123 protein-coding genes, 2 tRNA genes, 1 other RNA gene and 1 pseudogene (1 of these 127 cut by a window edge) are annotated in these 108,313 nt (G+C 60.7%); 67 read left to right on the plus strand and 60 right to left on the minus strand.

Going from position 1 to position 108,313, the window contains the following annotated elements:
• Positions 1 to 43: 43 nt before the first annotated feature.
• The gene (locus tag EGH25_RS02635; RefSeq protein ID WP_266085979.1) at positions 44 to 856 is read left to right on the plus strand and encodes a DUF7847 domain-containing protein; all 813 of its coding nucleotides are present in this window, start codon (positions 44 to 46) and stop codon (positions 854 to 856) included.
• Positions 857 to 861: 5 nt separating this feature from the next.
• On the opposite strand, the gene EGH25_RS02640 is transcribed toward EGH25_RS02635, so the two are convergent.
• Complete coding sequence (locus tag EGH25_RS02640; protein ID WP_338071865.1) at positions 862 to 1,194, minus strand: DUF5518 domain-containing protein; 333 nt, start codon at positions 1,192 to 1,194, stop codon at positions 862 to 864.
• Positions 1,195 to 1,407: 213 nt separating this feature from the next.
• Here EGH25_RS02640 and EGH25_RS02645 point away from each other — a divergent pair, with 213 nt between their 5' ends.
• Positions 1,408 to 2,748: an RNA-guided endonuclease InsQ/TnpB family protein gene (locus tag EGH25_RS02645; RefSeq protein WP_266085981.1), complete on the plus strand. Its 1,341-nt coding sequence runs from the start codon at positions 1,408 to 1,410 to the stop codon at positions 2,746 to 2,748.
• Here EGH25_RS02645 and EGH25_RS12355 read toward each other — a convergent pair.
• Positions 2,716 to 2,901: a zinc-ribbon domain-containing protein gene (locus tag EGH25_RS12355; protein ID WP_476729809.1), complete on the minus strand. Its 186-nt coding sequence runs from the start codon at positions 2,899 to 2,901 to the stop codon at positions 2,716 to 2,718. The genes EGH25_RS02645 and EGH25_RS12355 overlap by 33 nt on opposite strands.
• Positions 2,902 to 2,984: 83 nt before the next feature.
• Positions 2,985 to 3,305: an NINE protein gene (locus tag EGH25_RS02650; protein WP_266085983.1), complete on the minus strand. Its 321-nt coding sequence runs from the start codon at positions 3,303 to 3,305 to the stop codon at positions 2,985 to 2,987.
• Between the two features lie 113 nt (positions 3,306 to 3,418).
• On the opposite strand from EGH25_RS02650, the gene EGH25_RS12220 reads away from it, so the two are divergent.
• The 4 genes from EGH25_RS12220 to EGH25_RS02665 all read left to right on the plus strand — a co-directional run bounded on the left by EGH25_RS12220 (position 3,419) and on the right by EGH25_RS02665 (position 6,423).
• Entirely contained in the window at positions 3,419 to 3,538 is a 120-nt protein-coding gene (locus EGH25_RS12220; protein ID WP_276591884.1) for an AbrB/MazE/SpoVT family DNA-binding domain-containing protein, read from the plus strand.
• Between the two features lie 5 nt (positions 3,539 to 3,543).
• The gene (locus tag EGH25_RS02655; protein WP_266085985.1) at positions 3,544 to 4,782 is read left to right on the plus strand and encodes an RNA-guided endonuclease InsQ/TnpB family protein; all 1,239 of its coding nucleotides are present in this window, start codon (positions 3,544 to 3,546) and stop codon (positions 4,780 to 4,782) included.
• 66 nt (positions 4,783 to 4,848) lie between these two features.
• On the plus strand, positions 4,849 to 5,760 hold the full coding sequence (locus tag EGH25_RS02660) for a zinc ribbon domain-containing protein (RefSeq protein ID WP_266085986.1): 912 nt from the start codon (positions 4,849 to 4,851) through the stop codon (positions 5,758 to 5,760).
• Positions 5,761 to 5,817: 57 nt separating this feature from the next.
• Positions 5,818 to 6,423, plus strand: a complete 606-nt coding sequence (locus EGH25_RS02665; protein WP_266085988.1) for a nitrous oxide reductase accessory protein NosL — start codon at positions 5,818 to 5,820, stop codon at positions 6,421 to 6,423.
• A 3-nt stretch (positions 6,424 to 6,426) separates the two neighbouring features.
• Here the strand turns inward: EGH25_RS02665 and EGH25_RS02670 are convergent, their stop codons facing one another.
• Positions 6,427 to 7,884, minus strand: a complete 1,458-nt coding sequence (locus EGH25_RS02670; RefSeq protein ID WP_266085990.1) for a carboxypeptidase M32 — start codon at positions 7,882 to 7,884, stop codon at positions 6,427 to 6,429.
• Between the two features lie 144 nt (positions 7,885 to 8,028).
• Between EGH25_RS02670 and EGH25_RS02675 the strand changes: the two are divergent.
• Both EGH25_RS02675 and EGH25_RS02680 read left to right on the plus strand, forming a co-directional pair.
• Positions 8,029 to 9,897, plus strand: a pseudogene (locus EGH25_RS02675) (2-oxoacid:acceptor oxidoreductase subunit alpha); the annotation flags it as partial.
• A 77-nt stretch (positions 9,898 to 9,974) separates the two neighbouring features.
• Positions 9,975 to 10,916 carry a thiamine pyrophosphate-dependent enzyme gene (locus tag EGH25_RS02680; RefSeq protein ID WP_266085994.1) on the plus strand — a complete coding sequence of 314 codons (942 nt, stop codon included), beginning with the start codon at positions 9,975 to 9,977 and terminating at the stop codon, positions 10,914 to 10,916.
• Positions 10,917 to 10,928: 12 nt separating this feature from the next.
• On the opposite strand, the gene EGH25_RS02685 is transcribed toward EGH25_RS02680, so the two are convergent.
• Complete coding sequence (locus tag EGH25_RS02685; protein WP_266085995.1) at positions 10,929 to 12,440, minus strand: carboxypeptidase regulatory-like domain-containing protein; 1,512 nt, start codon at positions 12,438 to 12,440, stop codon at positions 10,929 to 10,931.
• 243 nt (positions 12,441 to 12,683) lie between these two features.
• Positions 12,684 to 13,388: a helix-turn-helix domain-containing protein gene (locus tag EGH25_RS02690; protein WP_266085997.1), complete on the minus strand. Its 705-nt coding sequence runs from the start codon at positions 13,386 to 13,388 to the stop codon at positions 12,684 to 12,686.
• 100 nt (positions 13,389 to 13,488) lie between these two features.
• On the opposite strand from EGH25_RS02690, the gene EGH25_RS02695 reads away from it, so the two are divergent.
• The 5 genes from EGH25_RS02695 (at position 13,489) to EGH25_RS02715 (ending at position 16,131) form a co-directional block, all read left to right on the plus strand.
• The gene (locus EGH25_RS02695) at positions 13,489 to 14,301 is read left to right on the plus strand and encodes an aldo/keto reductase (RefSeq protein WP_266085998.1); all 813 of its coding nucleotides are present in this window, start codon (positions 13,489 to 13,491) and stop codon (positions 14,299 to 14,301) included.
• A 64-nt stretch (positions 14,302 to 14,365) separates the two neighbouring features.
• On the plus strand, positions 14,366 to 14,647 hold the full coding sequence (locus EGH25_RS02700; protein WP_266086000.1) for a hypothetical protein: 282 nt from the start codon (positions 14,366 to 14,368) through the stop codon (positions 14,645 to 14,647).
• The gene (locus EGH25_RS02705) at positions 14,647 to 14,988 is read left to right on the plus strand and encodes a hypothetical protein (protein ID WP_266086002.1); all 342 of its coding nucleotides are present in this window, start codon (positions 14,647 to 14,649) and stop codon (positions 14,986 to 14,988) included. The genes EGH25_RS02700 and EGH25_RS02705 overlap by 1 nt, the downstream gene beginning before the upstream one ends.
• Positions 14,981 to 15,511: a DUF7504 family protein gene (locus tag EGH25_RS02710; protein ID WP_266086003.1), complete on the plus strand. Its 531-nt coding sequence runs from the start codon at positions 14,981 to 14,983 to the stop codon at positions 15,509 to 15,511. The genes EGH25_RS02705 and EGH25_RS02710 overlap by 8 nt, the downstream gene beginning before the upstream one ends.
• Positions 15,511 to 16,131, plus strand: coding sequence for a LysE family translocator (locus EGH25_RS02715; RefSeq protein ID WP_266086005.1), 621 nt, complete (start codon positions 15,511 to 15,513; stop codon positions 16,129 to 16,131). Before EGH25_RS02710 ends, EGH25_RS02715 begins: the two co-directional genes overlap by 1 nt.
• Here the strand turns inward: EGH25_RS02715 and EGH25_RS02720 are convergent.
• Both EGH25_RS02720 and hemL read right to left on the minus strand, forming a co-directional pair.
• Positions 16,126 to 16,377: a thioredoxin family protein gene (locus tag EGH25_RS02720; protein ID WP_266086006.1), complete on the minus strand. Its 252-nt coding sequence runs from the start codon at positions 16,375 to 16,377 to the stop codon at positions 16,126 to 16,128. The two genes, EGH25_RS02715 and EGH25_RS02720, sit on opposite strands and share 6 nt — an antisense overlap.
• Before the next feature lie 64 nt (positions 16,378 to 16,441).
• Positions 16,442 to 17,788 (minus strand): glutamate-1-semialdehyde 2,1-aminomutase, encoded by a 1,347-nt coding sequence (gene hemL, locus EGH25_RS02725; protein WP_266086008.1) that lies wholly within the window; start codon positions 17,786 to 17,788, stop codon positions 16,442 to 16,444.
• A gap of 203 nt (positions 17,789 to 17,991) precedes the next feature.
• Between hemL and EGH25_RS02730 the strand changes: the two genes are divergently transcribed.
• A complete protein-coding gene (locus EGH25_RS02730; protein WP_266086009.1) occupies positions 17,992 to 20,241 on the plus strand; it encodes a heavy metal translocating P-type ATPase in 2,250 nt (749 codons plus the stop codon).
• 82 nt (positions 20,242 to 20,323) lie between these two features.
• Positions 20,324 to 22,612: a heavy metal translocating P-type ATPase gene (locus EGH25_RS02735; RefSeq protein ID WP_266086010.1), complete on the plus strand. Its 2,289-nt coding sequence runs from the start codon at positions 20,324 to 20,326 to the stop codon at positions 22,610 to 22,612.
• Positions 22,613 to 22,632: 20 nt separating this feature from the next.
• Here the strand turns inward: EGH25_RS02735 and EGH25_RS02740 are convergent, their stop codons facing one another.
• A complete protein-coding gene (locus EGH25_RS02740; RefSeq protein ID WP_266086012.1) occupies positions 22,633 to 22,962 on the minus strand; it encodes a DUF7113 family protein in 330 nt (109 codons plus the stop codon).
• A 70-nt stretch (positions 22,963 to 23,032) separates the two neighbouring features.
• On the opposite strand from EGH25_RS02740, the gene EGH25_RS02745 reads away from it, so the two are divergent.
• Together EGH25_RS02745 and EGH25_RS02750 are read left to right on the plus strand one after the other, a co-directional pair.
• Complete coding sequence (locus tag EGH25_RS02745) at positions 23,033 to 23,440, plus strand: thiol-disulfide oxidoreductase DCC family protein (RefSeq protein ID WP_266086013.1); 408 nt, start codon at positions 23,033 to 23,035, stop codon at positions 23,438 to 23,440.
• 141 nt (positions 23,441 to 23,581) lie between these two features.
• Entirely contained in the window at positions 23,582 to 24,448 is an 867-nt protein-coding gene (locus EGH25_RS02750; RefSeq protein ID WP_266086015.1) for an RIO1 family regulatory kinase/ATPase domain-containing protein, read from the plus strand.
• Here EGH25_RS02750 and EGH25_RS02755 read toward each other — a convergent pair.
• On the minus strand, positions 24,442 to 24,666 hold the full coding sequence (locus tag EGH25_RS02755) for a hypothetical protein (protein WP_266086017.1): 225 nt from the start codon (positions 24,664 to 24,666) through the stop codon (positions 24,442 to 24,444). The genes EGH25_RS02750 and EGH25_RS02755 overlap by 7 nt on opposite strands.
• A gap of 469 nt (positions 24,667 to 25,135) precedes the next feature.
• Here EGH25_RS02755 and EGH25_RS02760 point away from each other — a divergent pair, with 469 nt between their 5' ends.
• Positions 25,136 to 26,314, plus strand: a complete 1,179-nt coding sequence (locus tag EGH25_RS02760; RefSeq protein ID WP_266086018.1) for an MFS transporter — start codon at positions 25,136 to 25,138, stop codon at positions 26,312 to 26,314.
• Here the strand turns inward: EGH25_RS02760 and EGH25_RS02765 are convergent.
• Positions 26,311 to 26,886, minus strand: a complete 576-nt coding sequence (locus EGH25_RS02765; protein WP_266086019.1) for a hypothetical protein — start codon at positions 26,884 to 26,886, stop codon at positions 26,311 to 26,313. The two genes, EGH25_RS02760 and EGH25_RS02765, sit on opposite strands and share 4 nt — an antisense overlap.
• Positions 26,887 to 26,946: 60 nt before the next feature.
• Entirely contained in the window at positions 26,947 to 27,081 is a 135-nt protein-coding gene (locus EGH25_RS02770; protein ID WP_266086021.1) for a hypothetical protein, read from the minus strand.
• A 122-nt stretch (positions 27,082 to 27,203) separates the two neighbouring features.
• On the opposite strand from EGH25_RS02770, the gene EGH25_RS02775 reads away from it, so the two are divergent.
• Complete coding sequence (locus EGH25_RS02775; RefSeq protein ID WP_266086022.1) at positions 27,204 to 27,896, plus strand: alpha/beta fold hydrolase; 693 nt, start codon at positions 27,204 to 27,206, stop codon at positions 27,894 to 27,896.
• Here the strand turns inward: EGH25_RS02775 and EGH25_RS02780 are convergent.
• Genes EGH25_RS02780 through EGH25_RS02790 form a run of 3 tightly spaced genes read right to left on the minus strand, consistent with a single transcriptional unit; the run spans position 27,889 to position 29,974 of the window.
• Positions 27,889 to 28,428, minus strand: coding sequence for a flavodoxin domain-containing protein (locus EGH25_RS02780; protein WP_266086024.1), 540 nt, complete (start codon positions 28,426 to 28,428; stop codon positions 27,889 to 27,891). The two genes, EGH25_RS02775 and EGH25_RS02780, sit on opposite strands and share 8 nt — an antisense overlap.
• Before the next feature lie 39 nt (positions 28,429 to 28,467).
• Positions 28,468 to 29,610, minus strand: a complete 1,143-nt coding sequence (locus EGH25_RS02785; protein ID WP_276591889.1) for a PQQ-dependent sugar dehydrogenase — start codon at positions 29,608 to 29,610, stop codon at positions 28,468 to 28,470.
• A gap of 13 nt (positions 29,611 to 29,623) precedes the next feature.
• Positions 29,624 to 29,974 carry a winged helix-turn-helix transcriptional regulator gene (locus EGH25_RS02790; RefSeq protein WP_266086028.1) on the minus strand — a complete coding sequence of 117 codons (351 nt, stop codon included), beginning with the start codon at positions 29,972 to 29,974 and terminating at the stop codon, positions 29,624 to 29,626.
• 111 nt (positions 29,975 to 30,085) lie between these two features.
• Here EGH25_RS02790 and EGH25_RS02795 point away from each other — a divergent pair, with 111 nt between their 5' ends.
• On the plus strand, positions 30,086 to 30,748 hold the full coding sequence (locus EGH25_RS02795) for a nitroreductase family protein (protein WP_266086030.1): 663 nt from the start codon (positions 30,086 to 30,088) through the stop codon (positions 30,746 to 30,748).
• Here the strand turns inward: EGH25_RS02795 and EGH25_RS02800 are convergent, their stop codons facing one another.
• Complete coding sequence (locus EGH25_RS02800; protein ID WP_266086032.1) at positions 30,749 to 32,161, minus strand: MATE family efflux transporter; 1,413 nt, start codon at positions 32,159 to 32,161, stop codon at positions 30,749 to 30,751.
• On the minus strand, positions 32,158 to 32,730 hold the full coding sequence (locus tag EGH25_RS02805; RefSeq protein ID WP_266086034.1) for a TetR/AcrR family transcriptional regulator: 573 nt from the start codon (positions 32,728 to 32,730) through the stop codon (positions 32,158 to 32,160). Before EGH25_RS02805 ends, EGH25_RS02800 begins: the two co-directional genes overlap by 4 nt.
• Before the next feature lie 97 nt (positions 32,731 to 32,827).
• Here EGH25_RS02805 and EGH25_RS02810 point away from each other — a divergent pair, with 97 nt between their 5' ends.
• Positions 32,828 to 33,490, plus strand: coding sequence for an SCO family protein (locus EGH25_RS02810; protein ID WP_266086035.1), 663 nt, complete (start codon positions 32,828 to 32,830; stop codon positions 33,488 to 33,490).
• On the opposite strand, the gene EGH25_RS02815 is transcribed toward EGH25_RS02810, so the two are convergent.
• The 3 genes from EGH25_RS02815 to EGH25_RS02825 are packed head-to-tail and all read right to left on the minus strand — an operon-like array spanning position 33,491 to position 35,547.
• Positions 33,491 to 34,069: a nitrous oxide reductase accessory protein NosL gene (locus tag EGH25_RS02815; protein ID WP_266086037.1), complete on the minus strand. Its 579-nt coding sequence runs from the start codon at positions 34,067 to 34,069 to the stop codon at positions 33,491 to 33,493.
• Between the two features lie 53 nt (positions 34,070 to 34,122).
• Positions 34,123 to 34,338, minus strand: coding sequence for a helix-turn-helix transcriptional regulator (locus EGH25_RS02820; protein WP_266086038.1), 216 nt, complete (start codon positions 34,336 to 34,338; stop codon positions 34,123 to 34,125).
• A 54-nt stretch (positions 34,339 to 34,392) separates the two neighbouring features.
• On the minus strand, positions 34,393 to 35,547 hold the full coding sequence (locus tag EGH25_RS02825; protein WP_266086040.1) for a response regulator: 1,155 nt from the start codon (positions 35,545 to 35,547) through the stop codon (positions 34,393 to 34,395).
• A gap of 347 nt (positions 35,548 to 35,894) precedes the next feature.
• On the opposite strand from EGH25_RS02825, the gene EGH25_RS02830 reads away from it, so the two are divergent.
• The 5 genes from EGH25_RS02830 to EGH25_RS02850 all read left to right on the plus strand — a co-directional run bounded on the left by EGH25_RS02830 (position 35,895) and on the right by EGH25_RS02850 (position 39,746).
• Positions 35,895 to 36,455, plus strand: coding sequence for a DUF7110 family protein (locus EGH25_RS02830; protein WP_266086042.1), 561 nt, complete (start codon positions 35,895 to 35,897; stop codon positions 36,453 to 36,455).
• Positions 36,456 to 36,493: 38 nt separating this feature from the next.
• Positions 36,494 to 38,062 carry an outer membrane protein assembly factor BamB family protein gene (locus tag EGH25_RS02835; protein ID WP_266086044.1) on the plus strand — a complete coding sequence of 523 codons (1,569 nt, stop codon included), beginning with the start codon at positions 36,494 to 36,496 and terminating at the stop codon, positions 38,060 to 38,062.
• Between the two features lie 23 nt (positions 38,063 to 38,085).
• Entirely contained in the window at positions 38,086 to 38,520 is a 435-nt protein-coding gene (locus EGH25_RS02840; protein ID WP_266086045.1) for a helix-turn-helix domain-containing protein, read from the plus strand.
• Positions 38,517 to 39,509: a tyrosine-type recombinase/integrase gene (locus EGH25_RS02845; protein WP_266086046.1), complete on the plus strand. Its 993-nt coding sequence runs from the start codon at positions 38,517 to 38,519 to the stop codon at positions 39,507 to 39,509. Before EGH25_RS02840 ends, EGH25_RS02845 begins: the two co-directional genes overlap by 4 nt.
• A 75-nt stretch (positions 39,510 to 39,584) precedes the next feature.
• On the plus strand, positions 39,585 to 39,746 hold the full coding sequence (locus tag EGH25_RS02850; protein ID WP_266086048.1) for a hypothetical protein: 162 nt from the start codon (positions 39,585 to 39,587) through the stop codon (positions 39,744 to 39,746).
• Position 39,747: 1 nt separating this feature from the next.
• Here the strand turns inward: EGH25_RS02850 and EGH25_RS02855 are convergent, their stop codons facing one another.
• Genes EGH25_RS02855 through EGH25_RS02870 form a run of 4 tightly spaced genes read right to left on the minus strand, consistent with a single transcriptional unit; the run spans position 39,748 to position 45,205 of the window.
• Positions 39,748 to 40,602, minus strand: a complete 855-nt coding sequence (locus EGH25_RS02855) for an eIF2B alpha/beta/delta subunit family protein (RefSeq protein ID WP_266086049.1) — start codon at positions 40,600 to 40,602, stop codon at positions 39,748 to 39,750.
• A gap of 39 nt (positions 40,603 to 40,641) precedes the next feature.
• The gene (locus tag EGH25_RS02860) at positions 40,642 to 42,120 is read right to left on the minus strand and encodes an AMP phosphorylase (protein WP_266086051.1); all 1,479 of its coding nucleotides are present in this window, start codon (positions 42,118 to 42,120) and stop codon (positions 40,642 to 40,644) included.
• Positions 42,117 to 43,385 (minus strand): type III ribulose-bisphosphate carboxylase, encoded by a 1,269-nt coding sequence (gene rbcL / locus EGH25_RS02865; RefSeq protein ID WP_266086053.1) that lies wholly within the window; start codon positions 43,383 to 43,385, stop codon positions 42,117 to 42,119. The genes EGH25_RS02860 and rbcL overlap by 4 nt, the downstream gene beginning before the upstream one ends.
• A 26-nt stretch (positions 43,386 to 43,411) precedes the next feature.
• On the minus strand, positions 43,412 to 45,205 hold the full coding sequence (locus tag EGH25_RS02870; RefSeq protein ID WP_266086055.1) for an outer membrane protein assembly factor BamB family protein: 1,794 nt from the start codon (positions 45,203 to 45,205) through the stop codon (positions 43,412 to 43,414).
• A 70-nt stretch (positions 45,206 to 45,275) separates the two neighbouring features.
• On the opposite strand from EGH25_RS02870, the gene EGH25_RS02875 reads away from it, so the two are divergent.
• Positions 45,276 to 46,130 carry an alpha/beta fold hydrolase gene (locus tag EGH25_RS02875; RefSeq protein ID WP_266086057.1) on the plus strand — a complete coding sequence of 285 codons (855 nt, stop codon included), beginning with the start codon at positions 45,276 to 45,278 and terminating at the stop codon, positions 46,128 to 46,130.
• Positions 46,131 to 46,220: 90 nt separating this feature from the next.
• Here the strand turns inward: EGH25_RS02875 and EGH25_RS02880 are convergent.
• Positions 46,221 to 46,337 (minus strand) — tRNA-OTHER (locus EGH25_RS02880).
• A 50-nt stretch (positions 46,338 to 46,387) separates the two neighbouring features.
• Between EGH25_RS02880 and EGH25_RS02885 the strand changes: the two genes are divergently transcribed.
• Entirely contained in the window at positions 46,388 to 47,029 is a 642-nt protein-coding gene (locus tag EGH25_RS02885; RefSeq protein WP_266086058.1) for a hypothetical protein, read from the plus strand.
• Here the strand turns inward: EGH25_RS02885 and EGH25_RS02890 are convergent.
• The 6 genes from EGH25_RS02890 to EGH25_RS02915 all read right to left on the minus strand — a co-directional run bounded on the left by EGH25_RS02890 (position 47,013) and on the right by EGH25_RS02915 (position 53,990).
• Entirely contained in the window at positions 47,013 to 47,243 is a 231-nt protein-coding gene (locus tag EGH25_RS02890; protein ID WP_266086060.1) for a MarR family transcriptional regulator, read from the minus strand. The two genes, EGH25_RS02885 and EGH25_RS02890, sit on opposite strands and share 17 nt — an antisense overlap.
• A 24-nt stretch (positions 47,244 to 47,267) precedes the next feature.
• On the minus strand, positions 47,268 to 48,683 hold the full coding sequence (locus tag EGH25_RS02895; protein WP_266086061.1) for a carotenoid oxygenase family protein: 1,416 nt from the start codon (positions 48,681 to 48,683) through the stop codon (positions 47,268 to 47,270).
• Between the two features lie 31 nt (positions 48,684 to 48,714).
• Positions 48,715 to 49,359 carry a class I SAM-dependent methyltransferase gene (locus EGH25_RS02900; protein ID WP_266086062.1) on the minus strand — a complete coding sequence of 215 codons (645 nt, stop codon included), beginning with the start codon at positions 49,357 to 49,359 and terminating at the stop codon, positions 48,715 to 48,717.
• A complete protein-coding gene (gene mutL, locus EGH25_RS02905; protein ID WP_266086063.1) occupies positions 49,356 to 50,981 on the minus strand; it encodes a DNA mismatch repair endonuclease MutL in 1,626 nt (541 codons plus the stop codon). Before mutL ends, EGH25_RS02900 begins: the two co-directional genes overlap by 4 nt.
• The gene (mutS, locus tag EGH25_RS02910; protein WP_266086195.1) at positions 50,971 to 53,568 is read right to left on the minus strand and encodes a DNA mismatch repair protein MutS; all 2,598 of its coding nucleotides are present in this window, start codon (positions 53,566 to 53,568) and stop codon (positions 50,971 to 50,973) included. Before mutS ends, mutL begins: the two co-directional genes overlap by 11 nt.
• A gap of 77 nt (positions 53,569 to 53,645) precedes the next feature.
• Positions 53,646 to 53,990, minus strand: coding sequence for a VanZ family protein (locus tag EGH25_RS02915; protein ID WP_266086064.1), 345 nt, complete (start codon positions 53,988 to 53,990; stop codon positions 53,646 to 53,648).
• Between the two features lie 77 nt (positions 53,991 to 54,067).
• Here EGH25_RS02915 and EGH25_RS02920 point away from each other — a divergent pair, with 77 nt between their 5' ends.
• Positions 54,068 to 55,312, plus strand: coding sequence for a serine hydroxymethyltransferase (locus tag EGH25_RS02920; protein WP_266086065.1), 1,245 nt, complete (start codon positions 54,068 to 54,070; stop codon positions 55,310 to 55,312).
• A 41-nt stretch (positions 55,313 to 55,353) separates the two neighbouring features.
• Complete coding sequence (locus EGH25_RS02925; protein WP_266086066.1) at positions 55,354 to 56,154, plus strand: RIO1 family regulatory kinase/ATPase domain-containing protein; 801 nt, start codon at positions 55,354 to 55,356, stop codon at positions 56,152 to 56,154.
• Here EGH25_RS02925 and EGH25_RS02930 read toward each other — a convergent pair.
• On the minus strand, positions 56,151 to 57,422 hold the full coding sequence (locus EGH25_RS02930; RefSeq protein WP_266086068.1) for a prephenate dehydrogenase/arogenate dehydrogenase family protein: 1,272 nt from the start codon (positions 57,420 to 57,422) through the stop codon (positions 56,151 to 56,153). The two genes, EGH25_RS02925 and EGH25_RS02930, sit on opposite strands and share 4 nt — an antisense overlap.
• 89 nt (positions 57,423 to 57,511) lie before the next feature.
• On the opposite strand from EGH25_RS02930, the gene thiD reads away from it, so the two are divergent.
• From thiD to EGH25_RS02990, 12 genes are all read left to right on the plus strand, one after another.
• Positions 57,512 to 58,861 carry a bifunctional hydroxymethylpyrimidine kinase/phosphomethylpyrimidine kinase gene (gene thiD / locus EGH25_RS02935; protein ID WP_266086069.1) on the plus strand — a complete coding sequence of 450 codons (1,350 nt, stop codon included), beginning with the start codon at positions 57,512 to 57,514 and terminating at the stop codon, positions 58,859 to 58,861.
• Positions 58,862 to 58,907: 46 nt separating this feature from the next.
• Positions 58,908 to 59,798 carry a ParA family protein gene (locus tag EGH25_RS02940; RefSeq protein ID WP_266086070.1) on the plus strand — a complete coding sequence of 297 codons (891 nt, stop codon included), beginning with the start codon at positions 58,908 to 58,910 and terminating at the stop codon, positions 59,796 to 59,798.
• Positions 59,791 to 60,204 carry a cell division protein CdpA domain-containing protein gene (locus tag EGH25_RS02945; RefSeq protein ID WP_266086072.1) on the plus strand — a complete coding sequence of 138 codons (414 nt, stop codon included), beginning with the start codon at positions 59,791 to 59,793 and terminating at the stop codon, positions 60,202 to 60,204. The genes EGH25_RS02940 and EGH25_RS02945 overlap by 8 nt, the downstream gene beginning before the upstream one ends.
• Positions 60,205 to 60,254: 50 nt before the next feature.
• Positions 60,255 to 60,467, plus strand: a complete 213-nt coding sequence (locus EGH25_RS02950) for a DUF5800 family protein (RefSeq protein ID WP_266086074.1) — start codon at positions 60,255 to 60,257, stop codon at positions 60,465 to 60,467.
• On the plus strand, positions 60,464 to 61,408 hold the full coding sequence (gene rnz / locus EGH25_RS02955; RefSeq protein WP_266086196.1) for a ribonuclease Z: 945 nt from the start codon (positions 60,464 to 60,466) through the stop codon (positions 61,406 to 61,408). The genes EGH25_RS02950 and rnz overlap by 4 nt, the downstream gene beginning before the upstream one ends.
• Positions 61,409 to 61,549: 141 nt before the next feature.
• Positions 61,550 to 62,272: a helix-turn-helix transcriptional regulator gene (locus tag EGH25_RS02960; protein WP_266086076.1), complete on the plus strand. Its 723-nt coding sequence runs from the start codon at positions 61,550 to 61,552 to the stop codon at positions 62,270 to 62,272.
• Between the two features lie 112 nt (positions 62,273 to 62,384).
• Positions 62,385 to 63,263, plus strand: coding sequence for a hypothetical protein (locus EGH25_RS02965; RefSeq protein WP_266086078.1), 879 nt, complete (start codon positions 62,385 to 62,387; stop codon positions 63,261 to 63,263).
• Positions 63,260 to 63,934 (plus strand): hypothetical protein, encoded by a 675-nt coding sequence (locus EGH25_RS02970; RefSeq protein WP_266086079.1) that lies wholly within the window; start codon positions 63,260 to 63,262, stop codon positions 63,932 to 63,934. Before EGH25_RS02965 ends, EGH25_RS02970 begins: the two co-directional genes overlap by 4 nt.
• Positions 63,935 to 64,312: a hypothetical protein gene (locus EGH25_RS02975; RefSeq protein ID WP_266086080.1), complete on the plus strand. Its 378-nt coding sequence runs from the start codon at positions 63,935 to 63,937 to the stop codon at positions 64,310 to 64,312. It begins immediately after the preceding gene.
• 182 nt (positions 64,313 to 64,494) lie between these two features.
• Positions 64,495 to 65,259: a hypothetical protein gene (locus tag EGH25_RS02980; protein ID WP_266086081.1), complete on the plus strand. Its 765-nt coding sequence runs from the start codon at positions 64,495 to 64,497 to the stop codon at positions 65,257 to 65,259.
• A complete protein-coding gene (locus tag EGH25_RS02985) occupies positions 65,249 to 65,851 on the plus strand; it encodes a hypothetical protein (RefSeq protein WP_266086082.1) in 603 nt (200 codons plus the stop codon). The genes EGH25_RS02980 and EGH25_RS02985 overlap by 11 nt, the downstream gene beginning before the upstream one ends.
• On the plus strand, positions 65,848 to 66,387 hold the full coding sequence (locus EGH25_RS02990; protein WP_266086084.1) for a hypothetical protein: 540 nt from the start codon (positions 65,848 to 65,850) through the stop codon (positions 66,385 to 66,387). The genes EGH25_RS02985 and EGH25_RS02990 overlap by 4 nt, the downstream gene beginning before the upstream one ends.
• Before the next feature lie 27 nt (positions 66,388 to 66,414).
• Here EGH25_RS02990 and EGH25_RS02995 read toward each other — a convergent pair whose 3' ends face one another.
• Entirely contained in the window at positions 66,415 to 67,377 is a 963-nt protein-coding gene (locus EGH25_RS02995; protein ID WP_266086086.1) for a succinylglutamate desuccinylase/aspartoacylase family protein, read from the minus strand.
• Positions 67,378 to 67,456: 79 nt separating this feature from the next.
• On the opposite strand from EGH25_RS02995, the gene EGH25_RS03000 reads away from it, so the two are divergent.
• Genes EGH25_RS03000 through cruF form a run of 3 tightly spaced genes read left to right on the plus strand, consistent with a single transcriptional unit; the run spans position 67,457 to position 70,630 of the window.
• Positions 67,457 to 68,938, plus strand: coding sequence for a phytoene desaturase family protein (locus EGH25_RS03000; RefSeq protein ID WP_266086088.1), 1,482 nt, complete (start codon positions 67,457 to 67,459; stop codon positions 68,936 to 68,938).
• Positions 68,928 to 69,776, plus strand: a complete 849-nt coding sequence (locus EGH25_RS03005) for a prenyltransferase (RefSeq protein ID WP_266086089.1) — start codon at positions 68,928 to 68,930, stop codon at positions 69,774 to 69,776. The genes EGH25_RS03000 and EGH25_RS03005 overlap by 11 nt, the downstream gene beginning before the upstream one ends.
• A complete protein-coding gene (gene cruF / locus EGH25_RS03010; protein ID WP_266086091.1) occupies positions 69,776 to 70,630 on the plus strand; it encodes a bisanhydrobacterioruberin hydratase in 855 nt (284 codons plus the stop codon). Before EGH25_RS03005 ends, cruF begins: the two co-directional genes overlap by 1 nt.
• On the opposite strand, the gene EGH25_RS03015 is transcribed toward cruF, so the two are convergent.
• The 3 genes from EGH25_RS03015 to EGH25_RS03025 form a co-directional block, all read right to left on the minus strand.
• A complete protein-coding gene (locus EGH25_RS03015) occupies positions 70,627 to 71,607 on the minus strand; it encodes a phytoene/squalene synthase family protein (protein WP_266086092.1) in 981 nt (326 codons plus the stop codon). The two genes, cruF and EGH25_RS03015, sit on opposite strands and share 4 nt — an antisense overlap.
• Before the next feature lie 74 nt (positions 71,608 to 71,681).
• A complete protein-coding gene (locus tag EGH25_RS03020; protein ID WP_266086094.1) occupies positions 71,682 to 71,936 on the minus strand; it encodes a DUF7123 family protein in 255 nt (84 codons plus the stop codon).
• 166 nt (positions 71,937 to 72,102) lie between these two features.
• Positions 72,103 to 72,927 (minus strand): ATP-grasp domain-containing protein, encoded by an 825-nt coding sequence (locus tag EGH25_RS03025; RefSeq protein WP_266086095.1) that lies wholly within the window; start codon positions 72,925 to 72,927, stop codon positions 72,103 to 72,105.
• Positions 72,928 to 73,009: 82 nt separating this feature from the next.
• Between EGH25_RS03025 and EGH25_RS03030 the strand changes: the two genes are divergently transcribed.
• Positions 73,010 to 73,222 (plus strand): DUF7120 family protein, encoded by a 213-nt coding sequence (locus tag EGH25_RS03030; RefSeq protein WP_266086096.1) that lies wholly within the window; start codon positions 73,010 to 73,012, stop codon positions 73,220 to 73,222.
• Here EGH25_RS03030 and EGH25_RS03035 read toward each other — a convergent pair.
• The 7 genes from EGH25_RS03035 to ffs all read right to left on the minus strand — a co-directional run bounded on the left by EGH25_RS03035 (position 73,219) and on the right by ffs (position 77,999).
• Positions 73,219 to 74,361, minus strand: a complete 1,143-nt coding sequence (locus EGH25_RS03035) for an HD domain-containing protein (RefSeq protein ID WP_266086098.1) — start codon at positions 74,359 to 74,361, stop codon at positions 73,219 to 73,221. The genes EGH25_RS03030 and EGH25_RS03035 overlap by 4 nt on opposite strands.
• A 2-nt stretch (positions 74,362 to 74,363) precedes the next feature.
• Positions 74,364 to 74,567 (minus strand): helix-turn-helix transcriptional regulator, encoded by a 204-nt coding sequence (locus tag EGH25_RS03040; protein ID WP_266086099.1) that lies wholly within the window; start codon positions 74,565 to 74,567, stop codon positions 74,364 to 74,366.
• Entirely contained in the window at positions 74,564 to 74,980 is a 417-nt protein-coding gene (locus tag EGH25_RS03045) for a DUF2178 domain-containing protein (protein WP_266086101.1), read from the minus strand. Before EGH25_RS03045 ends, EGH25_RS03040 begins: the two co-directional genes overlap by 4 nt.
• 103 nt (positions 74,981 to 75,083) lie before the next feature.
• On the minus strand, positions 75,084 to 76,187 hold the full coding sequence (gene mqnC / locus EGH25_RS03050) for a cyclic dehypoxanthinyl futalosine synthase (protein ID WP_266086102.1): 1,104 nt from the start codon (positions 76,185 to 76,187) through the stop codon (positions 75,084 to 75,086).
• Entirely contained in the window at positions 76,184 to 77,005 is an 822-nt protein-coding gene (locus EGH25_RS03055; protein WP_266086104.1) for a menaquinone biosynthetic enzyme MqnA/MqnD family protein, read from the minus strand. Before EGH25_RS03055 ends, mqnC begins: the two co-directional genes overlap by 4 nt.
• Positions 76,998 to 77,639 carry a hypothetical protein gene (locus tag EGH25_RS03060; protein WP_266086106.1) on the minus strand — a complete coding sequence of 214 codons (642 nt, stop codon included), beginning with the start codon at positions 77,637 to 77,639 and terminating at the stop codon, positions 76,998 to 77,000. Before EGH25_RS03060 ends, EGH25_RS03055 begins: the two co-directional genes overlap by 8 nt.
• A gap of 52 nt (positions 77,640 to 77,691) precedes the next feature.
• Positions 77,692 to 77,999, minus strand: an RNA gene (gene ffs, locus EGH25_RS03065) — signal recognition particle sRNA.
• Positions 78,000 to 78,089: 90 nt separating this feature from the next.
• Between ffs and EGH25_RS03070 the strand changes: the two genes are divergently transcribed.
• The 10 genes from EGH25_RS03070 to EGH25_RS03115 all read left to right on the plus strand — a co-directional run bounded on the left by EGH25_RS03070 (position 78,090) and on the right by EGH25_RS03115 (position 86,853).
• On the plus strand, positions 78,090 to 78,863 hold the full coding sequence (locus tag EGH25_RS03070; protein WP_266086108.1) for an SAM hydrolase/SAM-dependent halogenase family protein: 774 nt from the start codon (positions 78,090 to 78,092) through the stop codon (positions 78,861 to 78,863).
• A 22-nt stretch (positions 78,864 to 78,885) separates the two neighbouring features.
• Positions 78,886 to 79,728, plus strand: a complete 843-nt coding sequence (locus EGH25_RS03075) for a ribose-phosphate diphosphokinase (protein ID WP_266086110.1) — start codon at positions 78,886 to 78,888, stop codon at positions 79,726 to 79,728.
• Between the two features lie 38 nt (positions 79,729 to 79,766).
• Positions 79,767 to 80,291, plus strand: a complete 525-nt coding sequence (cyaB, locus tag EGH25_RS03080; RefSeq protein WP_266086112.1) for a class IV adenylate cyclase — start codon at positions 79,767 to 79,769, stop codon at positions 80,289 to 80,291.
• A gap of 36 nt (positions 80,292 to 80,327) precedes the next feature.
• Positions 80,328 to 80,549 (plus strand): hypothetical protein, encoded by a 222-nt coding sequence (locus EGH25_RS03085; RefSeq protein ID WP_266086114.1) that lies wholly within the window; start codon positions 80,328 to 80,330, stop codon positions 80,547 to 80,549.
• Positions 80,546 to 81,133 carry a protein sorting system archaetidylserine decarboxylase gene (locus EGH25_RS03090; RefSeq protein ID WP_266086116.1) on the plus strand — a complete coding sequence of 196 codons (588 nt, stop codon included), beginning with the start codon at positions 80,546 to 80,548 and terminating at the stop codon, positions 81,131 to 81,133. Before EGH25_RS03085 ends, EGH25_RS03090 begins: the two co-directional genes overlap by 4 nt.
• 39 nt (positions 81,134 to 81,172) lie before the next feature.
• A complete protein-coding gene (gene artA, locus EGH25_RS03095) occupies positions 81,173 to 82,015 on the plus strand; it encodes an archaeosortase A (protein WP_266086118.1) in 843 nt (280 codons plus the stop codon).
• On the plus strand, positions 82,012 to 82,737 hold the full coding sequence (locus EGH25_RS03100) for a metallophosphoesterase family protein (RefSeq protein ID WP_266086119.1): 726 nt from the start codon (positions 82,012 to 82,014) through the stop codon (positions 82,735 to 82,737). The genes artA and EGH25_RS03100 overlap by 4 nt, the downstream gene beginning before the upstream one ends.
• A 440-nt stretch (positions 82,738 to 83,177) precedes the next feature.
• A complete protein-coding gene (locus tag EGH25_RS03105) occupies positions 83,178 to 83,756 on the plus strand; it encodes a nucleotide exchange factor GrpE (protein ID WP_266086121.1) in 579 nt (192 codons plus the stop codon).
• Between the two features lie 43 nt (positions 83,757 to 83,799).
• The gene (gene dnaK / locus EGH25_RS03110; protein WP_266086123.1) at positions 83,800 to 85,722 is read left to right on the plus strand and encodes a molecular chaperone DnaK; all 1,923 of its coding nucleotides are present in this window, start codon (positions 83,800 to 83,802) and stop codon (positions 85,720 to 85,722) included.
• A gap of 6 nt (positions 85,723 to 85,728) precedes the next feature.
• A complete protein-coding gene (locus tag EGH25_RS03115) occupies positions 85,729 to 86,853 on the plus strand; it encodes a DnaJ C-terminal domain-containing protein (protein WP_266086125.1) in 1,125 nt (374 codons plus the stop codon).
• On the opposite strand, the gene EGH25_RS03120 is transcribed toward EGH25_RS03115, so the two are convergent.
• Both EGH25_RS03120 and EGH25_RS03125 read right to left on the minus strand, forming a co-directional pair.
• A complete protein-coding gene (locus EGH25_RS03120) occupies positions 86,850 to 88,355 on the minus strand; it encodes an RAD55 family ATPase (RefSeq protein ID WP_266086127.1) in 1,506 nt (501 codons plus the stop codon). The two genes, EGH25_RS03115 and EGH25_RS03120, sit on opposite strands and share 4 nt — an antisense overlap.
• Before the next feature lie 45 nt (positions 88,356 to 88,400).
• Positions 88,401 to 89,225 (minus strand): geranylgeranylglycerol-phosphate geranylgeranyltransferase, encoded by an 825-nt coding sequence (locus EGH25_RS03125; protein WP_266086129.1) that lies wholly within the window; start codon positions 89,223 to 89,225, stop codon positions 88,401 to 88,403.
• A gap of 79 nt (positions 89,226 to 89,304) precedes the next feature.
• Here EGH25_RS03125 and EGH25_RS03130 point away from each other — a divergent pair, with 79 nt between their 5' ends.
• Positions 89,305 to 90,231 (plus strand): branched-chain amino acid transaminase, encoded by a 927-nt coding sequence (locus tag EGH25_RS03130; protein ID WP_266086131.1) that lies wholly within the window; start codon positions 89,305 to 89,307, stop codon positions 90,229 to 90,231.
• Here EGH25_RS03130 and EGH25_RS03135 read toward each other — a convergent pair.
• Genes EGH25_RS03135 through EGH25_RS03145 form a run of 3 tightly spaced genes read right to left on the minus strand, consistent with a single transcriptional unit; the run spans position 90,228 to position 92,862 of the window.
• Positions 90,228 to 90,836 (minus strand): fibrillarin-like rRNA/tRNA 2'-O-methyltransferase, encoded by a 609-nt coding sequence (locus EGH25_RS03135; protein WP_266086133.1) that lies wholly within the window; start codon positions 90,834 to 90,836, stop codon positions 90,228 to 90,230. The genes EGH25_RS03130 and EGH25_RS03135 overlap by 4 nt on opposite strands.
• Positions 90,833 to 91,585: an NOP5/NOP56 family protein gene (locus EGH25_RS03140; protein WP_266086135.1), complete on the minus strand. Its 753-nt coding sequence runs from the start codon at positions 91,583 to 91,585 to the stop codon at positions 90,833 to 90,835. The genes EGH25_RS03135 and EGH25_RS03140 overlap by 4 nt, the downstream gene beginning before the upstream one ends.
• Positions 91,582 to 92,862 carry a phosphopentomutase/phosphoglucosamine mutase gene (locus tag EGH25_RS03145; protein ID WP_266086136.1) on the minus strand — a complete coding sequence of 427 codons (1,281 nt, stop codon included), beginning with the start codon at positions 92,860 to 92,862 and terminating at the stop codon, positions 91,582 to 91,584. The genes EGH25_RS03140 and EGH25_RS03145 overlap by 4 nt, the downstream gene beginning before the upstream one ends.
• An 81-nt stretch (positions 92,863 to 92,943) precedes the next feature.
• Here EGH25_RS03145 and EGH25_RS03150 point away from each other — a divergent pair.
• Together EGH25_RS03150 and EGH25_RS03155 are read left to right on the plus strand one after the other, a co-directional pair.
• A tRNA-Lys gene (locus tag EGH25_RS03150) sits at positions 92,944 to 93,019 on the plus strand.
• A 160-nt stretch (positions 93,020 to 93,179) separates the two neighbouring features.
• Entirely contained in the window at positions 93,180 to 93,704 is a 525-nt protein-coding gene (locus EGH25_RS03155) for a tRNA (cytidine(56)-2'-O)-methyltransferase (protein ID WP_266086137.1), read from the plus strand.
• On the opposite strand, the gene EGH25_RS03160 is transcribed toward EGH25_RS03155, so the two are convergent.
• Complete coding sequence (locus EGH25_RS03160) at positions 93,685 to 94,011, minus strand: nascent polypeptide-associated complex protein (RefSeq protein ID WP_266086139.1); 327 nt, start codon at positions 94,009 to 94,011, stop codon at positions 93,685 to 93,687. The genes EGH25_RS03155 and EGH25_RS03160 overlap by 20 nt on opposite strands.
• 97 nt (positions 94,012 to 94,108) lie before the next feature.
• Here EGH25_RS03160 and EGH25_RS03165 point away from each other — a divergent pair, with 97 nt between their 5' ends.
• Positions 94,109 to 94,663 (plus strand): CBS domain-containing protein, encoded by a 555-nt coding sequence (locus tag EGH25_RS03165; protein ID WP_266086141.1) that lies wholly within the window; start codon positions 94,109 to 94,111, stop codon positions 94,661 to 94,663.
• A gap of 42 nt (positions 94,664 to 94,705) precedes the next feature.
• Positions 94,706 to 95,134, plus strand: a complete 429-nt coding sequence (locus EGH25_RS03170) for a universal stress protein (RefSeq protein WP_266086143.1) — start codon at positions 94,706 to 94,708, stop codon at positions 95,132 to 95,134.
• 2 nt (positions 95,135 to 95,136) lie between these two features.
• On the opposite strand, the gene EGH25_RS03175 is transcribed toward EGH25_RS03170, so the two are convergent.
• Genes EGH25_RS03175 through EGH25_RS03185 form a run of 3 tightly spaced genes read right to left on the minus strand, consistent with a single transcriptional unit; the run spans position 95,137 to position 96,362 of the window.
• The gene (locus EGH25_RS03175; RefSeq protein ID WP_266086144.1) at positions 95,137 to 95,694 is read right to left on the minus strand and encodes a DUF655 domain-containing protein; all 558 of its coding nucleotides are present in this window, start codon (positions 95,692 to 95,694) and stop codon (positions 95,137 to 95,139) included.
• Between the two features lie 30 nt (positions 95,695 to 95,724).
• The gene (locus tag EGH25_RS03180) at positions 95,725 to 96,075 is read right to left on the minus strand and encodes an RNA polymerase Rpb4 family protein (RefSeq protein WP_266086145.1); all 351 of its coding nucleotides are present in this window, start codon (positions 96,073 to 96,075) and stop codon (positions 95,725 to 95,727) included.
• A complete protein-coding gene (locus EGH25_RS03185; protein WP_266086146.1) occupies positions 96,072 to 96,362 on the minus strand; it encodes a 50S ribosomal protein L21e in 291 nt (96 codons plus the stop codon). The genes EGH25_RS03180 and EGH25_RS03185 overlap by 4 nt, the downstream gene beginning before the upstream one ends.
• Positions 96,363 to 96,471: 109 nt before the next feature.
• Here EGH25_RS03185 and EGH25_RS03190 point away from each other — a divergent pair, with 109 nt between their 5' ends.
• On the plus strand, positions 96,472 to 97,683 hold the full coding sequence (locus tag EGH25_RS03190; RefSeq protein ID WP_420841082.1) for an inorganic phosphate transporter: 1,212 nt from the start codon (positions 96,472 to 96,474) through the stop codon (positions 97,681 to 97,683).
• On the opposite strand, the gene trpA is transcribed toward EGH25_RS03190, so the two are convergent.
• The 4 genes from trpA to EGH25_RS03210 form a co-directional block, all read right to left on the minus strand.
• Entirely contained in the window at positions 97,647 to 98,432 is a 786-nt protein-coding gene (gene trpA, locus EGH25_RS03195) for a tryptophan synthase subunit alpha (protein WP_266086147.1), read from the minus strand. The two genes, EGH25_RS03190 and trpA, sit on opposite strands and share 37 nt — an antisense overlap.
• The gene (gene trpB / locus EGH25_RS03200) at positions 98,432 to 99,637 is read right to left on the minus strand and encodes a tryptophan synthase subunit beta (RefSeq protein ID WP_266086149.1); all 1,206 of its coding nucleotides are present in this window, start codon (positions 99,635 to 99,637) and stop codon (positions 98,432 to 98,434) included. Before trpB ends, trpA begins: the two co-directional genes overlap by 1 nt.
• 48 nt (positions 99,638 to 99,685) lie before the next feature.
• Positions 99,686 to 100,429, minus strand: coding sequence for an indole-3-glycerol-phosphate synthase (locus EGH25_RS03205; RefSeq protein WP_266086150.1), 744 nt, complete (start codon positions 100,427 to 100,429; stop codon positions 99,686 to 99,688).
• A gap of 246 nt (positions 100,430 to 100,675) precedes the next feature.
• Positions 100,676 to 101,560, minus strand: a complete 885-nt coding sequence (locus EGH25_RS03210) for a hypothetical protein (protein WP_266086151.1) — start codon at positions 101,558 to 101,560, stop codon at positions 100,676 to 100,678.
• 113 nt (positions 101,561 to 101,673) lie between these two features.
• On the opposite strand from EGH25_RS03210, the gene EGH25_RS03215 reads away from it, so the two are divergent.
• The 3 genes from EGH25_RS03215 (at position 101,674) to EGH25_RS03225 (ending at position 103,601) form a co-directional block, all read left to right on the plus strand.
• Positions 101,674 to 102,906 carry an MBL fold metallo-hydrolase gene (locus EGH25_RS03215; RefSeq protein WP_266086153.1) on the plus strand — a complete coding sequence of 411 codons (1,233 nt, stop codon included), beginning with the start codon at positions 101,674 to 101,676 and terminating at the stop codon, positions 102,904 to 102,906.
• Positions 102,907 to 102,993: 87 nt separating this feature from the next.
• On the plus strand, positions 102,994 to 103,254 hold the full coding sequence (locus EGH25_RS03220; RefSeq protein ID WP_266086155.1) for a fluoride efflux transporter FluC: 261 nt from the start codon (positions 102,994 to 102,996) through the stop codon (positions 103,252 to 103,254).
• A complete protein-coding gene (locus EGH25_RS03225; protein ID WP_266086157.1) occupies positions 103,251 to 103,601 on the plus strand; it encodes a fluoride efflux transporter FluC in 351 nt (116 codons plus the stop codon). Before EGH25_RS03220 ends, EGH25_RS03225 begins: the two co-directional genes overlap by 4 nt.
• Here the strand turns inward: EGH25_RS03225 and EGH25_RS03230 are convergent.
• Entirely contained in the window at positions 103,577 to 104,842 is a 1,266-nt protein-coding gene (locus tag EGH25_RS03230) for a TIGR00341 family protein (protein ID WP_266086158.1), read from the minus strand. The two genes, EGH25_RS03225 and EGH25_RS03230, sit on opposite strands and share 25 nt — an antisense overlap.
• Before the next feature lie 38 nt (positions 104,843 to 104,880).
• On the opposite strand from EGH25_RS03230, the gene engB reads away from it, so the two are divergent.
• Positions 104,881 to 105,498 carry a GTP-binding protein EngB gene (gene engB / locus EGH25_RS03235; protein WP_266086160.1) on the plus strand — a complete coding sequence of 206 codons (618 nt, stop codon included), beginning with the start codon at positions 104,881 to 104,883 and terminating at the stop codon, positions 105,496 to 105,498.
• On the opposite strand, the gene EGH25_RS03240 is transcribed toward engB, so the two are convergent.
• Together EGH25_RS03240 and EGH25_RS03245 are read right to left on the minus strand one after the other, a co-directional pair.
• Positions 105,495 to 106,418, minus strand: coding sequence for a hypothetical protein (locus EGH25_RS03240; RefSeq protein ID WP_266086162.1), 924 nt, complete (start codon positions 106,416 to 106,418; stop codon positions 105,495 to 105,497). The genes engB and EGH25_RS03240 overlap by 4 nt on opposite strands.
• A gap of 9 nt (positions 106,419 to 106,427) precedes the next feature.
• A complete protein-coding gene (locus EGH25_RS03245; RefSeq protein WP_266086163.1) occupies positions 106,428 to 106,745 on the minus strand; it encodes a hypothetical protein in 318 nt (105 codons plus the stop codon).
• Positions 106,746 to 106,875: 130 nt separating this feature from the next.
• Between EGH25_RS03245 and EGH25_RS03250 the strand changes: the two genes are divergently transcribed.
• Positions 106,876 to 107,820 (plus strand): hypothetical protein, encoded by a 945-nt coding sequence (locus EGH25_RS03250; RefSeq protein ID WP_266086164.1) that lies wholly within the window; start codon positions 106,876 to 106,878, stop codon positions 107,818 to 107,820.
• Positions 107,821 to 107,822: 2 nt separating this feature from the next.
• On the opposite strand, the gene EGH25_RS03255 is transcribed toward EGH25_RS03250, so the two are convergent.
• On the minus strand, positions 107,823 to 108,313 hold the 3' portion of the coding sequence (locus EGH25_RS03255; protein WP_266086166.1) for a helix-turn-helix domain-containing protein. It continues 40 nt past the right edge of the window; the window shows 491 of its 531 coding nt (coding positions 41–531); the start codon falls outside the window, past its right edge; its stop codon occupies positions 107,823 to 107,825.

The raw sequence follows: 108,313 nt of genomic DNA on the forward strand, positions 1-108,313 counted from the left end.
TTAGCGGAAAGAGTTATAACGTAGGCGTAACTCCGACGTAACGATGAGCGTAGAAACCAGAGGTACACTAAAGGAGACGATCGAAAAGCTGGTATCGAAGAACGGCGCGGTCTTCTTCGCCATGTTTTCTTTCTCCTCGCTTCTGTTCTTCATCGCCGTCGAGAGCCGCGCCGCCGCGACCACAGCGACAGGACCTCTGGACGACATACTTCCGACGCCGTTCATAGAGCCGGGCGCTCTCGCCTTCCCGATGCCTCGTATGTACGCCGTCCTTCTCGCACTCGTCGCCCTCTTCATCGGCTCCTACTTCGCCGTGATAGCCACGCGCGTCTTCGTGAACCGAACCGCGGGGATCCCGAACGACGCCTACGCCGAGAACATCGGCAAGGTGACCGTAAACATGTTCCTCGGGACGCTCGCCTTCGCCCCGCTGTTCATAGGCGGTCTGTTCCTCCCGGCGCTCGCATACGTCTCGGTGTACGGCTTCGGTATGTCGCCCCTTCTCGTCGTCGCCCTCGCACTCGGTGTCCTACCTGGCGCTTTCGTCGCCGTCTCGTTCGCGTTCTACGTACCGTACACGACGGTCAAGAGCGAGGACTTCATAGAGGCGTACAGCCTTAGCTGGGGCATGTCGTCGGGTAACCGCCTCTCTCTCTGCGGATTCTTCCTCGTCTTCCTCGTCTTCTTCGTCGTCGCCGCCGCCGTTGGTCTCGGAGCGTACGTCTTCCTCTGGGGCTTCTCGACGCTCGTCGCACAGCTAATGCTCGCGTTCGGTGCCTCGGCGGCGCTCGTATTCACGCTGTCGCTCGTCGCAACAGTCTACCGTAGGCACCACGGTGTAGAAGAAACAGCCTGAGGGGGTTACTCGCCCGCTACCAATCCGCCGACGACGCCCCCTATAATCGACAGCACGAACGAGGGTATCGCTATTATTATGACCGCGATTAGACCTATCCCGCCAGCCGCCGCGCCGGCACCCGCTCCGCCAACACCGCCGGGTAGGAACGACCCGATCAGTCCGCCCGCAACCACGAGTAGGATTGCCAGAGGTATCAGGAATGCTATCGTGACCAGTGCGCCTATCTTCGCACCGCCACCGGCACCTTCCTTCTGCAGGTACCCTCCCAAACCACCACCTATCGCAGGGCTTAGAAGGTTCAGCACCGGTATGAAGCCGACTATTATCGTCACCACAGCGCCTATTATCTAAAATCGAGGGCAAGACCCCTTCCTCAAGGAGCAACGCAGTGAACGATAGTGAACGAGTAGCGTTAACGAGAACGGAGTTCTCGTTTGCACATCAGAACGCGGAGCGTTCTGAGGACGCAGTAGGGAGGGGATACGCCCGACAGACAGTTGAATAATCAAAAAACCTTAATAATACAGTCTAACATATATCCAGATAGAATGGTTCAGACGCTCCAGCAGAACCTCGACGGCTTGACTGCCGAAGAGTACGAAGTACTGCGGAGTATGAGCCATCTCTCGAAAAACCTCTACAACAAAACACTCTACGAAGTGCGACAGCACTACTTCAACAACGGCGAGTATCTCAACTACTACGACGCTTACGACCAGTTGAAAGATAACTGGAACTACGAGGTACTCCCCAGCCAAGTCGCACAGCAAACAATGAAACAGGTTGATAAAGGATTCAAGTCGTTCTTCAAACTCGTAGAGAAGAAACGAGAAAACAAGTACGATGCTGACATCAGTCCCCCATCCTACCTCGACAAAGATGGGTACTACACGCTTGAATTTCCATCACAGTCGTTCCAAGTCAAAGAAGACCACATCCGACTTGGCGTTCCCTACTCGTATCGAGACGAGTTTGATTGTGAATCAAAGGAAATCAAACTCCCATTCACATACGAAGAAGTGCAAGAAACGAACCTCAAGCGTGTGCAAATCCTACCAAAGGCTGATGCTCAGTACTTCGAGTACCGTATCATCTACGAAAAAGAAGTAGAGGAAATCGAGACCGTCGAAGGGTCGTGGCTCGGCATCGACCTTGGCGTGGGCAATCTGGCGACGTGCGTTGACCATCGAGGCCACTCGTTCATCGTGGACGGTCGGCACCTCAAATCTCAAAATCGGTGGTTCAACAAACGACTCGCCCACTACCAGTCCATCAAGGACAAGCAGGGTATCGAGGGTACGACTCGTCGTATCGAACGACTGCACCAGAAGCGTCGATACGTCGTTAACGACTACCTCAACAAGACGGTTCGTATCATCACCGACTACTGTATCGAGAACTGCATCGAGACGGTGTACGTCGGTGACGGGAAGGGCTGGAAGCAGAACGTGAGCCTTGGTGATAGGACGAACCAGAATTTCGTCCAGATTCCGTTCGACAAGCTGAAGCAGAAGCTCAAGCACAAGCTCGAAGCTCGTGGTATCGCGTTCGAGTTAGTGCCTGAATCCCACACGTCGAAATGCTCATTCTACGACGAGGAAGCCGTCGAACACCACGAGGAGTACGTTGGTGAACGTGTCGAGCGCGGACTGTTCAAGGCGTCGGATGGAACGCAGTATAATGCTGATGTGAATGGTGCGGTCAACATGGCTCGAAAAGCCACAGGTAAGCCCAATTCAGAACTGTTCAGTTCTGCGGAGGGTGTAGAGCGGGTTGTGGACGCCCCACAGCGAATAAGCCTCTCCGACCTTGAATCTGGTCAGACTTTGCAGGAATCTTCGCTGGAAGCCCCACCCTCAAAGAGCGAACCCGTCAGGGCGAGCGAGTAGGGTGGGGTAGTTCACGGTGTTCACCAGCGTATTCCCCTTCATCCCTCCCGCTACATCTGACTCTGTGCCGGAATCCTGTCTAACTCCACATTCCGGACATATCTCTGCCTCGCTCTTTATCTCTTCACCGCAACTTTGACAGTATGCTGACATCTCCCCGAAATAAACCCATCAGATAATAAAACTTTCGCCGACAAACCAAAACAGTCCACATACTCGGTTCCTGAGGAGCTTGCTTAGTCTACGTACTTTCTCTGGAACTCCTCTTCCGACTTGGTCAGGTAAAGAATACCCTCTATGAATCCTATTATCCCTGGTATGAGCGTCCAGAAGAAGATGAGGTAGAGTATACCCTGTCCTACCTTTCCGAGATAGAACTTGTGTACACCGAATCCACCGAGGAGGATTGCGAATATACCGGCTACCGTTCTGTCCTTGTCGTAGTCGCCAGTTCTACCTCTGTGTCTAACCCCACACTCCGGGCAGATTTCGGCTTTCTCCTTTATGATTTCCCCACAGCTACTACAGTATACCTCGTCGGCTCCTTTTTTTGACATACGAACCAAAACGATGGGGCTGTACAGGCGGTACAAGGTGACTGCCCCGGGGCTGAAGCCGACAACACACAATCTTTAATACAACTAAGTGTGAGTCATTCATAGTGGGTTCGATGGAATGCTACCCAAACCTCAGAGAACGCGGGCAAGTCACAATTCCAGGAGAAGTCCGTGAAGCTCTTAATCTGGAGGAGGGCGACCAGCTGAAACTCACCGTTGAAAGATTAGACTAACAACGATGAAACATACGCTTCGCTTCCGTGCGTACCTACCTGACGACGTAGCTAGCGAAGCGTGGCGACACATCGACATTCTCCGACAGATTCGCAATCATGCTGTCCGAGACTATTATTACAGTGACTACAACGACCGCCCATCTGACTACGACCAACACGACAAACTCACAGACTGGACAGACCGATGGTCAACCTTTGCAGAGCCATCACGACACGCCGCACAACAGGCGATTAGCCAAATCCACAGCGATCTGGAAACGCTTCAAGAACGGCGAGACAACGGCTATAAGGTCGGGAGGTTGCAGTGGCAAGGTGCAGGCGAATTTCGGTCGGTGTCGCACAACCAGTCCAGTCGCTTCAACGTGGATTACAACACGGGCGACGACCGACTCGTGCGACTCCGACTCGAAAAGATTGGCTGGTTCAAAATCCGAGCAGAACGCGACGTGCCAACAGCAGGTGAGATTGACGAGGTTATTCTCAAAAAAGAGAGAACCGGCGAGTGGTACGTCTCACTTGTTACCTCTGTAGAAGACACACCTAAAAAACCGGCACTCAGTGAGATTGAACCTGAGAACTGTGTTGGTGTTGATCTCGGCATCACCAGCTACATCCACACGTCAGAGAACCTGTCTGTGGACACGCTTGACCTATCCGATGAGTATGACCGCTACGCACGTGAGCAACGGGAACTTGACAGGAAAGAACACGGCTCTGCCAACTGGGAAAAACAACGACAGAAAGTAGCTAAGGCGAAGCGTGCAATCAAGCGGAAGGTACTAGACTACCAGCACAAGATCACAACGTGGCTCGTTCGGGAGTACGATGTTGTAGCCGTTGAGAACTTGGACGTGAAGCCGATGCTGGAAACCAGCCAGAGTGCGAAAAATAAGCAAGACGCCGCATGGTCACGCTTCATTGAACTACTGGAGTACAAGGCTAACTTGCACGGAACACACGTTGAAAAAGTGAACCCAGACGGCACGACCAAAGAGTGCGCGGTTTGTGGTGTCGAGACGGACAAGCCACTCTGGGTACGCGAGCATTCATGTCCAGCATGCGGCCATACCGAAGACCGCGACCTCAACGCGGCAAAGAATATTCTCAATCGTGGTTTGAAGCAGTTAGGGGCGGGACGCTCCGAATCAACGCCTGTGCAGACTGCGCTCCCTACGTTCACCCCTCAGCGAGAGGCGGTGGATGCAAAGCGCGTCGTTGAAGCAGGAAGCCCCGGGGCTTGACCCTGGGGTGGGTTCACATAATCTCTTTGCAGAAGGTTTGAGTAACACGTTGCCGAAGGGAGCGGTATGGCAAACGACAAGCAGTCCGACGAGGTGTTCTGCCGAAGCTGTGGTGAACCGATAAAGAAGGAGGCTGAGATATGCCCGGAGTGCGGTGTCAGAAACACAGCACGGGAGACGGCTTCACGGAACGGTGGTATAGACGTGGAGGAGGCGTTGACGACGGGTTTTGAGAGGGTCAAGGCGCGCTCAGGGCTTCTGCTCGTGGCGGTCTTCTTCGTCATACAGCTCGTTTCGACGGTGGCTTCGCAGAGTGGCGCTGAGCGTGCGTTTGAGCAGATGGGGGGTGTAGAGAGCCTCCCGCCTTTCGTACGTGAAACGATGGTTCAGGGGGCTATGGAGCCGACGCCTCTCGCGTTCGATATACCTCAGTCGGTCATAACGTTGATGAGCCTCCTAACGGCTGTCGGTACGATCGTCGCCGGTATAGCCGCCTACCGTGTCTTCGCGTCGGACGCGCGTGAGAGGATACCCCCGGAGGCGTACAGACGTAACATAGGAACCGCGACGCTGAACGGTATAGTCGCCGGGTTCGTGTTCGGCATACTCGTGGCTATCGGTATCGTGTTACTCGTCGTCCCCGGTATCTACCTGATTACGGCGCTCATCTTCTTCATGATATTCGTGGCTCTTGAGGACGAGAACTTCCTCGAAAGCCTGTCGTCAAGCTGGGAGCTTACGGAGGGACGGCGTATCTCCGTCTTCCTGCTCCTCATGGCACTCCTCGTGGTTCAGGTAGCTGTGGGTATCGTCGGTCTCGTAGCGAGTTCGGTGGCTGGCGCAGTACTACCTCAGCTAGGTGCTGTAGTAGATGTCGCCGTAGGCGCCGCACTTGCCGTATACTCGCTCGCGGTTCTGACGGACGCGTACTTCCAGCTAAAGAGGAACCGACACGTTACCGAGGAACCTCCGGTATAGAACAGTTTCGAAACCTGCACCAAAACCCGTTTTTCCTCCCCCGTACAAAAGCCTCCTGTGTACAGAAGAAGATTCATAGCCGGACTAGCGGTTACCGCTGTTGGTTCCACAGGCTGTCTCGGGGGCAATAGCTCCGAAGACGTACCGGATCCCATCGCGCTCTCGGGCGAAAAGTTCGACGACCAAGGCGGCATGGCAATAGGTGACCACGGGGGACCCAACGGGCAGGTCTTCTACGCAGAAAACTCACCGGAGGGGCACGAAAACCCCGCGTGGTTCCACACCCTTGTCTTCGGTCTTTTCCCTTACCACTTCGACCGCCTTGACCGTGGCTGGGAGGCGGAGGCTGTCTATGTCACGGACTACTCGAAGGTGGATCTTCCATCCTCCTCCGATGGAAACCCCCGTCTTCCAGCTCCGACCGCCGCGGATACCTTTGCCGATGCTACGGAGGTTACATACGTCGCAGAGAGCGAAGCAGTGGGTGGAATGGGGCCGGCACTACCACCTTTCTCCGAAGAGTCCGAAGCAGAGGACTTCGCTGAAAGGTACGGCGGTCGCACCATCGGATTCGAAGGTATAACCTCTACTCTCATAGAGGAACTGAAGAGGAACGCCCCCGGTGGAATGGGAATGAACGGAATGAATATGAGTGACGGATGAGGATCAGACGCTGTAAACTTCGCCGTACTTTTTATGTGCGTACTTGAGAAAAGGTTCCGCGCTCAGGTCATCGCCCGTCGCTCGGCGCACGAGTTCGTCGGTCTCATACCTCTTTCCGTGTGTATGAATCTCGTCACGTAGCCATCTGCGTATACCGTCGAACCCGCCTTCTCGTACAGCCTCGTCAACGTCGATCTCGTCACGAACCGCGGCGTCGACCTGTGCCGCGAGCGCGCTACCGAGCGAGTACGTCGGGAAGTAGCCGAAGGAGCCGTGCGACCAGTGTATGTCCTGTAACGCGCCCTGCGCGTCGCTCTCAGGACGGAAGCCGAGGTACTCCTCGTGTTTTTCGTTCCAGACGGCGGGCACCTCATCGACCTCTATCTCGCCTTCTATGAGTGCGCGCTCGACCTCGAAACGCAGGAGTATATGCGAGTGGTACGTGAGTTCGTCCGCCTCGACGCGTATAGGGTTGCGCTCCTCGACCGTGTTGACCGCTTCGTACGCGCGGCGCGGCGTCACGTCCTCGTCCGTCGCCTCGTTGAAACGCGGTGCGAAGAAGTCCCAGAAAGCGCGCGTGCGCGCGACGTGGTTCTCCCAGAAACGCGACTGCGACTCGTGTACGGTAAGGTCGCGCGCCTCGCCGAGAGGCGTTCCGTACTCGTCGCGCGGAAGACCGAGCGTGTAGGTCGCATGCCCGAACTCGTGTACGGTGCTCGTGAGCGCGTCGAGAGGGTCGTCGCTGTACCGCGTCGTGACGCGTGCGTCGAACTGGGTGCCCGTTGAGAAAGGATGGGGCGCAACGTCGAGTCTACCGTGTTCCTTGTCGTAGCCCAGAACGTCGAGTGCGTCGCGCACGACCTCCTCCTGCGCGTCCTCGTCGACCGACGGAAGAGGTTCGGGCGAGACATCGGACGCGACAACGTCGTCAACGAGGGGCATGAGTTCGTCGCGTAACGTCGAAAGGACGCGCTCCGCGGTGTCGAGACCCAGATACGGCTCGAACTCCTCGAAAAGCGCCTCGTAACGCGGCACGTCGGGATTCACGTAGTCGGCGTACTCGCGCCTGAGTTCGACGAGGTGTTCGAGCGTCGGTGCGAACTCGTCGAAGTCGTCGTTCTCCTTTGCGCTCGCCCAGACGGGATGCGCCTCCGAAGTCGCCTCCGAGATCTCCTCGACGAGTTCGTTGGGGACGCGCGTCGCGCGGTCGTACTCACGCCGTACCTCGCGCACCACAGCGCGCTCTTCGTCGTTCTCAGGCTCGGCGGCGTTGAGGAGTTCACCCGTTCTGTCGTCGGTCAGAAGGTCATGACGGACGGACGACAGCGTTGAAAGCTGTTTCGACCTCGCGGGCGTACCGCCTTCGGGCATCATGACCTCCTGATCCCATCTTAGGACGCCCGCGGCGTGCCCGACGTTCGAGATCTTCTTTACGCGTTCGACGAGTTCACCGTAGCTCATGGTTCGCGTACGTTCGGCGCGCTAAACAGTCTGATGGTCGCCGACGTGACCGACGGAAAGGGAACGACGGACGTAGTTACCTAACACAAACAAAGGGTTTACTTACTGAGTCGACCATATAGTAGTTCAGGTGATTCGAACCTAATGAACGAGAACGAAATCGTGTGGCGTATCGCCGGTGGCTCCGGCGACGGCATCGACTCGACCGGTAGTAACTTTACGAAGGCGTTGATGCGGTCGGGTCTCAACGTCACCACACACCGGCACTACCCGTCGCGTATACGCGGCGGTCACACCTACTTCGAGGTACGCGCGTCCGCCGACGACATAAGATCACGCGCCGACGAGTACAACGTTCTTCTCGCTCTCGGTGACTCGTTCGCACGGTCTCCCGACGAAGAGTCTGTCTACGGGAACGAGGAGGTGAAGCCCCTCACGGAGAACCTCGACGACCTCGCAGAGGGCGGCGTCATAATCTACGATACGGGCGTCATAGACACGGAGGACATACCAGAGTTCGACGACCGTGTCGAGGAGAACGGCTGGAACGTCTACCCACTCGACCTACGTGAGATTGCGAAGGAGCAGGGGCGCGAGGTCATGCGTAACACAGCGGGTGTGGGAGCGACCGCGGCGGCGATAGGCTTCGAACTCGAAGCCATCGAGGACGTTATGTCCGACTCGATGGGGGGCGATATACTCGAATCCAACGTCGAGATCCTACACCATACACGCGACAAGGTTCTCGACGAGTACGACGTCGACCACGGTATCGGTGTACCCGAAGGCGAGCACGACGAGGAGCAGGTTCTCGTCGGCGGTAGCCACGGGATCGCGTACGGCGCTCTCGACGAGGGCTGTCGGTTCATATCGGGCTATCCCATGACGCCTTGGACGGATGTCTTCGCTATCATGTCCAAGATGCTACCCGATTTCGGCGGAGTCGCCGAACAGGTCGAGGACGAGATCGCGGCGGCGAGCATGGCGATAGGCGCGTCCCATACGGGAGCCAAGGCGATGAGCGGTTCCTCAGGCGGTGGCTTCGCGCTGATGTCCGAACCCCTCGGTATGGCGGAGGGTACGGAGACGCCCGTCGTTCTCATAGAGGCGATGCGCGGCGCTCCTTCGACGGGTCTTCCCACAAAGACGGAGCAGAGCGACCTCGAACACGTTCTGTACACCTCACAGGGCGACGCTATGCGTGTCGTACTCGCCCCCGGTGACCCCAAGGAGGCGTACGAACAGACGCGTACGGCGTTCCGTATAGCGTACGGCTACAACATCCCTGCCATAATACTGTACGACAAGAAGCTATCCGGCGGTCTGACCAACCTTCCCGAGTCGTTCTTCGACCGCGAAGCCGACCCGTCGATGGAGGCGACGCTGACCGAGGAGGAGGTACAGGAGCTAAAGCCCGACGGTGCGCAGGACTTCCCGCGTTTCAGCTACGGCGCGGAGAAGGGCGTGCCGCCACGACCGATACCGGGACAGAAGGACGGGCGGTTCAAGACGAGCGGGAACGAGCACGACCAGTACGGCTACATCGACGAGGATCCCGACAACCGTGTAAGGCAGATGGATCGCCGTCTGTCGCGTTTCGATCATATACGTGACGAACTCAACGACGAGAACCACCAAGCCGTCTACGGTGACGACGATGCCGAGTACGGTCTGCTCTCGTTCGGTAGCAACAAGGGTGTCATAGAGGAAGCCGTCGACGAACTCTCCGAAGACGGATGGTCAGTCTCCGGTATGAACGTTAGCGATATGGTACCGTTCGACGCCGAGGGCGTACGCGGCTTCATCGAGTCCGTCGACCGTGTCTTCGTCGTCGAGAACAACGCGACGGCGCAGTTCCGTCACCACGTACAGCGCGAACTCGCGGGATACGGTGACGTGATGACGAGCATACTCAAGTACGACGGCGACCCGTTCCGTCCTGCTGAGGTCGTCGACGCCGTGGAGTCCGCCGAAGACGACGACGTTGAGACTTCGTACAACGTCAAGATACAGCACAAGATATCGCGTAAGGGACGCGGAACAGAAACCGTCAAACGTCTCGAATCCGTACAAGGAAGAGGTGACCCACAGTGAGTGCATTCAGCGCAATCGGCGAGGAAACCGAGGTAGAGTCCGACGACTACACGCCCAAGCTCGAACCGCAGGCGACATGGTGCCCCGGATGCGGTGACTTCAGCGTTCTAAAGGCGTTGAAGCAGGCTCTTGCCGAACTCGGCAAGAACCCCGACGAGGTACAGTTAGTGACGGGGATAGGCTGTTCGGGCAAGCTCTCGTCGTACTTCGAGAGCTACGGCTTCCACTCGATACACGGACGCGCGCTACCCGTCGGACGCGCGTCGAAGCTGATCAACCCCGAACTTGAACTTATCGCCGCGGGCGGTGACGGCGACGGATACGGTATAGGTGGAAACCACTTCATGCATACCGCCCGCGAGAACCACGACATGACGTACATCGTCTTCAACAACGAGGTATTCGGGCTTACGAAGGGGCAGCCTTCGCCCACGTCTCCCAAGGGACAGAAGTCGAAGTCGATGACGCCCCACGGAAACGCGAAGGCACCTATACGTCCCATGTCGATGGCTCTCTCCGCCGGAGCGACGTACGTCGCGCGCACCGCCGCGGTCAACCCGCGTCAGGCTAAGGAGATACTCGTCGAGGCTATCGAACATGACGGCTTCGCACACGTCGACTTCCTCACGCAGTGTCCGACGTGGAACAAGGACGCCAAGCAGTACGTGCCATACGTCGACATACAGGACTCCGACGACCACGACGAGTTCGAACTCGACGACATGCGTGGCGCGTGGGAAGCGATGCGCGAGACGGAGGAGGCGCTGTACGAGGGCGAGGTTCTCACGGGACGGTACTACCAGGACGAACGCCGACCGTCGTATCAGGAGGAGAAGATGGAACGCGGCGACATGCCTGAGACACCCATAGCCGAGGACTACTTCGACGAGTCACACGACTGGAAGAGGTCGTATGACATCATAGACAAGCACAAATAAAAAACCGTCTGCCTACCCCCCGCTGTCGCTTCTCTTTATACGTTCAAACGCCTCCTTGGCGCGCCTCTCCTGCTCAGCCGTCGGTTCGGTGTCCCTGTAACGCACCTCCTCGAAGACGTCGGTCAGTTCGTCGACAGCTCCGGGGTCGAGACCCGCTTCCTTCGCGCTCTCGGCTATCTCGCTCGGCGTCTTCGTACCTATATCCTCTATACCGGCGCGGTCGATCATACCGCTCCAAGAGACGTAGACGTCGTTCTCGTACTCCGTATCGAACACCGTTTCGTGTCCGTTTCCTCTGTCCGAACCGTCTCCGCCCCGGTTCCTCCCCCTCAGCCTTCTGGCGACGAGGATGGAGGACGCCGCCAAGACCGCGATGCCGACGACGGCGGCGAGTGCCATACCGAGGTAGCTTAGAGCCTCGTTAAGGCTGAGTCCGAAGACACCCTGTGTATCGCCGTCGCCTTCGCCCGGTTCGTCCGAAACAGTCTCGTTGTCCGTGTTAGAGTCCCCCGTCGTCGTTCCGTTACCCTCACCTTCTGAGCCGCTGTTCTCGGTGCTTTCGTCGTCCGAACCGCCCGCTTTCTCGGACTCGTTCGTCTCGGATCCGCTCTCCCCTGTGTCCTCCCCTGTGCTTTCCTCAACGGTCACGTCGGTGGAGTCGACCACCCTTTCACCGAACGTAAGGTTGGCGGTGTACTCGCCGGCGTCGCCGTCTTCCGTAGGTATATTGAATCTTTCGTCCTTCTCATCCCCGCCTTCGAGGCTGAACGTCTTCGTCTCCGAACCCAGACCGCTGACGTTCACGGCGACGGTTTCCCGCCCTGAGACACCGAACCCGCTCGATACTTCCGTATCCACGGTAAGATTCTCGCCCTCGGCTACGGGCGAGTTCGTGTCGGTGATGGATAGTTCTACATCAGCACCCTCCACGACGAACTCCGCCTCGTCCGTGTCTTCGTCGGTGACGACTTCCGCCGTGTAGTTGCCTGCGTCCCCCAAGCCGGTCGACATGTTCAGACTCACCGTTCTCGAAGAACCGGGAACGAGATTGCTGACACGTTCAGCTTCTTCGAACTCCCCGCCTGCGTTAGGGGTACCAAGCTTGACCACCTGTGTACCAGACTCCTGACCGGCATTCGTGACGATGAACTCTACCCGCACATCATTTCCCGCGGTTACGGGTGAGTTGGTGCTGTCCACCGAGACGACGAAGTACGCCCCTTCGGGTCTGAGTTTTAGCTCGACCTCCTGCGTCTCATCCTCTTCGACAGTGATGTCTTCGATAGCATCTGACCCCCCGAACTCGGCTTCCAGCCTGTATTCGCCCGGTTCGACCGACTCGAAGCTGTAGCTTCCGTTGGCGTCCGACTTCGTGGTCTCCTCGTTACCGGTGGACATATTCACGAGACGCACGTCGGCGTCAGCGAGCGCGTGCCCGCCCTCCGTCGAAACCGTCCCTGTCACCTCTCCCGTACCCTCGTCCGCCGCCGTGACAGCGGCTCCGGAGAGTAACAGTGCGACCACCAGACACGAGACGGACACCGCTCTACGAGAGGGGACGACGCCGGCGCTTCCGAGTCTGTATCCAGTACACATAGTATCACGAACCCCTTTCCGCAGACGGATGTTCTGATGTCACCGTGGTTTGATTCCTCGTCGGAGTTTATAACGTTTCGTAAGACAGACACGTATGACCGGATCGGTGCGGGGACGCGCCCTCGAAACGGTAGAGACGGGTAGGAAGGTCGACGCGGAGGTGCGCGACCCTTAACCGTCCTTGCTGAGACCGCCGCTTCTTGCTACCACAGCGTCCTCGCGGTTCGCCTCTACGGTAAACTCGTCGCCCGCCGACGGCGGTTCGAAGTACTTCTTTACCTCCGAACCCACGACGACCTCGACGTAGTCGGCGTCGCCGGGGTCTACGACGCGTACGGTCACCTCGTCGGCTTCCTCGTCGTACTCGGCGTCTATCACGGGTTTTTCGCCGCGTATGGGGAGCCTACGCCCGCCCTGTCGTCCCCCTTCGCTGATGGAGTCGCGTATCCAGTCGCCCACGCGTCCGGGTGCCTGTCTGACGAGTTCGGCGGGTTCGACCGCCTCGTAGCCGCCGTCCGAGAGACGAACCACTCCTTCGTCTTCGAGTCCGTCAAGTGCGTCCTCGACCTCCTCGTCCGCGAGACCCGTCTCGTCGGCTATCTCCTCGGCTTCCGCACCGTCGGTACGTCTCAGCGCCGCGTAGACGCCGGCGCGCGTGTCGGTACCGAAGAGGTCGGTTATCAGGTCGTTCACGCCCTCGCCGACAGCGCTAAGCGCCTCGTCAACCCTGCCTTTAATGCGATCTCCTTCGTCGTCTATCCTACCGCCTATCTCGGAGCCGACGGCGACGCCGTACTCGTGGATCACGTCGACGGGTTCTACCAACAGCTCCTCCGCCCCTAAGACTTCGTCGGTGTCGTCGTTTTCGTCCGTCATCTTACGGAGGAGTAGACACGCCACGCATATATCTTCGTCGCCCTGACCGTTCGGCGCTCCTACCGTCACAACTTAGTACCGCGCACGCGAATCCGACGGTATGCCCGACGAAATACCCCGTATAGGTCTCGGTACTTGGCAGAACAAGGAACGCGAACCCTGTGTAGATGCCGTACTCGCGGCGCTCGACGCCGGATACCGTCATATAGACACGGCTCAGGCTTACGGAAACGAGCGCCACGTCGGCGAAGGTCTATCGCGCTCCGACGTACCCCGCGACGAGGTCTTCGTCGCCACAAAGCTCTGGAACAACAACCTGAGCTACGACGAGAGTATTACACAGGACGACGCATACATAGGCGCGAAGAGAAGCGCCGAACTCCTCGGCGTCGACACCATCGACCTCCTGTACGTCCACTGGCCTGCGGAGGACTACGGCGACGGGACGCTCGAAGCCCTCGACAAGCTCTACGATGAGGGCGTCATAGAAGCCGCGGGCGTCTCCAACTTCACACCCGAACTCCTCCGTGAGGCTTACGACAAGCTCGACGCGCCCCTGATCGCAAATCAGGTCGAGACGCATCCGCTTCTGCCGCAGGACGAGATGCTCTCGGTCACCGACGAACTCGGTATCGATCTCGTCGCCTACTCGCCTCTTGGACGCGGCGGTGTCTTCGACGTACCCGAGATTCAGGAGGTCGCCGAGAAACACGACGTGAGCGAGGCACAGGTTTCGCTCGCATGGCTACTCGAACGCGGCGTGAAGCCCATACCCAAGTCCGCGGATCCCGAACATATACGTGACAACTACGGTGCTCTCGATCTCGAACTCGACGACGAGGACATAGAGGCGATAGACTCTATCGGCGAGCGCGAACGTCTCATCGATCCGGAGTTCGCCCCCGACTGGTGAGAGTAAGGTTAGCAGACCCGATGCGTGACAAGGCTTTTTAGACGCCGCCCGCTCCGTTTAACCGATGCTGAACGAGGTTTTCGTCCTGACTGAGGTTGTCATACTGTCCGTAGCCCTGCCGCTGTCGCTCGTAGCCGCGCTTGGCTTCCATGGCTCGCCTTTCGCCGGCGTAACGACGCCTATACCCGTCGTCTTGGCGTCGTACATAGTTGCCGACGGTAGCCGTCTCGTCTTCGAGAGCCCGCCCCGGAGCCTGTACGCCCTCTTTACGACCGTCGCGGTTCTCGCCGCGGTCTACTCGGCTGTAAACGCGGTGCTCCTCCTGACGGAGAGGAGGGCTGTCTGATGGAGTCCCCCTACCAGCTCGTCTTCCTTGCGCAGGCTTTTGTTCTCGCACTCACCGCGGTTCTCGTGGTCTACCCCCTCGCGGCTTACGCGCGTAACGTCGCCTACACAGAGGCTTTCGTCCTACTCGCTCTCGCCTTCTTCACCGTCACCGTCGTAGGCGTCGTTGACTTCGTTCTCGGCTACCGCACTCTGGCTAACGCTCTCAGACCCGTCGGCGCTCTGTTCGCACTCGCGGGCGTCTACCTCTTCGCGCGTGACTTCGTACGCGCAAACGACAGCTTGGAGACGTACGGCGACTTCGGCGACTACGTTGAGTTCGGGGGCGAAGAAGGTGACTGATGCCGCCGACGAGGATACCGTCTCGTTACGCGAGGGCGAACAGTCCGTCTGCCCTATCGATGCGATGGACGATCCGTTACGCCAGCTTCCGCCTGAGACGTTTGAACGTATGCTCGTCGTCTCCACGCGCGGCGACCCTGAACGCGTCGAACGCGCCGTACGTGACGCGGGTGCGGATCCGACGAACGTCGTCGTCGTACCCGTGTCAGGAAGCGCCATACGTTACGACGGACCGCTTACCGTCGGCAAGAGGGTAGCACCGAGCGACATGACGGGTGTCGGCGTCAGGTTCACCGAGGCTCTGAGAGGCTTCGACGAACCCGCGTGGGTCGTCGTCGACAACTTCAACGTCTTCCTCATGTACACCGATCAGAAACGCGTCTACCGTTTCATGGACAGCCTGACCGGAAAGGCGCGCGAGTCGGGCGCACGCGGTCTGTACTGCACCGTGCGTGACGCACTCACCGACACGACGTACCAGACGTTCCGTAACCTGTTCGACTCCGAGACAGACCTACGGTGATGTCGGCGACAGCCAGCCTCGTTTCGTTGGTCGTGGGAGGCGCGCTCGCCTTCTCGCTCGTCGCGCCTCCGGGACCTATGAACGCGCTTATCGCCGACGAGACGGCGGCGCGCGGCTGGTTCGCGGGCTTCCGTTCGGGTCTCGGCGCTTTCGCCTCCGACACCGTCTTCTGCGCCCTCGCCCTCAGCGGTGCTGTCACGGTCGCGGGGTCACCGACCGTCCGTTCCGTCGCCGCCATGGTCGGCGGCGTCTTCATGTTCTATCTCGCGTACGACGCGCTCCGCGACGCGCGCGCACGGACACCTACCGAGTCGCGCGGATTCACAAAGGCGCTCGTACTTGGTCTCACAAACCCGTACCAGATAGGCTGGTGGCTGACCGCGGGCGTCGCGCTCGTACAGCCGTCGCCCGTCGAAGTCGCGGGAGAAACCGTCGTCGTGGGCGGCGTAACTGTTCTCGTCGGATTCTTCGCCGGTATACTCGTCTGGATAACCGCGTTCCCTGCACTACTCGTACGCGCGGGTGACCGTCTCGAAGGCTTTGAGAAAGGCGTAAGCTACGTCAGCGCCGCCGTCCTGTCCGTCTTCGGCGTCGCCTTCGTCTACTACGCCGTCCTATAACGCGCCCTCTATCTCGTTCGCCTGCGTCAGACCGATGAACTTCTCAACGATCTCGCCGTCCTTCTCCACGACTATGGTCGGCACGCTCCTTACACCGTACTCCTGTGCCACGTCGGGGCTTTCGTCAACGTCGACCTTCTCGAACTCTATATCCGGATACTCCTCCTCCAGATCGTCTATTATCGGATCCTGCTTCTTGCACGGACCGCACCAGTCGGCGTGGAAGTCTTTGACCGTGGTTCCCATACCAAACAGTAGTTGGCTGTCACAAATAAAGTTTCTTCCGTCTCACCCGGCGCGGACACACGCACTAAACCGACGAAACGACGCGCTCGTACGCCGCGACCGTCTCGTCTATATCCTCGTCGTCGTGTGCGTAACAGACGAACTGCGACTCGAACCCATTGGGCGTGAGGAAGACGCCCTCGTCGAGCATCCCGTTCCAGTACAGGCGTTTCCATCTCTCCGTCTCGGCGTCGTCGATGTCGCCCGCGTCCTTCGGGCATGTCCCGTAACGCGGACAGTCGGCGCGTTGCTCGCACCCTGACACGCACGCGCCTTCGAGGCTCTCCGGCGTCTCGCGCGTGAAGACGGTCTTGAACACGCTGTCCACGCCGACGACGGTGTACTCGGGCGCGTAGTCTTCGAGTACGTCGGTCATACCCGCGCGGAGTTCGTCGGCGAGAGAGTTCACATGAGAGTACACGTCCTCGTCCTTCGCGTACCGTAACGTCTCCAGACCCGCTGACATAGTAACGGGATGTCCGGAGAACGTCCCCGCCTGAAAGACATCGCCCGACGGCGTGAAGCTCTCGACGAGTTCGGCGGAGCCTCCGATAGCCCCGACGGGGAAGCCGCCGCCGACTATCTTACCGAACGTCGTCAGGTCGGGTTCGACGCCGACGACGCTCTGCGCGCATCCGAGTCCGCCGACACGGAACCCCGTAATAACCTCGTCGAAGACGAGCAAAGCGCCGTGTTCGTCGCAGAGCGACCGTAGTGTCTCGTGGTACCCCTCGACGGGATGGACGACGCCGTTGTTCCCCAGAACAGGCTCGACGAGGACGCACGCTATCTCGTCGCCGTGTTCCTCGAAGACGCGTTCGACCGTCCCCTCGTCGTTGAACGGTACGGGGAGCGTCTCACGCGCGAACGACGAAGGTACGCCTTTGGTCGACGGTTCGGGCGATTCGGCGTCGCCTTCGACGAGAGTCGACTCCTGCGCACCGTGGTAGCCGCCCTGCATAACCACGACCTTGTCGCGTCCCGTCACGCCGCGCGCGAGACGGACAGCCGAGACGGTCGCCTCCGTGCCCGAGTTGACAAACCTAAGCGTCTCTACGCTCCCGACGTGTTCGGCGACGAACTCCGCAAGCTCGACCTCAACCTCCGTCGGGGCACCGTACATAGGTCCGCGCGCGACCTCCGACTGAACCGCGCCCGCGACGCGTTCGGGTAGGTCGTGTCCGAGAAGGAGCGGACCGTACCCCATGACGTAGTCCGTATAACGGTTACCGTCAACGTCGACGATCTCGCCGCCGTCACCCTTCTCGACAAAGAAAGGGTACGGCGAAGGCTCGGCGCGTACCGAGGAGTTGACGCCGCCCGCGAGCACCGACAGAGCGCGCCCGTACAGTCTACGTGAGTCCTTGCCCATACGCGTCCTCGGTGTCCCAAGCTAAACCGGTTTTCGGTCGTATCCTCGCGGTCAACGACGTACCGTGTCGAAGTCCAAAAGACGGCTGTAAGGAGAGGAGATAGAAAATTAATAACTTCACACCTCCGACTGCGGCTTGTTTGCCAAAACAACTCCCGTCGTTATCAAGAGACTTAATAAACCGTCGCGCCTACTATACGGTAATGGAAAACGGCGAAAACGCGAAAGAAGCCGTCTCGGTTCAAGTCCCTGATATGGACTGCCCGTCGTGCGTCGAGAAGGTCACCGGCTCACTCGACAACGTCGACGGCGTCGTGTCCTGCGAAGCCAGTCCGACGAGAGGTGTTGTCGAGGTCGTACACGGCGGAGACGTTACGATGGAGGAGATAACCCAAGCCGTGGAGAGCGTCGGCTACACCGTCGGTACGGACGAAAGCGTCGAGGACGAAACAGGTATACTGCGGGGTAGGGGAGGCGTCCGTATACTCCTCAGCGGTGTCTTCTTAGCCTCAGGTATAGCCACCAAGCTTCTACTGTCCGGATCGCCTGTCGCGTACGGGTTTACCGTCTCAGACCTCCTGTTCCTCTCGGCTGTCGCCCTCGGTGGAAAGGGGATACTCCGCGGGGGGTACTACTCGGCAAAGAGCCTCAGCCTCGACATGGATTTCCTGATGGCATCGGCTATACTCAGCGCCGTGACGGCGAGCCTTATAACAGGAGAGAGCCTGTACTTCGAAGCGGCTACGCTCGCCGTTCTGTTCAGCGTCGCCGAACTCCTTGAGGAGTACTCTGTAGACAGGACGCGTGACTCTCTCCGTGAACTCATGGAGCTATCGCCTGACGAGGCGACGGTGCGTAGGGACGGAGGGAAGGAAACCGTCCCTGCGGATGAGGTCGAAAAGGGCGATATCGTCGTTGTCGAACCCGGAGAGAAGATACCCAGGGACGGCGTTGTTGTCGAGGGCGAAAGCACCGTCAACCAGTCGCCTATAACGGGTGAGTCCGTACCCGTCGAGAAGGAGGAGGGCGACGATGTGTACGCGGGTACACTGAACGAAGCGGGCTACTTCGAACTCGAGGTGACGGGTGAGTCGGGCGACGACACGCTGTCGCGTATAGTTGAGATGGTCGAGGAAGCCGAGTCGAAGAAGACTGATAGGGAGAACTTCGTCGAGAGGTTTTCGAGCTACTACACGCCTATCATGGTAGGTATAGCTATACTCGTAGCCTCCGTACCGCCTCTCCTCCTCTCTCGACCATGGGTACCTTGGTTCGTGAACGGTATCACGATGCTCGTACTCGCATGCCCGTGCGCCTTCGTCGTATCGACACCCGTCTCTGTCGTGTCGGGGATTACGAGCGCGGCTAAGAACGGTGTCCTCATCAAAGGCGGAAACTATCTGGAGGCGATGGGTGAGATAGACGCCGTTGCGATGGACAAGACGGGGACTCTCACAAAGGGCGAGCTAAGGGTCACGGACGTCGTTCCTCTGAACGGAAAGACTGAGGAGGACGTCCTACGGTGTGCACGCGGTATCGAGTCACGTAGCGAGCACCCTATCGGCGAGGCTATAGTTGAGACGGCGGAGGAGAAAGGTATAGAAGGCGGTAAGGTGTCGGGCTTCGAGAGCGTGACGGGAAAAGGCGTGACCGCCACCGTCGGGGGTGTGAAGCACCACGCGGGGAAGCCCGGCTTCCTGACCGAGAAGGGCTTCGACCTCGGACACGTCCACGCGGCTACAGACGGTGACGGCGAACTCAGCGACAGAACCAGAAGCCTGTGTGAGAGGAAGGACTGTCTCAGCCTCGTTGAGGACGTAGTCCCTGAGCTTCAGTCGGAGGGTAAGACGGTCATCGTAGTCAGCGACGACGAGGAGATAGAAGGCGTAATCGCAGTCGCCGACGTGGTCAGGGACGGCGCGGCGTGGACTGTCGGGAGGCTCCGTGAACTCGGCGTGGAACGCGTCGTGATGCTCACAGGTGACAACGAAGGAACGGCGCGTGCGATAGCCGACGAGGTCGGCACAGACGACTACAGGGCGGAGCTACTCCCCGACGAGAAGGTCGATGCGATAGAAGAGCTACAGGACGAGGTCGGCACGGTTGCGATGGTCGGCGACGGTGTCAACGATGCGCCCTCGCTCGCAACCGCCGATGTCGGCGTTGCGATGGGCGCGGCGGGCACCGACACGGCGATAGAGACAGCCGACATCGCTCTGATGAGCGACAGCATCAGACGTCTCCCGTACCTGTACGGTCTTTCGCGGAAAGCCAACTCCGTGATACGTCAGAACATAGTTTCCAGCCTCGGCGCTAAGCTCGTCCTCGCCGCGGGCGTGCCTCTGGGCTTCGTCGGCGTCGCTGTCGCCGTCATAGCGGGTGACGTAGGTATGACAGTAGCCGTAACCAGCAACGCTATGAGGCTGTCGCGTACACGTCCCGACGAAGAATGACGCGAGTATGAGTTCACCCGAATCCTGTAACCTTTGTGGCGAACCCACGGATGAACCTTACTGCTCGCCGGGGTGTCGTGACGTGGACGAGAAGCTTGACGAGAGCCGGGGAGACGGAAACGACGACGTTGAAGACACCTCAGGAGACGGCTTGGAGCAGACCTTTCTACGTGTCGACGGTATGCATTCGTCTATCTCCGAGGATCTCTTGGAGAAGGTCGGCGAAGGCATAGACGGCGTAGAGGACGTATCGGCGAGCTACGTTACGGGCGGTGTGAAGCTCCGCCACGACGGCTCCGTGTCCGGAGAGGAGGTAAAGGAGAGGCTCAGTACCGCGGGTCACACGGCGTACACGCGTGAGGAAGGGGGCGAAGACGACGATCGTAGAGACAGCGGAAGTACGGTTACGGGTGCGGAAAGCCGGCGCGACGAACCGATGATAGGCGTCAAGCACGCCGTGGGCATAATCTTCGGTGGCTTCCTCCTCATACCGTACATGGCTCTCGTCTACCCCGGCTACGTACTCTCGTTCCTCAACGTCGAAACCGGCTACAGCCTATCCGCGGCGGACGGTGCCACGTTCCTCCGGCTGTACATGGTGCTAACCGGATTCGTGCTTTACTTCACAGGGCTTCCGGTTCTCAGGGGCGCGTACATGGGGATACTTACGAGGAAGCCCAACACCGACATGCTCGTCTCCCTGACCATCGTAACCGCCTACCTCTACGGTACCGTCGCGGCGTTCGCGGGCAGGGGCGACGTATACTACGACCTGACCATCGTCGTCTCCTCCGTCGTCGTTTCGTCCATCTTCTACGAGTCGTCGGTGAAGGAGAAGGCTGTCGAAGCCCTCGGTGAGATAACCTCCTCACGTATAGACGAGGCGCGTCTGTACACCGACGACGGAACCGAGGAGGTGAACGTAGACGAGGTCGCGCCCGACGACCGTATACTGGTGCGCGAGGGCGAACGCGTCCCCGTCGGTGGCTCGCTCGTATCCGGCTCCTGTACGGCGGACGAGTCGGTGGTCACCGGTGAGTCACTACCTGTTGACAAGAAGGAGGGCGACGAGATGGTAGCAGGCTCGACGGTGACGAGCGGCGTCGCCGTCGTCCGTGTAGCCGAGGACGGTTCGACGGGCGTGAGGGGTATAACCCGTGGCGTCTGGGATATACAGGCGGCTGACCACGGAGCAGAGAGACGCACCAACCGTATAGCGTCGTTCGTCCTCCCCGTCCTCGTCGTCGTCGGTGTCGCCGTGGGAGCCGTCTACCTCGCACGAGGCGCAAGCTCCGCAGGCGCTGTCTTAGCCGCACTGACCGTCTTCCTCACGGCTTCCCCTTGGGGTATGGGTCTCGTGGCACCCCTAACATCGGCTTCGAACATAACCGAGGCTACCGAGAACGGTATAGTGGTCTTCGACGAAACCCATTTTGAGAGGCTCAGAGGTATAGACACCGTGGTCTTCGACAAGACGGGGACGCTCACAACGGGCGAGATGGAGGTCGTCGGTACGGAAGGCTCCGACGAACTCCTGCGTAAAGCAGGCTCTCTGGAGGGCTTCGCCTCCCACCCTGCGGCGGAGGCTGTACACGACGCTTTCGGTACGGACACGTACGAGGTCGAAGAGGTGGAGACGTTCGCAACGGGTGTATCGGGAAAGGTCGGTACACAGAGGCTCCTCGTCGGAAACCGCGCGCTCTTCGACGACGAGGGATGGGACGTATCCGAACAGTTCCGGGAACGTGCAGAGGAGGAGAAGGACGCGGGCAGGCTACCCGTGATGATCGGAGCCGACGGCGAAGCACAAGCCCTGATTACGCTGTCCGACGAGCACCGTGAGAGCTGGCGAGAGACGGTTTCGGGGCTGACCGCCAAGGGTATCGAAGTCGTAATACTAACCGGCGACGGCGAGGAGGCGACGCGCACCTTCGCCGAGTACGAAGACGTCGACACCTCTTTCTCGGAGGTTCCGCCCAAAGGGAAGATGGAGGCTGTCCGTAGACTGTCCGACGACGGCACCGTAGCCATGGTCGGTGACGGAACCAACGACGCGCTACCCCTCGCGGAAGCCGACTTCAGCATATCGATGGACGGAGGAACCGCTGTCGCCGCGGACGCCGCTGACTTTGCCGTCGTTGAGGGTGATATACGTCTGGTGGATAAGGCGTTTGAGATCTCGCAGACCTCCCGAAGGAAGTACAGACAGAACCTCTCCCTCTCCTTCCTGTACAATCTGATGGTAGTCCCGTCCGCGGTTCTGGGTATACTCAACCCTCTTCTGGTTATATCCGCGGCGTCGGTTACAGCGGTTGGGATCTGGGTAAACTCATCGTGGCTTAGAAACGGTCTCGGCGGCGGTTCCGTATAGCCCCATACGGTTTGTGAGACCTACGGCGACCGTACGACCTCAACGTCTACCTCGTCGCCGTCCACGCCTATACGTACGAACTGCGTCCTGACGTGCTCCTTAGCCGTCCCGACAGCCTCTTCCTCCGTCCCGAATCCACGCGGGGAAGGCGACTCGAAGGCTATACGCACGGTCTCGTCTTCGAGGAAAAGCGCCGTACCGCCGCTCTCGACCTCGTAGAACGAGTCACACACCCAGACGTACGGTGCCGAAACATCGGGTGCGCCTGAGTAGCTCGGTGGTTCGTCGTCGGGTTCGAAGACCGTCCCCGTTAGGTCGGTTCCGCGCGCCGCACCACGTACGAGTATCACACCGGATAGACGGGGCGAGGGAACAAAACCGTGCCGACGCGTTTATTCGTCGGGAAGCCGTAGAACGGACATGGAACAGAACCGACCCGTCCTTCTGTTCGACGGTGTCTGCAACCTCTGTAACTCGTTCGTCAACTTCGTCATGGAACGCGACGACGACTTCGCCTTCGCGTCTATACAGTCCGACGAGGGCGCGCGTCTAATACGCGAAGCGGGTCTGTCGCCCGAAGACCTCGAAACCTTCGTCGTAATCGACGGCGACGATGTCTACACCAAGTCGCGTGCGGGTCTGGAGGTTCTACGCCGTCTCGGTCTCCCGTACTCGCTCGTCTATCCCGCCGTCATCGCCCCGCGGTTTCTCCGAGACCCAGTCTACAACCTCATAGCGTCCAACCGGTACGACTGGTTCGGTAAACGCGACGAGTGCCGCGTCCCCGACGACGAAACCAAAGACAGGTTCCTTTCGTCGGAGTTCTGATCTAACCCGTCGCTGTACCTCGTTTTTTGCTTCCCTTCTGGACGGTGTCGACCCCCGTATTCTGTATAGCGAAATACGGTTTACGTGACGCGTCGGTACCGTACCGAACACGGTTTAACACGCCGACACGTACCCCGAAACGTGTCTGAGACTCTCGCAGAGAGCTTCGGGCGTCTCGAAGACGAGGAGTTCCGCGTCCTAAACGCCGTCGAACGCGGTATGGAGCACAACGAGTGGGTTCCGGAGGAGGAAATACCCGGACTCGCGCGTCTCCATCCCGATGAGGCGGAGTACCACGTAAGCAGGCTCAACGATCTCGAACTCGTCGAACGGCGCGACTCACGGTACCTCGGATACAGGCTTGTCGCCGAGGGCTACGACGTTCTCGCGCTGAACGCCTTAGCCGAAACCGGCTCCGTCACCCGTCTCGGAGGTAACATAGAGGTCGGAAAGGAGAGCGACATCTACGAATGCGCCGACGCGGATCGTGAACTCGTCATGAAGCTCCACCGTGAAGGGTACACGCAGTTCAGGGACACGACGCGCGAACGCGACTATACGCATGACAAAGGGCATCTTAGCTGGATGTACACGGCGCGAAAGGCGGCTGAGGCGGAGTACGAGACTCTCGAAGAGCTTTACGGCGACGTAGCCGTCCCCGAACCCGTCGACCAGAACCGTCACGCCCTCGTCATGTCGCGTTTCGACGGTGTCGAGCTACGCCGTGCTGACGTTGACGCACCCCGCGCCGTCCTCGATGCCGTCCTCGACGAGCTTTCGCAGGCATGGCGCACGGGCTACGTACACGCCGACATGAGCGGCTACAACGTCCTCGTATCGCCCGACGGGATACGTATAATCGACTGGCCTCAGTCCGTCGAAACCGACCACCCGCACGCGCGTCAGCTACTCGACAGGGATATATCCAACCTGCTCGCACATTTCGAAAAGAGGTACGACGTTAGCCTACCGACCAAGGAAGATGCCGTGAACCGCGTCGTTCAGTAGCCCGCGAACAGATCCGCGGCTACTATGCTCAGCCCTATACCCACGGATATAGCCGTTGTGAGCAGGAGACCGAGGGCTATACTTGATCCGACCGCGACAACCGAGGTCATCATACCGCCGAGAACGAATGCCGCTATCAGCATGAGACAGACCTCAAAGTTGTCGAAGACTATCTTAGCGAGAAAGCCGGTGTTCCCGTACCTGTGCTTGACAGACATATATGTTCATACTCTGTCCTAACTTATTACTCTTGCTTCTGCGCCACTTTCGCGCTCTCCCGAACGATCTACCGTCTTCCCTGCGCTTCTCTAAGCCGACCTTTTCGTGTAATAGCGCGGATTTCTAACATTATATAGTTGTCTTATGTCCCTAAGTACGCGTAGAAGCCAAAAGCTAACATTAGGTTTGGTCTAATCCCGTCTAAGCCCTGTTCGAGCCGGCTCCCCGCCGTGGGATGAGGTGTCTAAGCCGACGAACTGACGGCGTGTCCCGGAACTGGCGTTAATCTGAAGTCGGAGGCTTTTCGGTTCGTCCGTCTCCCAATCCTCCGACCGCCACATACCCATCCCAAGCGTACAGTTTCACGTCCGAGACGTATCTACGTCTGTATATTCTATAACGCTATACACAGATGCCTCGCCGTACGGTTTGTAAAGAGCCAAGATACACGAACAGATACGTCGTGACGTGAAAGGTCTACGTTCCCTTTCGGCGTCTTACGAGACGCGTATGCTCGCCGCCCTCGCTCTCGGATGGGCGACGTTGCAGTGCGGTCGTTTCCTGCTCCCCCCTCTGCTCCCGCTTATTACCGAGGCGCTGAGCTTCTCAAGCGCGGGTATCGGACTCGCGCTGACGCTGTTCGGTCTCGTCTACGCGCTGACACAGTACCCAAGCGGCAGGTACTCGGACGCACTCACACGGTCAACCGTCATACTACCCGGCTTTGTCGTCCTTCTCGCGGGCTTCGTCGTACTCGGCTTCGCCGTCTCGCAGACCGTATTCGTCACCGCGATGGTGGTTCTGGGTGTGGGTAAAGGTCTGTACGCCAGTCCTTCGCGCGCCTTCCTTGGCGATCTGTTTAGCGCGAGACGTGGACGTGCGCTTGGTATCTACTCGGCGGGGACGGATGTAGGCGGTTTGATAGGCGCGGGTATCGCCGTACTCGTCCTCTCAACGACGGTATGGCGCGTCGCGTTCGTCCCCGTCGTCGCGGTTCTCGCCACCGTCACGGCGCTCTTCTTCGTCTGGAACCGCCAGAGCTACGAGCTTTCTTCCGTCCGTCTGTCGCCCGATGACACCGTCGGCAGGATAGCTGAGAGCAGACGACAGCGTGAAACGCTCGTCGCCTTCTCCGTCTTCTACTTCTTCGTCGGAGGACTCACCAACTTCTTCCCATCTCTCCTCGTCGCACGCGGCTTCTCCGAGACGACAGCCGGGGCGAGCTTCGCACTCCTGTTCGGCGTGGGCGCGTTTACGAAGCCCGTCGCGGGGGAGGTAAGCGACCGTTTCCCGCGTCTTCTCGTGGGCGCGATCGGCTTGGTGACAGCGATCGTGGGACTGTCCACGGTTCTCGTCGCTCCGACACTCGGTGTCGTCGCCGTCGGCACCGTACTAACCGCCGTCGGCTACAAGACACAGTTCCCTATAGCCGACACACTCGTCATGGACGCCGCTTCGGACGGCGAGATGGGCGGCGACCTCGGTGCGTCGCGTGCTGTCTTCCTCACCGCAAACGCACTCGGTCCGGGTGCGGTAGGCGTAATCGCCGCCGTCACCGACTTCGGGACGGCGTTCCGGGTGCTCGTCGCCTCTCTTCTCGTGAGCATCGTCCTTCTCGGTCGTCAGTACCTACGCGACGAGGATTAGCCCGCCTTCTCGCGCGTAACGAACTTCGCCACCTCGTCCCTGCTCTCAACGGTCGCTTCGACCGTAATCCAGCCGTCGTTCTCGCGCACGTTCTCAGCCTGCTGTACCGACAGGTTGACGCGGTCGGTCGAACCTACCGTCTCACCGCCTCCCAGAACCCCTACTTCGCGGTTGTCCGCCCAGACCACGTCGTCCCTCTCCGTCGTGTTTCCGGCGTATATCCATGTGTACACAGACACGCCCTCGGCGTCCACCGACATCCGGTTCCGAAGAACGGCGTTCACCTCACGGCACGTCCGCCCGCAGTTCTCGATCGACCCTACCTCAAACTCGAAAGGCGGTGTGGGCTTGGTCACACCGTCTCCGCCTTCCTCGCCCTCGGCGACGGAAGCTTCTTCCCCGCCCCCTTGACCACCCATCTCGTAGACGTTCTCCGTCTCAGGAGGCTCATCCAGACCCGCCGCCGGGTCTTCCTTGAGCGGTCCGATACCTTCGACGTACGCGTATCCGAGGACGCCGAGGGCGACAACAGAAACCAGCGCGCCGGCTACGACGGCTCTACGTCGGTTCATCGCGGACTCGTACACGTCCGCGGGATTAAAAGCTTCCGTGGCTGTACATCCGAACCGGTCTCAGTTGGAGACTACGGAGTCGGGTTCGTACGAAAGCCTCGTGTTCTCTACGACAGTGGAGCCGTCGGTACCGCGTGTCTGTCTTCCTGCCTCGCTTCCGTCTCCGCCCTGTGTACCTCCACGGCTTTTTGTCATGGTCTTTCTACATGTATACACGGAAACGCCGTTACTTAAGCTTTCCTCATCATCTTACATGTTCGACCACGTACGCGCCCCCATCCCGGAACCGTGATACAGACGCGCGCCGTAACCCGTGTATGCCGACGCACCATACCGTACCCGTCGGGGACGAAGAGGTGGTCGCCGTACACCACGAGTCCGAGGGCGACGGCTGGATCTTCTTCTCCCACGGCTTCGTCAGCGACATGTCGGGCTATGAACGGAGATCCGAACGCGCCGTCGACGAGGGCTACGACGCCGTCCGTTTCGACCACCGTGGATGCGGCGGGTCGTCGCGGTTGTTCGGCGAACAGACGCTCACAACACGTATAGAGGATCTGTGTGCGGTCGTCGACTACTTCGACGCGTCCTCGTACGTCCTGTTCGGGTCGAGCTTCGGCGGAAAGGTCGTCCTCCACGCGTCCGCCGCGGAGCTTGACCGGGCTAACGCCGCCGTCGTACGCGCCCCTGTCACGTACAACGCTCCCATGGAGAGGTACCGCAACGAAGGGACAGCCGAGGCTGTCGCCGACGGATTCTTCGATGATCTCGACCGTCACGGCTTCTCGGAGGTAGAGGAGAGTCTCACCGTCCCCGTCGCCTTCTTCCACGGAAGAGAAGACGACACAGTGGACGTTGCATATAGCTTCGAAGCCGCTGTTTCGGTAGGCTCCGACGCAGTAGTTGAGGTGTACGAGGACGAAGGTCACAGGTTCTCGGACACAGCGGAGGAACGTCTACTCGACCGTACCTTCGGATGGCTGTCGACGGTGGTGGACGAGGCTACATAAGCCTACGCTCGGCGAACCTCATGAAGTCGGAGGCGAAACGCTCCACCTCCCCCCAGTCGGTGTACTCGTAGTCGCGCGACGTGTCGGTATCCCCTGTCGCGTCCTTCGCTATACGTTTCATCATGAGACGTTTTACGAAGCCGTACTTCGAGTACCTGAGAGCGCCGCCGAAGAAGCCTATGCGGTCGGGGTTCCATCCCAGATCTTCGAGAAACGCGTCGGCGTACCCCGCGGCTTCGGCGCGTCCCTTACCCCCGACCGCCGACGAGAGGGATATCTGGAAGAAAGCCGTCGGCTTCTCGCGCAGAGCCTCGGCGTTTGACGACACCAGACGGCGTACGTCGGGGTGGTGTTTCTCGTAATGAACCGCGGAGCCGATAATTACAGCGTCGTACCCACGGACGGAAGGCTCCGAACCCGCCTCGACCGTCGTGGCTTCCCCTCCGTTCTCCTCTACGACACGCCCTATACGTTCGGCTACCTTCTGCGTCTGTCCTTCGACGGTTCCGTAGACCACGAGGAACGAAGCCATGTTACGTCTCCGTATCCCGCTCGTATAACCCCGGTGGCGTCAGTCTTCGGGTACGAGACGGACAACGGGTGCGTCGCTACCGTCGACGAGGGCGTACAGGTAGCCGTCGGCTCCCTCTGTGACATCGCGTATACGCCAGCCGCGTCCGCCGAGCAGAGGCGGCTTTCGGGTCAGTTCGTAGCCGTCGACGCCCAGACGTCCGAGGTACGCGCCCGCGAGGTTTCCGACGAACAGGTCGCCCTGCCAGCCGGGGAAGGCGTCTCCCGTGTAGAACGTCATGCCCGCAGGCGGGAAGCCGCCGCTTCCGCATTCCCAGAAATGGACGGGTGGTGTCACACCGTCGCGTTCCTCGTGGGGTACGCTCACGGGCGTGTCGGTACCGTACTCGCACGACTCCGAGGCTATGGGCCAGCCGTAGTTCTCACCGGCTTCGATGACGTTTATCTCGTCACCGTCACGTTCGCCGTGTTCGGACTCCCAGAGTTCACCGTCGCGTCCGAACGTAAGACCCTGCGGGTTCCTGTGTCCGTAGCTGTAGACCGTGTTACGTGCAACGGGGTCGTCGACGAACGGGTTGTCGTCGTGCGCGGAGCCGTCGGGGTTGAGACGGAGTATACAGCCGAGTTCGTTCGTCACGTCCTGTGCGACGTGACCGGAGCCGAAGTTCTTGAACCCTCTGTCACCCGACGTGACGTACAGCGCGCCGTCGTCGCCGAAGAGGGCGCGTGAACCGTAATGGATGGAGGAGTCTACGAACGGCTCCGCGACGTGCAGAACCTCGAAGTCGCGCAGACGCGGCGCGTCCGTCTCCAGCCTACCGCGTCCGACATGTGTCGCGGTTCCGCCGTCCCCCTCCGCCGAGTAGGTCAGGTACACCCATCCTCCGTCGGTGTAGTCGGGGTGGGGCGTTACGTCGAGCAAGCCGCCCTGTCCCTCCGACGCCACCTCCGGGGTTCCATCGACGACGCGTGCCGTTCCGTCCTCTGTGTCGATGATACGTAGACGCCCCGGTAGTTCGGTTACGACCGCTCGCGTCCCGTCGAGGAAGGCGATCCCCCAAGGCTGTTCGAAACCCTTGGCGCCCTTCTCGACGGTGTACGACGTTTCGGAAGCGCCGCCGCCGTCGAGACAGCCCGTCACCGCCGTCGCTGAGGCGGCGAAGAACAGACGTGACATCACCATCCTTCTGTCCACGCTACACCTCCTCTTCGAGCCACTCCTCCGACCAGTCGGCGAGTTCTTCGAGCGCGGGGCTTAACGCCTCGCCCTTGGGCGTAAGACGGTAGTAGCTCGCTATGGGGCTTTCTTCTACACGACGCCTGACGAGACCGAGTTCTTCGAGATCGTCGAGGACGCGCGAAAGCGTACTCGAACTCGCGCCCGTCGACTTCTCAAGCTGGTTGAAACGTTTCTCGCCTTCCTGTAGGTCGTGGAGTATGATAAGACGCCACCGTGAGCCTATCTCCTCGACAGCCTCGACGACCGGACACGCTTCCGAGTTCTTCTCCTCCACGGCTTCGGCTCCTGACCCTGTCCGGGGTTTCATCTATGTTACCTCGTTCTATCCGTCGTGCCGAAGCTATATGTGGTTTTCGTGCGAAAGTAGGTAACGTAATGCAACCGTACCAGAACCCCGATCACGGAGAGGTAGAAACTTATGTCCGAGTTTGACGAGGTCGTCGAAACACGCAGAAGCGTACACGACTACACAGACGAACCTCTTGACGATGAGACGGTGGAGGATATATTCGAACGCGTCCGTCTCGCGCCCTCCGGCTACAACCTACAACCGTGGGAGTTCCTCGTCCTACGCGACGACGAGACGAAGTCGGCGTTACGCGAGGTCGCTTACGATCAGGAACACGTCACCGAAGCCGCGGCGGCGGTCGTCGTGCTGGGTAACAAGAACCCTATGGCGCATGCAGAGCCACTGTTCGACGACTGGCTCCAAAAGGGGTACATCCCCAACGAGGACGTCCGCGACGCCCTCTTGGAGGACGTCGAAGGGATGGCGGAGATGCCCGAAGACGAGCGGCGTGTCTGGACGACGCGTAGTACCGCGCTCGGTGCGATGACCCTCATGTTTTCAGCTTGGGACGAAGGCGTCGCCACCTGCCCGATGGAAGGGTTCGACGCAGACGCACTCACCGACGAGTTCGACATCCCCGACGGATACGAACCCGTTATGCTCGTTACCATGGGCTACCCGGCGGACGGCGCCCCCGACATAGAAAACGAACGCAAGGCACGCCGTCCCGTCGACGAGATCGTACATTACGAGGTGTTCGACCCCGTCGACGAGACGAACCTCGACACCTAATCAGTCGTCGGCTTTCGTCGTCTCCGTCTTACCCGTCAGGTTCATATCGCGCCATCTTCCGGTGCTAAACCATCCGAAAGCGACCGTTGCGCCTATGATGTTCGAGACGGCGAAGGCGAGCCAGAGTCCGTTCGAACCGAACTGCGTCGCGCCGACGTAGGCGATACCGAGGCGGGCTAAGCCGACGACGCCTACGGTTATTGCCGCCGCGGTTAGCGTCTTTCCCGTGCCACGTATACCGCCGATGTACGCACGCATTACGCCGAGGAAGCCGAATGTCGGTGCAACGAAACGGAGGAACGTCGCGCCTTCGTCTATTATAGCGGGGTTGTCGGTGAAGATAGCGATTACAGAGTTAGCGAAGAGCCACGTTACCACACCCATGGCGGCGAGTACCACGAACATCGTCCGCGCGGCTATATGGTTCGCCGCCTCGACACGGTCGGGTTCGTCAGCCCCGATGTTCTGTCCCGTCATAGTCTCGACGCCCTGAGCCACCGCCGCGGCGGGTAGGAAGATAACCGAGAAGACGCGCGTACCGACACCGAACGCCGCCGCCACCGTGTCGCCGAACATACCGACGACGAACAGGAGGGCGTTTATAGAGACGGCGCGCCCTGTCGTCTCTACCGACGCGGGACCGCCTATACGTACGATCTTCCGTACGAAAGTCGGGTTCGGCACCATGTCGCGCGCGTGTATACGTACGCCGTACGTAGTCCGTAACATCACGAACAGACCGACGCCGAGCGCGAGAGACCGCGAGAACACCGTCGCCACCGCCGCGCCCTGTATACCCATCTCCGGAAACGGACCCCAGCCGAAGATCAGGAACGGATCGAGGAGTATGTTGAGAACCACGGAGCCGAGCATTACGAGCATCGGCGTGATCGTGTCGCCGTACCCGCGCATCAGGAATATGAACGTGAAGAAGCCGAACATGAAGACGAGACCGAGAGAGATCACCTCCATATAGCTCGCGCCGAGACGTACGACCGTATCCGAAGCCCCTGTTAGGGCAAGGAAGTCCTCGACGATGAAGTAACCGCCGGCTCCGAGTACGACCGAGGCGATGAGAGAGAAACCCGTTACCTGCGACGCGGCGAACTCGGCTTCCTCCTTCTCGTTAGCGCCCGTATGCTGTGCGACGAGCACGCTCCCTGCGACTGCGAGACCCATACCGAGCGAGATCAGGAGGAATACGACAGGGAAGGCGAAGCTTATAGCCGCGAGCGCGTCGTCGCTGTACTGTCCGAGCCAGAACGTGTCGACGAGGTTGTACGCCGTCTGAAGCAGGTTCGTGACGACGATGGGAAGCGAGAGGTAGAACAACGGCTTGCCGACGCTCCCCGACGTAAGGTCGAACTCGTCACGGTTCTTGAATATAACGCCGAGCCTGTCCCTGAGGCTCATACGCCGTCCCCGTCAACGAGACACGTTTCGACGTACGTCTCCACCGTGGCGCGGAGCTCGTCGTCTGTCTTACCGACCGTAACGCTACGCGTGCGCAGACCGTTTCCAAGCGCGACGAGCATCTCCGCCGTCCCCTCTGCGTCCACGTCGTTACGGAAAACACCTTCTTCGACCCCGCGCCGTACCGTGTCTTCGATGTACGTCTTTAGCTCTTCCTCGTACTCGACGAACCTATCGCGCACACCTTCGTTGTACGGCGACTGTGCCTTCATCTCTAACATCGCCGTCCTGAAGCCGTCGCCTACCTCGTCCTCGCGCGGCGTCAGTAGACTGACGAGTTCGTCCGCCGGATCGTCCCCGTCCCCTTCGAGACGTTCGTGGAACTCGTCGAGGAGGTAGTCGAGGAAAGCGAGCAGAAGCTCCTGCTTCGTACCGTAGTGGTAGTGGAGCGTAGGCTTGCTCTTCTCCGACTCGTCGGCTATATCCTGCATCGTCAGACCCGCGTATCCGTTCTCGCAGAGCGCGCCGTAGGTCGCCTCCATTATCTCGTCTTCTGCGTCGTCATCCATCTATGACAACTAACTGACCGGTCAGTTAAACAGTTTGTGAACTCGTTTCGAAACCCGAACCAGACGCGTCTTTACGCCGTGTCCACTACCGTCGTATATGAAACGCCGCGACTGTCTCAGGCTCGCCGCAACCGGTGTAGGCTTCTCCGCGGCGGGTTGCGTTTCGGCGCTCCGAGGCGGGGACGATGCCGACGAGAACGCGTACCTCGAACCCCCTGACGATATACACGAGGATGGGGGGTACCCGACGTACGGCGACCCCGTTCCGGACGTCGATCTTCTCGATATCTTCACCGACGAATACGTCTCGACGCGTCAGGAAGGCGAGTATCTTATGACGTTCTTCTACTCGTTCTGTCCAACTGAGTGTATCTGGATCATATCGGCTCTTACGCATACGGAGGCAAGGGTGGTAGAGAACGGCGGCGAACCGCCGCGTATACTCGCCGCGACCTTTGACCCCGCTCGTGACACTCCGAAACGGCTCACCGACTACGCCGAGCGCATGGGTATAGAGACGGACGGAGGCTGGAGCTTCCTCCGTCCTGAGGACGAGAAACGCGCCGACGAGGTAATAACCGGAAGGTTCGGCGTTAGCTTCGCAAAGAGGTCGACGGGCGGGATCTACGACTTCCTCCACGACACCCTGATACTGCTCGTCAACGAGGACGGCTACGTTGAGCGTACGTACACGAACGAGGAGCCGAACCCCGACGTGATAGCCTCCGACATCGCCGACCTACGCGACGCACAAGCCTGACTACCAGACACACCGGTTCATGTTGTACCTCGTGAACCTCTCGGCGTCGCCGGTGCTGAGCTCGTCGAAACGCCTCGTGAACGCCTTTGCCCCTTCCTCGTCCACGAAAGGGACAGGGTTACGCCCGGCGGGCATATCGATAAGGTCGCGCTCACCCACGAAGACGTAGTAGGCGTCGAAGCCGTCGACTGTCTGGCGCGTCGCGTAGTCGGTTACCCAGAGACCCTCCACATCGGCGTCCGACACACCGAAGGCGGACGGCGACGTGTAGTAGGCACCCATACATCCCGACGTACAGAAGAATGCGCGCTCGCCGTCCTCGTGGACAGCCTGAGCGTTCCACCGCGGATGGTCGGTGACGTTCCGCGCACAGACGTCGCACGATGCGTCGGGGTAGTCGACGGGTTCGGGCGTGAAGCCGTCACCGTCTGCTTCACCTCCTTTTCCACCGTCGTCACCGTCCGTCCCATCGCCCTCCGTCTTCGCTGAACCGCTTCCGAGACATCCCGTCACCGCTGTTCCGCCTACTGCGACGAGTATCTCGCGTCTCCGGAGCGACGGGCTGTCGTCACCCTTCACGGTCGGAAAGACGTCGAGAGGCGTAAAAACACGTCTGGTACGTCGGTCGAAACTCAGTCCTCTGTCGCGTCACCGTCGGGATCGAACTCGAATATATCCTCTACGTTACAGCCGAACTCGTGCGCGAGCTTGAAAGCGAGTTCGAGCGAGGGGTCGTACCTGCCCGTCTCGATCGAGTTTACCGTCTGACGGCTTACGTCCACCCTTTCGGCAAGCTCACCTTGGGTCAGGTCTTCCCTCGCCCTATACACCTTCAAGCTGTTCTCCACGCAGGATACAGTGTCTAACGTAAACTATACTTTACGGTGACTCGGTGCGTCTCCTCAGCCACCGTCGGCTTCGACGAGAGCGCCCGCCACCGCAGGACCGTCAGGGAGTTCGATACGCGTACCGTGGACGACGAGCCTCTTTCGTTCTCCGTCCGCCGTCTCCGTGGCGAACGAGTAACGTATGCTGTCGACCTCGCCTTCCTCGCGTTTACGTAGGTTCTCGCGCATACGTTCCCGATCCTCCTCCGTGGCGGCGTACTCGGTCGCGTGTGTTCCTACCACGTCGTTGACCTCCTCGCCGAGAGCGTCGGCGAAAGCCGTGTTGACGTAGTCGAAGACACCGTCCTTGACGACGTACACGCCGGCGAGGCTCTGTTCGACGATAGCGCGGAACTTCTCCTCCGACTCCCTGCGACGTCTTTCGTTCTTCTTCCTTTCGGAGATATCGCGCACGACGGCGAGTACGCGATCCTCGCCGTCTATCTCGGCGCGTCTGAGGCTGACCTCGACCCAGAAGGTTCTGCCGTCCTTGGTGACGTTCTTCCACTCGAAGACGCGCGACCCCTCGCGCTCCGCCTTCTGCAGGTTCCGGAGCGCCCTCTCCTCCGTGTACGGCTCCTCGTCCGCAGAGACGTCGGAGACGTTGAGTCCGAGCGCCTCCTCGCGCGTGTAGCCGTGCATCTCACACATACGTTCGTTAACGTCGAGTATCTCGCCTGTCTCGGGGTTCTCGATAAACAGCGCATCGTTTATCTTCTCGAAGACCTCGCGGTAGTTGGTACGTGCGCGCTCCCTCTCGACGATGTTACGGACGCGGTTTGCGAGAACGTCGTGTTGCTCCCTTCCGGGGTCTTCGACACCCGCGATGAATCCGCGTAACGTTCCACGCACCACGTCCGTCGCGCCCGCCTCTATAGCCTCCATCTCGTCCTCCGAGGAGACGTCGCCGAGGAAAGCCACGAAAGGCACGTCGCTCGACGCGCGCACCCTACGTAGAATCTCAACACCGTCCACCTCACCCGTTCCCTCGCCGCAGACGACGCAGTCGGTACCGGCTTCGTCTACATGGTCGACCGCCTCGTCCACCGATTCGGCGACAACAGCCTCGAAGCCGTCGCGTTCCTCAAGAAACCCTTTGACGGAGTTTAGAACCTCTCGGTCGTCACCGACCAAGAGCACCCTGTACCCCCTTCCGGTTTTGACGCCCATCGGATTAAGATTCTTGGGGTCGTTCTTATTCCTTTTGCTGTTCGCGGAAACGACCGCCTTCCGAATACGAAAGGGTTATATTTGTAAAGTCTTAACGTCTAACTGTAAACTTAAGTTTACACCGGGTGCGTCGTTTCCCCCGCGACGGGCTTGGTAAAGATAAGCCCTGGTTGGACAAGGCTCGGTCCCCATCACCCTCCCCCTTTGATGTCCCCTCCGAGCCGGAGCGCGGTTCGACTCCGCGCCGGGGCATGACCCCATCGACCCGACCCTTTTCCGTCCTGAACCGTCTGAGCCTCAAGCGGAGACACTATATGTGCAGGGCATGTATACCACGCAAAGAACATATGCAGAACGAGGTATACAGGGTACGTGCCAGCTTTGAGGTACCGCTCGACGAGTTACGCAGTTTCCTCGACGGCTACGAACCTCCCGCCGAGATAGACGGTGTCGACGTTGAGAGACGCGGTAACAAGCTGTTGCTGACCGCCGACGCCGACCGTGACGCGTCGAACTACACGCCCACGGCGCTCCTGAAGGCGAGCCTCAAGGAGAGGCGTCTGTACAAGACGGACGAAGGCTGGTCGCGTGAGGATCCGAGGAACGAAGCCTTCGGCGAAGACGAGGTGGAGTCCAAGACGGTCGAGTACGCGTGTTTCAAGGGCGACCGCGAAACGGTGCTCCAGAACACCGCGTTACGTTACCCTATGTTCGGTGTTCTCTCCGACATAGCGCTTTTTGCGGGCGTCGGTGAACTCACAGGTATCGCCGTCGTGGACGGCGAGCTTTCTGCGACACGTATCATCGAAGGCGAGGAAAGACCCGCGACGGTCGAGGTTGTCGACCCCAACGAGGGCAGGAACGAGACGAACGCTTCGGGGTGGCGCGACAACAGCCTCATCGGCTGACCGACTACTTATACATACACGGTTCGTAGCTACGGCGGATGCTCCAAACCGATAGACGGGGTCTTCTGAAGCTGTCGGGCTGTGCACTTGCCACGATCGGCTCCTTCCCTTCGGTCTCGGCTTCTTCGGGAGGATGGCACAAGCCGCGCGCGAACCCCGCAAACACTGCGACTGCGTCCACGGGACCCGAAAACGGCGTCTCGTCCGGATGGTCGAAGAACGTCGGTACAGTCGGCACCCCTGTCTCAGCCGACGGTACGGTCTATGCCGCAACCTCCGGCGGCTCCGTACTCGGTTTCGACGCGTCGGACGGTGAACGTCTCTGGAGCTACGACGCCGGTGACGGTATCGATGCTCCCGTCTCGTACGCCGACGGCTCCGTCTACTTCACCGCCGGGGCGGTCACGTACGCCCTCGACGCTTCGAACGGCGAGGAGATATGGTCACGTCGCGGAACCGGCGCGTCGGTGTCGCCCGTGAACGCCGTCGACGGTACCGTCTACGTCGGTCTGTCGAGCACCGTCTACGGTCTCGGGAAGCATACAGGGACGGTTCTGTGGAAGGAGTCTCTAAGCGCCCCGTTGGCGGGATCCCCCGCCGTACGCGACGGTACTGTCTACGTCGCGACACGGGACGGGAACCTCTACGGCTTCGAAGCCGACGGCGGACTCGGATGGACAGCAGACGCGGGCGCGTCGGTCGCAGGCGCACCCGTTGTTACCGACGACGGCGTCTTCGTCGTAGGCGGACGCGGCGGGGTCCGCTCGTTCGGGACGGACGGAGACGAGAACTGGTCGGAGTCGCTCACCAAGCGAGTGACAGCCTCGCCCGCCGTCGACGACGATCACGTCTACGTAGCCACCGACGAGGGAGACGTTCACGCGCTCCGCACCTCAAGCGGCTGGGAGGACTGGGTCTTTGAGGGCGACGGCTCCGCGTACGCCCCCGTCGTCGGAGGCGGAACCGTCTACGCCGTCTTGGGAGGAACGTTACACGCCGTCGACGCATCGAACGGAAACGAGCGGTGGAGCCACGACGGCGTGTCGGGTTCGCCCGCTATCGTCGGAACCGACCTACTCGTCGGCGACGGTAGACTCCGACGCCTGACCGGAGGGTTCAGATCGCCCGACACTGCCGTCGTCTCCGCGTCACTCGGTTCCGACACTGTCGAAGTAGGCGGCTCCGTCGGCGTAGACGCACGGATACGGAACTCAGGAGACGCCGACGGCACGCACCAAGCCGTCGTTTACGTCGACGACGTGTCCGCCGAGTTCCGTCGTGTCGATGTTCCGGCTGGCGAGACGGTCGACGTAAGCTTCTCCGTCTCGTTCGACGAACCCGGTGAACACGCCGTACGTGTCGGCGGATCCGACGCAGGGAGCGTAGAGGTAACGGACGGCTCCGCTTCCGACAGACAGGGCGACGGCGGGGACGACGGAACAGAGAACGGAACGGACGACGGAGGCGCGGGTGACACGGATACGAACACCACCGACGGACGGAGCGCCGACGGGGAGCCGACACCCGGCTTCGGGCTCCCTGCCGTCGCCTCCGCAACACTGGCTGTCCTTGCGAAGAGGCTCCTCGCGTCTGACGAAGATTCTTAAACCAACCGTCTAACGTTAGACTGATGCCGGACGACTGGAACAACGGTCTCGAAAGCGAACAGGTGACGACGTATATCGACGAGACCACAAAGGAGGTATGGAAGGAGCACGCCGAGGCGCTCGGTATGTCGCTGAGCCGGTTCGTCGAGAGCATGGTCAACGCCGGAAGGTCGTTACACGAGGATACAGCGCCTGAGGGGTACGAGGACACCGACCCGGCGAGCGCGAGACGCGAAGCCGAGGCACTACGGCAGGAACTTGAGACGCTGGAGGAAGCCGAACGCGCCGATGCCGTCGAGGTCTATGCCGTACTTGACGCTTCGGGCGGATACGAGACCGTCGAAGCTCTCGCCGACGGTGTCGACGCCGACGAGTCCGCCGTCTACGAGGCGTTACAGTCGCTTCTCGACGAAGGTCTCGTCGAGTACGATACTATGCGTAACGCGTACACAGCATGAGTTCCAAAACCGCCGGAGACACCGACTACATCGCGGAGTTCGCCGCCGACATGCGCGCCTACGGCAAGTCACCGTCAACCGTCTACGAGTACGAACGCGTACTCCGCGACTTCGACGAGTACCTCGACGGCGGACACGCCGACGCGACGAGACGCGACTGTATGCGGTACGTCGCCCACCTGCGCGACACCGACCTCGCTGACTCTTCCGTAGCGACCTACGCGTCGTACGTGCATCGTTTCTACGGCTACCTCGTCAAGGCGGAGGACTACCCGCACAACACGAACCCCATGGCTCTCGTGACCGACGAGATGGACGAGTCCGTCGACAAGAACCCACGGAGACGTGAGCTAAACGTCGAAGACGTCGTAGGCTTCCTCCGAACCGTCAACCATCCCCGTGACAGGTGTATGCTCGTCCTTCTGTTCAAGACGGGTATACGAGCGGGCGAACTCGCCAACCTTGACCTACGCCACGTCTCGCTTTCACCCGACGAGAACGACCGTTTGGGCACCGGCGGCGACCCCCTTCTGAACGACCGCTCGCTCTACGTCGACAGCGGGATAGACGGCAACAAACGCGTCCGTGACACCCTCGTACCCCTCGACGACGAGACGGAGGACGAACTCGTGCGTTGGCTCCGTGTCCGACCCTGTGGCACCGACGCGTCGGGCGACGATCCTCTCTTCGTCTCACTCTCTCCTTCGTCGTCCGGAAGACTATCCTCCGAGGCTATCGCCGAGACGATGCGTAAGTACACGCGCGACCATGGATGGTGGTCGCCCGAAAACGACATGAAGCAGAACGTGACGCCTCACTACTGCAGACATTTCTTCACGACGTACATGCGTGACGCCTCCGGCGACGATGCGCTCGTCCGTTACCTTCGTGGCGACACGGGAGGCGACATCTTAGAGACGTACACCCACAACTGGGGCGACCGCGTCCGTGAGAAGTACGAGAAATACGTCTACCGCCTCCTGCCGTGAGACGACCGTGTAAACCGTTTAACGCTATATCTTCTCATCCCGTGGATATATGAGCCAGCGGTCTTTACTGTCGGTATGCCACAGGTTGATATACCGTCCGAGATACACGAGAAGGTCGAGGAGTACGCGCAGAACCGCGGATACTCGGTCGGTGAGGCTTACGCCGAACTTGTCGAGTTCGCCCTGCGCGAGACGGAGCGCGATGACGACGACGACCTACAGAGCGGTATAGCGTAGCTCACGCCCCGTCCACTGTCTCAGTAAGCTCCGGGTAGGCTTCGCCTACGGCGTCAACGAACGCGTCGGGGGTGTGCACGCCGAGTTCTGAGACGATACCGTCGACCTTTTCGGGTGCTATACGCTCGAACGCGTAGTTGACTACATCGACCTCTTCGGGCGGATCTTCCCAGACCTCCTCTGAGGCGCGTTCCTCTATCTCCGTCTCGTAGCCGAAGCTCGACATAGGGTCGTACTTCCACGAGTTGGTGACGACGTAGACGGGTACGCCGTATCCCTGTGCAACCTCGGCGAACATCTCGCTACCTATCTTGTTTATGACCTTGCCGTTTTCGAGTACGGCGTCCGCGCCGATGAGCATTATGTCCGCCTCACGCAGAGCTATACGTGCACCAGAGTCGACGTAGAAACGCGTCGGCACCCCGGCTTGTGCGAGTTCGCGCGCCGTCTCACGTCCTTGGTACAGCGGGCGTGTCTCCGTCACGCGTGCGCGGAAGCCGCGTTCCGATGCCACGGTTTCGAGAACCGAGGTTACCGACGACGAATGGCAGTGCGTGTAGACGGTGTCGCCCTCGTCGACCAACGGCGCACCGTTGGCGTCTATCCTATCGCTCACCTCTATCTGCTCCAAGACACGGTCGTAGTCGCCTGTTGAGCGTGCGACGCGTATACAGTTGAAAAGGAACGGCTCCGTCGGGCGCGCGCCCTTGAGACGTTCGGCGACACCGTCGACGCGTTCCTCGTCCGCCCCTTCGTCGACGAGGCTCTTGAGAAGACGTACGCCCGCCTCGGCGACGTTCGTCGCGCCCTGTATCTCGACGTTCTCTATATCACGTACGGTCTGGTCGACCTCCATGGCGCGGTTACGGACGCGCACCAAAGAAACGTTTCCCTGCTACACGCGTTCTACCAACGACTCACCGCGGTCGCCTACACGTACGGGACGCTGTGACTCGGCAAACTTGCGCGCCTCCTCAAGCTTCTCGCGTTTGACGGCGTGTATGGTGAAGAGAACGTCGCCACGCGATACCTCCTCGTCGACGCCGGCTTCAAGGTAGATACCCGCGCTCTTGTCGTGCGGTGCTCCCGCGCGGCGCGCCACACCGCTGATGAGTTCGTTGTCGATATGTGTCACGTACCCCGAACGATCCGCCACGAAGCCGTGTGTCTTCCCTCCGGGAACGAGGTCGTCGCGCGTCACGTCCGGGTCGCCGTTCTGCGCCTCTACTATCTCACGGAACTTTTCGAGCGCCTCGCCCGATTCGAGTATACGCGACGGCGAACCGTCGACGCCGCAGATTTCGAGAAGTATCTCGGCGAGACGGACGCTCTTGACGCGTAGGTCTTGGGGTCCGTCGCCGTTCAGAACGCCGAGAACGTCGCGCGCCTCAAGCACGGGACCTATACCACGTCCTACCGGCGCGCCTCCGCGCGTAATCGTACATTCGGTACGTACGCCGAGATGGTCGGAGACGCGTTTGAAGTCCTCTGCGAGTTCGCGTGCGTCCGAGAGATCCTGTACCTTAGCCCCCTCGCCGTACGGTATGTCGAGGACGAGATGCGTCGAGCCTACGCTCTTCTTCTTCGAAAGCACCGATGCGATAACCTGTCCCTCAGGGTCGAGCGAAAGAGGGTTTTCGGCGCGTATGATGCGGTCGTCTACGGGCGAGAGTTCGACCGAACCGCCCCATATCATACAGCCGTTCGTCTCCTCGACTATCTCGGTTATACGTTCCTTCTCGAACTTAACGTCGCAGAAAACCTCGACGGTGTCGGCGGTGCCCGCTGGCGACGTGATAGCCCGCGACGATGTCTTGGGTATCTTAGCACCCGCGGCGGCGACGATAGGCACGACGAGGGGCGTGACGCGGTTACCTGCGACACCGCCTATCGAGTGCTTGTCCGCAACCACGCCCTCACCCCACTCCATCGTCTCGCCAACTTCCGTCATATGCTCCGTAAGCGACAGCGTCTCCGACATAGAGAGACCGTTGGCGTATATCGCCGATACGTAAGCGCCGAGTTCGATATCGTTGAGGGCGTTTCTGTCGATATCCCTGACGATTCTACGTATCTCGTCGTCTTCGAGCTCCTTATCCTCAAGCTTGTTCCGTATACAGCCCACGGAGCCTGAACGCGGCGCGAGTGAGACATCGACGTCGCCCGTGAGATGCTGGAGACGTTCCGTCGCGCCGAGAACGCCCTTGTCGACGAGCTTTTCTGTTACCTCGACGATACCCGTCTCCGTCCTCTTGTCCGACCGTATCACTATCCTGTCAAGCGGGTTCGCGCCGAGTTCGTCGGCGTCGTCACGGTGGAGGAGAACCGTCGGTGTCTCTGTACCTATGTCGACGGGTCTGACCTCAAACTTCATTCAGTGCCCCATTTTTCGAGCGCCGTTGCGAGCGCCTCGCTCTCCTCGGCGCGTTCTTCGACGGATACGCCTTCGCCGGCTGATTCCGCCGCCTCACGCATTGCACGTCCGCCTGCGCGCGTTCCGTCGGGATGTCCGTGGACGCCGCCGCCCGCCTGTACGACGGTTTCGGAGCCGAGGATGTCGACGACGTCGCCGACGACACCGGGATGTAGACCGCCCGACGCGACAGGTATGGTCGTCTTGATACCCCTATCCGAACGCAGAAAGTCGTATATCTCGACTACCTCGTCACGTCCGCCTTCCATCTTTCCGACGACAGCGCCCGCGTGAAGGTTGTCGACGCCGCAGAGACGCGCGAACTTTGCGACGGCGAGCATCGAAACGCCGTGGTATGGTAGACGTGTGAACGCGGCGTGCCCCGCGCGGTGACCGTGTATGCCCACGTCGTCGCCGACGTAGTCACGTATCTCGTGTAACGCCCCCCAACCCGCGGTGAGTATATCGACCATAACGTAGTCGCCTCCGTTTTGGAGGACAACGTCCGCGCGTTTCTTCATCTCGTCGCCGGAAGCCGTGATGTTGGGGAAGTACAGCTTTTGCTCGCCCGTCTCTTCCTCAGCCTCGCGTTTGGCTTCGAGCGTCGCCTCCACGCGGTCGTCGAAGCCGTTGAAGCTCATATCAGCGAGGTTTTCGTCGTCCTTGACAACGTCCAGACCACCTACCCAGCCCTCGTAAGCCACCTCGGCGTGTTCGTCGGGGCGTAGACCGAGCTTGGGCTTGACGATGGTACCCACGACCGGACGATCTTCCGCATCTACGCGTGACCTGATCGTCCCGATACCGAGCGCCGGACCCGCGAAGCTCTCGACGAGTTCCGACGGGAAGACAACGTCTTTGAGACGCAGGTTGACGACCTCGCTCAGACCGAAGATGTTGCCCGCCACCGAGCTAAGTATCTGTGGGATACTCCCCGGCTCGAAAAGCTCCGTCGGGTAGGCGATACGCGCCACGCCGTCGTTTCTGCCGTCGCCGGCGTCGGTATCCATCTCTACCACACGCGCCCCCATCTCACGTATACCGTCGCGCATCGTCGTCAGGCTGGGATCCCACGTCCCTATCGACGACTCGGCGGCGACCGCACCCGACGCCCAGTCGAACTCGACGCTGTCGACGTGTTTCAGGTAGAACTCGCAGACAAGTTCGTCCTCGTCAGGCGTGCCCCCGTCCTCGACGAACCCCGTGTACTCAAGACCTTCTGTCATGGACGACGGTACGCGCCCCCGCGTCATTACTCTTGATGACCAAGCTCGGCACCGCAGATGCCGCAGACCTGATCCCCTTCGTTGACCGAAGCGCCGCAGTCGTGGCACAGACCGCCGTTCTTGTTCCGCTTACGGAGCTTCTCGCGCTCAGGCTCCATACGCCAGTAAGCCGAGAAGCCGAGTGCGGACAGAATCGCACCGAGGGCACCGAGCGCGAGGAACACGCCGTCTCCGATCCCGTCGAGGAAGCCGGGTGTCGACGTACCGTCTGTCGGAACCGTCTCGTTGGCTCCCTCCACGGTCTTCGTCTCCGTATCGCCGTCCGAAGCCGAACCGCCTACGGTTATCTCCTGCGTCGCCGTGTCCGACAGACCTTCGTCGTCCGTCACGGTGACAGAAACCGTCCAGTCGCGGCTTTCCTCGAAAAGCTCCTCGTACGTCTCACCCGCACCCGAAAACGTCTCGGCTTCGGAGCTAAAACGCCATCCGTACGTCTCTATAGGTGCGCTACCCGCCGAACTCGACGACGCGTCAAAGCTGACTGTATCGCCGACCGACGGCGAAGACGGCGATACCTCGAAAGACGCCGTCGGGGGTATCTCCTCCTCGTCACCGAACGCACGCAGACCTTCCTCGCCCGCGACGTACGCTTTCGCGCCCGCGACGACGGGACCGTCGGTAAGCTCGACGTCTATACCCTCTATCTCGTCGTCACCGTCCTGTTCGACCTGCTCCTTACCGACGAGGTACTCGCCGACAGTCTCGCCGTTCGAGGAGTCGACGGCGTAAAGACGCGCCTCCTCGCCGTCGAGCGTGACGGCGTAAAGGCTTCCGTCCACGAGAACGGGGCTACCGATGAAACTACCCGTGAACTCCTCGTTCCAGTTCGTCCAGCCGCCGCTGTTTAGATCGAGTGAGTAGATAAATCCGGAGTTCGTGGCGACGTACATGCTACCTCCTCGTAACACGGGTCCCCCGACCACCTCGCCGCGGACGGTCTTCGACCATCTGTCAACACCGTTACGTAGACGTTGGGCGTAGACGGTCTCGCCGCCGACCGTGTAGACACGTGTCTCACCGATAACGAGTTCGGAGAGCCTACCGCCTGAGTAGCTACGCCATTCGCTCTCACCCGTAAAACGATCGAGCGCGAAGACGAGAGCGCCGTCGACGTAGATAACGCGCTCCTCCATCACCGCGGGCGCGGCTTCGACACCGACGCGCGCCGACCTCCTCCAGTTCTCGGCTCCGTCGGCGATGTCGAGCGAGTACAGGGCGTTCTCCCTCGTCGTACCTACGAAGACATCGACGCCGTCCACCATGGGCGATGTCGTCACCTCGCCACCCAGACCCACCGACCAGTCCTCCTCGCCCGTCCGTGCGTTGACCGCGAAGAACCTGCCTTCGCTCGTTCCCGCGTACACCCTACCGTCGGCGAAGGCGGGCGGTTCGCGCACCTCGCCCTGTGTCTCGTAGCTCCAGACCTCCTCGCCCGTTAGCGTATCGACCGCCTTGACGCCGTCATAGGTGCCGAGGTACGCCGTACCTCCTGAGACGACGGGCGCCGTAGCCCCTTCGGTGTCGAACCCCCATACCTCCTGCACCCCCGCGAGACCGCCGGGTAGACCCGCGCCGTCGGGGTTTGCGCGTCTCCGTTCCGCGTCGTACGGTAGCAGTGTCCAGCCCCCCGGCGCGTCGTTCTCCTCTTCGACCTGACCCCGGACGCGTCCCGACACTGCCGACAGTCCGCATCCGACGGCGACCCAGCCGAGGAAGGTACGTCTCTCCATCTCTTTCTTCGTACCATCTACTTTCCTCACCGTATATAACTTATGTCAATACGACGCGGACGGTGCTCAGGTATAAGAGGTAGGCGTCTGAAACACAGGTATGGAGAAGACACGTATACAGACACAGACGTTGGAGTTCGAGGCGTTACGCGCAGGCGACGGCGACCGTCTCGCCCTACTACTCCACGGGTTCCCCGACGACCCGCGTGGCTTCGAACCCGTGATGGAGAGGCTCGCAGACGCAGGATACACCGCCGTCGCACCGTACGAACGCGGATACGGCGCGACGGACACGCCGCCCCTTGAACCCTCGAACTACTCCGTCACGGCGCTCGGCGGCGACGTAATCGCTCTACTGAACACCCTTGACGCCGACGACCCTCTCGTCATCGGGCACGACTGGGGCGCTGTCGCACTCACGGCTGTCTGTAGGCTCGACCCGTCGCTCGTAGGCGAAGCCGTCGTCGCCGCAGTCCCGCCCGACTTTGTCGAAGCTCTCGATGACCATCCGTCTCAGGCGTTACGTAGCTGGTACATGACCTTCTTTCAGGTTCCGGGTCTCGCCGAGGAGTCACTACGCGCCAACGACTTCGCCCTAATCGAGCGCCTATGGTCGACTTGGTCACCCAACTGGGACTACGCCGAACGCGTCGAGGAGGTCAAGGAGACGTTCCGCGAGAGCGAAACCGTCGAGGCTTCGCTCCTCTACTACCGCTCCTTCTTCGACGAGATACTCCCGAAGCCCGTCGGCTCGATGCGTATACGCGGTATCGACGTACCGACGCTCCTCGTAGCGGGACGTGACGACGGATGCGTCACCGTCTCCGCTTTCGAGGACTCGACACGGTGCTACGACGCACACGCCGAACTCGAAACCGTCGGGGGCGCGGGACATTTCATGCATGCGGAGAAGCCCGATGTTTTCGCCGATCGTGTGCTTGAGTTCGTCGGTTAGATGCCGGCGCTCCCGTGGTTATCTCTGTGGTCGGAAGACGTGTGACCTTTGTCTGACAGGGATTTAATAACTGTCCGTCCCAGTTCGGCATGGGTATGTGGGGATTCGAACCCCAGTCCTTCCGGAACGGTGTACCGATGCGCGCCGCGCGGACTCGCGCCCCTTGAGGCTCCGTCCGGTCGTTCTGCCGGGCTGAACTACATACCCGTCTTCGTTCCGGTACTACCACTTTCCCCCACGAACATAATAATTATGCCATGACAGAGGAAGCGGTGCGCGAGCGTTTCGACGGATATATCGACAGTATGTACGGCTACGTGACCGACGAGGTACAGCCTCTCAACGCCGTAGGCTTTCCGACGTTCATAAGCAAGCCCACGAGAAAGGCGACACTGCCCGTCGCACGGCGCGAAACCGACGCCGTCGGACGTTCGTTCGAGCGCAAGTTCGGTATCGTCGTCGACTGCGCCGCGGGTGACGATGTGACCGAACGTACCGACGACTACCTCGAAGCCGATGTATTCTATGCAAACTTCCAAGGAGCGGAGGAGGATCGTGGACGTATGTCGGACGAACTCGTCGACCGCCTCCGTGAAATGTCGGAAGCCGTCGCGCCAATCGTCGACTCTGATGAGGAGAGGTTCTGGGACGCCGTTGTCGATGTCTACGACCGCGAAGGCGCGCACTCGGCTCTCGACGGATGCTTCGACTACGCCCGGACGGCGCACCGTTACGCCGACGATGTCGAACTAACGATTACGCTCGATATAGGACCGTTCGGCGCGACGGTCGACTACACCGACGAAGCCGTCCGTGTGCTCGATGTCTCGGAGGGAAGGCTACGCGAAAAGGTCAGAAAGGACGTTGACGCAGTCTACGACGCTAAGCAGGACGGATAACCTCGTATATCCCCCCGCCCGCGTGTTGGTGCTTCTCGACCATACCACGTTCCTCCAGAACCGCGAGGGCGTACACAGCCTCCTCCTCGGACAGGTACGTCTCCTCGGTTATCTCCTCCTGCGTGAAAGGTCCGCGTTTTTCGAGAACGACGAAGACCAGCTTGGCGTCACACGGGAGATCGCGCACCTGTTCCTCGAAAGCCGCCGAGTCCATGGTACGGCTTCGTACCCCTGCCTATTAAACGCGTCGTCGGTAGAAGTTTCCGTGGAAGCCGTGCGGTACGGGACGCTCAACGCGTCCGCGTGCGGTTTCCTCAAACGTCGACGCATCAAGGACGAGAAGGAAGGACGTCTCCTCGTTAGGGTCGAGGACGACCGAAACCACGACGCCGTCGTCCTCGTCGGTTCCGTCCGGGTCGGGGACGAAGACGGGTTCGCTCGGATAGGTCGAATCTTCCTCCCAGACGGACACCTCGCGTTCGCGCGTGTCTACCTTTACGAGCCGGTTGGGGAACCCACGCGTCGGGACGTTACGGTGCCCGACGCCGTACGCGTACCTGTACTCGCGTCCGTCCCTGTCGTTGCGGACGCGCGGAAGCTCGAAGGAACCCCCGTAGACCGTCCCGTCCTCCACCGTTCCGGTGTCGACGTTGACGCGGTACCGGCGTAGTTCGGCGGTAGGCATACGCAAAGGCGGGTCGTCACGTACGGAGCCGAGGTAGAGGTCGTTTACGACCGACGCGTCGTCGTAAGCCGCGAGATCGAGGACAACATCGTCGCCGTCGTCGTAGGCGTTGACATGGTGGAAGGCGAAGAACGGTGACGTCTCAGGGGAGGCGACGACCTCACCCGTCGATCGGTCGACGAACGTGAACCGCGTGCCACGGTCGGGCTTCCAGTCGTACGACTCCGCAACCGTGTCGTTCCCGAAACGTATCTTCAGCGGGCTGACGACGAACGGGAACTCAACGAGTACGACGTACAGCCGTGTGAGCGCGAAGCTGTGCATGTACGCGGGTTCATCGCGCCCTATCTCGGCGATAACCTCGCGTCCGTCGCCGTTCTTGACGTAGACCCGGTACCCGGTTCTGCGTCCGAAACGCGTGACGTAGCTCACGCGCTCACCCGTTTCGGGGTCGGTGTGCGGGTGCGGTGTCGTTATCTGTCCGAGGTCGTCGAGTTCGTCCGGAACGTCGAGCGTTTCGAGCGTCTCGGGGTCGAACTCCACGGGCATCGTCGTCTCGGTTACCGCACGGAAGGTTTCGTCGTCCTTTACGACGTTCACGCCCGCGTTGTCCGTCGGTTCGGGCGCGGCGAAGTACGAGAAGAAACGCCCGAAGACGCCTGCGCAGGGATCCGTGGCGAACTCGTTGCGTCGTAGTTCGCCCTCGCGCATCCCCTCGTACGCGTCGGTACGTAGGAAACGCGATGTGTACCGCACCTCATCCTCCGCGCCGTCGAAGCCGAACCTGTGGAGCATCGCCATACCGTCGAACCAGTGGTTGACGCTCGCGCCGTCGTTCTCGTACATCCCTGGACCGTTACGTAGTAGCACCCCGGTCAGCCAGTCGGGGAGCGTACCGTGTAGATCGACCGACTCCTCCTTGACCTCGTCGGACTCGTCGAGCGACTCGAAGCCGAGACGGTAGTCCATGCGACGGTTACGCTCCCGCGCCGCAAAAGCCTTAGCCGGTCGGACGTAGACGCGCGTAGTAGTTTCCGTCGGAATCCCAGACGGTTCCGTCGAGCGACGAGTCGTCGACGAGCGCCTCGAACGACGCCCGATCGTGTATATGGTAGTACCTGTCGCGTTCCTCCTCGCCGCGTTTCCATGGGACGTGGTGATCGCCCCCCGCGGCGCGTATCTCGTCACGCACGCCGTCGAACTTGGGATGTTCGATAGCCCAGACGGAGACGAGCGCATCGCCGTCGTCGCCGAGGACGCGCGCCACCTCGTCGAGCGCCGACAGACGTCCGGCTCGCGTCGGCAGGTGGTGTAGGACGGCGACGCAGAGGGCGAGGTCGGCGCAAGAGGAACGGAAAGGAAGAGCCGAGAGGTCGCCGCGTACGACGGGCGGTTCGGCGAGCGCGACCATCGAGCGCGAGAAGTCGATGCCGACCGCCGTGTCGAAACGTTCGCGTAGGAGTGGAAGGTGTCGTCCGTTACCGCATCCGAGGTCGAGAGCGACCCCGCCCTCGCGTCCATCAACGAACTCGGCGACGTCGTCCCAAGGTTGGTTACGTGTCTCGTCGAAAGAAGACGCGATCGCGTCGAACGTCTCACGTAGACGTGCCTTCTCGTCGCTCCCGCCGTCCTCGTCGCCGGTCAAAGCCGCACCCCGCCGCGTTCGAATCCCTCTGCGATACGCCGTTCGTTTACGGAGAGAACCGTAGGACGACCGTGCGGACACGAAAACGGCTGTTCACACTCACCGAGCGCACGTACGAGATCCGTCGCCTCGTCGCGTCCGAGTTCGTCGCCAGCCTTTAGCGAAGGATGGCACGCAACGTCCTTCAGAACCTCGTCACGCAGATCCACCTCCTCGCCCGCTACGAAACGGTCGAGTACGTCGTGTACGAGTTGGGTGTCGCCGACGCGTCCCATCGGTGCGGGAACGCCACGGACGCGGTACAGACCGCCGCCGAATCCCTCGATACGGAAGCCGTTTGCGCTCAGAGCGTCGCGGCGCTCCTCGACAACAGCCACCTCGTCGGGCGAAAGATCGACGGTGACCGCCTCGTCGAGTTCGGCGGACGGCACGCTTCCGTTAAACTCGTCGCGTAGCTCCTCGTAGTTGACGCGTTCGTGCGCCGCATGCTGGTCAACGACGAGAAGATCGTCGTCCGACTCGCAGAGGAGGTACAGGTCACGGAACTGACCTATGACCTCGGCGTCGGCGAAGGCGGAGTCCTCGGACGTGTCGACATCGACGGGGGCGTCCAACTCCATCTCACCCCTGCGCGTCAGATCCTCGTTCGTAACCGCGTCGCGGACACCGGATAAGACGACACGGCGCACCGCGTCCTCGTCCACGAAACGTACCTTCTTCTTCGCGGGATGTACGTTGACATCGACGCGTTCGGGTGGTACGTCTACGGAGACGACGGCGACGGGGTAACGATCCTCCGGAAGAAGGGTTCCGTAGCCGTCGACGGTCGCACCCCGCACCGTCTCGTCGTCGACGGCGCGTCCGTTCACCGCCGTGTAGACGTGGTGCGTCGCCGACCGCGTCACAGAAGGCTGTACGAGAGCACCCTCGACCGAGATACGTCCATCTTCGTGAGAGAAACGCGTCGCGCGACTCGCCACGTCGCGCCCGTAGACGGCGTACAGCGCATCGACGGGGTCGCCCGAACCCGGCGTTGACAGAACCTCGGTGTCGCCGTGTTCGACCGTGAACGCAACATCAGGACGCGCCAGACCGTAACGCGTCATGAGACGTGAGACACGCCGGAACTCGCGTCCGGGCGACGAAAGAGTCTCACGTCTCGCGGGTGTAGACTCGAAAAGCCGTGTTACCTCAACGGTCGTGCCGCGCCCGCGTCCCGTCTCCTCGACGCGCTCGCCGTCGATACCCGCGCCCGTCACGACGCGCGTTGCACCGACGCCGTCGTCCTTCGTAACCATCTCGACGCGCGCGACACGCCCTATGCTCGGTAGCGCCTCGCCACGGAAGCCGAGACTGTCGACCTTCGAAACGTCGTCGGCGTCCGAAATCTTGCTCGTAGCGTGCCTTTCGAACGCGCATACGGCGTCGTCGGCGTTCATTCCGCGCCCGTCGTCGGCGACGCGGACGAGATCGATACCGCCGTTCTCAACCTCGACATCCACCGAACCCGCACCCGCGTCAAGCGAGTTCTCGACGAGCTCCTTGACGACGCTCGCGGGGTTCTCGACGACCTCGCCCGCCGCGATTAGCTCGACCGTTTCGTCGTCGAGTTTACGTATCATCGACACTCTTGCTAAGCCTGTTGAGTATGTTTAACGCCTCCATCGGTGTCGTGTTTGCGGTATCGATACGCGCGATTTCGTCGACGACACGCTCCGTTCCGTCCTCGTTACACGTCCCGCCCCCTCCGTCCTTGCGTTCGCCGTTCATCGCCCCGTTTACGTCTACGGCGGTGTCGAGACGCGTCTGTTGTAGACCGTCTTCCGTCTCTTTACCGTCCGCGTGACCTTCGTCGACGACCGCATCCGCTCGGTCGACCACCTCGTCGGGTACGCCCGCCATACGCGCAACCTCGATACCGTACGAAGCCGTAGCCGCCCCTTCGACAACCTCGTGTAGAAAGACCATGTCGCCGTCACGGCGGTCGGCGGCGAAATGCAGGTTACGTACGCCGTCGAGTTCGTCGGCGGTCTCTGTAAGTTCGTGGTAGTGCGTGGCGAACATCGTCTTAGCGCCTACCTCGTCGTGTATGAACTCCGTCACCGCGCGTGCGATGGACAGACCGTCGGCGGTGCTCGTTCCGCGTCCCACCTCGTCGAGGAGTACGAGCGACCGCCGTGTCGCATTGTGCAGAATCTCGGCGAGTTCGACCATCTCTACCATGAACGTCGAACGCCCGCCTGCGATGTCGTCGCTCGCACCGACACGTGTAAAGACACGGTCGACGGGTTCGAGATGAGCGTCGTCGGCGGGGACGAAGCTACCCACCTGCGCGAGGACGCTGACGAGCGCAACCGAACGCATGTACGTCGACTTGCCCGACATGTTGGGTCCCGTCACGACCGCGAACCCGGCTTCCTCGAACGAGGCGTCGTTAGGTACGTACTCGTCGACCGACCGTTCTACGACGGGATGGCGCGCACCCTCGACGACGTGTCCGTCACCGAACTCGGGACGCGTGTACCCGTTTTCGGCGGCGACACCCGCGAGCGACCCAAGGGCGTCGAGCGCCGCCACCGTCTCCGCAACCTTCTGCATACGTTCCGCATCCTCGGCGACATCGTCACGGACGTTCTTGAAAAGGCTGTATTCGAGCTTGTCGGCGCGCTCCTCCGCACCCAGTATCTCGTCCTCGCGCTCCTTGAGTTCGGGCGTGTAGAAACGTTCGGAGTTCTTGAGCGTCTGCCGCCGTGTGTAGTCGTCGGGCACGTCGTCGAGGTTCGGGTTGGTGACCTCGATGTAGTAGCCGTGTACCTTGTTGAATCCGACCTTGAGCGATTCGATCCCCGTCCGTTCGCGTTCGCGTTTTTCGAGCGACGCCACCCATTCGCGCCCCTCGTTTTCGACACGACGCAGTTCGTCGAGTTCGTCGTCGAAACCCTCGCGTACCACGCCGCCCTCGGTGATCTCGATAGGCGGATCGTCACGTACCGCGCGCCCTATGAGACCGCGTACCTCCTCCATCGTGTCGAGATCCCCGTGCAAGGAACCGAGTAGCTCGGAGTCGACATCGTCCAGCGCCTCCTTTACACGTGGCACGACGTCGAGCGTGTTCTTGAGCGCGAGAAGGTCGCGTGCGTTGGCACGTCCCCGCGATACGCGCGTCACGAGACGCTCTATATCGTAGACATCGCGCAGGAGTTCGCGCACCTCTTCGCGGACGAGTGTCCGACGGTTTAGCTCCTCGACGGCGTCGAGACGCTCCTCTATACCGTCCACCTCCAGAAGCGGATGACGTAGCCACGAGCGTAACTTACGGCTTCCGAGCGCGCACGATGTCTCATCGAGTACGTCGAAGACGGTATCCCCGTCACGTCTCCCCTCGAACAGTTCGAGGCTTTCGAGCGCCACGGTGTCCAGAAGCATATGTTCGCGCGGATCGTACCGTCTCAGACGGTTGACGTAGTCAAGACGGTCGTCGTCGCGGTTCTCGTCCTCGCCTTCCTCGCCGCGCGTGTACTCGGCGTATGCGAGAAGTGTACCGCACGCGCGTACCTCGGCGTCGTTTTCGAGCAGAGCGTCGGGGTTACGGAAGTACGCCTCAACGACTTCGCTCGGTTCGTCGGGCGCGAACGCGTCGTAAGGCGTCACCATACAGTCGTCGTCGAAAACACCGCTGTCCACGGCGACAGCCTCCGACGGCGCGAAACGGTCTATCTCGTCCTGAACCCCTTCGTCGCCACACGTAGTTGCGACGAGTTCGCCCGTCGAGACATCCATGAAAGCGACGCCGTAACCGCTGTCGCCCTCCACGACGCAGGCGACGTAGTTGTTGTCGTCGTCGAGGAGTTCGTCCTCTACCACCGTACCGGGGGTGACGACACGTGTCACGGCGCGCCGAACCACGCCCGTCGTCTCGTCGGGATCCTGTACCTGATCCGCGACAGCGACCCTGTAGCCTTCGTCCAAAAGCGTCTCGACGTACGACTCCGCGGAGTCGACGGGTATACCAGCCATCGGGTACTCGCCCGACGAGTCCTCGCGCTGTGTCAGGGTTATATCGAGCCTGCGTGATACGTCGCGCGCCGCCTCGCAGAAGGTTTCGTAGAAGTCACCGACCTGAAAAAGTACGACGCAGTCGTCGTACTCGTCGCATAGCTCGAAGTACTGCTCCATCATCGGCGTGAGTTCGTCCCGCCTTTCCTCCATCTTCGCGGGTGCGCCCGTCGCGGATATATTGCTCACAACCGTGCGTCGGTTTCCGTGGTAAAAAGCTTTCAGATGGCTTACACCGTGAGACGTCGCGCTTCGGCGACCGCGAAGGCTACCACGACGCCCGCTGTGTTCGCCAAGACGTCCGCTACGGTTGCCGTCCTGTACGTGATGAACGCCTGTCCTGCTTCGACCACAGCGCCGAGAACCACGACACCGACGGCGACGACGAGCCAACGGTCACGATCGAATGCGTAGAAGCCGACGACTGCGAGGGCGGCGTACGTACCCGCGTGCCATACGCCGTTGTATACGGCGTGCGTCTTTTGAAGGCTCCCCGGTGCCGTCCCCGTCGGTACGAATGAAGCCACGGCTACCGCGACGGCACACCCGACGAAGACGTACACCCCTCTGTCCATGTCCTCTCTCGGTGACGCACGCACGTATTTCCCACGTCTTCCGACGGCTTTATGCGCCGCGTAGACCAAATCAGAGTATGAAACACGTCGAGGAAACAGCACCTCAGGTTGCGGACGCTATACGCGGCGAAACCCACCGCGAGGAGAACGGTCTGGAGATGATAGCCTCGGAGAACTTCGCCTCGCGTGCCGTCATGGAGGCGCAGGGGAGCGTCATGACCAACAAGTACGCCGAGGGCTACCCCGGCGAACGTTACTACGGCGGTTGCAAGTTCATGGATGAGGTTGAGGAACTCGCCCATGAACGCGCCCTCGACATATTCGGCGCGGAACACGTAAACGTACAGCCACATTCGGGGACACAGGCGAACATGGCGGTCTACCTGTCGGTTCTCGACCCCGGTGACCGTATACTCGGTATGGATCTCACTCACGGCGGTCATCTTTCCCACGGACATCCCGCGAACTTCTCAGGAAAGCTGTACGACGTCGAACACTACCTCGTCGACGAAGAGACGGGGCGTATCGACTACGACGGACTCGCCGAACAGGCGCACAGGTTCGACCCCGATATCATAGTCACGGGGGCGAGCGCGTACCCGCGCGAGATAGAGTTCGACCGTCTCGGAGAGATCGCTGACGAGGTCGATGCGTACCATCTCGCAGACATCGCACATATCGCTGGTCTGGTCGCCGCGGGCGAACACGTCTCTCCTGTTCCCCACGCCGACTTCGTGACCACCACGACGCATAAGACGTTACGCGGACCACGCGGCGGTATGATACTGTGCGACGACGAACACGCGAGCGATGTCGACTCCGCCGTCTTCCCCGGTACGCAGGGCGGACCTCTTATGCATGTCGTCGCCGCAAAGGCTGTATGCTTCGCCGAGGCGCAGACCGACGAGTTCGACGAGTACCAGTCGAGTATCGTCGAGAACTCGCGCGCACTCGCACGGACGCTCGAGGACGAGGGCTGGACGCTCGTGGGAGACGGTACGGACAACCATCTCGTTCTCGTCGATCTCCGTGACGAATCTATAACGGGTAAGGAAGCCGAGGAGGCGCTCGAAGATGTCGGTATAACCGTCAACAAGAACACGGTTCCGGGCGAGGAGGAGTCGCCGACGGTGACCTCGGGCGTCCGTATAGGCACCCCGGCGCTAACGACGCGTGGCATGGGTACGGAGGAGATAGAACGCGTCGCGCGTCTTATCTCGCGCGTCCTGTCGAACACCGACGACGAGGAACTCAAGAGCGGTGTCGCGGACGAGGTTAGGACTCTCTGCGACGAGTTCCCTCTCTACCCTGACCTTCCTTAGCCCCTTGAACTTAATACGGTTCGTCCCGCATTCTCACCGGGATGTCGTTCAGGAGCATACTCCGCGGTGACTCTTCGGTAGACCTCGACGACATCGCGCGTATCCTACGCGACGAACGCGGCTTCGACGAGGTCGATCTAACGCCCGTTGACGGCGAGAACTGGCTCTCTGTCCCACTCGTCGTTAACGACGAGTTCTTCGTCAAGGTTCTCACACCGCAGAACACGTGGACGCACTCGCTGTTCACCACCGTCCGTAACCTAGGCGTCCGTGTCTCCGGAAACGGACCTTTCTTCGAGTCGTTCGACTCCCCGGCTGAGATGGCGCGCCACGAGTTCGAATCGACGCGCCGTATGCGCGAAGTCGGCGTGCGCGCTCCTGAACCCGTCGACGTTATCGAAGGCGACGGTGAGGCGCTCCTACTGTTCGAGTACCTCGACGGCTTTGAGACGCTTTCGGAGGTCAGCCTCGACGAAACGACCGTGCGCGAGGTCTTCCGTATGCTCCGTCTCCTCCATAGAAACCGTCTCGCGCACGGTGACCTCTCACTCGAAAACGTCCTCGTTGTCGACGGGGATATATACTTCATAGACTCGACAAGCGTCGTCGACAACGGACACGACGACGCGGTGGCTTACGACCTCGCGTGCGCCCTCGGCGCTCTATCGTCACGTATACCGCCGTCGGAGGTCGTCTCGGTTGCGTCGGAGTTCTTCGACGCCGACGACCTGAGGCACGCACTCGACTTCGTCGCCGTCGTCCGTTTACGCCCCGGTATCGAGGAGTCTTTCAGCCTTCTCGAACTACGCCGCGCCGTTGCCCAAGCGACCTCCGAGGGCTAACGTACCTCGCCCCCCATCCCTTCGAGCGTCTCCGCGACAGCCTCTACCGCTCCGTCAACCTCGCCGTCTTCGAGCAGTTCAAGACGTACGGTATAGCTCGTCCAGCCGTCCGGAACCGCTTTCCCGTCGTAGACATCGATAACTTCTGAGCCGAGCACGTCGTCGTGCGACGATGCCGTTACGTCTTCGAGAACATCCTCGTCGAGGGTCGCGGGAAACGCGGCGCTAACGTCGCGTTCCTGCCGCGAGAGGCTTTCCTCCTTCCACTCGCGCGCCTCGTCACGGCTCAGAAGCTCGACGTTTTCGGTCTTTAGCTCCACCGTCTCTCCGTCTTCGTCGAGGGAGACCTTCCGTCCGCGTACGTCGCGCACCACGCCGACGTGGACGTTTCCCGAGTAGACGTGGCGCAGGACGCGTTCCTCGCCGACGCTCGCGTGTAGCTCCTCGTACCCACGGACGTTCGCCTCTATGAGCTTGTCCGAACGTCTTAACGCGCTCTTCGTATCGCCGTAACCGCGCGCCGCGTCGAGCATCCGATCCACGAAGCCGTCTATGTCGTCCTCCTCGACGGATGCGCGTAACTCTTCCGCCGACCGTATCAGCGCGTCGTGAACCTCGCCGACGGGCTGGTTGCTCTGTATCTCGGCGTACAGTTCGGGGTTCTGGTCGAGCACGCGCCCGACGAAGTCGAGCACGATCTCGTACACGGGCGACATGAAACGACGTGACTCTTCGACTTCGAAATCAAGACGTTCGAGAGCGCCGCCTATCGAGATGAGCGAGAAATGCGTAAGCCCCTGAACGACGCTCATCATCTCGTCGTGTTCGCGCGCCGTCGCCTCCTGAACGTTCGCGCCCGCGTCGCGGAACGTCTCAACCACACGTTCGGAGACAGAGCCGTTCCTCTCACGTACGAGTATGACCGTCTGCCCGCGCATCGAACGCACCGAAGGTCCGAACATCGGATGCGTGCCGAGTATCTCGACCCCGTCGGGCGCTTGGCGCATCGCCTCGACGGGTTCACGTTTGACGCTCGTAACGTCCATAAGCAAGCCGTCGTCCATGTACGTCACCACGTCCTCTATGACATCCGCTGTCGCTTCGATCGGTACGGCGACCACGACGACGTCGTACTCGCCCGCACGTTCCACAGGCACGCTTTCGTCGGCGTCGGGGTCGGAGACGTCCACCGACCATCCGCGTTCGCGGAAGAAGCCCACGAACCAGTCCCCCATAGCGCCCGCGCCCCCGACGACGAGTATATCCATACCCGTCGTTACGTGTCGTCCGATAAAACCTTACCGTCGTGCGTTAACGATCCGGTAGTAATATGCGGTTATGAGACGTTTCTCCGTCCATGACTGATACGAACGTCGCCCTCACCGTCGCAGGCTCCGACTCCGGCGGCGGAGCGGGGATACAGGCGGATCTCAAGACGATGGAGGCTTTCGGCGTCTTCGGAACCTCCGCCGTCACGAGCCTCACGGCGCAGAACTCGACGGGCGTCCGTGGCGTACACGACACACCGTCTGAGTTCGTCGCGGAGCAGATAGACGCCGTCGTCGAGGACTTCAACGTTACCGCCGCAAAGACGGGTATGCTGAGCAACGCGGAGACGGCGCGTGTCGTCGCAGAGAAGATAGACGAACACGACCTAACCACCGTCGTCGACCCTGTTATGATCGCTCAGAGCGGCGACCGTCTCCTGTCGGAGGAAGCCGAGGAGGTGGTGCGCGATGAACTCCTACCCCGCGCAAGCCTCGTCACGCCCAACGCGCCTGAGGCGGAGACTCTGACCGGTGTAGGAATCGACTCGTCCGAAGGTATGCGCGAGGCGGCGCGCGAACTCGTCGACGCGGGCGCGGAAGCCGCCGTCGTAACGGGAGGACATATAGAGGGCGACGAGGTCGTCGACGTACTCGCCGACGCCGAAACGACGGAACGGTACACGAAGCCGCGTGTCGAGGGCGGTGCAACACACGGAACCGGATGCGCTTTCTCGTCCGCCGTTGCCGCGGAACTCGCAAACGGGGCGTCACTGCGCGAATCCGTCGCGCGCGCCGAGGGATTCCTCTACCGTGCCGTCCGTTACGGTCTGGAGGTCGGCGAGGGTGCCGACACAGTCCACCATCTCGTCGGGACACGTAACGACGCGGCGCGCCTCGAAGCCGTAGAAGCCGTCCGTGTGACGGTGGAGCGTTTCGGTGAGATCGAGGGCTTCCCCGCACTTCTTCCTGAGGTCGGAACCAACGTCGGCGTCGCCACGCCGTACGCCGTCGAACACGACGAGATCGCCGCGGTCGAGGGACGCCTCCGACGTACCGACGTCGGCTTCGTAGCGTCGTGCGTCCGTCTCGGTGCGTCGGGACACGTCGCGCGTTACCTCCTCGGTCTGCGCGACCATCTCGACGACGAACCCGGTGCCGTGTGCAACCTGCGTAACAACGCCGAGGTGCGCGAGGCGCTCGGAACGACGGGTATGAACGTCTTACGTATAGACCGCGCCGATCAGCCCGACGAGACGCGTGAGGGCGAAGGCGGAACCATGGGCTGGTCAGCCAGAACCGTGGCTTCGCGCGACGGCTTCCCGGATGCCGTCGTCGACGCGGGTGCCGTCGGAAAGGAGCCTATGGTACGTATCGCCGCACGCGACGCCGACGAACTCGTAGAACGCGTCGAGTCTATCGCCGAAGCCCTCGACGGATGACAGATGTCTGACGTAGGCTTATGAAACTGTAGAAGACAGTGCCGTTATGCGCAGACCTTCGAGAGTAGCGACCTTTATAGACAAAGGAGGGACGGGGAAGACGACGGTCGCCGCACATCTCGGTGTCGCGCTCGCGGAGGCGGGCGAGGATGTCCTACTCGTCGACCTTGCGGGGAAGCAGGGCGACCTGAGCAAGCATTTCGGTCTCTGGGACGATGTGGAGGAGAGCATAGAGTCCGACGACGACTGGCCCAACATATCGACCGTATTTCAGGACGAATGGGACATAATCGTCGAGAAGTTGGGCGAGGATGCCGTCGACGACCTGATACATGGAACCGACGAGGATATCGACGTCATACCCGCGCATCCGGGTCTTGACTCGCTCGACGCCGAACTCGGCAACATCGACTCGCCGTCGGATCGTTATTCGCGTCTCGACGACTTCCTGACCGAGTACGTCGACCCTCTCGGCTACGATGTTGTCCTCGTCGACCTACCCGGGATTACAAACAACGTCACCTACAACGGTCTCTGGGCGGCGCGTAACGCCGTCGTCCCCGTTGAGGCGGGCGTCTTCGAGGCGAGTCAGCTTGAGGCGCTCGAACAGGATCTGGAGAAGATGGACGACAGCTTCGGCGTAACCGTCGACCTATCGATGGTCGTCCCCAACAAGATAGACCGACGTACGAAGCTCTCGAAGGAGTATCTGAAGGAGTTCCGCGACGCCTACCCCGACGTTCTCGGACGCCCTATACCCGTTTCACAGGAGATACGTAACGCCGCGAACGACGGACATACCGTCTTCGATGTAGACGAGCCTTCGAAGACCGGCGAACGCGCCTGCCGTCGTTTCGCCGAGAACGCCGAGGAGTTACGCGTACGTATCTCCGACGACGAACCGGTGCGACGTACGGAGGCGGTATCGGATGACTGACGAGCTTGAGGAACTCAGGGAGAAGACATCCCGCGACGACAGGCTGAGCGAAACCGAAGAAGAAGACGAGGACGAGGAACCCGTCGCGTACACCCCCGTAGAGGACGTCGTCCTGCGCGAAAACGCCGACCAAGGCGTCAAGACACTCCGCGAACAGACGGAGCGGGGTGAGCGCGTCGAAGGCGACGACGAACCCGGTGAGGTCGTTCTTTCGCCTTACGACGAGCTTTTCGACGAGGACGCCGAGACGGTCGACGACCCTTACTGCGGAAACTGCGACCACGTCACGTTCAGGAAGCACAACGGCGAACCGGGTCCACACTGCTCGCTTCACGACCTCAAGACGCGTTTAGAGTCGAGCATGGTATGTGAGGAGTACGAGCCACAGACGGGCGGCGGCGGGTAACTCATCGCTGTTCCGTCATTCTTATTCGTCCCTCCCGCGTACCCGCTCTCATGCAGGTAGAGCACTCGGGAACCGTCTTCTCCTTCGACTCCGAGGGCGTCGACATAGTACACGAGGGGCGTGAGTTCAGAATGCGCGCCGAGGTTATAGCACGCGCCGCCGACAAGGAGTACCTCGACGTTACCGACCACGAGGTGGCGCGTATGGTGAAGAAGGATATCGAACTCGACTCGCCGTCCAAACGTATAGGCGACTGTCTCTGATGTTCCGCGTCACGTTCCTCGGAACCGGCGGTTCGATACCCCAGACGAACCGTGCGCCCAGCGCCGTCGCGGTTGAGCGCGAGGGCGATCTGATGCTTTTCGACTGCGGCGAGGGAACACAGCGCCAGATGATGAGGTGCGGCACGGGTTTCACAGTCGACGATATCTTCATAACCCACAAACACGGCGACCATCTCCTCGGTCTACCGGGTCTGACACAGACATGGACGTTCCAAGGGCGTGACGAACCCGTACGTATCTACTGCCCCGAATCCGTCGCCGATCATGTCCGCGGCTGTGTCGCTCTCGCAGGGCACCGTCCGGCGTACGACGTCGATGTCAAGCCCGTCGGTGACGGCACTGTCGTCCGCAGGGACGGCTACGATGTCGTCGCTTTCGAAACCGACCACGGACGCGTCGACTCGGTCGGATACGCCGTCGTCGAGGACGAACGCAAGGGACGTTTCGACCGCGAACGCGCAGAGGAACTCGGCGTCCCTCCGGGACCCATGTTCTCGACACTACACAACGGCGAGGCGGTTGAACTCGAAGACGGGACGGTCGTCGAACCCGAACAGGTCGTCGGCGAACCACGCCCCGGCAGGAAGTTCGTCTACACGGGCGACACACGTCCGACCGACCGCACCGTCGAGATGGCACGCGACGCATCGTTGCTCGTCCACGACGGTATGTTCGGTGACGACAAGAAGGATCGCGCCGTCGAGACGGGACATTCGACCGCACGCGAGGCGGCGGGGGTGGCGCGCGAGGCGGACGCCGAACTCCTCGCACTGACCCACGTGAGTTCACGTTACTCCGACGACGTTTCGCCCCTCAAGGCGGCGTCGCTTGACGAGTTCGCGGACTCTTTCGTCGCCTCCGACGGCGACGAGGTCGTTGTCGAGTACCCGGAGAAGGAGAGGGGGACGCGGCGCGTCTAAGCTGTTGCGTCTCCGGGAGCGAACGCCGACGCGTATACGAGGACAGAAAACTAAACCACCGAACTTTCCTGCGTCCTGTAAGATATCTGACACCTCTGAGAGCAAAAAACATTCGTGGTTAGGGGCTGAGCTTTAACCGGTATGGACAGCCTGCTGACCGTACACCGACGTTACGGCTATCTGGCGGCTATCACCTCTGGGAACAGAGACAAGAGTGCCGTGGCGGAATACCTCGGCAAGTCCTCCTCAACGGTACGTAAGCATCTCGGCGAACTCGCTGATCTCGGCGTTGTCGAAGAGACCGACGACGGATACACGCTCACGAAGTACGGCGAAGTCGTACGCGCGAACCTGAAGGACGCTGAGCTTGCTTACGAAGCTGAGGAGATAATCGAAGCCCTTGATGCGCCGGCGGAGGTTCTCTCCCAAGGAAGGTACGTGCCCTCGCGTAAACACGTACCGAACAGCACTATCGGGGAGATCGGTGAACATGTCAAGAACGCGGACACGGTGCGCGGTCTCGTACCCGTTCTCTTCCCGCCGTACCTCGGTACCTACCACGGACAGGTGCTCGACGGCTTGGACGCCGAGTTCGTTATGGAGCGTGAAGTCCTCGAACACATACGTGACGAACACGGAGATCTGATGGACGAGGCATCCCAGAACGGAACACGGTTCTTCGTCACGGATAGTAATCTGTCCCACGGGCTGGCTCTGCTAGACGAACACCGTGTCGGCGTTCTGGTTTACGACGACGACGGGCATGTGCTGGGGCGCGCGTCGTTCGCGTCGCGGAGCGCGCGCGAGCATTTTGAAGCGATGTACGAGGGGTGCAAGGAAAACGCTGAGCGGTTCGAACCGTAGTTTCCGCGCCAAAGTTTTGGCGTACAAACCGTTCTCGCCAAAGTTTTGGCGAAACCGGGGGTGTTTCGCCACGTCCATGGCTATATAATCCTGGGGTTAAGTTAGAGAAGATATGGTTGAGAAAGACCAACAAGGAGATAGCGTAGACAGAAGAACGGTACTTAAATCTGCGGGCGTTGCGGCTAGTGCGGTTACCGGTATGAGCGGAGTTGAAGTAGTGAGAGCAGACAACGATGATTTTTATCTTGGTGAGACCACGCTGATAGAGACGGCTGTTGAACACAGAGGTGTAGATGAATATCGATATCCTGTGGGAGTAAACTGCCACGTAAGCCACGGTCACGTTATTGATAAGAAAAATAACAGGGTCACGCTTACAACTACTGGAACAGACGTGTTTGATGGGCGGGAAACAATTATGTCTTCTCCTGGAGGATACGAGAATACCCCGCGTGCTCGGCTGCTTGACTCAGAACCACGGAACGGTGTTGTTGTTGAGTCATACTGGTCAGGCACAGTAAAAAAGAGTCTGAAAACCGACCAGAAGGAAACTCCTGTAACACCTGAAGTCTCTGTAGAGGGAAGTAGAGCAACACTAAACACCGAACAGCACACTCTATCTGTTGGACCTGACGAAGAAAAAACCGTAGAATTAGGTACCCGTAGAGTCATGGCTAGAGCCAGAGGCGATTCAACCAGAACGATCGATGATCCATTCTCTGACGAAGGTACGATGAAAGTGATGGTCCCAGGAGACGTAGAGGAAATTAAAATAGAGACTGTAATAAAGATGAGGAACCATGGTAGACTCTCCGTGTACGGTTCTTCTGACGCCAAGATATTTCCTATGGAATCAGACAATCCGTATGCAAAGAACCGGGTTAGTTCCATACTGAATGTAGACCCTAATAAAGCACAGACTGCGTCCTCTGGTAATACGGAGTCTAAGACAGGTGATTTATTAGTTGTTGCTGGAGGTGATAATGAATGAGCAACTACATAGCCATCCTTGGAACTCAGGCATTCCATGACCAGTGGAGTTCTTCTGACAGTAAGTTGGTGGATATAAGAGAATGGTGCGAAGACGTGTGGGCAAACGAAATAAGTCCCAACGGTAATTACGGGGCGAGCTTCGCGGACTGGTCTGAGGGAGCAATTGCTGTTCCTGATAGTGCGTTTGAGGATGACAACATAGATGATTTGTCTATCAGGCGAGATAATGCTAATGACTGGTTAAGAGACTACTGGCAGTATTATGACAATTATGTTGCTATAATAGTCATTGATGATTGGGGGCAGGATGATGATAAACTGGGTATTGCACTCAATAGTCAAGCAGGATCCTGTTGTAACAGAGCAGCTATCGTTGATGCGCGCGCAGACCGTAATGGGAATTTGCCATCCAATCTAGAAAATGTGGGTTCTGAAGGAATCGCGGCTCACGAACTTGTGCACCTGTATGGTGCACAACACACAGATGGGTCTACTCAGGACGGAGGATGGTTCAACCCTGATGAGGCAAGTATAATAGCTGTGCCTTCGGATCCGATTGGATGTGCAGATAATGGGAGTTTAGACGAAATAATAAGTTGGTATAGTGATTGTACGGTTAACGAGGTGCAAGATCATATAGACAGTGAAGATAGCATAGAACCACTATAGATGAAACGAAGAAAGTTCATCTCGGCGTCGGCGGTCTTTCTCGCCACGGGCTGTCTCGGGAACGACGAGAACCATGAACTGAGGGAGAGTGAGTTTGAACCTATAGATCTGGTACTGGATAACCCGGATAGGGAAAACACGACCGTGTCGGTTGAAATAACACAGGACGGTAGGACAGTATACTCTGATGAGTTAGAGGCTACGCGGGACGATAGCACGAGGGTGGAAAGCGTCATAGAAGAAGAGGGGGAGTATGTGGTGCGCGCCGAACTGAACGGGATGAGCGAAACCGAAAACCTCCGTATTTCGAGTACGACTGCGGCAATTTACATACTCCCCGGTAACGAAACGATTGAAGTTACAGTTGGAGTAGAGTAAACGGCGGCTAAACAGAAATGATATCCAACTCACGGTTTCCGGAGTCTATACCCTACCTTCTTCTAACCCTCGGCGTTCTTTTTGGTCTATCGCCGCTTCTGAACCTCGGCGGAGTTAGCTTACTACCTCTATCCCCGTCCTACGTCACAGCGGGAGCCTTCGGTTGGCTCTACGTCCGAGGTATGGTCAGGCGAAACTCGTACGTGCTGGCGGTTCCGGCGGTGACATTTCTCATCCTCACAGGCATGTGGCTGTACTTTGAGCTTTCCAGCCCCTACTGTCTGAGCGCGGAAGGCGTCGTGTCGTACGGCAGTATATCCCTCTTCTTCGTCCTTGGACAGACGGCGAAGAAGAAGGAGTGGGTCTACTTCGGTGCGTCGGGACTTGCTTACCTCGTATGTACGTATACCGTAGCTTCCGGTCTTCCCGGCGCGGGCTGGGGTGGAGTTAACCCTGTCTCGCTTGGTCTTACGCTCGTTCCTGTCCTTGTTCCGGGTATACCTATCGCTGTAGCAACCTATCTTCTACTGCGCGGCGATCCGAGCAGGAAAGACCGCGTCTACCTCGGCACCGCGGTACTGGCTTACGCTGTCTGGGTAGTGGTCGGATCCGGTACTGTCCAGCTTGTACTTGACCCCCGGCCGGTGTTCCATCTACTTGTTCTCGTCCTTAGCTTAGGAATACCGCGCGCCGTGGTGCCCCGTCTTCTACCCGACGACGCATCGAAGAGGGAGGAGCGGGCTTACCTCGGTGCCGCCGTGGTGGCTTACGCCCTCTGGATCCCTCTGTTTACCGTTGGCGTACTACCGCTGTTATACTCATGGACAGGTGCTGTTGTACTCGCACTCACGCTCGGCGCGGGGATACCGCTCGGTGTAGTGGGGTACCTCGTACCGAACAACGGACGCCGACAACAAACAGTCAGGGAACCGGGACATGGAAACTAACCTTCGTATCACGGATCTCCTCCCGTATCTACTCATAGCCCTCGGCGTGCTACTCTACCTGTCGCCTTTAGCACCGTTGCCGCTGGACAAGACCGAGGACTTCCTCGTTCTCACAGCACCGCACTACGTGGTGGCAGGTCTTCTCACGCTGTTCGCCGCACGCGGTAGAGGCGACGTGCGTCTGCACATGGTAGCGGCTCCCGTAGTAGCCTTCGCCGCTTCGGCTGGTATGCTTCTGCTGAGTATGTTGCTCATACCTGAACCGCCCGCCGGTTTCGGTACTCCGCCGTACTGGCCGGAGGTCTTGGAAATCATCGCGTACTCGGTCGTCTCTCTAATCTTTTCGCTTGGGATAGCTATACGCGCACGGAAAGTAGGGTACGTAGGCATGATACTGTTGGTGTACGTGGGTGCCGTCCAGTTTGTCGCGGTACGTGTTCTTAACGGTGAGGGTGGTGCCAGTTTGGGGGAAGTCGCCGGTCTTTTTATAGCGACCGTGGTGCCTTTCGTCGCCGGTCTTCCGCTCGGAGTCGTCGGATATCTCCGGTACGGTAAATATGAACGAGCCAGCACGTCGAATACCGAAACATGAACCTCGACTCTCGTATCTCAGCTATTCTCCCGTACCCGCTCCTGCTTATAGGAATCCTGCTCTACGTATCCCCGTTCGTACCTGTTCTGAACCACTACGATGCTTCCTACGATCTGGTATTCGTGGCTCCCTCTTACGTCACAGCGGGAGCCTTCGGTTGGCTGTATATGCGAGGGAAGATAGAGAAAGACTCATACGTGCTGGCGGTTCCGGCGGTGACCTTTCTCCTTCTCACAGGTATGTGGCTGTACTTCGACTTCCCCGGACCGTACGCGGTAACCGCGCGTTTCGTCTTCGGGTTCGGCTCTCTCTCCTTCCTGTACGTTACAGGACACGTAGCGGGGGTCGGAGACCGGATTTACGCCGCCGCCTCCGTGGTGGCTTACGCAGTCTGCCTTTCTGTGGTGGTCGTACTTCCCCCGTTCGACCCATGGATGTTTCTTTCGCTGTTTCTCGTATCCGTGGTCACGCTAGTTTCGGGGGTTCCGCTTGCGTTGGTAGGCTACGTCCTATCCGGCGTATCAACAGGTTCCTGATGAGGCGGGAGGTTCGGATCTTCTAATTCAGAACCGCTCCAACCCCGTCGCAACGCTCATCACGTACTCACCCGTCGCAACCATCGGTAGTCTACGCGTCCGCCAGACGACACCGTTCACCGAAGAGTCGACCGTCTCCTTCGTCTCGCCGAAGACGTCGGTGACCTCGAAGAGAGCGTCCCCCTTGCCGACCTCGTCGTACAGATCGGCGTGTCTTTCAACCAGACCACCGCTGTCGGCGTGGAAGACTTCGAACTCCTTTGCGCGGAGCTGTTCGTCCGGCGTCGTGGGTTCGCCTTCGAGGAATCCGTACCCCTTGAGGACGTTGAAGACACCGCGTACACCCGTCTCTACTGACCCTCTGTCCCATCCGACGGCACCGCCGAGTTCGGGGTCGACGAGAGGGACGCCGTCTTCGGGTGCGGCGCGCGCCAACTGCCCCTTGGGACCCTTCTTGTCGAGGACGTACTCCGTCCCGAAGGTACGTGCGAGTTCGAGGCATTCGTCGTGGAGACGGTGACCACGTCCGCAACGGACGCGTACCTCGTCTATCATACGGCTTGTCGAACCCTGATGGAGATCCAGACCGAGGTCGGCGCGCTCTGCACCGTTCTCGTAGACGAGGTTGGCGAGACGTTCGCTACTCGAACCGTCGGCGTCACCCGGAAACGCACGGTTGAGCTTGGTGCTATCGACGGGGTTCTTGTGCTCCGCCATCTGAAAGCCGTGGTAGTTTAGGACGCCGACGACGAGTATCTGTCCCGTGAGTTCGTCGGCGTCGAGACGCCGGGTTACCTCGCGCACGACACCGACGCCGTTTAGCTCGTCGCCGTCGCTTCCCGCCTGTACGTAGAGCGTTTCGCCTTCCTCAGCACCGTTTACGACCGCAACCGGAAGACCGAAGCCGGAGCCGTCGCGCGTCTCTCCGGCGGTTAGTATCCCCGTGTCGATCTCACCCGGTGCGGCTCGCGCAGACCCGAACTCAGCCATCTACACGGATATGTCGGGCATGTAACATTACTTTCCCGGTTCGAAGCACGTTTATGTCTTGGGCGCAACTGATCTGTAAATGTCATCCGACGACCTTTCCGACGCCTCAGTAACGGTCGTCGGCGGCGGATTCGGCGGTCTATCGTCGGCTTGTTACCTCGCCGACGCCGGCGCTGACGTTACTATACTCGAAAAGAACGAGCAGATGGGCGGACGTGCAAGCACGCTTGAAGTCGAGGGCTTCCGTTTCGACATGGGTCCTTCGTGGTACCTGATGCCCGACGTATTCGAACGTTTCTTCGGGAGCTTCGACCGCGAACCCTCGGACTACTACGAACTCGAACACCTCGATCCGCATTACAAGGTGTTCTTCAAGGATGGCGACGAGGTCGAGATACCTAAGGAGCCTGCGCTCGCGGCGGATGTCTTCGAGGAGTACGAGGAGAACGGGGCTGAGAAGCTTCGTGGGTACCTCGACTCGTCGGAGAGAAACTACGAACTCGCTATGAACAACTTCATCTACGAGGATCGGTCACGTCTACGTAACTGGATCGATCCGTCCGTCCTCCGTGCTATCCCTCTCGGCTTACAGCTACTCGGCTCGATGGAGGGGTACGTCCACAACCGTTTCGAGAACGACAAGCTAAGACAGATCCTACAGTACACGCTCGTCTTCCTCGGCGGTTCGCCCAAGAACACGCCCGCCCTGTACAACCTGATGTCGCACGTCGACTTCAACCTCGGTGTCTACTACCCCGAGGGCGGTATGACGGGTGTCGCCGACTCCATCGCAGAGATGGCACGCGAACTCGGTGTCGAGATACGGACTGATGTCGAGGTCACGGGCGTCCGTAACTCCGGACGCGTTCTAAGGACGACCGACGGCGAGTACCGCGCCGACGCGACCGTCTGTGACGCCGACTACGCGCATTTCGAACTCGACGTTCTTGAGAACCACCAACGGACACACGGTGAGGAGTACTGGGAGTCACGTACGTACGCACCCTCTGCGTTCCTCGTCTACTGGGGCGTTGAGGGCGACGTTGACGAACTCGAACACCATACGCTCGTCCTACCTACCGACTGGGATCAGCATTTCCACAACATATTCGAGAACCCGGGTTGGCCCATGGATCCCGCGTACTACCTCTGTGTCGCCTCCGAGTCGGACGACGGCATCGCACCCGACGGATTCTCAAACCTGTTTACGCTCGTCCCTATCGCGTCGGGGCTTGAGGACAACGAAAAGATACGTGAGAGGTACAAGAACAAGATTCTCGACGACATGGCGGAGAACACGGGCGTCGACATACGTGACCGTATCGTCGTCGAGGAGGTGTTCACCGTTGACGACTTCGCCTCGCGTTACAACAGCTACGAGGGTACGGCGCTCGGTCTTGCTCATACGCTGACACAGACAGCCTTTATGCGTCCGTCGCACCGCTCGTCGAAGGTCGAACGTCTGTACTACACGGGTTCATACACCGACCCCGGTATAGGCGTGCCCATGTGTCTCGTTAGCGGTGAACACACCGCGAACACCGTCAAGGATGAGCTTTAGGGCGCGCGACCGTCTCGTCTACCTGTTCAAGCTTTCACGCCCGCGGTTCTGGTTCTACCTCGCAGGACCCGTTCTCGTCGGTCTCGTCTACGCCGCGGGAACGCCTCAGGAGCTTCTGTCACCGTTCAACTTCGCACTCTTCCTCTACTTCCTCGTACCCGCGAACCTGTTTCTGTACGGCGTCAACGACTACTTCGACGCCGACATAGACGAACAGAACCCTAAGAAGGAAGGGAAGGAGGTACGTTACACCGACGACAGGGTTGTCGCGGCGGTCGTCGTCGCGTCGGGCGTCGCCGGACTCGCGTTCGTTCCGTTTCTGTCCCCCACAGCCCTCGTCGCACTCGGCGTCTTCTACCTCCTCGCCGTCGAGTACAGCGCACCGCCCGCACGTTTCAAGACGACGCCTTTCGCCGACTCGTTCTCGAACGGTCTCTACATCGTACCCGGCGTAGTCGGCTTCGTCGCCCTCGCGCCCGCCGAGGCGCTCCCGCCCCTCGCAGTCGTCGGCGCGTGGCTCTGGGCTATGGGTATGCATACGTTCTCGGCGGTTCCCGATATCGAACCCGACCGTACCGCCGGGGTTGAGACGACGGCGACCTACCTCGGCAAGGGGCGCACACTCGTCTACTGCGCCGTCGTATGGGGTGCGAGCGCCGCCGTATTCGCCACCGTCTCATTACCGTTCGCCGCCCTTCTCCTTGTCTACCCCGCCCTTGCACTCGGTGTCGCGTACGCTGAGACGGACGTCGACCGCGCGTACTGGTACTTCCCTCTTCTAAACACAGGTGTCGGCGCTGTCGTCACACTCACACGTCTCTGGGAGCTGGTGTACTGATGAGCTACGGCGGTACGGCGGTTCGTGACCGTCTGCCGTCCGACCGCGACGAGTTCGAGAACGCCTTCGACTCCGCCGTCCGTGACAACCGTTTCGTTATAGCCGTCCTTTTCCCCGCGGTCGGAGCCTTTACCCTCGTCGCCAGCGCCGAGGGCGTCCTGCCCGACCCGGTCAGCTTCAACCCGTGGCTACTCCTTTTGGGCGTCGTCGTCATGCGTTCGCCCCTCATCGCTGGCGTCCTTCCGACCGTCGGTAGACGCGCGGCTTACGGCGTCTCCGCTCTCGTCGTCTACACGTACGCCGTCGAGGTGGTCGGCGTCTCAACCGGCTTCCCTTACGGCGAGTTCGCCTACGGCGTCTCCCTCGGACCCACCTACGCGGGTGTACCTCTCGCTCTTCCTGTGTTCTACATACCTCTCGTCGTCAACGCCTACCTTCTCTGTCTTCTCCTTCTCGGCGGACGCGCGTCGTCACTCCTCGTACGCGTCGGTGTGGTCGCCGTGACGGTCGTCGGTATGGACGTCGTTCTTGACCCCGGAGCGGTCGCGCTCGGCTTCTGGTCGTTCGAGGAAGCTTTCTCCTACGGCGTCCCCCTTTCGAACTACGCGGGATGGACGCTATCCGCCGTCGTCTCAGTCGTCCTTCTCGACATCTCCTTCGACCGCGATGCCCTTCTCTCACGTCTCGAAGGCTGTGACTTCATGCTCGACGACATGGTGAGCTTCGTCATACTCTGGGGCGGCGTAAACCTCTGGTTCGGAAACCTCCTACCCGCCCTCGTCGCTGTCGTCTTCGGTGTAGGACTCTTCCGTACCGACCGTTTCGACTCACGTCTTCTCGACCCGTTGAGTTAGTCGCCCTCAGCCTCGTCGCCTACCGCGAAAGGTATACGTTCCCTCAGACGTCCGACGCGCGACGACCCCGTTCCGGATTCGATCGCGCTCACCCTCTCGAAGACCGACTCCGGATCCTTGTCGCGTACCCACGCGAGACGTGTACGTCCGTAAGCCCTAAGCTTACGTACGGTACCGAGCGAAGGCTCCGACGAAAGCACGTCGTAGTTACGCCCACGTATCAGACTGTGGTGCTCGGCGTACATCACGGAGGCGAGCAGTACGGGGAAACGGCAGTCGTCGGGCAGAAGACGTATCCCTTCGACACCCTCCCTGTACAGCTCCTCCGTACGTTCCAGTTCCTCGCGGACGGCACCGCGGAAGCCCTCTGTGGCTTCGAGAGAGATGATATCCTCCTCCGTCACCCCGTTTCTTTCGACGGTTTCGAGAGGGAGGTAGATACGACCTCTTTTCTGTGCGTCCTCGCGTACGTCGCGTATGAAGTTGGTCATCTGGAAAGCCTCACCGAGCTTTTCGGCGTAGGGCTTCGTAGCCTCGTAGTCGTCGACACCCATTATACAGGTCATCATGTTGCCAACAGCGGCGGCGCTCCCGCGCATGTAACCTCGTAGCTCGTCAAAGTCTCTGTAACGCGACTTCGTGAGATCGGTCTGCATGGCGTCGATAAACTCGTCCACCTCGCGTTCGGGTATACCGTGCTCGTCGCGCACAGACGCGAACGCCTCTATCACGGGTTCGTCCGTTTCGCGCTGACCGAGCGCCGCCTCGCGTACTGATTCGAGTTCCCTGTGTTTCTCGTCGACACCGGTGTCATCGTTGTAGTCGTCAACGACCTCATCACAGATACGGAAGAAGCCGTAAAGAACGTGCGTCCGGTGCCTCACGCGTTGAGGCAGAAAACGCGTTGCAAAGAAGAACGTCCTACCGGTTCTTTTCTGTATGGCGCGGCTCAGCTTTACGCTCTCGTCGTCTACCATCAGAAAGAATCCTCCGGTGCTGGCATACTAAATACAACGTCCGACAGCCGTTTAGTTCTTTCGTGGTTCGTTGCTCACTCCGCGGATTTAACCTTCCATGTCGTCGCGCTCGCGTAGCTCCATTTCTCTATCGACAGCGTGTCGCATCTCTCGGACAGACGGAGCATGTTCGTACCTATCTCGCGCGACGACATATCGAGGTCGTCCGACATGAACTTGCTCTTGAAGTAGCACTTGCCGTCCTCAACACGGTTCTCAAGGTACTCGACTATCTCCGACTGCTTTTCGTTCATGCCGTCGGTACGTTGAGCCGTGGATGCTGTGGACATTCTGTCTCAACCTCTCTACCTCACCCTATGTACCTGTACTAATTAAACACCCCTCAACGTTGGAATTTATTTCCGTTTATTCACCCGTTCCGGCTGGTTCAGCCGGTTTGAAGAAGCAACGAGACTGTTTTACACAGTTTAAAAAGGTCTTTCGTATCTTTTTCTCCTATCCGACGCTCTTCACCAACCGCGCGAGGCGCGCGTAGAATCCGTCGTTGTATTTGTCGGCGTCGTCGACCGTCGGGCGCGCGTTCACTTCGTTCACCAGAGGCGTGTCGGCGTATAGAACGTCGACGCCGCAGAAGTCGACACCGAGCGCGCGCGCCGCCTCCTCAGCCACAGAGGCGACGGAGTCGGGTGGTTCGACGCCGTGTGGCTCCGCTCCCGCATGGACGTTCTTCTTCCAGCCGTCGGCGCGGCGCTCGACAGCGCCTGCGTAGTCGCCGTCGACGACCATGATGCGGTAGTCGCGCGCGCCCTCAATATACTCCTGTACGACGAACGTACGGTCGCGCACGAGCGAGGACTCGTGGACGACGCCGAAAAGATCCGCGACGCCGGTTGCGGAGTCGGCGTCGCGTACGAGGGTTGCGCCGCGTCCCGACGAAGCCGAGTTTGGCTTGACGACCGCGGGCGTGCCAACGCCGTCGAACGCTGTGCGCACCTCCTCGTCACCCACAGGGCTGGAGAGGAGGCGTGTTTCGGGCACGGCGACGCCGGCGTCTTCGAGCAGAACGACCGTCCGCGCTTTGTTACTCGTCGTCAGCACGTCGCGCGCGCCGACGATCCAGTCGATGTCACCGAGGGCGTCGACGACGCCGCCTTCGACGAGACGCGACGGGAAGACGAGACCCGTGTCGGCGTCCACCTCCTCGTCGAGGCTGTACGCGCGCCCCGTCGTCTCGAACGTCGTACAGTCGACGCCGTGGGGTCGCAAGCCGTCCTTGATACGCCGGTTCGACGCCTCTCCGTGGGTCAGCAGAAGCTTCACAGACGCGGTTGTCGCCGTAGCGTTATTAGACCTGCGAGCGTCCCCGCAAGCTTAATACGCGGGGGCGAACCAACCCCAAACGATGGGAGAGATAGAGATAGACTTACCCGAGCGTCTCGAGATGCAGATAGCTCAGCTGATAGAGGAGGAGGAGTACATCGACAGGCAGGAAGCCGTCGAGGATCTGATATCCATCGGTATCAGGACGCTGAGGACGAGCGGACGCCGCGACGAGGAGGAGGAGTTCGACGAGTTTGAGGACACGATGGGGGGAGACGACGAGTACGCGTTCTAAACCACCTTCTCCGACGCCCTCTCGACATCCTCCAGAACCTCTTCGGGCGCGTACACACCGAACCGCCAGCCTTCTTCGTGTAGCTCCATCAGAGTCCTTACGAGCGGTGATACGTCTTCGAGCCTGCGTTTCTCGCCGTCGACGACGACGCTCGCCTCCGTCTCAGCCATACGCGGGGGCGTAGAGAGATCGACGATGACCTCGTGCGGCTCCACCCCCGCGTCGTCGGCTATCTCGTCTTCGAGAGCGCGCGGGTTTGCGTCGAGCGCCGTATCGCGCACCTCGTCGCGCGGCTTCCAGACGGCGCGTTTGTACAGACGGCGCTCCGCGAGACGTTCGCCAGTCTCCGCCGTCGCGTCGTTCTGGCGCAGAGCGACGACGAGTTCGTGGTCGTCCATACGCCGTACGCGCCCCGCGTCGACGCCGCCCTCTATGAGGCGTTCCGTACCGCGTTTTAACATAGCCTTAGAGATACGCGCCACGTGGTGGTTGTAGACGGTCGGATGCATCAAGGCGCGCGCGAGTAGGAGCGCCTCCGCCGTCTGTATGTTACCCTCCCCAAGGACGAGTTCGTCACCGACGTAGCCGAGTTCGAGGACGAGCCTGCGGCTGTCGATAGTGCCGTAAGGAACTCCCGTGTGGTATGCGTCACGTACGAGGTAGTCCATACGGTCGACGTCGAGTTCGCCCGAAACAAGCTGTCCGTAACGTCCCTCCCCACGGACGAGAGCCGCTACGCTGTCGGGCGAGATACCGCGCTCCTCCAGAACCCGCGCGACCTCGCCGTCTATGATATCCTCGACCTCGTCGTGCCTCTTACCTACCTCATCCTCCACCACCCCTTCGACGTTGTGCGAGAAAGGCGTGTGACCGACGTCGTGGAGCAACGCCGCGGCGCGCACCTCGTCGCGTTCGACGCCCGAAACGCCGAGGTTGTCGAGCGCCTGTACGGCGAGATGGTAGACGCCGAGCGAATGCTCGAAACGCGTATGATTCGCCGACGGATAGACGAGGTAAGCCGTGCCTAACTGGCGTATATGGCGCAGACGTTGCATCTCAGGCGTGTCGAGAAGGTCAAGCGCGAAGCCGTCGACACGTATATGATCGTGAACCGCGTCCTTGATCGTCTTGGTCGTCATACCTACCCTTCGTCGCCGTCGTACAAGAATATGTCCTCGGCGTAACAGCCGAAGAACCCCGCGAGTTCAAAGCCGAGTTCGAGCGAAGGGTCGTAACGCCCGCGCTCGACCGAGTTTATGGTCTGGCGCGTAACCCCGACGCGTTCGGCGAGTTCGCGCTGGCTAAGACCCCGCTCCTCGCGCATCTCACGCAGACGGTTTTTCATATGTACTTGTAGTAGGTGTAGAAGACACCCCACGTCAGAACGAAGGCGCTCCACGCCATGAAGAACAGCTCTACTATAGGACCCATCTCGTAGACGCCCGCGAACTCAGCCGCGAGCAGTGAGACGAAGACGACGAAACCGCCGCCGCCGTACAGGCTAAACACCGCCGCGCTCGCCTTCTTCGTAAGGTCGTCGTAACGTTCGTCGTAGACCGTGACGGAGCTACGCCGGAGTGCGAAGTCGGCGATAAGCCCGATGACGAACAGACCGACGAAGCCGATGAAGCCGGCGCGGGCGTGGTCTACCCCCATGCCTACGAGGAAGACGACCGCGGCGCTCAGGTAGATAGCGCCAAGCAGACGTCCGTACGTTTCGCCGCTGTACCTCTCTATGAATCCGTCTGTCTCTGTCATACGTAAAGTCTCCTTTACGCGTAAAGCTTGTTTTACGTTATGTATTAACCTTTTGGTATTTGGCGATGCGTCTTCCTGATGAGGACGGAATCCGTAAGAAACCTCAGTACTCCTGAAGCACGTCGTACCGCTGGTCGCGGAGCGCGGCGGGGCGCCCTGCGTCCTCGATGGCGCGTACGATCTCATCCTCCGTCATACGGAAGTCAGCGCCCGCCTCTGCGACGACGTTCTCCTCCATCATCGTGCTACCCATGTCGTTTGCGCCGTAGGCGAGAGCCATCTGACCCACCTTCGCGCCCTGTGTCACCCAAGACGACTGGAAGTTTTCGAAGTTGTCGAGCATGATCCGCGCGACTGCGAGCGTACGGAGGTAGTCGGTCGCGCTCGGTCCTTTGGGACCCGTCTTGCGCGCGAGCGGCGTGTCACCGGGCTGGAAGTCCCAGCAGATGAAAGCCATGAATCCACCCGTCTCGTCCTGTAGGTCGCGTAGACGTAGGAGGTGGTCGATACGTTCGTCCCACGTCTCGACCGTACCGTACATCATCGTCGCCGTCGTCGAAAGACCGAGGTCGTGTGCGGCGCGCATAACGCCGAGCCACTCGGTCTTGGTGACCTTGTACGGCGAGATCTCGTCACGGACGCGGTCGGCGAGTATCTCGCCGCCTCCGCCGGGGATCGAGTCAAGACCCGCGTCGCGTAGACGGCGCAAGACCTCACGGTACGAGAGGTTCTCCTTACGCGCGAGGTCGTTTATCTCCTCAGGCGAGAAGGCGTGCATATGTATATCGAAACGCTCCTTTACGTCGCTCAGCATCTCCTCGAACCATTCGAGATCGAGGTCGGGGTGGACGCCGCCCTGCATCAGTATCTGGACGCCGCCCGCGTCGACCGTCTCCTGTATCTTCTCGTAGAGTTCGTCGCGTGACAGGACGTAACCCTCGTCGTGCCCCGGCTTACGGTAGAAGGCGCAGAACGAGCAGTATGTGTCGCAGACGTTGGTGTAGTTGACGTTGCGATCCTTGATGAACGTCACCGTATCGCCCGCTCGTCGCGCGCGGAGTTCGTCGGCGACCTCGCCGAGACGTGTCAGAGGTGCGTTCTGTAACGCGACGCCGTCCTCGCGTGTGAGGCGTTCGCCGTTCAGCGCCCTTTCGAGGACATCCTCGTAGCCGCGTTCCGCCGACGTGCGGGTTGCTGTCTTGCTCATTTTTTCACCGTTATTTCGGGAACCGTCTCTATCTCGTCTATACGTTCCGCCTTCTCATAATACTTGGTAAGTCCGCGTATATGCGACGGAGTGAGGTCGTGGTCGAGCATACCGAGGTAGCTTCGTGCGTAGCCGGGATCGAGGCTCATCCGTTCTGCGAGGTCGGAGGCTATCGTGTCGATAGCCTCGTAGCCGACGCGTTTCGACTCTTGTAACGCCTCAGCGACGCCGAGCGCCTCGGAGCGCGGTACGTCGTTCCGGACAGCCCAGACGGCGTAGACCATACGTTCGTCGGTGTGTTCGCGCCACTCGCGCCCAAGGTCGTAGACGTGTGCGTCGGTTTCGTCGTCACGCTCTGCAAGAAGCGCGTGGTCGCCTATTACGAGTCCCGCGTCCGCCTCTGCGAGCATCGCCTCTGCGTCGGGTTCGCGTACGATGTACTCGGGTGAGACGCCGTACCTCTCGTCGAGCAGAATCTTGAGAAGGACGACGCTCGTCGCGCTCGTTGAGGCGAGCGCCACCGTCGCGCCGTCGAGTTCCTCCGCCGGTACGGACGAAAAAAGGGAGACGCTACCGACCTCGGCGCGCGATGAGACCGACAGGTCAGGGAGAAGGTAGTAGTCGTCGGAACGGCGCGCGTACTCGATGCTCGAAACCGGCGCTATATCTATCTCGCCGCGCGCTAACATCTCGTTTAGAGCCGCGGGGAAGCCCTCGACGAGACGTATGTCGGCTTCGACCTCGCCCGTCTCTATACCGTGGTAGACGGGGTCGGAGTTCACGAAGTCTATACGTCCGACACGCGTCGGCTCAGACACCGTAACCACCCGCCTCTGCGCGGTCGACAGGCACGAAGCCAGCCTCGCGCGCCGCGAGTTCGGGGTCGAAACCGTCGTCCTCCTCTACGAAGCCGAGGTCGTTAGCCCCGTACGTAAGCGATGTCTGGGCGAGCTTATCGCCGACACCGTCGCGTCCGACACGTACCCCCAGAACGTCGAGGAAAAGACGCGTCACCGCGACCGTCTTCAGATCGGTGAAAGCTGTCGTCCGTCCGTCGGGTACGAGCGTAACACAGCGTACGTCCGTCTGCGCCGAAAGCTCCCTGACATCACCCAGACGTTTGGCGAAGCCATCGGCTCCGTCTCCGTAGACGACCGCAACGTCGACGGGTTCGGGAACGTCACGGTACGCGTCGAAGCCGTCCTTGGTGTTACCCACGAAGAGATCGACGGCGGATCCCGGTACCTCGTCACGTTTGGAGAGACGCACCTCGTCGTAGCCGTCCTGTGTCACGTCCTCAGGAGGGGTGAGGCTTCCGTAGTAGACACGGTCGTCCGTCATGCGTCGTGTCTTCTCACGCGCTTCCTTACCGAGACGGTTGACACCGTCCGTCTCAAGTAGTTTAGCCACGTCTTCCCGCGCAGACACGGCTTCTGTGTCCGTGTTTCTCATCGTATACAGTACGTCGGCTATCCGTAAATACGCTTCCAATGACGAATAAAAAACGCGGACGACCGGGTCGTCTCCGTCGGGACAGGGGGGCTACCCGACGAGCCTCCTCCACCCCGCGACCCCACGGGCGACAGATGTCGACGGGTGGGATGCTCGCTTCCGCGCCTGACCCGGTGCCCGCCGTCAAGACGTGGCGTACACCCCTCCGGGTGTCGACACGTCACCTCTGCCCTCGTGGGACGAGGCTTCTACGTCGGCTCCTCGGACCCTCCCGCCGTCAGGAGCCTTCCCGGCTTTCTCGCCCCCGCTGAAGACGGTTTGCGGTGGAGGTGACGCCTAACCACCCGGGCTAGTCCGCTTTGTGGCGTAGCGCGGGCGGACGCAAAAACGTTGTGGAACATAAGACGGTGAAACGGAAGACGGATACGTCGCGGAGGAGCATGAACCGTTATGCAGGCTCCTGTCACCCTGCTCACCGACTTCGACGACTTCTACGTCGCATCGATGCGCGGCGTCGTCGCGTCGCACGGCGTCCCTGTCATCGACATCTACCACGAGGTACCGCCGCAGGACGTCCGCGCTGGCGCGTTCATACTCCGCAACGTCGCGCCGTACTTCCCCGAAGGAACCGTCCACTGCGTCGTTGTCGACCCCGGTGTTGGTACCGACCGCCGTTCGGTCGTCGCCGAGGCTGGCGACCAGTACCTCGTCGGTCCCGACAACGGAGTTCTGGTACCCGCGGCGCGCGAACTCGCGGGCGATGACGCGCGTTTCTACGACGCGCCGTACGACGAACCAGAGTCGCATACGTTCCACGGACGCGACGTATTCGCACCGCAGGCTGTACGTGTCGCCGTGGACGGGGTCGGCGCTGTCGCCGGCGAACGCGTCGAACCGACCCGACTTGACCTCGGCACACCGACTTTCGAAGGAGGCGAGGCGCGCGCAACCGTCGTCTACGTCGACCGTTTCGGGAACGCGGTTACGAACCTGAGCGGCGACGCCGTTCTCGCGCGTACCGACTACGGCGGTGAGGTCGTCATCGACGGAAGACGCCTACCTTTCGAACGTACGTACGCCGACGTCGGACGCGGTGAACCCCTCGCTCTCGTCGGTAGCCACGGAAACCTTGAGGTAGCCGCGCGCGAGGCGAGCGGTGCCGACGTACTCGGTCTATCTTCGGGCGACGATCTGACCGTCCGTCCGGAGACGAAAGAGGGATAAGACGGACGCGATAACCACCCGTATGATAGTAGCAGGCTCGGAGTCGCAGGTTCTCGCGGCGCGCGTCGCGCGCGAGACGGGACGCAAACTCGTACGTGTCGAGCACGAAAGCTTCCCCGACGGCGAACGTCTCGTCCGCGTCCCCGGCGTCGAAGACAAGGAGGTCGCGGTCGTTGCGAGTACGCCTACGGATGAGGCGTACGTCGAACTCCTCCAGATACTCGATGCCGTCCGCGGTGCGTCACGTACCGACCTCGTTATACCTTACATGGGCTACTCACGTCAGGACGACGAGTTCGAAGATGGTGAGGCGGTTTCGGCGCGTGCTCTCGGCTCCGCGCTCCCGCACGTCGACTCGGTCACGACCGTCAACCTCCACGAGACGGACGTACTCGAAGACTGGTTCGACGCCCCTGAAAGACGTGACCTCGACGCCGCACCCGCTCTCGCCGACGCGTTTACCGAAGAACTCGAAGAGCCTCTGGTCGTAGCGCCCGACGGCGGCGCGCGCAAACTCGCACAGAGCCTCGCCGAACGCGTGGGCGGCGACGCCGACCATCTCGTAAAGAAACGTCTCTCAGGCGACGAGGTACGTATCGAGACGCAGGAGGTCGACGCCCAAGGACGCGACGCCGTCCTCGTCGACGACATAGTGGCTACGGGCGGGACGATGACCGAGGCGGTCGAGGTTCTACGCGGGAATGGCGCGCGCTCCGTCCGTGTCGCGTGTGTCCATCCCGTCTTCGCGCGTAACGCAGTCCTGCGTCTCTACTCGGCGGGCGTCGAACGCGTCGTGGCGACGGACACGCTCGGCACGGCGTTGAGCGAGGCGTCCGTCGCGCCGGTTCTCGCGCGCCATCTCTGAACCGTCGGAGGTATGACGCCGCAAGCCGACGTACGTCTATGATAGAGGTCGAGGTCAAGGTACGTGCATCGCTTGACGAGGCTGAGGAAAGTCTCACCCAACTTGACGCCCAAGAGGTTGGGGAAAAGAGACAGGTCGATACGTACTTCTCCGCTCCACACCGTGACTTCGCTCAAACCGACGAGGCTCTGCGCGTACGGCGCGAGAACGGCGACGCGTACGTGACGTACAAGGGAGCCAAACGCGGCGACGGTACAAAGACAAGGCAGGAGCACGAAACCTCCGTCGGCGACGCCCAAACCGCGCGCGCCGTACTCGAATCACTCGGCTTCGAGGAGTTCGGAACCGTCGAGAAGGATCGGCGTCTCTACGTCCTCGACGGCACGACGGTTACGCTCGACGAGGTCGACGGTCTCGGCGAGTTCGTCGAGGTCGAACTGGAGCGCGAGGAAGGCGACGACAACGACGAGGCGCGCGAGGCGGTCTTCGGTACGCTCGAACGTCTCGATCTCGACCCTCAGGACTCCGTAACCGAGTCGTATCTCGAACTCCTGTACGCGTGACGTTACGGCTAAGTGGACGCGCGAGGATGTGGTAGTATGCCGCGCGCCGTGGAGAGCAAAGACGACGGTTCGGTCATACATAACCGAGGCGGTACACGGAGGGGGAAGGGCGACGTAGCCGTACGGCTCGGCGACTGTTCCGCGTATGACGGCTCCCACACGGCGAAAACGGCTGAGAACGACACGGCTCCGTACAGGTACTGTAACGACGACGGCGACGGCGAGCGCCGACAGCCTTCACCGGATCGAACCGAATGATAGCACGCGTCGGCTTTAGATGGATCGCGGTCGCGTGTCTCGTACCTGCTGTCGCATCGTTTTACTCCCCCACAGCCTTCTCGGTCGCCGTCGCTTTACCTATACTCGTAGCCGTCTTCTTCCGTGACCCCGACCGCGAACCCGACGGATCCGGTGTCGTCTCACCCGCCGACGGAAAGGTGTCGGTCGTGCGCGAGGAGGACGGAAGGCTACGCGTCGGCGTCTTCATGAACCTCCACGACGTTCACGTCAACCGCGCACCCGTCGGAGGCACCGTCTCTTCGACCGTCCACCACGACGGAGCGCACCGCCCGGCTTTCTCTAAGGACAGCGACCGTAACGAGCGTCTGGAGACGACCATCGGCGGCTTCGGCGTGGTACAGATCGCGGGCGCTTTCGCACGTCGTATCACGACGTACGTCGAAGAAGGGGAAGCCGTCGAAAGGGGTGAACGTCTCGGTGTCATAGCCTTCGGTTCGCGCGCGGATGTTGTCTTCCCCGCGTCGTACACGCGAGACGACCTCCGCGTCGAGGAAGGCGACCGCGTCCGCGCGGGCGAGACGGTTCTCGCTAACGACGGATGAGCGGTAAGCTTTTGACCGCGAATACCGTAACCTCCCCCGATGGAAGCCATAACACTACTGCTCTGGACGGCGATAGCCCTGTTCCTTCTCGGAGCCGTCTACGAGGATCGCGCATACGTCCTCTCCGCCGCGGGCTGGGTGTTCTTCGGCGCGTTCTGGTTCGTCCGTATACCTATCTACCTCGGAACCAACAGCTGGATAAAGGTTATACTCGCCGTCGTCGCACTTCCGCTATCCGTATACGTCGGCTACCGTCTGGTTAACGAGGAACGCGACACGGTTCTCAAGCTGAGCCAAGCCGTCGCCGCCATGGGGATCATCTACCTACCGTTCGGTCTCATAGGCGCTCTCAACACCGCCCTTATCGAACACACGGCGGCGCAGACGAACCGTATAATGTCGGTTCTCGGCGTCAACGCACAGCTCATAACCGGCGACGGTGTACGTAACATCTTCGCCGTCACCAACCCCGCGACAGGGGAGGAGTACAGGACGCATATCATACTCGCGTGTACGGGTATCGGTAGCATGGCTATCTTTGCGGGGCTAATCTCCGTGATACGCGCACCGTTCCGTAGGAAGACGATGGCGTTCGCCGTCTCCGTACCCGTCATATACGCCCTCAACCTCGGACGTAACGTGTTCATAGCGACGGCGTACGGATACCAGTGGTTCCCGTACGGCGAGGGTTTCATCGCGTCCGTCACGGGTAAGTTCGACGCGTACGCGAGCTTCTTCTGGGCTGACAAGGTTATATCCCAGGGCTTGAGTGTAATCGTCCTCGTCGGTATACTGCTCGCTGTCATCCGTTTCCTCCCCGAACTCACACATCTTCTTGACGAGGTGCTTGAACTCCTCGGCATCAAGAATAAGACTGCATGATCGAGGGTGACGAGGGGTCAGAGACACCCGCGGGTGGGTTCGAAGACCTAAGCTTCGGCGCGGGTGCGGTCTACGTTCCTGAGGAGGACGTCGCCTCCGTCAGCGATCTGCACGTCGGTCTTGCCGATGCCGCGAGACGTGACGGGACTGCGTTACCCTTCGACGAGGAGACGGCGCTTGAAGAAGCCGTACGCGACGTACTGACCCGTTCCGAGCCTTCGACACTTGTTTTCGACGGCGACGTACAGCACTCGTTCGGGGGTATCGGTGACGCGGGCGACACCGTCCGGCGTCTGGAGCGCGTTACTGAGACGTACGGAGCCGAACCCGTCTTCGTTGAAGGCAACCACGACACCGATCTTGACGCCGTTGTTGAGACGGAGGCTTGGCACGAGGAAGGCGACGTCGTCTTCGTCCACGGCGACACGGTTCCCGCGAACCTTCCCGACGCGTCCCTGTACGTCGTCGGACACGACCATCCGACGGTCGAGATAGAGGGTCAGAAGCAGTCCTGTTTCCTGCACGGACCTTACGAGGACGCGGCGGTAGTCATGACTCCCGCGCTCAACCCTCTGTGTGAGGGCGTCGTAGTCAACGAGATGCGCGCATACGACTTCATGTCACCGTTCGTACGCGACTTCGACCGTTTCCGTGTCGCGGTCGAAACCCGAGACGAGGCTCTGCGTTTCCCGCCGATCGACGACTTCCGGCGTATGCTTTGACCCCCTCCTCCGCCTGAAGTTGGAGGAATCCGCGAAGCGGATATTAAGGTTGGGCGTTTCCTAACGGTCAAGTTCCCTTTCGGGAGCCGTGTCGTAGGTTCCCGCCTAATTATTATCGAAGGCGTGGTTTACAGCTCGTATAGCACGGTCAAACGTGCCTATCTCCCCAGTCATGGTGGGCGTGTCTTCGCAAGGTCAAAGACCTTGCTCAACGGCAGGTTGTTCAGCCTGCGAGTTTCCGCTTACGTCAACCTAATGTTACGGCGGTTTCAATACGCATTAGGAAAATAAATTCTTTGTGTTGAATATCCAGACAGACTACGGAGTGCGATAGGTTGACCTTTCGACGCATTCATTCTGACCCTAAAGGGTCAGGCATTCTGCTGTACTACGTGTAATCAGTTGAACTTATCCGTAGCCGTCGCCAAGACGGCGTAAAGGTGAGAGTTTTGGACACAGAGGAGAAACACGACGGCGGTGACGACGAACCGGCGGAACCGGAGAAGCTCCGTAACCGTCTCGAAGAGCGCCAAGAACGTATCGACGAACTCGAAGGCGAACTCGCCGAGCGACAAGGGCGCGTCGACGAACTCGAATCACGCGTCAAACGCGTTCAGGCGGACTTTCAGAACTACAAGAAACGCGCCGAGGAGCGCAGGGAGGAGGTTCGTGAGCGCGCCACCGAAGACCTCGTCGAACGTCTGCTCGGCGTCCGTGACGACATCGACAGGGCGCTCGAAGCCGACGAGGAGACGGACGCCGACGGTGAGGATCTGCGTGAGGGCGTTGAAATCATACGTGACGAACTCGACGACGTTCTCCGCGACGAAGGCGTCGAACGTGTCGAGACCGATGAGTTCGACCCTGAGAAACACGAGGCTATGATGCGCGTCGACTCCGAGGAACACGAGGAAGGAGAGGTGGTGGACGTTTACGAACAGGGCTACGTCATGGCTGGGCGCGTCCTACGTCCCGCGAAGGTAACCGTTGCCGACGGAGACGAGGGCGAAGACGAGTAAAAACAAGCTTTTAGCCATCGGACTGACAACCCTCGTGTAACCGATGGCTTCAGAGAAGATACTCGGTATCGATCTTGGTACGACGAACAGCGCGATGGCTATCATGGAGGCGGGCGACCCTGACATAATCGAGAACTCCGAGGGCGACCGCACGACGCCTTCGGTGGTCGCGTTCAGCGACGACGGCGAACGCCTCGTCGGAAAGACGGCGAAGAATCAGGCGGTTCAGAATCCCGACAGGACGGTACAGTCTATAAAACGCCATATGGGTGAGGAGTATGAGGTAACCGTCGACAACGAGGACTACACGCCGGAGCAGATCAGCGCGATGGTACTCCAGAAGATGAAACGCGACGCCGAGGACTACCTCGGCGAGGAGATCGAGCGCGCCGTTATAACCGTCCCCGCCTACTTCTCCGACGCACAGAGGCAGGCGACCAAGGACGCAGGGAAGATAGCGGGTCTTGAGGTCGAACGTATCGTAAACGAACCCACCGCCGCGGCGATGGCTTACGGTCTCGACGACGAGTCCGATCAGACCGTCCTCGTCTACGACCTCGGCGGAGGGACGTTCGACGTCTCCATACTCGAACTCGGCGGCGGCGTCTACGAGGTCGTGGCGACGAGCGGAGACAACGATCTTGGCGGCGACGACTGGGACAACGCGATCATCGAACATCTCGCCGACGGGTTCGAGGACGAACACGGTATCGACCTACGTGAGGACAGACAGGCTCTCCAGCGTCTCAAGGACGCCGCGGAGGAGGCGAAGATAGAGCTTTCGTCGCGCAAGGAGACGAGCATAAACCTACCGTTCATCGCCGCGGGCGACGACGGACCTATCAACCTCGAAACCTCGCTCACCCGCGCCAAGTTCGAGTCGCTGACCGACGACCTTCTGGGGCGTACGACCGAACCGATGCGTCAGGCTATGGACGATGCGGGCGTCGACGAGGACGGTATAGACGAGATAATACTCGTCGGCGGTTCGACACGTATGCCGCAGGTGCGCGGTATGATAGGCGACGAGGTCGGTATCGAGCCACGCCGCGACGTAAACCCCGACGAGGCGGTGGCGCTCGGCGCGGCGATACAGGGCGGCGTCCTAAGCGGAGAGGTCGACGACCTCGTTCTCCTCGATGTCACCCCGCTGTCGCTCGGTATAGAGACGAAGGGCGGCGTCTTCACACGTCTAATCGACCGCAACACGACGATACCCACGGAGGCGTCGAAGGTCTTCACGACGGCGGCGGACAACCAGACGAGCGTCACCGTACGTGTCTTCCAGGGCGAGCGCGAGATCGCGGAGGAGAACGAACTCCTCGACGAGTTCATGCTGTCGGGTATACCGCCCGCGCCCGCAGGGACGCCACAGATAGAGGTCACTTTCTCGCTTGACGAGAACGGCATCGTCAACGTCGAGGCTGAGGACAAGGGTAGCGGCACGACGGAGTCGGTTACTATCGAGGGCGGCACGGGTCTTTCGGACGAGGAGATAGACGATATGGTGAACGAGGCGGAGAAACACGCCGAGGAGGACGAGCGCAGACGCGAGCGCATAGAGGCACGTAACGAGGCGGAGAGCGCCGCCAACCGAGCCGAAACAACGCTCGACGACAACCGCGAAGAGGTCGACGAGACGACGGCGGAGGAGGTCGAGGAAGCCGTCGAAGAGGTACGCGACGTGCTCGAAGACGAAGACGCCACAAAGGACGAACTCGAAGACGTGACCGAGTCGCTCAACGAGGCGGTGCAGGAGATGAGCAAGGAGATATACGCCGAGGCTGGCGAACCGGATGCAGGCGGTGCCGCAGGTGCAGGAGCCGCGGGTGCTGGAGGTGCCGCGGGCGCAGGTGCTGGTGGCGGCGCGGGCGGTGCCGACTTCGACTTCAGTCAGGCTGGCGGTGACTCAGGAACCGACGCCGAGGAAGCAGACTTCGAAGACTCGGAAAAGGACGACGGGTAACACCTGATGGCTCGGGACTACTACGACGCACTCGGTGTCGACCGCGACGCCTCGCAGGACGAGGTGAAGAGCGCGTACCGCGAGAAGGCGCGCGAGTACCATCCGGACGCGAGCGACCACGAGAACGCTCAGGAACGTTTCAAGGAGATACAGGAGGCGTACGAGGTTTTGGGCGACGAGGAGAAACGCGAGGCGTACGACCAGATGGGGCACGACAGGTTCAAGCAGGCGGAGAAACAGGGCTTCGATCCCTCCGAGGCGGGTGCCGGCGCGGGTACAGGAGGCGGACGCTCACGCGGCGGTATGGGAGGAGGCGGCGGTCTCGGAGATATCTTCGACGACCTGTTCGGCGGTGGCTTCGGCGGCGGTGGCGGACCCGACGCCAAGACATCCGTCACCGTCACGCTCGAAGACGTGTACGAGGGTGCCGAGAAGGAGGTTACGTACACCACGACCGCCGAATGCGGTACGTGCGACGGAACCGGCGCGGCGGAGCCTTCTAACGCACGTCGGTGTGGCACGTGCGGCGGTTCGGGACGCGTCGAACAGCGCCAGCGCACGCCTTTCGGACAGGCGACGACGGTTACCGAATGCCCCGACTGTGGCGGTAGCGGAACGGCGTACGACGAAGCCTGTGGCGACTGTGCCGGCGATGGAGAGGTGCGTGACCGCGTGACGCGCACCGTCGAGATACCTGCGGGCGTCGAGGACGGGACGACGCTACGTCTCCGTGACGCGGGTACCGAGATACATATTGAGGTTAGGGTTGAGGAGCACGACATCTTCGAACGCGACGGCGCTGATGTCTACTACGCACACCCCGTCTCGTTCCCGCAGGCCGTCTTCGGCGACACGGTTACGGTTCCTACACTCGAAGGCGAGGTCGACATGGAGGTTTCCGCGGGAACACGTAGCGGCGAAACCTTCCGTCTATCCGACCGTGGTATTCCACGTATGCAGAGACGCGGACGCGGCGATCAGTACGTACGTGTCGAGGTCGTGGTTCCGAACCCGTCCGATCTTACCGACGAACAGCGCGAGGCTCTCTCCGAGTTTGCATCGGCGGGCGGTGACGAGATAGAGTACGACGAAGGCTTTCTTGAGAAGCTAAAGCGCGGCGTCTTCAGCTAATCGACGCTCATCGGGTTTTGGCGCTCCTTCGGCGGATCCTGTACACGGAAGTAAGGGGGATCCTCACGGAACTCGACGAGCGACGTACTTCCCACGAATCCGCAGGGCGACTTTCTCAGGGTGAGGTACTGGAGACCGTCGTCGAGGACACGCGTTTCGAGAACCTGCTCCGCGGTATCGACGAAGAAGCCTGAGATACGGCTGTCGGTCACAGACGGGTTGTGGACGTTGACGACGACATCCTCCTCTCCCGTCTCCGTCTCTTGGAAATGCTGTAGCTCACGCGCGCCGCCGGGTCCGAGCCGGTGAACCGCCGTACCTGTTTTTGCGATCGCAAACGTGCCTGCCTCGCCGCCTCCGTCCGCGTTACGGAAGAACGAAACAACGTCGCCAACGTCGTCGGTCGCTCCCCTCACGTTGTCGCTTTCCGCGAACCCGCTCCACGAACCCGTCATGTCGAGTGCGAACAGCCGATCGTCCCTAAGGAGTTCGTCTACGGAGGTATCCGTCCCTTCCAAGACGGAGCCGACGCGCGCCGGTGTCAGATGCGTCGTCGGGAGGAGGACGAGCGTGTAGCCGCCTTCCACAGCCGTCGAGACGAACGAGCCGAGTATCGACGCAAGGTTGGCGTATCCGTCGTGCTTTAGAAGCACCGTCCCTCCACGTATGATACCGCCCCCGCACAGCTTGTCGAGACCTCCGACCCCGACCGAGACGTGTTCGTGCTGTTTGAGCGCGGGCGGCTGGGAACGGCGTTTGGGGGACAGTGTCACACCTTTGTCACCGAACTCGACCTCGACACGGCGTCTGTCGTGGTCTACCCCGCGCATCTTGGTGATGCGCAGGAACCGGTGCGGGTCGTCGGCTATCTCCTCGCCCCAGAGACGCACGACTCCGTGTGTCGTAAACCTGAGTGGGTTCGTGTCCCCGTCTGAGTATACGTCCTCAATGGTGAACAGAGACGTCGCCTCCATCTCGTCGGTGAAGAGACGTATCAGGTCGAGAGTCGTCCGACGGAAAATCTCGGCGTTTTCGCTCACCGCTCGCAGACCTGAGGCGCTGTCGAGGACGACACGGTCGCACGGCGCGAACTCCCTTAGGTACTCCGTGATGTACTCCGACGTAAACGGGGCGTCGAAGCCCTCGACGAACCCCGCCTCGTCACCCAGCGCACGTAGAACGAGTTCGTCCTCGTCGCTTTCGAGCGTCCTACCCGGCTTCGCGTGTACCGAGGCGACGCTGAGGCTGTCGTGATCAAGTTCGAAGTCGAAGGATCCGAACGAGTCACGTAGCTCTTCGACCGTCTGCTCGGTGCTGACGAAAAGACATTCGTCGCCGTTCTCTAGACCCTCCTGAAGGAAACCCATACCTAAGGTGCTCTTACCCGTACCCGGTCCGCCCGTGACGAGCACAGACCGCTCCTCGGGTATACCGCCGCCGAGCATCTTGTCGAGCATCTCCACACCTGACGAGACGCGGTTCGGTTCGGTGGTTCGTACCATCTTACTGTTACAAAAACGCCGAGGTATATATTTCCACGCCTCGAATCAGACGGCGCGTCCCGCGATGAAGGCGACGAGAGCGACGAACATAGCTGTCTTGAGTAGCTTCTGCCCCGACGAAGGTGATTTCCACGACCGTCGTACACCTTCGAGAAGCACCACGTCCGCGGTGGCGACGGCTACGAGGTACGCCGTACCGAAGCCGTCGAATACGAAGTACGGCGCGGGGCTAAGACCGACGGCGACGAGTACGGAAGCCGTGGCGAGTAGAACCGCACGGCGCTCGCCGTAGACAACGGGTAAGGTACGCGCCCCCTCGGCGGCGTCACCCTCGACATCCTCGACGTCCTTGACTATCTCACGTCCGAGGTTGACGAGTCCGGCGAGGAAGAACAGGACGACGGTGTACCTGACGCCTTCCGCCGCCGCGCCCCCGAACAGGAAGGCGCTCCCCGCGAGGTACGCCACGGCGACGTTTCCGACGAGAGGCATACGTTTGAGATGTGACGAGTAGACGACGAGAACGACGAGGTTGACGACGCCGATACCGACGGCGAGGAGCGGCAGGAGGGCGACGGTCAGAACGAGCGCCGCGGCGAACAGTGCGGCGGAGACGAAGGCGGCACCGCGACGCGAGATCCTACCGCTCGGAACAGGACGGTCGGGGCGGTTTACGGCGTCTATGTCGGCGTCGTAGTAGTCGTTGACGGCGTTCCCCGCGCCGGTTCCGAAAGCCGTCACGACCGCCGCGACAGCCACGGGTACGCCGAGCGAGCCGCCGACGTATCCGCCGACCGCCGCACCGAGCGCACCCACTCCTGCGTTCGTCGGACGCGTGAGTTCGAGCGCGGCGACGACCTTCTCTTTCACGCACCGACGTGTCGTGCGGTGCGCATCAACGCTTCGGTGCAACGTGGGTTATATAACGTAACGCGCCCACAGTATGAACATGTCGTTGGACGAACTCGACGTGGACAAGATATGGATGGACGGCGAACTCGTCGACTGGGACGAGGCTCAGATACACGTACTTTCGCACGTCGTCCATTACGGGAGCGGAGTCTTCGAGGGCGTAAGGTGCTACGACACCGTCGACGGACCCGCTGTCTTCCGCCACCGCGAACATTACGAACGCCTCGCCGACAGCGCAAAGGCGCTCGGTATCGGGATGGAGTATACGGTCGGCGAACTCGTAGAGGCGACACGCGAACTCATACGTGAGAACGAACTCGACTCGTGCTACATACGCCCTATCGTCTTCTACGGATACGACGAACTCGGTCTGAACCCGAAGGGCTGTCCCGTCCGTACCGCCATCGCGGTCTGGCCCTGGGGCGCGTACCTCGGCGAGGACGCAATAAACAACGGCGTCGATGTAGCTGTCTCGTCGTGGCGCAAGCACCATTCGTCACAGATACCCACGACGGCGAAGATCACGGGTGCGTACGTAAACTCGATCATGGCGTCGCTCGAAGCCAAGTCGAACGGCTATACGGAGGCGATACTGCTCGACAAGGAGGGTAGTGTCTCCGAGGGTCCCGGCGAGAACGTCTTCATGGTCAACGACGGTACGCTGTACACCACTCCTGTGGATTCGAGCATCTTGGACGGTATAACGCGTCAGTGTGTCATGGATGTCGCCGAAGATCTCGGATACGAGGTCGTCGAAAAACGTATCTCACGTAGCGAACTCTACACCGCGGACGAACTGTTCTTTACGGGAACCGCCGCGGAGGTCACGCCGATACGGAGCGTCGACGACCGTCAGGTACGTGAAGACGGACGCGGTCCTGTCACGAAGGAGATACAGGAAACGTTCTTCGAGATCACCGAGGGTAGACGCGACGGCTACACCGACTGGCTCGACTACGTCTAACGTCGCGCGATGACGACTGCGTGGTCGTCGTAGAACGGCGAAAGGTCGACCGTACGGTCTACGTCGTATGCGTCCTCCATCCTGTCCGCGACCTCCTCGTACTTCTCCTCGGGTTCCGCAGTCACGTCCTCGCTCCTCGCCTTGACGACGACGTAGACACGTCCGCCGTCGCGGACGAACGGCGCGTTCTTAACCGCTACGTCCGCCTGTCCGCGCGTCGCAACGTCCTGATACAGAACGTCGACGCCTTCTACGATGCCCGCGTAGACCGACGGCTTCCGTGCGTCGGCGAAGACGGGGAAAAGGCGATCGCGTGTCCCCGCAACGTCCACGAGACGTGACGCGGGACTCGGCGCGAACTCGACGGCGTATACGGCGCGTGCGGCATCCGCAAAGTACGACGGCGTCGTGCCTGCGCCGCCGCCGAGGTACAGTACACGCGCGTCTTCGAGCGGTATATCTACACCCTTGACAAGCGCTGCAGACGCCTTGCTCCTCCGCGGGTGCCATAGACGCAGACCGTCGACGACACGCTCGTCACGTACCTTCTCGCCGTCTGTCGCCGGATACCGTTCGCCGTCGACATCAACCCACCCTACGGTCATCCGTCATCACGTCCCTGTATACGTTCCATCTTCTCATCGAGTTCGTCGGCGAGTTGGGGGCGCAGGTCGCCCGCGTAACGGTCGACGCGCGCCGCTATCGTCAGCTTCCCCGCTACGGCGCGCGCCGCGCTTCCGCGTTCGTCCTCCCTCGTTCCGCGGACGTACGGATGGACGTAGATTACACCGTGCTTGGGCGGCGGTGCGTCGCCGCGTAGATGGCGGAAAAGGGCGTCCTCGGCACCCAGTACCTGTACGGTACTACTCGGCATACGTGCGAGTTCGTCGAGTCCGCCGGCAAGGGCGATGAGGCGCGCCGCGAGTACGGGATCCGCGAGGTTCGACAGGTTGGGTGCGAGTTCGGGCGTGCGTTCCTCGATAAAGCCGCGTGTCTCGTCGCGCGTCTCTTCGAGCGCGTTACGCCCCTCGACGACTCCTTCGACGGGAACCCTGTCGGTCTCCTCGCGCCAGTCGCGCGTCCGCTCGTCGAGTTCGTTTAGGCTATCGCCGACGGTTTCGAGCGTACGTACGGCGTTTATTACGTCGCGTTCCGCCGTGTCGACGGCTTCGTCGACGCGCCGGCGCGCCCCCTCCACGGTCGCTTGGTGCAAGGCGTCGTAGTAGCCGTCACGCGTCCCGAAGACGCCTGACTCAACCGCGTCTCCGGGTAGGTCACGCGCATCGGGTTCGCCCCCTTCGTCAAGCTCCTCAGTAACGGCGTCGGCGTCCGTCCCGCGTTCGTACCACGTCACGCAATCGCCTCCTCTAGCAGGGACGTTGCCGTTTCGTAAACCTCGTCTGCGCGTTCCTCCGTCTCTCCTTCAGCCGTCACACGCACCTTCGGCTCCGTACCGCTTGGACGTATCAGGAACCAGCCGCCGTCTACGCCGACACGCACACCGTCGACGGCGCTGTAGTCGCCGTACTCGTCGCGTGCCTGTTCCCCAACACCGTCCATGACGCACGGCTTGTCCTCGTCGGCAACACCGAAGTTACCGCGGCGTACGAACCGCGGAGGGAGGGCGTCTATCTGTCGGCGCAACGGCTCCTCGGTGGCGAGCGCGCAGACCTTCGCTGACGCGAGGACGCCGTCGGGGCACAACGTCTCATCGGGGAATATCCAGTTGTTGCTCGGTTCGCCGCCGAAGCCGCCGCCGTTCTGCTTTAGCTCCGCGGCGACGTTTACGTCCCCGACGGCGGTACGGCGCACGTCCGCAACCTCGTCGACGACCGTACTCGTATTGACGGGCGCGACGACCTCGTCCGCACCCTCGAAACGCGCAAAAAGAGCCATAAGAGAGTCGGGTTCGACGTACTCGCCCGACGAGTCAACCACAGCGACACGGTCGGCGTCGCCGTCGTGCGCCAACCCCAACTCCGCGTCGTACGCGACGACGGCATCCTTCAGATCGTCGAGGTTCTCGTCGGTCGGTTCGGGTAGGCGCGCGGAGAAGCTTCCGTCGTACTCGCAGTTGACCGTCACGACGTCGCATCCAAGACGGCGCAGGACGCGCGGCGTGATACGTGAACCCGCCCCGCCCGCACCGTCGACGACGACACGGACGTCCGCCTCAGCGACGGCATCGACGACGGCGTCCCCGTGTTCACGTAGAACACCGTCGAAACGCCTCTCCTCGCCGAACGACTCTGCGTCGACCGAAGATGCGCCGGATTCGACGCGTTCCTCGACGACACCGCGCTGTTCACCGTCGTACGCCGTCCCGTCGGCGTTCCACGGCTTAAAACCGTTGTACTCCGGCGGGTTGTGTGACGCCGTCACGACGAGCGCCGTGTCGTCGGCGTGGCGCACCACCGACGGCGTCGGGGCTATACCGACGCGTTCGGCATCCGCACCCGCCGATAGAACACCTGCGACGACGCCGTCTTCGAGCGCCTTTCCCGTGACACGCGTATCCCGTCCGACAGTAACCGTGTCGGCGTCCTCACCCACCGCCGCGCCTATACGCAGAGCAAGGTCGGTCGTTATCTTCTCTCCGACGACGCCACGGACGCCGCTCGTTCCGAACATGGTCGACGTAAGCGCACCGCCGTTATCAAGCCTGCGAAGGGAAAGACAGATTAGCCCGACGCCCCTATCCGTACTCGAAAGGGGCCGGTAGCTTAGTCCGGCTTAAAGCATCGGGCTTTTAACCCGATGACCGAGGGTTCAAATCCCTCCCGGCCCGTACGAACCGTGTTTTACGAAAGGAGTGGACTGATGGGATTTGAACCAGAGAACGGACGAGAGAAACGAGTGAAGTAACCGTTGTTCGAACCCCCCGACCCGTAGAGAAAGATCCTCTGTCCTACCGCAAGACGTAACCCGACGCCCGCGCTACGCCGAACGTGGAACGCGCAGAGGTACTACGTCTCGGTCACCGTCCGGAGCGCGACGAACGTCTGACGACCCATGTCTGTCTCACGGCGCGCGCTCTCGGCGCTGAGGCGGTACACGTCGACGGTAAGGGCACCGGACCCGTCGGGACGGCGCGCGAGGTCACACGGCGTTTCGGCGGAGGGTTCGAAGCCGACACCGTAGGGTCGCCGCGTTCCGTCGTACGTGACTTCGACGGCAACGTCGCGCATCTTACGATGTACGGCGAACCCGTACAGGACGTAATCGACGACGTACGTGAAGAACCCGTCCTCGCCGTCGTGGGTGCGGGAAAGGTCGACGGCTGGGTCTACGAGGAGGCGGACTACAACGTCGGCGTCACCAACCAGCCGCATTCGGAGGTCGCGGCTCTCGCCGTGTTTCTCCACGAGTACTTCGGCGGCGAAGAGCTTGAAGCCCGTTTCGCCGGCGGTGAGGTAGAGGTCGTACCGTCGGCAAGCGGAAAGGAAACGAGGTCTATTCGAGACTCTCGATAGCCGCGGCGAGATCCCTATCGGTGGTCTTGAGTGCTTCGCGCGCATCGTCCTCATCGACATCCGCCTGCTCTGCGACGAGAGAAACGTCCTCGTCGTCGACGCGCGACCGCTCGCGCGACTCACCGACGACCTGATACGTCTTCTGACCCTGCGCCTCTATCGAGTTAACGTCCGCGTCGTCGATAACGATCTCCTTCGTACCCGTCTTGATTACGACCTCTTCGACGCCTTCTATCTCCTCCATATCGACGCCCATCTGGTTCATCATCTTCTTCATCCGTCTGGAGTCTCCTCCTCCTCCGAACATACGCGACGGTTCGTATCGCAGGAACAAAAAACGAACGGTGACGCCCTTTACTTGCGTCGCGTTAAGCTTAAACGTCTTGATTACTACCGGTTATACAATGGAGATACCTACACCTGAGGATCTCAAGGAAAAACGGAAGTCGCTCGGTATGACACAGAGCGAACTCGCCGACAGCGCAGGTGTTTCACAGCCGCTGATCGCACGTATAGAGAACGGCGACGTGGATCCGCGCCTCTCTACCGTCTCGCGTATAGTCGAGGTCTTCGAGACCGCAGAGGAGGACGTGGTGACAGCCGACGATCTGATGAGCGACGGCGTCATCTCCGTCGCACCCGACGATACTGTACGCGACGCCGTCGAGACGATGCAGGACGCCCAGTTCTCTCAGCTTCCCGTCGTCAAGGACGGCGTCCCCGTCGGTTCGACGAGCGACGCAACCGTGGCGCGTGCGCGTTCACAGACCGAAGACCTGCCGCACGCGCCCGTCGAGGATATAATGGGCGAGTCGTTCCCGACGATATCCCCCGACGCTGACCTCTCTACCGTCTCACGTCTTCTCGATCACTCCAGCGCCGTCCTCGTCACGCGCGAGGGGAAGGTTGCGGGTATCATCACCGACGCAGACCTTGCGGCGTACGTCGGTTCGGACTGAGCCTCCGCCGCATCTATATGAGGCGCGTCCGTACGACACCGCATGTACGACGGTATACTGCTTGCCACCGACGGTAGCGAGACAGCCGAACGCGCCGCCGACCACGCCGTTGCGCTGGCGTCGGAGTTCGGCGCGACCCTTCATGTCGTTCACGCCGTCGCGCCCGGAATAACCGATGTCATTTCCTCCGATAGCGTCGGTGAACTCGTCCACGACGCAGAGGAGACCGGTGAAGAACTCGTCGAGAAGGTCGCCGACCGAGCGCGCGCAGAGGGCGTCGACTCCGTGACGCACGTCGAACAGCGCGTCCCTCACGAGGTGATAATCGAGTACGCCGACGAGAACGAGGTTGACGTTATCGTCGTAGGTTCGCGCGGAAGGTCGGAGAAGAGCCTACGCGACCGTCTTCTCGGCGGCGTCTCTACAAACGTCGTCTACGTCTCCGACGTACCCGTGCTGACGGTTCGTTAGCACTAACGCACGAAGAGCTTGTACTTGACGTCGCCGCCGTCTATCTCCTGCAGAATACGGTCGACGAGAACCCCCGCAGGGTCGTGGAAGCCGCTTACGCGATCCTCAAGATCGTCGTAGCTCTCGAACTCGTCGTACTTGCGCTCATCAAGCACCGTGTTACGTATCTTCTCACCCACGCCGGGGAGGAGATCAAGCTGATGCATACGTATGGTGACCGAACCCGCCTCGTTGAAGAAGTCGAGGAAACGTTCCTCGTCCTCCTCAACGATGTCCTTGACGGCGTACTCAAGCTCCATCTGAGAGCCCTGTGTGAGACCCGTGTACTCTATACGTTGCTTGACGCGGTCGACGCGCTCGCGCTCTTCATCGCCGACGTAGAGACGGTCACCGATAGTTACGTCTGCGTCCTTCTTAGGAAGAATCTCTAGGAGCGTGAAGCCGTCGACGCCGAGAGCCTGAGCAAGTGGTTCATCGCTCGCCCTGTCCTCCGAGCGCCCCGTAGGCATGTAGTCGAGTACGTAGACGTACTCCTCCCTGTCCGAGTCCTTGTCTGACATTCTGACACCTTCTTTTTCTAAGAACTCTTGCTACCTATACTTGGCGACGGCGTTGAGTATCTCGTCCATCTCGTCGGAGTCAAGCGAGTAACGTTCCTTTGCGTAGACCGACCGGAGTTCGTCGCGGTTCCGGGGGAGTAGGTCGACTATCTTGTGCGCCACGAAGTCGTCGACAGCCTCGAACTCAACGAGAGTACCGAGTAGCTCCTCCGCCTCGTCGGTGTCAAGGACGGCGAACTCGTTGACGTGTTCGAGCGAACGGCGTAGCTCGTACGCCATCTCCCGATCCTCGTCGGCGCGGTCGTCGGCGATCTCGTTGAGCGTCTCCTTAACCTCGGAGACGGTCACGTACTCCTCGTCGAGCTTCTCCTTGACTATCATCCTTGCTCGACAAGGTGCTGGGGACGCACGAAGACCGTCTTACGCGCGTCGCCGTCGTTTATCTCGACCTCGTACGCGCGCCCCTGCTCCCCGACGACCGATCCTGTCCGTCCCTGAAACTTGGGGTCGGGACGTCCGTCCGGAACGCTTGGGTCTATCTTTATATGTACCTTCTGTCCTTCGTCAAACTCGCGCACCGCACCGCTCGGAGGACTCGCACCCTGCTCCCTCACGGGGTTGCTGAGCTTGTTCCTCGTATCCGCTCTGTTACCTTTCGAGTTGGGCATACGGACAGGTGGTTGGGATACGACATAAGGCTTTTCGTAGACAAACGCACGCAAGCCGACAGCCCTTTACACACGGACGGAACACGATGTCTAAGATGGAAAGGCGGAGGTGGATACGGTGGCGGTGTTAGCCGTCGTTGGAATCGCCCTCGCCGCCGGCTTCTTCATGGCGTGGACTATCGGGGCTAACTCGAACTCGCCGCCTTTCGCACCCGCCGTCGGCGCGAACGCGATACCGGTGATGCGCGCCGCCTTGCTCGTCGGCGTCTTCGGCTTCCTCGGTGCCGTCCTACAGGGCGCGAGCATCTCCGAGACGGTCGGAAACGATCTGATAAGCAACGTCAGTATCACGCCTCTCTCGGCGGCGTCGGGTCTTCTCACAGCCGCGACGTTCATTACGGTCGGCAACAGACGCGGCTATCCGATCCCCGCGGCTTTCACCGTCACGGGCGCTATGATAGGCGCGGGTCTCGCTCTCGGAGGGGCGCCCGCGTACTCAACCTACACCAACATCGCCGTCTTCTGGCTCGCTATACCTTTCGTCGGCGGCTTTATCGGTTTCGCAACGGCTACGGTCCTACGTCTCGACTCACTACCCGAAACCGTCGGCGTACCCGCTCTCGGCTTCGTGACGGGGGCTACGGTCGCGAACATGCGTTTCTCGTTCATACCCGACCCGGTACGCTCCCAAGGAACCCCGGCGCGGTACGTCGCCGAGGCGGTGGGCTTGGACGCGCCGTCCGTCCTCGGCTACAACGCGGTTGCGCTCGTCTTCTCCGTCGCCCTCGGTCTAGCCGTCGCGGGCGTGGTACGGCGTTCCGTCGCGCGGTCGGTCGAGAACGGCGTCAGGAGCTTTCTCGTGGTTCTCGGAGCACTCGTCGTCTTCTCGTCGGGCGGTTCGCAGGTCGGATTGGCGACGGGTCCTCTCGAAACCTTGTTCAACGACGATCTCAGCCTGTCGACCGTCTACCTCCTTGGCTTCGGTGCCGTCGCGCTCCTACTCGGCGCATGGACGGGCGCGCCACGTGTCGTGCAGGCGGTTTCGCGCGAGTACTCCGAGCTGGGTGTACGCCGCTCTATCTCTGCGCTCGTACCCTCGTTCCTCATCACTCAGGCGGCGATCACGCTCGGTCTCCCCATCTCGGCGAACGAGGTCGTGATTTCGAGCCTTATCGGTAGCGGTCTCGTCGAAGGTTCGTCGGGTGTTTCGTCGAAGAAGGTCGGCTATACGGTCGGCGTCTGGCTACTGTCGCTCGCCGCGGCGCTGGTTACGTCGTACGGACTCTACACGTTACTTTCGTCGCTCTTCGGCGCTTCCTGACCACCTTCGAGAGCGCCCTGTTTGAGTTCGCGCGCCTTCTGCCCGATCTCCTCGATGCCGTCCTCCATGCCTTCGACGAAGACGCTTCCCGCCACGACGGCGTCCGCGCCCCCGCGTACGATCTCACGCGCGTGTTCGCCCTTTGAAACACCGAAGCCGACAGCCTTCGGGACGTCGTACCCCTCGACGCGTCTGAGGACGTCGTACGTCGCCCCTGATACGTCGTCGCGCGCCCCCGTCGTTCCGAGACGCGCCTGTACGTATACGAAGCCCGAAACGCGTTCCATGATACGTTCGAGACGGTCGTCGGTCGTCGTGGGCGCGACGATAAAGACGAGGCTGACGCCGTGTTCCTCGCACGCCTCGTACAGAGCATCCGACTCGTCAACGGGAAGGTCGGGTACTATGATACCTTCGATGCCTACGCTCTTACAGTCGCGTACGAACTTGTCGACGCCGCGTTTCATTATGAGGTTGTAGTATGTCATACAGACGAGGGGTATGTCGACGTCCGCCTCGCCGATCTTGTCGAAGTAGACATCGGGTGTCATACCGTTCTGAAGCGCGCGCGTGATGGCGTTCTGTATCGTCGGTCCGTCGGCGATAGGCTCGCTGAACGGCAGACCGACCTCGACAACATCCGCTCCGCCTTCCCCGAACGCCTCGATTGCGTCGGGCGTCGACTCTACTGACGGATACCCCGCGACGAAGTACGGTATGAGAGCGGGTTCGTCGGGCAGTTCGAGCATTACGCACCCTCTCCGAAGCCCACGTCCATATCCATACCTATGCTCTCCATCGCGGTTTCGAGATCCTTGTCGCCGCGTCCGCAGAGGTTTATGACGACGTAGTCGCCGAGCGAGTCGCCTTCACGCAGTACGTGTGCGACGGCGTGACTGGGTTCGAGCGCGGGTATGATACCTTCGTCCTCCGACAGAATCTGAAACGCGTTCATAGCCTCGTCGTCGTCCGCCGTCGCGGGTTTGACGCGTCCTTCGTCTACGAGAGCGGCGAGTTCGGGACCTACCCCGGAGTAGTCGAGACCCGCCGACAGCGAATGGCTCTCAAGTATCTGACCCTCGTCGTTCTGGAGTATCTTGGTGCGCGCCCCGTGCAGAACGCCATCGTCACCTATGTTGAGCGACGCCGAGTTGGGCGCGCGCTCGTCGTCGGTTTCGAGCGATGAACCGCCCGCCTCGACGGCGTGTAGCTCCACCTCCTCGTCGTCTATGAACTCGTAGAACGCCCCCATCGTGTTTGAACCGCCCCCCGCACACGCAACGATAGAGTCGGGCAGGCGTCCCTCCGCCTCCATCGACTGCTCACGTATCTCGCGTCCGATTACGCTCTGGAAGTCCCTAACCATCGCGGGGAACGGATGGGGACCCACGACGCTACCTATGACGTAATGCGTATCCTCGACGTTCGTCGCCCAGTCGCGCATCGTCTCGTTTATAGCGTCCTTGAGGGTCGCGCTCCCCGTTTCGACGGGTGTGACGGTGGCGCCCATGAGACGCATACGGAAGACGTTTGGGCGCTGTCTCTCCATATCCTTCGCACCCATGTAGACCTCGCAGTCCATGTTGAGCGCCGCGGACGCCATCGCGGTCGCCGTGCCGTGCTGTCCCGCGCCCGTCTCGGCTATTATACGCTCCTTCCCCATCTTCTTGGCGAGGAGAACCTGTCCGAGCGCGTTGTTGAGCTTGTGCGCCCCTCCGTGGAGGAGTTCGTCGCGTTTGAGGTAGACCTTCGTCCCTACACGCTCGCTCAGCTGTGGCGCGTGGTAGAACGCAGTCGGGCGTCCGCCGTAGTCCCTTAGCTTCGCGTCGAGTTCGTTGAGGAAGCCGTCGTCGTTCAGGTACTCCTCGTACGCCTCCTCTAACTCGTCTATCGCGGGCATTATCGCTTCGGGGACGTACTGTCCACCGTAGCCTTCGAACTTACCTTTGCTCATCTTTGTACATTAATGTGCAGACATGTTCATTAAGCTTACGTTCCGTGCCTACGCCTCGACGAGTTCGCGCGTCTTCTCGCGTACGTCGTCGGCGCGTGTGATGGCGGTTCCGACGAGTACGGCGTCAGCGCCCGCGTCGATCATCCTACGGACATCCTCCGGTTTCTCCATACCGCTTTCCGCCACACCGACACGGTCGTCGGGCACAGTCGGAAGGAGTTCCTCTGCGCGTCCAAGATCGACCTCCAACCGCCGGAGGTCGCGGCTGTTGACGCCGATCACGCGCGCACCGGTTCGGAGCGCAGTTTCGAGTTCGTCGCGCGTATGCGTCTCAACGAGAGGTTCGAACCCCGCTGAACGCGCTTCGTCGACGAGACCGCCGAGATCGTCGACGAAAGCGGTTATGAGAAGCAGAAGGTCAGCGCGCACCTCGCGTATCTGCGCCTCATCGACCACGAAGTCCTTACGCAGGACGGGTACATCGACCGCCTCACGCACCTCGCGCAGGGCGTCCGCCGAACCGCCGAAACGTCGGGGTTCGGTGAGTACGGAAACCGCCGTCGCGCCGCCTGCGACCATCTCCCGCGCCGTCTCCGCAGGGTCGAGCGCCACGGTACCCTCTGTCGTCGGTGATGTCGGCTTTACCTCCGCGACCACGGGGACGCGCCCTGCCTCCTTCGTCTCCTCAACTGCGCCGATGAAGTCACGCGGATCCACGGTGTCGAACGCCCTTTCGGCGCTCTCTGCGCGTTCCTCGGCGTCTTCGAGTATCTCACGTACGTCCGGATGCATGCGGTGACGTACGCGGGCGCGGTTGAAACGTCTTCGGTCGTGTGTTGGTGGTTCGGATGGACGTGTAACACACCGTAGTTAAGACGTAACCTACGGATCAGGTGGGGGAAGACGCGTCCTTCGTGGTGTGTTCACCGCACAGAACCGCGGTTCTTCGGTGACTTGCCGACTGTAGATATACCCTCTCAGATACGTGACATCCGGTCGTTCTCACGTATCACCGAACCGTCTGACCGGCGTCTTCCCTCATCTCCCGAACCTCTCAGGGATCCCCACCTCGATACCTTCCCCGTACCCCGTGTACCTCGTGTCGCCGAATATCTCCATCGACCCGCTCACCTCGTCCTCGCCGTCGCCCTCGAAACGTAGGTTCAGGAGGTACGCGAACCTGAGCGGGCGGCTTGTCTCACGGTCGACCCAGAGGTAGGCTTCCGACGTGTTGACAGAGCCTTCGGACGGATCGCCACCCTGTTCGCCGTCACCGAACCTCGCGGGACCGTTGTCTTCAATAGCGCGCGAGAATGCGGATCCGAGCGAACCGACGCCGAGGTCGAGCGACAGTACGTACGCCTCTTCCCCTCCGACCTCGCCGACGCCTTCGACCGTCGCGTCCGCGCCCTCAACTGTGTCGACGAGGTAGTCCGCACCGGGGCTGAGGGGTTCGCCCGGTGCGGTGCGGTTCACCTCACCCGTTTCGTCGGTACCGTTCGTCCTAACCGTGTACCTCGCGTCCCCCGTGCGGTAGACCTCCGTCTCGAACGCCTCGCCTCCCGACATACCGAGGAGTTCGGCACCGCTCCCGCCTTCGGACTGCGTGTGGGATACGTTATCCTCCTCGTCGAACTCCCCTGTGGTGTTCATGTTCATCGAGATACCGAAGAAGGAGGCGAGATCCATACGTGTCTCGGACTCGACGCGGTACGTATCCGCCCCTTCGGCGGTGTCGAGAGCCGACGTCAGTATATCATCCCCCGTCGCTTCGGTGTCCGCGGGTTCGACGTCCGGCGTTATCTTCGCACCGACGTCCGCCTCTCCGCCGCCGATGCATCCCGTCGATACGACGAGAACGGCGACTGCGACACACGCGACGACCCTCTTTGCGCCTCTCATCTCCGTGTATCTTATCCTCATTACCTGTCCCTTTGCGGCGTCCGGAAAAGTAGCTTGGGTAAGCCAAAAGGCGTCTTTGCGTTACCCGTCCCGCCTAACGACGGTTTAATGCACGCACAAGACGACCGATAGGTATGAGACTAAGCTTCCTCGGCGGCGCGTGTGAGGTCGGACGTAGCGCCGTACTCGTCGGCGACAACCTTCTCCTTGACTTCGGCGTCAAGACGGGCGAACCTACACTGTACCCCGTCTCTTCACCCTCGCCCGACGCTGTCGTAGTCTCGCACGGACATCTCGACCACGTCGGCGCTCTACCCACGCTCATGAGCGGCTTTCCGCCCGTCTACGGAACTCCTGTGACACGTGAACTCGCCCGTACGCTCGGCGAGGACACGTTGAAGCTTGGGACACGCCGGTTCGGGCGCGAGGATCTGATGCGTCTCTCGCAGGCGTGGGAGGATCGCGGCTACGGCGCGACGTTCTCGCCCGGAACCACCGACTACGACGTGACGCTCCACGGTGCGGGACATATACCCGGAAGCGCCTCTGTGGTGGTCGACGACGGCGACGACCGTCTTCTGTACACGGGCGACATAAACACGACACAGACGCGTCTGCTCTCGCCCGCCGTCTCGCCGCCCGAATCCGATACGGTCGTGGTTGAGTCGACGTACTTCGACCACGAACACACCGACCGTGAGGCGCTCGAACGCCGTTTTGTCGACTCCGTCCGCGAGACGCTGTACGAGGGCGGTGACGTGATCGTCCCCGTCTTCGCCATCGGACGCACACAGGAGATACTCATGGTTCTGGAGGAGCACGACGTTCCGTGCTACGTCGACGGTATGGGTGTCGACGTTATGCGTACGTTACGCCACCATCCCGACTACGTACGTGACCCCGATGCGCTCAAACGCGCCGACAACCACGCGCGTAAGGTCGACCCTTCGCGTAGGAGGCGTGCGCTCGGCGACGGTCGCGCGATCGTGACGACGAGCGGTATGCTGACGGGTGGTCCAGCGATGACCTACATCAAGGAGATCTACGACAACCCCGCGAACAAGATATGCCTAACGGGGTATCAGGTCGAGGGAACCCCCGGACGGACGGCGCTCGAACAGGGGCGCGCGGAGATAGACGGGACGACGTTACCCCTGTCGGCGCAGGTCGAACTTCACGACTTCTCGGCGCACGCTGACAGTTCGGGTCTTCGCGGCTACCTCCGCGACGCCGTCGATGCGGGTGCGGAACGTGTCGTCGCGGTACACGGCGACGACCACGCGTGTACATCAGTCGCAGACTGGGCGCGCCAAGAACTCGGCGTCGAAGCCGACGTACCCGAACCGGGAGAGGTGATCGGGGTTTGACCGACGCGCGCACCCCTGCGCTCGTCGCTCTTGGGGGTGCCCTCGGCGCTACGGCGCGTTACGCGGTCGCTGAGTCCCTTCCGGTTCGTGGTCAACGTCGTCGGCTGTTTCGCACTCGGATACGTACTGTACGCTGTGCGGTTGGGCACTGTCTCTGAGAAGACGCGTGTATTCACCGCGACGGGCTTCGTCTCCTCCTTCACGACGTACAGCACGTTCGCGGTCGACGTCTTCGTGTCGCGCCCCGGCGTCGCAGTCGTCTATATCGCCGCGTCGTACGTATCCGGCTTCGCCGCGGTCGCTGTGGGGTCGGGGATAGCCATATACAGAACCGAAGGGACGGCATGACGATCGAACCTCTCCTCGTCGCCCTCGGCGGATCCCTGGGCGCTCCGGCGCGTTACGCCGTCGGGACGCTCACGACGGATACGCGTATACCCGTCTCAACCCTCGGCGTGAACGTACTCGGCTCGTTCCTTCTCGGCGTCGTGACCTTCGGAATCGCGTCCGATACGGTCGCTCTCACCGTCGGCGTCGGCGCTTGCGGTGCGTTTACGACTTTCTCCTCTTTCTCGTACGAGACCGTCGAGGCTCTCAGAGACGATCCCGTCGCAGGCACGGCAAACGCGGTGCTCAGCCTCGTACTCTCCGTCTCCGCCGTCGGTGTCGCCTACCTCGCCGTCGCGCCCGTCTGAGCGCGTTCCGTCTCGCGCCGTACAACCACGACCTCCACCGGAGCGTCGGTCGAACGCGATACCCTCTGCGCGACGCGGTCGGCTGTCAGACCGTCGGCGCGAACCGTGACGCGTTCGGGCGACGACGAAAAGAAGCCCGTCGAGTAGCTGAACCCCACCTCGGCGTTGGGGTCTACGCCCTCGACGTACGTCTCCACGTCCTCCTCGAAGCCGGCGTGCGACCTCTCGTTTAGTGTGGAGACGACGAGAAATCCCGACAGAACCACGACGACCGCGAAGAGTGCGATGACGCGTTTCTGCGTCACACGCCGCGCGGGCTTCTCGTCGTACCATTTCTCCGGACGGTATCCCTTTGCCCAGAGAACGATCAGTGCGGCGAGGTTTATGGACAGAAGGTTGAGAAGGACGAGAACACCGGCGCTTGCCGCGACCGCGAAACGTTCGTACGCGACGCCGAGACCGACGACCGCCGCGGGAGGGATGAGGGCGACGGCTATCATGACGCCGACGAGCGTGGCGCTCGCGCCTGATGTGAGCGACAGAGCGCCCGCGACACCCGCACCGAGCGCTATGGCGAGCGATAGAAGGTCGGGGTTGACGCGTTCGGCGACCTGTTCGATGAGAAGAAGGTCGAGTTCGGGCGATATGACGAGACGCGCGAGAAACGCAAAGACGACTGCGCTGACGACCGCGACACCCACGCCGACGAACTGTGTCTTCACACCGTTACGGTAGAGTTCGTCGTCCTTGAGAACGCTCCCGACGCTCGATGCCATCGCGGGACCGATCAGGGGCGCGATTACCATGCTTCCGACGACGACGGCGGCGCTGTTCTGAAGCAAGCCCGCGGTCGCCAAGACGGCGCTGACAACGGTGAAGACGGCGTAGTTCAACGTGCTACGCGAGAGGCTTTCGGCGGTCGCCTTGAGTTCGTCACGCGGTATACGATCGTCACCGTTTTCCTCCTCTTCGTCCTCCTCCTCTTCCTCGAACCCCTCCGAGACCACCGCCTGCGCCTCGCTCACCACGACGTTACCATTCCCCTCCTCGCCGACGCCGACCTCCTTGAGCGCGTCGAGTATACCCTCCACTTCCTCCGTCCTCGCCGGGAATGTGAAGACGTGGCTAACACCTCTGTCCGAGGTCTCGTCGGTGACCGTGTACTCGACCTCCGCCTCTTCGAGTACGTCGGCGACACCGTCACTGAGGTCGTCCGACGCTGTCACGCGTACGTGGCGCATTCTACAGCCTTTTTACACCCCGGCGCGTATAAACGCCGATGTTTGAACCACCGACCGTCGAAGACGAAGTCGTTCTCGTCGGACGGTCGAACGTAGGAAAGACGACCTTGATGCGCGAGATAGTCGGAAAGAAGTACGACGTGGGTTCGCGTCCGGGTGTGACGCTCGAACCCAACAGGTACGAATGGAACGCCGAGGGCTTCGCTGTCACCGACCTACCCGGATTCGGCTTCATGAGCGGCGTCGACGAGGAGAGGCGCGAGGATATAAAGGACGGTATCGTCGGCTACCTCGAAGATAACGCCGACTCTATACTCGTCGCCGTCCACGTAATCGATGCGTCGGCGTTTATAGAGATAGCCGACCGGTGGGAGTCTCGTGGCGAGGTTCCTCACGATATCGATCTCCACGGCTTTCTGGTCGATATCGACGTGCCCGTAGTCGTCTCGGCGAACAAGACCGACAAGGTCGACGACCGCGACGCGACCCTCGACGGTATCGCCGAGCGCCTTGGCTATCCGCCGCCGTGGAAGCAGTGGGACGACGCCATCGCACCGACGTGCGCCAAACGCGGTTCGACAGACGCGCTGTTCGGCGCTATCCGCACACATCTAAGCTCCCAGGGACGCGACGACCTGCTTAAGTTCTTCTCCTAGACGGACCTGAGGAATCCTTCGCCGCCCTCCAGACCTTCGATGCTGTCACGAACCTCCTCGAATATCTTCGAGGCGGGGACGAGTTCGGCGCTTGCCTCGACAGCCTTCCTGTACGCGTCGAAGACGTCCGCGGGTTCGGGCGCTCCGGTAACGACGCGTCCGTCGTTGAACTTTACATCGTCAACGAGCCTTAGCTGTTCCTCCAGCGCCTCCTCGAACATGTCACGTCCGGATATCTCCCCCGCTGCGCCCTCGAGCGCCTCCGCGATACCGCCGTAGTCGACCATCTCGACGTCATCGTCACGTTCCTGTGGTGTCGGGGCGTCTATCTCCTCGTCGCCACGGGGTTCGAAGACGTTCGCCTCCATACGCCCCGCCTTCTCGATAAGTTCCTCCGCGTTGTCGACATCGGCGTCGCCCTCGTACCTGAAAGCGACGCGGTCCCCGTCCTCGTACTCCACGAGAGCGTACTCGTCGTGGCTCGTGAACATGACGGAGCCGTCGAAGCCGTCCTGTTTGAGCCTCCCGAGAAGGTCATCGAGTTCGAGTATGTCGGTGTTGAGGTCGCCGTAACGCGGACGTCCGTTTATCACACCGCAGAGGTCGATACAGACCTGCTGAGGGAGCGCGTAAGCGCTGACGGCTCCCTCACCTTCCAGCGCCCTGTCGACGCCGACGAGGGTAACGCGGTCGAAAGCCTGCCCAAGGTTACGCCTTCCGTCCTCTGTATCCACCTCACCTACCTCGCACACCATACCTCGGTGCGAGACGAGGAGGTATGTACCGTCCTTGTCTCCGTCCTCGACGACGAAGTAACCGCTACCCATCTTTTTAGCTGCGTCCTCGATGAAGTCTCTGTCGACGTGGTCTGTGCTAAGGTCGACGTGTACGGGTTCCCAGCGCGGAAGCTTGACTGACATCTTTTCTCCCTATTCGAAAAACTCCGCCCCATCCTTAAACATAAGCATCAGGAAGACCGAGATGAGCAAAACCGCGACAGCGTCGGTTCCCCCGACGTACGGAAAGATACCTATCCTGCTGAAGGTCAGATAGGCGGCGTAAGCGCCGAGGAAAGCAGTCGCGGTCAGACCGTAAAGCCAGATATTCGTTTCGGCGTCGCGTCCTCCGCGGACGTAGGTCAGGTATCCGAAGTACAACGCAGCGACACCGACGAGTCCCGCGACTATGAAGACAGCCGTCTCGGGTGAAGCGGGGTTGGTGTTAGCGCCCGTCTGTAACGTCGTCATCGCTCGTAATTTCTCTCTTTCCGACTTGTACCTTCTTCGTCTGTGCCGCTGTCCCTCACAGACGCGGCGTCTGTGTCCCGTCTCCTCACAACCCGGACGGAGTTATACGTCGACGGTCTTACCTTCCTTTATGTCAACAGCCGAAGGTATCGAAGGTACCGATGCCACGGAGGTAACAGTAGACACCACACTCACAAAGTGGTCCAGCGTTGTCTTGGCTTCACTCGCCGCGGGCGTAGTCATGGGGATACCGATGCAGTTCGTAATGGGGATAATGCCCACCGTCGGCGTCCTATACGGCTTCGAGAGCCTTGCCGCAGGCTGGGTTGCGCACCTCTTCCACAGTGTTGTCTTCGGTGTAGTATTTGCGGGGGTTGTTTCGCTTGGACCTCTAAAGAAGTACATTACGTTCCCGGGTAGCGTCGGCGTAGGTGTGGGGTATGTCGTCGCTCTATGGCTGTTTGGTAGCGTCATCGCAATGCCCCTGTGGCTTGAAGCCGCGGGGATGGGTGGACCCGGTGTGCCAAACATCTCTCCGATGTCGCTCGTAGGACACGTGGCTTACGGAGTTCTCCTCGGCGGTCTTTTCCCCGCGGTTCATTCCGTAGCGCGAGACCTGCGCGTCGAACCCAGCGGGGGTACACCGACGTGGACCTCGGCGGCTGCCGCAGGCTTCGTCGCGGGTCTGTTCATGACCGCGATACTCCATTTCGTAATGGAACTGATGCCCGTGATAGCCGCCCTGTACGGTCTCGAAGGTGCCGCCGCGGGTCTCGTGATGCATACGTTCCACAGCGTCGTCTTTGCGGTCGTATTCGCGGGTGTTTTCTCCCTCCCCGTTCTCCGACGCGCCGCCGTCTTCCCGACCAGCGTCGTCGCCGCTACCGTCTACGGTGTCGGAGTCTGGGTATTCGGCAGCGTCTACGCTATGCCTCTGTGGCTACAGAGCATAGGTTTCGAGTACGCCCCCGAGGCCCCCAACATCGCCCCGATGTCGCTCCTCGCACACGTCGTCTACGGTGCCGTACTCGGTGTCGTCTATCCGGTCGCGTTGTACGCGCTCAACGAGAAGTAGCCTCAGTTCTCCTTCCATATCCTACCTCCGAGTGCCTCCATGACGCTGCCCCGCTCATCTTCCATCGCCTCGGCTTTCTCGTCGTTGAGTTCTACGATGAGGTCGACGACCTCGGATATCCAGAGGTACGCGCCGAGTCTGAGCCGTTCCTTGACGACCTCGGGGTCCTCGTGTTCGTAGACGTGTACGACGCCGCCTTGGCGTAGGTTTCTCTCCTGTTTCGTCAGTATCCCTGCGTCAACCAGCCTGTTGACGTGGCGCGAGACAGCGCTTCTGTCTATCTCCATCTCGTCGGCTACCTCCGATACTGTCGCACCCTCGTTGTCTATCACGCAGAAACAGATCTCAAGGCTTGTCTCACCGAGACCGAACATCTCCTTGAGGACAGTCTCCGAATCGGGCTTCTCCACACGCGTTTCGGCGTCTTCGAAAGTCACCTCGGAAACGTCGCCACAGCAGGCGTCACGCGCCACCTCGGACGCCAGAAGTAGCT

The organism is Halorutilus salinus (genome assembly GCF_026242195.1).
In the GTDB taxonomy this organism is placed as follows: domain Archaea; phylum Halobacteriota; class Halobacteria; order Halobacteriales; family Halorutilaceae; genus Halorutilus; species Halorutilus salinus.

What these genes read in the sequence shown, in the direction of transcription:
- EGH25_RS02830 (WP_266086042.1), top strand. Translation starts at nt 35,895, where the DNA reads ATGCAGAACGAGGTATACAGGGTACGTGCCAGCTTTGAGGTACCGCTC.
- EGH25_RS03160 (WP_266086139.1), bottom strand. Translation starts at nt 94,011, where the DNA reads ATGTTCGGAGGAGGAGGAGACTCCAGACGGATGAAGAAGATGATGAAC.
- EGH25_RS03000 (WP_266086088.1), top strand. Translation starts at nt 67,457, where the DNA reads ATGTCATCCGACGACCTTTCCGACGCCTCAGTAACGGTCGTCGGCGGC.
- EGH25_RS02785 (WP_276591889.1), bottom strand. Translation starts at nt 29,610, where the DNA reads ATGGTGATGTCACGTCTGTTCTTCGCCGCCTCAGCGACGGCGGTGACG.
- EGH25_RS02915 (WP_266086064.1), bottom strand. Translation starts at nt 53,990, where the DNA reads ATGGACAGAGGGGTGTACGTCTTCGTCGGGTGTGCCGTCGCGGTAGCC.
- EGH25_RS02930 (WP_266086068.1), bottom strand. Translation starts at nt 57,422, where the DNA reads ATGGATATACTCGTCGTCGGGGGCGCGGGCGCTATGGGGGACTGGTTC.
- EGH25_RS02805 (WP_266086034.1), bottom strand. Translation starts at nt 32,730, where the DNA reads ATGGATGACGACGCAGAAGACGAGATAATGGAGGCGACCTACGGCGCG.
- EGH25_RS03015 (WP_266086092.1), bottom strand. Translation starts at nt 71,607, where the DNA reads ATGGTAGACGACGAGAGCGTAAAGCTGAGCCGCGCCATACAGAAAAGA.
- EGH25_RS02730 (WP_266086009.1), top strand. Translation starts at nt 17,992, where the DNA reads ATGGAAAACGGCGAAAACGCGAAAGAAGCCGTCTCGGTTCAAGTCCCT.
- EGH25_RS03130 (WP_266086131.1), top strand. Translation starts at nt 89,305, where the DNA reads ATGTCGTTGGACGAACTCGACGTGGACAAGATATGGATGGACGGCGAA.
- EGH25_RS02800 (WP_266086032.1), bottom strand. Translation starts at nt 32,161, where the DNA reads ATGAGCCTCAGGGACAGGCTCGGCGTTATATTCAAGAACCGTGACGAG.
- EGH25_RS03215 (WP_266086153.1), top strand. Translation starts at nt 101,674, where the DNA reads ATGAGACTAAGCTTCCTCGGCGGCGCGTGTGAGGTCGGACGTAGCGCC.
- rbcL (WP_266086053.1), bottom strand. Translation starts at nt 43,385, where the DNA reads ATGACAGAAGGTCTTGAGTACACGGGGTTCGTCGAGGACGGGGGCACG.
- EGH25_RS02775 (WP_266086022.1), top strand. Translation starts at nt 27,204, where the DNA reads ATGCCGACGCACCATACCGTACCCGTCGGGGACGAAGAGGTGGTCGCC.
- EGH25_RS02950 (WP_266086074.1), top strand. Translation starts at nt 60,255, where the DNA reads ATGCAGGTAGAGCACTCGGGAACCGTCTTCTCCTTCGACTCCGAGGGC.
- trpB (WP_266086149.1), bottom strand. Translation starts at nt 99,637, where the DNA reads ATGAGCAAAGGTAAGTTCGAAGGCTACGGTGGACAGTACGTCCCCGAA.
- EGH25_RS02860 (WP_266086051.1), bottom strand. Translation starts at nt 42,120, where the DNA reads ATGAAGTTTGAGGTCAGACCCGTCGACATAGGTACAGAGACACCGACG.
- EGH25_RS02875 (WP_266086057.1), top strand. Translation starts at nt 45,276, where the DNA reads ATGGAGAAGACACGTATACAGACACAGACGTTGGAGTTCGAGGCGTTA.
- thiD (WP_266086069.1), top strand. Translation starts at nt 57,512, where the DNA reads ATGACTGATACGAACGTCGCCCTCACCGTCGCAGGCTCCGACTCCGGC.
- hemL (WP_266086008.1), bottom strand. Translation starts at nt 17,788, where the DNA reads ATGGGCAAGGACTCACGTAGACTGTACGGGCGCGCTCTGTCGGTGCTC.
- EGH25_RS12220 (WP_276591884.1), top strand. Translation starts at nt 3,419, where the DNA reads ATGGAATGCTACCCAAACCTCAGAGAACGCGGGCAAGTCACAATTCCA.
- EGH25_RS02835 (WP_266086044.1), top strand. Translation starts at nt 36,494, where the DNA reads ATGCTCCAAACCGATAGACGGGGTCTTCTGAAGCTGTCGGGCTGTGCA.
- EGH25_RS03075 (WP_266086110.1), top strand. Translation starts at nt 78,886, where the DNA reads ATGATAGTAGCAGGCTCGGAGTCGCAGGTTCTCGCGGCGCGCGTCGCG.
- EGH25_RS03135 (WP_266086133.1), bottom strand. Translation starts at nt 90,836, where the DNA reads ATGACCGTAGGGTGGGTTGATGTCGACGGCGAACGGTATCCGGCGACA.
- mutL (WP_266086063.1), bottom strand. Translation starts at nt 50,981, where the DNA reads ATGATACGTAAACTCGACGACGAAACGGTCGAGCTAATCGCGGCGGGC.
- cyaB (WP_266086112.1), top strand. Translation starts at nt 79,767, where the DNA reads ATGATAGAGGTCGAGGTCAAGGTACGTGCATCGCTTGACGAGGCTGAG.
- EGH25_RS02770 (WP_266086021.1), bottom strand. Translation starts at nt 27,081, where the DNA reads ATGACAAAAAGCCGTGGAGGTACACAGGGCGGAGACGGAAGCGAGGCA.
- EGH25_RS02715 (WP_266086005.1), top strand. Translation starts at nt 15,511, where the DNA reads ATGTCGGCGACAGCCAGCCTCGTTTCGTTGGTCGTGGGAGGCGCGCTC.
- engB (WP_266086160.1), top strand. Translation starts at nt 104,881, where the DNA reads ATGTTTGAACCACCGACCGTCGAAGACGAAGTCGTTCTCGTCGGACGG.
- EGH25_RS03090 (WP_266086116.1), top strand. Translation starts at nt 80,546, where the DNA reads ATGATAGCACGCGTCGGCTTTAGATGGATCGCGGTCGCGTGTCTCGTA.
- EGH25_RS03040 (WP_266086099.1), bottom strand. Translation starts at nt 74,567, where the DNA reads ATGAAAAACCGTCTGCGTGAGATGCGCGAGGAGCGGGGTCTTAGCCAG.
- EGH25_RS02700 (WP_266086000.1), top strand. Translation starts at nt 14,366, where the DNA reads ATGCTGAACGAGGTTTTCGTCCTGACTGAGGTTGTCATACTGTCCGTA.
- EGH25_RS02790 (WP_266086028.1), bottom strand. Translation starts at nt 29,974, where the DNA reads ATGAAACCCCGGACAGGGTCAGGAGCCGAAGCCGTGGAGGAGAAGAAC.
- EGH25_RS02695 (WP_266085998.1), top strand. Translation starts at nt 13,489, where the DNA reads ATGCCCGACGAAATACCCCGTATAGGTCTCGGTACTTGGCAGAACAAG.
- trpA (WP_266086147.1), bottom strand. Translation starts at nt 98,432, where the DNA reads ATGCTCGAACTGCCCGACGAACCCGCTCTCATACCGTACTTCGTCGCG.
- EGH25_RS02670 (WP_266085990.1), bottom strand. Translation starts at nt 7,884, where the DNA reads ATGAGCTACGGTGAACTCGTCGAACGCGTAAAGAAGATCTCGAACGTC.
- EGH25_RS02655 (WP_266085985.1), top strand. Translation starts at nt 3,544, where the DNA reads ATGAAACATACGCTTCGCTTCCGTGCGTACCTACCTGACGACGTAGCT.
- EGH25_RS03060 (WP_266086106.1), bottom strand. Translation starts at nt 77,639, where the DNA reads ATGAGAAACACGGACACAGAAGCCGTGTCTGCGCGGGAAGACGTGGCT.
- EGH25_RS03165 (WP_266086141.1), top strand. Translation starts at nt 94,109, where the DNA reads ATGGAGATACCTACACCTGAGGATCTCAAGGAAAAACGGAAGTCGCTC.
- EGH25_RS03100 (WP_266086119.1), top strand. Translation starts at nt 82,012, where the DNA reads ATGATCGAGGGTGACGAGGGGTCAGAGACACCCGCGGGTGGGTTCGAA.
- EGH25_RS03230 (WP_266086158.1), bottom strand. Translation starts at nt 104,842, where the DNA reads ATGCGCCACGTACGCGTGACAGCGTCGGACGACCTCAGTGACGGTGTC.
- EGH25_RS03170 (WP_266086143.1), top strand. Translation starts at nt 94,706, where the DNA reads ATGTACGACGGTATACTGCTTGCCACCGACGGTAGCGAGACAGCCGAA.
- EGH25_RS03175 (WP_266086144.1), bottom strand. Translation starts at nt 95,694, where the DNA reads ATGTCAGACAAGGACTCGGACAGGGAGGAGTACGTCTACGTACTCGAC.
- EGH25_RS02765 (WP_266086019.1), bottom strand. Translation starts at nt 26,886, where the DNA reads ATGAACCGACGTAGAGCCGTCGTAGCCGGCGCGCTGGTTTCTGTTGTC.
- EGH25_RS03185 (WP_266086146.1), bottom strand. Translation starts at nt 96,362, where the DNA reads ATGCCCAACTCGAAAGGTAACAGAGCGGATACGAGGAACAAGCTCAGC.
- EGH25_RS02895 (WP_266086061.1), bottom strand. Translation starts at nt 48,683, where the DNA reads ATGGACTACCGTCTCGGCTTCGAGTCGCTCGACGAGTCCGACGAGGTC.
- EGH25_RS02705 (WP_266086002.1), top strand. Translation starts at nt 14,647, where the DNA reads ATGGAGTCCCCCTACCAGCTCGTCTTCCTTGCGCAGGCTTTTGTTCTC.
- EGH25_RS12355 (WP_476729809.1), bottom strand. Translation starts at nt 2,901, where the DNA reads ATGTCAGCATACTGTCAAAGTTGCGGTGAAGAGATAAAGAGCGAGGCA.
- EGH25_RS02970 (WP_266086079.1), top strand. Translation starts at nt 63,260, where the DNA reads ATGAGCAACTACATAGCCATCCTTGGAACTCAGGCATTCCATGACCAG.
- EGH25_RS02940 (WP_266086070.1), top strand. Translation starts at nt 58,908, where the DNA reads ATGCGCAGACCTTCGAGAGTAGCGACCTTTATAGACAAAGGAGGGACG.
- EGH25_RS02965 (WP_266086078.1), top strand. Translation starts at nt 62,385, where the DNA reads ATGGTTGAGAAAGACCAACAAGGAGATAGCGTAGACAGAAGAACGGTA.
- EGH25_RS02855 (WP_266086049.1), bottom strand. Translation starts at nt 40,602, where the DNA reads ATGGAGGTCGACCAGACCGTACGTGATATAGAGAACGTCGAGATACAG.
- EGH25_RS03180 (WP_266086145.1), bottom strand. Translation starts at nt 96,075, where the DNA reads ATGATAGTCAAGGAGAAGCTCGACGAGGAGTACGTGACCGTCTCCGAG.
- EGH25_RS02945 (WP_266086072.1), top strand. Translation starts at nt 59,791, where the DNA reads ATGACTGACGAGCTTGAGGAACTCAGGGAGAAGACATCCCGCGACGAC.
- EGH25_RS02975 (WP_266086080.1), top strand. Translation starts at nt 63,935, where the DNA reads ATGAAACGAAGAAAGTTCATCTCGGCGTCGGCGGTCTTTCTCGCCACG.
- EGH25_RS03005 (WP_266086089.1), top strand. Translation starts at nt 68,928, where the DNA reads ATGAGCTTTAGGGCGCGCGACCGTCTCGTCTACCTGTTCAAGCTTTCA.
- EGH25_RS02755 (WP_266086017.1), bottom strand. Translation starts at nt 24,666, where the DNA reads ATGTCTGTCAAGCACAGGTACGGGAACACCGGCTTTCTCGCTAAGATA.
- EGH25_RS02780 (WP_266086024.1), bottom strand. Translation starts at nt 28,428, where the DNA reads ATGGCTTCGTTCCTCGTGGTCTACGGAACCGTCGAAGGACAGACGCAG.
- EGH25_RS02690 (WP_266085997.1), bottom strand. Translation starts at nt 13,388, where the DNA reads ATGACGGACGAAAACGACGACACCGACGAAGTCTTAGGGGCGGAGGAG.
- EGH25_RS02960 (WP_266086076.1), top strand. Translation starts at nt 61,550, where the DNA reads ATGGACAGCCTGCTGACCGTACACCGACGTTACGGCTATCTGGCGGCT.
- artA (WP_266086118.1), top strand. Translation starts at nt 81,173, where the DNA reads ATGGAAGCCATAACACTACTGCTCTGGACGGCGATAGCCCTGTTCCTT.
- EGH25_RS02795 (WP_266086030.1), top strand. Translation starts at nt 30,086, where the DNA reads ATGTCCGAGTTTGACGAGGTCGTCGAAACACGCAGAAGCGTACACGAC.
- EGH25_RS03035 (WP_266086098.1), bottom strand. Translation starts at nt 74,361, where the DNA reads ATGACGACCAAGACGATCAAGGACGCGGTTCACGATCATATACGTGTC.
- EGH25_RS03245 (WP_266086163.1), bottom strand. Translation starts at nt 106,745, where the DNA reads ATGACGACGTTACAGACGGGCGCTAACACCAACCCCGCTTCACCCGAG.
- mutS (WP_266086195.1), bottom strand. Translation starts at nt 53,568, where the DNA reads ATGGAGGAAAGGCGGGACGAACTCACGCCGATGATGGAGCAGTACTTC.
- EGH25_RS02825 (WP_266086040.1), bottom strand. Translation starts at nt 35,547, where the DNA reads ATGGGCGTCAAAACCGGAAGGGGGTACAGGGTGCTCTTGGTCGGTGAC.
- EGH25_RS02925 (WP_266086066.1), top strand. Translation starts at nt 55,354, where the DNA reads ATGTCGTTCAGGAGCATACTCCGCGGTGACTCTTCGGTAGACCTCGAC.
- EGH25_RS02635 (WP_266085979.1), top strand. Translation starts at nt 44, where the DNA reads ATGAGCGTAGAAACCAGAGGTACACTAAAGGAGACGATCGAAAAGCTG.
- EGH25_RS02980 (WP_266086081.1), top strand. Translation starts at nt 64,495, where the DNA reads ATGGTCAGGCGAAACTCGTACGTGCTGGCGGTTCCGGCGGTGACATTT.
- EGH25_RS02890 (WP_266086060.1), bottom strand. Translation starts at nt 47,243, where the DNA reads ATGGACTCGGCGGCTTTCGAGGAACAGGTGCGCGATCTCCCGTGTGAC.
- EGH25_RS02840 (WP_266086045.1), top strand. Translation starts at nt 38,086, where the DNA reads ATGCCGGACGACTGGAACAACGGTCTCGAAAGCGAACAGGTGACGACG.
- EGH25_RS03250 (WP_266086164.1), top strand. Translation starts at nt 106,876, where the DNA reads ATGTCAACAGCCGAAGGTATCGAAGGTACCGATGCCACGGAGGTAACA.
- EGH25_RS02920 (WP_266086065.1), top strand. Translation starts at nt 54,068, where the DNA reads ATGAAACACGTCGAGGAAACAGCACCTCAGGTTGCGGACGCTATACGC.
- EGH25_RS03020 (WP_266086094.1), bottom strand. Translation starts at nt 71,936, where the DNA reads ATGTCCACAGCATCCACGGCTCAACGTACCGACGGCATGAACGAAAAG.
- EGH25_RS03085 (WP_266086114.1), top strand. Translation starts at nt 80,328, where the DNA reads ATGCCGCGCGCCGTGGAGAGCAAAGACGACGGTTCGGTCATACATAAC.
- EGH25_RS03240 (WP_266086162.1), bottom strand. Translation starts at nt 106,418, where the DNA reads ATGTCAGTCAAGCTTCCGCGCTGGGAACCCGTACACGTCGACCTTAGC.
- EGH25_RS02995 (WP_266086086.1), bottom strand. Translation starts at nt 67,377, where the DNA reads ATGGCTGAGTTCGGGTCTGCGCGAGCCGCACCGGGTGAGATCGACACG.
- EGH25_RS02745 (WP_266086013.1), top strand. Translation starts at nt 23,033, where the DNA reads ATGGAACAGAACCGACCCGTCCTTCTGTTCGACGGTGTCTGCAACCTC.
- EGH25_RS02810 (WP_266086035.1), top strand. Translation starts at nt 32,828, where the DNA reads ATGAAACGCCGCGACTGTCTCAGGCTCGCCGCAACCGGTGTAGGCTTC.
- cruF (WP_266086091.1), top strand. Translation starts at nt 69,776, where the DNA reads ATGAGCTACGGCGGTACGGCGGTTCGTGACCGTCTGCCGTCCGACCGC.
- EGH25_RS03210 (WP_266086151.1), bottom strand. Translation starts at nt 101,560, where the DNA reads ATGAGGATAAGATACACGGAGATGAGAGGCGCAAAGAGGGTCGTCGCG.
- EGH25_RS03225 (WP_266086157.1), top strand. Translation starts at nt 103,251, where the DNA reads ATGACGATCGAACCTCTCCTCGTCGCCCTCGGCGGATCCCTGGGCGCT.
- dnaK (WP_266086123.1), top strand. Translation starts at nt 83,800, where the DNA reads ATGGCTTCAGAGAAGATACTCGGTATCGATCTTGGTACGACGAACAGC.
- EGH25_RS02645 (WP_266085981.1), top strand. Translation starts at nt 1,408, where the DNA reads ATGGTTCAGACGCTCCAGCAGAACCTCGACGGCTTGACTGCCGAAGAG.
- EGH25_RS02650 (WP_266085983.1), bottom strand. Translation starts at nt 3,305, where the DNA reads ATGTCAAAAAAAGGAGCCGACGAGGTATACTGTAGTAGCTGTGGGGAA.
- EGH25_RS03120 (WP_266086127.1), bottom strand. Translation starts at nt 88,355, where the DNA reads ATGGTACGAACCACCGAACCGAACCGCGTCTCGTCAGGTGTGGAGATG.
- EGH25_RS02845 (WP_266086046.1), top strand. Translation starts at nt 38,517, where the DNA reads ATGAGTTCCAAAACCGCCGGAGACACCGACTACATCGCGGAGTTCGCC.
- EGH25_RS02720 (WP_266086006.1), bottom strand. Translation starts at nt 16,377, where the DNA reads ATGGGAACCACGGTCAAAGACTTCCACGCCGACTGGTGCGGTCCGTGC.
- EGH25_RS02660 (WP_266085986.1), top strand. Translation starts at nt 4,849, where the DNA reads ATGGCAAACGACAAGCAGTCCGACGAGGTGTTCTGCCGAAGCTGTGGT.
- EGH25_RS03045 (WP_266086101.1), bottom strand. Translation starts at nt 74,980, where the DNA reads ATGACAGAGACAGACGGATTCATAGAGAGGTACAGCGGCGAAACGTAC.
- EGH25_RS02850 (WP_266086048.1), top strand. Translation starts at nt 39,585, where the DNA reads ATGCCACAGGTTGATATACCGTCCGAGATACACGAGAAGGTCGAGGAG.
- EGH25_RS02885 (WP_266086058.1), top strand. Translation starts at nt 46,388, where the DNA reads ATGACAGAGGAAGCGGTGCGCGAGCGTTTCGACGGATATATCGACAGT.
- EGH25_RS02990 (WP_266086084.1), top strand. Translation starts at nt 65,848, where the DNA reads ATGAACCTCGACTCTCGTATCTCAGCTATTCTCCCGTACCCGCTCCTG.
- EGH25_RS03205 (WP_266086150.1), bottom strand. Translation starts at nt 100,429, where the DNA reads ATGCATCCGGACGTACGTGAGATACTCGAAGACGCCGAGGAACGCGCA.
- mqnC (WP_266086102.1), bottom strand. Translation starts at nt 76,187, where the DNA reads ATGAGCAAGACAGCAACCCGCACGTCGGCGGAACGCGGCTACGAGGAT.
- EGH25_RS03115 (WP_266086125.1), top strand. Translation starts at nt 85,729, where the DNA reads ATGGCTCGGGACTACTACGACGCACTCGGTGTCGACCGCGACGCCTCG.
- EGH25_RS03030 (WP_266086096.1), top strand. Translation starts at nt 73,010, where the DNA reads ATGGGAGAGATAGAGATAGACTTACCCGAGCGTCTCGAGATGCAGATA.
- EGH25_RS02985 (WP_266086082.1), top strand. Translation starts at nt 65,249, where the DNA reads ATGGAAACTAACCTTCGTATCACGGATCTCCTCCCGTATCTACTCATA.
- EGH25_RS03070 (WP_266086108.1), top strand. Translation starts at nt 78,090, where the DNA reads ATGCAGGCTCCTGTCACCCTGCTCACCGACTTCGACGACTTCTACGTC.
- EGH25_RS03145 (WP_266086136.1), bottom strand. Translation starts at nt 92,862, where the DNA reads ATGTTCGGAACGAGCGGCGTCCGTGGCGTCGTCGGAGAGAAGATAACG.